Genomic DNA, 115343 nt, shown 5'->3' with positions numbered 1-115343 from the left:
TTCACCCATAAATAGTGCAAGCGCAACGGCTAGGGCGGATGTTAAACCGAAATAACCTAGAGTGACGATGCCAACTTTGCCTGCTGACTGGCTGTTCCCAAGACCAGCTGCGCCAGAAATCAAGGCTACAGCGACCAAAGGAATAACCAACATTTTGATTAAGTTGATAAAGATAGCACCTAAAGGAGCGAACACTGTCGCATCATGACCCATCATGGCACCAACGGCTGTGCCCACGATCATGGCGATTACGACTTGTACGCCAATGTTGTTTAGCAAACTCTTTTCTTTTAACACTTCCATAACCTCTGTGCTAATAAAATGTAAAATCCTAAAATTACCCACTAACCATAAATGGTTTTATGGATAATTATCTCGCCTTGCTTTTTACACTTATCGTTTACAATTGGCAATATGCAGCAAGGTATTATTGATGGATTAATCGATATTTTATTGACGAACGATAAAGTTTTGTTCAATAGCAAACGTTTGCTATTGATTTTTGTTATGCATATTAGCCGTGTAATTGTTTTTGTTTATTTCTTTTTCTTGTTTATTTTTTGTTAACTGAGATGAGTTTTGTGTTTGCGAGCGTAGTCTGCGTCTTGCGTGACTTGGATTGATATTTATAACAATTAAGTTCTTTCAAGCTCACACTTTTACCAATTAGCTTTGTGAAATGTTAATTGTTTTACATTCTTAGTTTTGATTGCATTGTAAACATAATGTTAATCAGAAATGGGCGAGACAAATATTAAGTGCCAACATTTTAGTGTAGGGGAGTGCTCTCTCTGCTAATGCTCCCGAGCCGATAAAACGAAAATCAACAAGTAAGAGGTGAAGCGATTATGATGAATCTTGCTGCTGCATTACAAAGAAATGCTGCGAGTAAACCAGATAAGACAGCGTTGATATGTGGTGATGTCGAGATAACTTATGCGCAGTTTGATGCGATTACCGGAAAGATCGCGGCATCTTTAATCAACAAAGGGGTCGTTCCGGGCGATCGTATTGCGCTCTCATGCCCAAACATTCCTTTTTTCGCGTTTGTTTATTATGCGATACAAAAAGCTGGCGCGGTTGCTGTCCCATTAAATGTGCTTTTGAAAGCGCGAGAAATTAAGTATCACTTAGAAGATTCAAAAGCGAAGTTTTACTTCTGTTTTGAAGGGACAGCAGAACTGCCAATGGCAAAAGAGGGGGTTAAAGCGTTTGAGCAGGCTGATATATGTGAAAATATGGTCGTGATGACTCAATCTCAAAGTGAAAACGAATGGAATGGTGTGCCAACTCTCAATGCGTTTATAGCGGATGCAGAACCATTGTCAGATTATGTACCGCGTAATGCGGATGATACTTGTGTTATTTTGTATACATCAGGGACGACAGGCTTACCAAAAGGAGCTGAACTGACGCAGCAGAACATCATAATGAATGCTCTGGTGGCACAAAACATTATGGGCAGCCAGGCCGATGATATTCACTTAGTAACTTTGCCTTTATTTCATACCTTTGGTCAAACCGTCCACTTAAATGCCAGTGTTTTGGGCGGGGCAACCTTGGTGTTAGTGCCTAGGTTTGAGCCTAAACATGTTCTTGAGCTGATGGAAAAACACAAAGTGACGTTGTTTGCTGGAGTGCCAACGATGTATATCGGCTTGCTTCATGTCCAGCACCAATTTGATACATCCTCACTACGTGTTGCTATCAGCGGTGGAGCCCCGTTGCCAACCGAAATCTTTAGATCCTTTGAGGAACAATTTAATGTCCCAATTCTTGAAGGATACGGGTTATCAGAAACAAGTCCTATTGCATGTTTTAATCATTTAGATCAGGAACGTATACCAGGATCGGTAGGTCAAGCGATTCAAGGCGTTGAAGTAAAAGTTGTCGACATTGAAGGCAATGCGCTACCGATCGGTGAAGAAGGTGAGATTGTTGTGCGTGGGCATAATGTTATGAAGGGATACCTTGACCGCCCGGAAGTCACTGAATCCGCGCTACAAAATGGCTGGTTCCATACTGGTGATGTTGGCCGTTTTGACAGTTCAGGTAATCTATTTATCGTCGATAGAATGAAAGATCTGATCATTCGAGGTGGATTTAACGTTTACCCTAGAGAAATTGAAGAAGTGTTTATGACTCATCCTGCAATCTCAATGGTAGCGGTGATAGGGATTCCAAATGAAGAGTATGGCGAAGAGATAAAGGCTTACGTTGTGCTTAAACCGGGAGAGTACATTGACGCGGAAACATTACAAAAGTGGGGCAAAGAGCAGTTAGCCTCTTTTAAATATCCTCGTTATGTTGAAATTCGTGAGCATCTCCCGATGAGTGCAACAGGAAAGATTTTAAAGCGTGAATTGAAATCTGAATTGAATGTGGCTTAGTCAATTCAATGAACTTCGGGTCACAGCGCCACTTGTCTGGAGCGAGTGGTGTTGTGCACGTTACTCAAGAATAGAAGATGGCAATCTCTCGCTAGCGTGTACACATGAACTATCTGTTTACTCTATTGTTCGAGTTGTTTTATGTGCGCTTCTAAGCGTTTTGGATTAGTAATGGTCACTGAACCATATTTCAGTTCTAGCATCCCAATACTCTCTAAGTTTTTTAGTACTTTATGAACACTTTGACGAGTTAGCCCCATCATGTTGGCGATATGTTCTCTAGTCACTCTCACGACACACGGCTGAGTATTGATAGCTTGGTTGTGTTGGTATTCAGCAAGCAACAGCAACCTTCTTGCAATCCGCTCTTCGATTCCTCTAATCGCATCATCTTCGATAACAGAAATGGCAGACCATAAGCGGCGGCTAAGTAAGTCGAGAATCGTAGGATAACTTTGAGGATATTTGGCGAGTAATTGGCGAAACTTATCACCAGGTAGTTCCAGTAAGGTCACGCCCGAATGCGCGGTTGCGCCAAAAATACGGGGCATGCCGGGAGAAAAAACATTGTCTCCAAACCAGCCTCCTGCCTCGAAAATCATTAATGTGACTTCTTTGCCTTTTGAACTCATCGAATTAATTCGTACGGCACCCTGTGCAATGACAATAAGAGAAGATTGAGGTTCCCCTTTATTGCAAATCAGTGCTTTTTCGTCGAAACAGCGAACTTTAGCTATTTGTGCTGCTTCACTAAGTCCTTTCTCGGGCAGCCCTGATAATACAGGACATTTGGCTAATAATGCTTTGACTTCTTCCATGTGCAACCTTACTGCATCCTGCTCTAGTTATTATTTGTGCTGGTTAAGTGGCAAAGTTTATCACTCTTTGATTGCTCTGCTTTAGATTGGTTTGGAAAATGCGGGCGTTGAATAAAAAATGATATGGTATAAACGCCATACAAGAAAATGCCCGCTAAACAGAATGTTAAGCGGGCGCTATAGCGTTACATCAAATGGAAATTATTTCTGAGTGGCAGCTTTCATCGCTGACACAAAATCACCAAGTTTATCGAGCATAATTTGTGGCTGCTCGACATTCGCTTCAATGATTTTCACCACAGCTGAGCCGGAGATGGCCCCTGCTGCGCCAGACTCTATTGCTTGTTTCACCTGTGCTGGTTCAGAAATACCGAAGCCAAGCAGCGCTGGTGGTGCATCGAACTGGTTTAATCTATCTAACATGTGACCAACTGGCATATTTGCTTTGGTTTCTGCACCAGTGACGCCAGCACGAGAGAGTAGATAAGTATATCCACCGCCAAGCTCTGATACTTGTTTAAGCGTTTCATCACTGGCTGTAGGTGGCGCGATAAAGATTGGGTGAATACCAAACTTCTCTGCTGCTGCAACAAACTCTGCACTTTCATTGGTTGGTACGTCTGCAATCAAAACAGAATCGATGCCTGCTTTTGCACAGCGCTCGTAGAAGTTTTCGACACCGCGTGAGTAAACTAGGTTCGCGTACATCAGAAGGCCAATAGGCAGATCTGGGTATTTAGCACGAATCTTACCAATTTGTTCAAAGCAGATATCTGGTGTAGCGCCTGAATCTAGCGCACGAATGTTAGCGCCTTGGATGGTTGGGCCATCTGCAAGCGGATCTGAAAATGGAATACCAAGTTCAAGGGCGTCTGCGCCAGACTCAACGAGGGTTTCCATGATCTTGTAAGATTGTTCTGCGTCTGGATCGCAAACCGTTACGAACGGTACAAATGCGCCTTGGTTTTTTTCGTTTAGACGCGCAAACATCTTCTCATAACGGCTCATTAAATCACTCCTTTTTCTTCTAGGATGGCGTGTACGGTGAAGATGTCTTTGTCACCACGACCAGATAGGTTTACGACCAATAGTTGTTCTTTCTCAGGATTCTCACGAGCCATGCGCAATGCATGAGCTAGAGCGTGAGAAGACTCTAGAGCTGGGATGATCCCTTCGCTGCGAGCCAGTTCTTGGAATGCCTCGAGCGCTTCGTCGTCAGTTACGTTGTCGTATTCTGCACGGCCAATTGCGTTTAGGTGTGCGTGCTGTGGACCTACTGAAGGGAAATCAAGGCCAGCGGATACCGAGTAAGACTCTTCTACTTGGCCGTTTGGATCTTGCATCAATGGCGCTTTCATACCAAAGAAGATACCCGTTTTACCATGTTTAAGCGGTGCGCCGTGTTGGTCGGTATCGATACCTTTACCTGCTGGCTCAACACCAATTAGGCGAACGCTTTCTTCTTCGATGAAGTCAGCAAACATACCAATCGCGTTTGAACCACCGCCCACACACGCGATAACGGCGTCAGGAAGACGACCTTCACGTGCCAAAATCTGATTCTTCGTTTCTTCACCAATCATGCGTTGGAAGTCACGCACGATGGTTGGGAATGGGTGAGGGCCTGCCGCTGTACCTAGTAGGTAGTGCGCATCTTCATAAGTTGCAGACCAGTCGCGCAGCGCTTCGTTACATGCGTCTTTAAGCGTTGCTGAACCCGAGTGGACAGGAATGACTTCTGCACCCATTAGTTTCATACGGAATACGTTCGGGCTTTGACGTTCAACGTCTTTTGCACCCATGTAAACGCGACACTTAAGACCAAGCAGTGCACACGCTAGTGCGGTTGCAACACCGTGTTGACCTGCGCCAGTTTCAGCGATGATTTCGTTTTTGCCCATGCGTTTTGCAAGTAGCGCTTGACCCAACACTTGGTTAGTCTTGTGGGCACCACCGTGAAGCAGGTCTTCACGTTTTAGGTACAGTTTGGTTTTCGTACCTTTAGTTAGGTTACGAGTTAGAGTCAAAGCCGTTGGACGGCCCGCATACTCTTGAAGAAGTGTCATGAATTCGCTGCGGAATTCTGGATCTTCTTGCGCGTCGATAAACGCTTGCTCTAGTTGCTCCAGTGCTGGAACTAGAATTTGCGGAACGTACTGACCGCCGTATTCGCCAAAGTAGGCATTCAGTTTTGCCATCGTTATATTCCTTCTCGTATTTTTCGCTACGAATAGCTTTAAATTTTTTAGCTGATATCCAGCTTTAGTAGTTGCGAATGGCGGTGAATGCCGCGTGCAACTTCTGTGAATCTTTTTTGCCTGGCGCACTTTCTACACCAGAGTTTAAATCTAATCCCAAGCAACCTAGTGTCGCTGCTTGTTGAGCATTTTCTGGCGACAGTCCGCCCGCTAGCATAATTTGACTTGGGTCGCCGATCAGTGACCAGTCGAACACTTGACCGGTTCCGCCTGTTTGAGTGCCAACTTGCGCATCTAATAGATGGCGGTCGATGTGGTCTGCAAGTAGTTCTGGCTTCGCATCAGTCACGCCATAAGCTTTCCAAATTTCTACCGCTGCTGGCAGTTCGGCTTTGAGTTGGTTTACGTAAGCTTGGTCTTCTTGACCGTGCAGTTGCACCGCTTTTAAACCCAAAGAGGTCACGACAGAAGCAACAAAATCGATATCGTGATTTTGGAAAACGCCTACGTAGTTAAGTGGAGCACCGCTCATGGTTAAGCGAGCACTTTCAAGGTCAACTGCACGCTTCGACTTCTCGACAAAAATCAGGCCACCAAATACCGCACCAGCTTGATATGCTTTTGCTGCGTCATCTGGATGCGTTAAGCCACAGACTTTGTTTTCACCCAACGTGACTTTGCGTACTGCAAGCTCTAGGTTGTCTTCCGCCATCAGCGAACTACCTATCAAGAAGCCGTCTGCGTATTCCGCTAAATCACGAACTTGTTGATGCGTATAAATGCCAGACTCTGAAATCACGGTCGCGTTTGGTGCTAATTCGCGAATTGTCGGTGCCAGTTCTTTAGTACGATTCAAATCGGTACTTAGGTCGCGCAAGTTACGGTTATTGATGCCGATAACGCGTGCTCCTAGATTAACGGCACGATGAAGCTCGTCTTCGTTGCTGACTTCGGTCAGGATACCCATGTTCAGGCTGTGTGCTGCTTCCTCTAGCGCTTTGTACTCTTCGTCATTTAAGACAGAAAGCATCAGAAGTACGGCATCAGCACTGTAATGACGTGCTAGGTAAACTTGATAGGTATCTACCATGAAGTCTTTGCACAGAACTGGTTGTTTGACTTGACCACGCACTTGAGGAAGAAAGTCAAAGTTACCTTGGAAGTACTTCTCGTCTGTTAGGACTGAAATTGCATCAGCATGGTTGTTGTAAACCGATGCAATGTAATCCAAGTTAAAGTGATCACGAATCAAACCTTTAGAAGGAGATGCCTTCTTACATTCGGTGATGAATGCCGTCTTTTCGCCACTCAGTGCATCGTAGAAGCTGCGGTCCGATGGCAGCAAATCAGACTGAAATGTGCTTAGCGGTTGAGACACCTTACGGTCTGCTACCCACTGATATTTGTCGCGGACAATTTTTGCCAGTACTTCTGCCATTTCTGCTTCTTTCTTAGAAACGTGTTCAGACAGGTTGTCAGCTTGCTGAGTGTTGAAGTCAGTCATCTTCTTCAATTCCTTAAGCGTGTGCGGCAAGTTGTTGTACCAATTGGTACGCCTTGCCTGAATTCATTGCCTCAATCGCTTGTTGCGTGTTGGCTTTTAAATCTTCGTGACCGAATAGACGCATTAGCAGCGCAACGTTCACTGCCACTGCACCCAATTGTGCGTCTGTACCTTTACCCGTCAGGATATTGGTAATGATCGCCTTGTTTTCTTCAGGATCGCCACCTTTGATTGCTTCTAACGGGTGCGCTTCTAGACCGAAGTCTGCTGGTGTTAGCGTGTACTCAGTGATCTTGCCGTCTTTGATTTCTGCAACCGTTGTTTCGCCATGAATCGCGACTTCGTCCAAACCACTTCCGTGTACCACTGCGGCGCGCTTCATACCCATTTGTAGCATGGTTTCCGCGATAGGACGAACCAGTTCTTCACTGTAAACACCCATCAATTCGATGTTTGGACGAGCTGGGTTAATCAGCGGACCAAGAATGTTAAAGATTGTGCGTGTTTTCATAGTTTGACGCACAGGCATCGCATGGCGCACACCACCGTGGTATTGAGGTGCAAATAGGAAAGCAACACCGATATCGTCGACCGCTTTGCGCGTATCTTCTGCGCTCATGGCTAGGTTGATACCAAATGAATCAAGAAGGTCAGAAGAACCCGATTTGCTTGAAACGCTGCGGTTGCCGTGCTTTGCCACTTTTAGACCGCATGCTGCAGCAACAAATGCCGCGGTGGTTGAAATATTGATGGTGTTGTGACCGTCTCCACCAGTACCTACGATATCTGCGAAATCGTAATCTGGGCGAGGAAATGGGTTTGCGTTTGCCAGCAGTGCTTTTGCCGCACCCGCAATTTCATCCGGTGTTTCGCCTTTGATTTTTAGTGCAGTCAGTGCTGATGCCATCAAAATCGGATCGAGTTCACCACGGATGATGATGTCGAACAGTTGTTGGCTCTCTTCCTGAGTCAGTGACTCTTGCTCGTACAACTTGGTAATAATAGGGTTGATGATTGCTTCCATATTTCCTCTCCTAAATTTCTTATGTGCCAAGCGCTTTTTTAAGCAGTGAGGGGATTCACTGAAGTTTGTGCTTCGAGTGCCCATTCAATGGCATTGGCCAACAGTGTCGCTCCGTAGGTCGTCATAATAGATTCCGGGTGGAACTGGAACCCGCAAACTTTATCTTCTTCATGTACAACAGACATCACCAAGTCATCCACTTCTGCCGTGATGGTTAGACTCTCAGGAACCTTGGTCGCAACCAGCGAGTGGTAACGTGCAATCGCAAGTGGTGATGGTAGGTTTTGGTAAATCGCATGGTTTTGGTGCTCCATCATAGACACCTTACCGTGAATGATTTCACCCGCGCCAGCAACGGTGCCGCCGTATGCTTCAACAATCGCTTGGTGACCAAGACAAATTCCGATCATCGGCACTTTGCCTTTCATGCGTTGGATAAGCTCTGGCATTGAGCCTGCTTCTGATGGTGCACCAGGACCTGGTGATAGCAGAACCACTGGGTTTTCAAGCTCGTTTACCGCTTGTTCGATGGTTTCTGCTGGGATGTTGTTTCGGTAAATCTTGACTGAGTGACCTAGCGAGCGGAACTGATCCACAAGGTTGTAGGTGAACGAGTCAAAGTTATCGATAAAAATGATATTAGCCATCTCTGAACCCTATTCCTTATTGTGACTTATGCGCTGCTTGGATAGCAGAGATTACCGCTTGCGCTTTACCGCGCGTTTCGTCTGCTTCCGCTTGCGGATCAGAGTCGAACACCACGCCAGCACCGGCTTGAACTTGAGCAATGCCGTTCTCAACGTAAGCTGAGCGAATTACGATACATGTGTCGAGGGTGCCTTCACCAGTTAGGTAACCCACAGCACCGCCGTAACTACCGCGTCGTGCGCCTTCTACGTCGCGAATCAACTGCATTGCACGAATCTTTGGTGCGCCAGTGAGCGTTCCCATGTTCATACATGCTTGGTATGCGTGCAACGCGTCTAGGTCTTCACGCAGTTGACCAACCACACGAGATACCAAGTGCATTACGTGGCTGTAGCGGTCGACTTTTAGTAGGTCTGCGACGTGGCGAGTGCCAGCTTGAGCAATACGAGCGACGTCGTTACGTGCCAAGTCAACCAACATCATGTGTTCTGCGTTTTCTTTCATGTCGGTGCGCAGTTCAAGTTCGATGCGGCTATCTAGGTCGAAATCAATCTCGCCGTTAGGGTGCTTGCCACGGCGACGAGTGCCTGCGATTGGGTAGATTTCAATTTGGTTAGTGTCGGTTTCGTACTTAAGCGCACTTTCTGGTGATGCGCCAAACAGAGTGAACAGCTCATCTTGCATGTAGAACATGTAAGGGCTTGGATTACTTTGTTTCAGTTCTTTGTAAGCCGCGAGTGGAGCAGGGCAAGGTAGAGTGAATCGGCGAGATGGTACAACTTGGAATACATCGCCTTTCACTACGAACTCTTTTAAGTCGCGAACAGTTTGGCAGAAGTTTGCATCAGATACGCTAGGTTCTACCGTTACGTCAGCGATTTGTTTTGCGCTTGGCAGTAGTTTTGGCGCTGCACACTGAGCGCTAATTTCTGCAATACGAGTCTCTAACGCTGTTTTCTCTGAACCGTCAACAAACAACGTCGCTTGAAGCTGGCAAGATTCCGTTTGATGGTCGACAACAAGTAGTGTTTCCGCGACGTAGAAAACGTAATCTGGACACTGATTTGTTGCTTCTGTATTACCAAGCGGCTCGAAGTTTGCGACTAAGTCGTAGGCAAACAGACCACCAAGGAAAATAGCGTGTTTGTCTTGCTGTGAAATATTGAAGCTGTGTTGCACTAAACGTAGCGCGTCAAAAGAAGAAGCTTCACGTAGTCGAGAGTCTTCATCTAACGTGTCGCATGGCTGGCTAAACTCCAAAGTCAGCGTTTCGCCATCGAACTTACTTTCAACGTCACCACGGATGTTCTGGTTTAGGTGAGACAGTAGGTTTTTACCGTTGTTGGTTAACGCCTGCATGTTTACAGTGTGGCCGTAACAAACGATGCGCACCGCTGAATCGACGATTAAAAGTGATTTTAGATTCTGTTTCGAATCAATTTCAGCGGATTCGAGAAGCAAGCTATCTCTTTTGTTCTCACAAATGGTATGGAACAAACGTGTTGGGTCTTGAGTGTAAGGAACCGAAGTCTTTAATACTTCTAGGCATCCAAGTTTCTTGATTTCTATGGCCTTATTCACAAGACCTCCTTGTAGCTGTCTAAATCTTCCTGCCGTACATAGTCGCATAAAGCAAACGTTCTCCCAATCTAGAGTTAGCCATATTCGATTAATGTTTAGGCAGTTGAATGTGAAATGAGCAACAAAACAAAAAAGCCCGCTTAAGTAGCGGGCTTTACAACGTTTGGTTCTATAAACTAGAAGTATACGTTCGCCCACCAAGAACTAGTCCAAGTGCGCCACCAAGCAAGATCTGATGAGTTTGCCTTATTAAGACAAACCGCAACTTTCACTTTTTGGTTTTGGTTAAATTCTTGTAACATGGTGAACCTTAAATTACGTACTTTGTATTTGCGTACTAGTTAACTAGTGCGAGAGTAAAAAGTCAACCCCAAAACAGCATTAAAACGATAAAAATATGAGAATTGATTTACATAGTCACACCACTGCATCGGACGGTCGGTTAGAGCCTAAAGATCTAGTGGAAAGGGCGCTGAGTTTTGATATCGAGGTTTTGGCGATCACTGATCACGATACGGTTGACGGTTTGGCGTTAGCCAAGCAACACGTTCAAGACAATAATTTACCGATCAAAATCATCAACGGCATTGAGATATCGACTGTCTGGCAAAACAAAGACATTCATATTGTCGGCTTGAATATCGATCCGGAAAATGAACAATTATCCGCCCTCATCGAGCAGCAGAAGCAGCATCGCATAACAAGGTCAGAGTTGATTGCAGAGCGACTACAAAAAGCAACTCGGGAAGGCGTGCTCGAAGAGGTAAGGCAGATCGCCGGTGATGCGCCTGTTACGAGAGCGCACTTCGCGAAATGGCTGGTGGATAATGGTTACGCAAAAACCATGCAAATGGTGTTTAAAAAATACCTAACGCGTAATAACCCAGGTTATGTACCACCGAATTGGTGTTCGATGAAAGATGCGGTTGATGCTATCCATGCGGCTGGTGGGATGGCGGTATTGGCGCATCCTGGAAGATATAAGTTGACAGCGAAGTGGATTAAGCGTCTTCTAGCAGCGTTTGTAGAAGCAAACGGCGATGCGATGGAAGTTGCACAGCCGCAGCAAGCGCAACAAGAAAGGCGCAACTTGGCTGATTATGCTATACAATACAAACTATTAGCGTCTCAAGGCAGTGATTTTCACTACCCATCCCCTTGGATGGAGCTAGGAAGGAACCTTTGGTTGCCCGCAGGCGTCGAACCAGTTTGGAAAGATTGGGGTATTGATCCTTCGTTGGATATATCAAAGTAACCTCAAAGCGTGGGTTTCAGCATCAAATAACTGGAAAGTGTATATTGGGTATTAATGTGGCTTTCCTTGTCGTTGGAACTGAACAACACTTTGAATCTTGAAGTCACTTGATAAAACACAACAAGGCGGCATTCAAGCTCCACATAAGAATATAGAGCCGAGAGGCTCGATAATGAGGAATTACAATGAGCCAGTTTTTTTACGTTCACCCAGAAAACCCACAGGCTCGCTTGATTAATCAAGCAGTAGCAATCATTCGTAACGGCGGCGTTGTGGTGTACCCTACCGATTCAGGGTACGCACTTGGCTGTCAGTTGGAGAACAAACAGGCACTGGAACGAATCTGTCAGATCCGTCGTCTGGATGATAAGCATAACTTTACATTACTGTGTCGTGATTTGTCGGAACTTTCTCTATATGCGCGAGTGGATAACTCTGCATTCCGACTACTGAAAAACAACACACCAGGTCCTTACACCTTCATCTTCAAAGGCACGAAAGAAGTGCCGCGTCGTTTGATGAACGCGAAACGTAAGACCATCGGTATCCGTGTTCCAGACAATCAAATTGCCTTGGACTTGTTGGAAGCATTAGGTGAACCGATGATGTCTACGTCGTTGATTCTACCTGGCAGTGACGTAACAGAGTCTGATCCGGAAGATATTCGCGATAAATTAGAACATGCGGTTGATGTGATTCTTAATGGCGGTTACTTAGGTGAACAGCCTACGACCGTCATTGATTTTAGCGAAGGTGAACCTGTTGTGGTGCGTTTGGGATCCGGTGACCCGGCACCATTCGAATAATTCGACTAATAGACGTACACCACCGTCAAACAAAATAGGAGGCATCGCGCCTCCTATTTTAGTTGTCATATCGAATATCTCATTGAACTTAACTGTTTGAGATTAAGCGAAATCGAAAATGTCGATACCATTTTGTTCAGCATAGTTGATGTATGCAGAGCTCACACCGTTTAATGTTACTTCGACATTGTATTCATCACTAGAGAATACTGCCCAGCCACACTCATTATAAGATAAAGTCAGATCATCCGCTGAATCCAAGAACGTATCGCGAATGCCATCATTGTCGGTGTCTCTGCCCATATCGAAGACAAGTTTGTCATGAAAAATATTAAAATCGACAATATCGGCTTTAATATCAATATCGTTGGAAGATACAGGTTGATCGGGTACGCCAATAGCCAGGCGGTTTGTAAGCACAAAAGTGTCGTCTCCACAGCCGCCGCTCAGTACTGATTCACCATCGCCAACGACGAGCGTGTCGTTACCCCAACCCCCACTCAAGTAGTTGTTGCCTGAGTAATCAAAAATTGTATCATCGCCACAACCACCAAAGAGCTTGTCATTTCCTAATCCGCCCGATAGGAAGTCGTTGCCAAAGCCGCCAGAAACAAAGTCGTTCCCTCGGCCACCGAGCAAGGTATCGTCTCCCCAGCCCCCGAAGACAACATCATTTCCTCCGTATCCTACGAACTTATCATCACCACAGAAGCCGAAGAAAATATCGGTTGTTTCAGACCCTTTTGTACCGGTCATATTGTCATCTTGAGATGTCCCAAAAATCCAATTTAGGTCTAGATTTAGCATAGACATTGTTCTATTCCTTTTTGTCTGATTTATGCCAATCGCCGAAAATGCAGAGCCAATCTAGCTAGTTAAAATACACGATAACGTTAGTGTCATTTTTAATAGTAAATAGTGACTTACCGATGCTTCTTTCTTGCTATGAGTGCTCATTTATCCACGATGATTGGTATTACTTAGCAGCAAACTGGGACTGTTTATTCTTCGTTGCCTTTAAAGCAACACGAACAGTAAACACACCCCAAGTGGTTATCGTTGTAACCCTGACAATTTTATCAGGTACTGCACGGTTAAAGTGGCTCGGGAAGACCGATATTAGTGGGATTCTCGCTGGGCAATATTAGTATTAAGTAGGAAAAAAGTTGCAGAATAGAGTAAATATTTTCGACGTTCTAAAGTGAATTTTGGGTGTGGAGAATGGCGCCGATTTAGCTTACATTAACTGAGAAAGTTACGTATAATGTCGGACCGAAAAATCCCACTGAAATGGGTAATTAGCAAAATACAGACCAATCCTGGTCTAGACGTCTGTGAAGACGACACATAGGTAGATAAATGAGCGAAAAGTTACAAAAAGTATTAGCACGTGCTGGTCACGGTTCTCGTCGTGAGATTGAATCGTTAATTAAATCTGGTCGCGTTAGCGTGAACGGTGTAGTCGCTAAGCTTGGTGAAAGACTTGAAGACGAGAGCAGCGTAGTTCGTATCGATGGTCACATTGTCTCTGCAAAGATTCAAGAAGAAGTGATTTGTCGTGTACTTGCGTACTACAAACCTGAAGGTGAACTGTGTACTCGTCACGATCCAGAAGGTCGTCGTACTGTTTTTGATCGTCTGCCAAAAATTCGTGGCTCTCGTTGGATTTCAGTTGGTCGTCTGGATGCGAACACTTCTGGTCTTCTGCTTTTCACAACGGATGGTGAACTGGCGAACCGCTTAATGCACCCAAGCCGCCAAGTTGAACGTGAATACCTAGTACGTGTGTTCGGTGAAGTAACTGAACAGAAAGTTCGTAATCTAGTAAAAGGTGTTGAACTGGAAGACGGTTTAGCTCGCTTTGAAGATGTTGTTTACGCGGGTGGTGAAGGCATGAACCACACGTTTTACGTTGTTATCAACGAAGGTCGTAACCGCGAAGTTCGTCGACTATGGGAATCGCAAGAGTGTACCGTTAGCCGTCTGAAACGTGTTCGTTACGGCGACATCTTCTTAGACAAGAAACTGCCTCGTGGCGGTTGGATGGAGCTTGACCTGAAAGAAGTCAACTACTTGCGTGAGCTTGTAGAGCTTCGCCCAGAGAAAGAAACCATGCTTGATCTGAACAAAGACAACACGTCACGCAAACGTGAGCGTGCACGCAGCCAAAAAATTCGTCGCGCAGTTAAGCGCCATGAAGAGCGTGTTAACACGCCAAAAGGTCGCAGCAACAACCCTTCTCGTCGTAAGCCGAAGAAGACTGCTGGTGACCAAGGCGCACGCAACAAGCATCGTTAATCGATAGCAAAACATCAGAAAGGCTTGCCAATTCGGCAAGCCTTTTTCTTATCTGTTACATAACAAAAGGATCTAAAGCCGATATAGAGCAGGGTGCTTTGGATAAACAAAAATCTCAGCTAAACAAAAACAGCAGATAAAAAAAATACCAGCACTAGGCTGGTATTTTTGTTCATGATGAAGAAACGTTAATCGCGTTTCCAAAGCATATGGCAGAACTTATGTTCAGGGTCTCGGCTGATTAGCATACGAGCAAATACGTCATCAAGAACGTCATTTTCCTCATTTACTAGGCCGATACGAACCTCTGCATATACTTCTTTGTCGATCTCGAAGCCAACATGTTCAACCCAGTCATCACCAGTTTCAACAAGTTCTGCGGCACCACGATCTTCAAATTGCGCAGTAAACAGAATCACGTCAGCAGGCTCTAGATTATCTGGAGCCATCTCAAGGAAAATGTCGTACGCTGCGTCGATGACGTCGTCGTAAGAAATCAAATCAGACATGCTTATGCTCGGCTCATGTATTTACGTTCAGCTGTGTTAATGATAACACGGTCACCAGTTGCAATGTACTCAGGAACCTGGATGACAAGACCTGAAGCGAAGCGTGCTGGTTTAGTACGAGCAGATGCAGAAGCACCTTTGATTGAAGGGTCAGTTTCTTCAATCACTAGCTCAACAGAAGATGGTAGTTCAATACCCACAGCAGCACCGTTAACAAGGATAATGTGGATACCTTGTGTATCTTCGTTGATGAACAGCATGTCGTCTTCAACTTCATTGTGCTTGAATGTGTATTGTGAGTAGTCTTCGTTATCCATGAAGATGTGCTCATCGCCGTCAGCGTATGAGTACACAACTGCACGTTTGTTCATTTCTACCGTTTCAACAACGTCATCAGACTTGTAACGCTCATCTACACGTGCGCCCGTGTTTAGATCTGTACAACGCATTTTGTAGATTTTAGCGCCGCCACGACCGCCAGGAGTCGTTACTTCGATGTCTTTAACTAGAAGAGTTTTACCATTAGACTCGATTGCGAAGCCTTTTTTGATTTCACTTGCCTTTGGCATTGTATATTCCTATTCATACTTATTAAGCAAAACTCGGTGATTATAGCGCTAAGTTAACCGCCTAGCATTAAAATTCATTGCAGAAATTTGTTGTTACTCCCATGACTAAACACCTGAATGGACTTGATTCAGTGAGTCGGCTAAGAGAACATATAGTCCAACTTCTTGAACCATCTGAGAACACGTTTTAAGTCATGTCTCTGCCTGTTATCGATCCTAAACAACCATTTCAACCAGAGTTTGCGCCTTTAATTAGGGAAGTCACCGCTTGTCTCAAAGGTGGATTGGGGCAAAACTTACACAGCGTTTATGTATACGGTAGTGTTGCTCGTAAAACAGCGATCGCAGGAAGGTCGAACTTAGACCTGGTTGTCGTTACTCAATCATCCTTTGAGCACAATCGCGCGACTTTGCTCAACACAATTAAGTGGCGTACGCAGCAGAGTTACCCTCAAGTTAATGGTGTATCGGTCCGTACAGCCTTAGTGAGCGAAGTAGCTAATTTAGACAGTATTTTCACTTGGGGCTTTATGCTTAAGCATTGCTGTGTCTGTGTTTATGGTGATGATCTAGCAGACTGTTTTGGTGATTACGTCCCAAGTTGGGAAATTGCTAAGCACTGGAATATGGATGTGGAAGATTGGATTACGGTGTATCGCAAAAAAATCGTACAAGCGAAGACGATAGAAGAGCAGGTGGCCGCCCAGCGAGTGATTGCTAAAAAGTTACTAAGAGCGTCATACTCTTTGGTGATGTATCGAGATAAACGTTGGTTTGATGACCCTATACAATGTGGCAAGGTATTCTTAACTTATCATCCTGAAAAGCAGCTTGAGATCGAGCGGCTAGAAATTTTACTTTCTGGCCGGGGTATTCCCAAGCGTTCTGTTATCGGGCTAATTGATGCGTTTGGTGATTGGTTAGTCAAACAGTACCAGAAAACAGAGTTTCGTATCGGCTAAAACAACCCCATTTGCGGTGCTGAAAGCCTGTCAAAATCCGTCCCAATGAAAGGGAGAATCGCATCTGCAACGGGTTTGAGTTGTTTATCAATGTAATGTTGATAATCAATCGGGCTATTGAGGTACTCATAAGGTTCAGGACCGTTCACGGTTATAATGTATTCAATTCGTCCTTTGTTTTGATACTGTAATGGGCGTCCAAGCTTGGCATTTATCTCATCCGCTAAACGAGCTGCACGCACTTGTGGCGGGACGTTCTTCTGATACTCATGCAGCTTTCTGCGTAGTCGCTTTTGATACACTAACTGTTCATCAAATTCACCGTTGTTGGTTTTCTCAACCATCTCTCGGACATAGTCGCTTGGGTCTTCACCATGGAAAATCATGCTATAGAGCGTATTTTGAAATTTCTGTGCTAACGAGGTCCAGTCAGTACGGGCACTTTCTAACCCTTTAAATACAATCCGCTCTTGCTCTCCTTCACCGATTAAACCCGCATAGCGCTTTTTCGAGCCAGTTTCTGCGCCACGAATCGTTGGCATAAGGAATCTGCGATAGTGGGTTTCATATTCAATTTCCAACATAGATGTTAGGTTGTACTCAGAGCGTAGATGTTCTTGCCACCAAGAGTTGATGTAATCAACTAATTGATTTCCAACAGCGTCGGCTTCTACTTGACTGTATGGTCGATTCAACGACACAAATGTGGAATCCGTATCGCCGTAAATCACTTGATAGCCTTGTTCCTCAATCAGCACTTTAGTTTGCTTCATGATCTCATGTCCGCGCATGGTAATACTAGAAGCTAATCGAGTATCAAAGAAACGACATCCCGATGAGCCCAGTACGCCATAAAAGGAGTTCATGATGATTTTGATTGCCTGAGAAAAAGCTTTTTCATTGTTCTTTTTCGCGACATCACGTGCCGCCCAAAGCTTTTCAATCATTTCTGGCAAAAAGTGTTTCGTACGATGGAACTGACCACCGCGAAAGCCAGGTACTGCCTGATCATCTTCTTTACCAATATCGAGTAATAACCCCTCAACCAAACCCATAGGATCAATCAAGAAAGAGCGAATAATCGATGGGTATAGACTCTTAAAGTCCAACACTAAAACGGAATCATATAGGTTAGGGATGGAGTCCATCACGTAACCGCCGGGGCTCGCAATCCAATTTTCTGGGTGTAGATTCGGGGCAACATAGCCTGCGCGGTGTATTTGCGGCATGTATAAGTTAGTGAATGCCGCTACCGAGCCACCGACACGATCCAGTTCTACACCAGTGAGGCGAGAGCGTTCAATTGCAAAGTCGAGCAGGTGAGTGTGATTGAAAATCTTGTTCACCAACACGCAGTCTTGTAAGTTATATTTAGCCAGCGATGGTTTGTCGGAGCGGTACATACGATTGATCTCATCCATACGGTCATGAACGTTGTGGATTTCTTTACCTTCCCCCAAGAGTTCTTGAGATACAGACTCTAATGACCAAGATCGAAAGTGGTAAGTAGCCGTTTTTAGCGTATCGATACCATCCATCACAACTCGCCCGGGAATGGAGATAAACCCTTGTTGGCTTTGAGATGAACTTCTAAAAAAGCTGGCTTGGTCTGCTCTGCCAAGCATTAGCTTCATGTTGTGCCATTCTGCTCGTTTGTGTAACAGACGAAAGTCAAAATCAATGACATTCCAACCGACAATGACATCGGGGTCGAATTTTTTAAACCAATCGATGAGTGCTTCTAGAAGCGCCTTTTCATCCTGGACCCATTGTATCGGTGTATCCGAAGGTTCTGGTTCTCCGATCATGATAACGCGGGAATCCATGACGCTGTCTAACCCGATGGAGTAAAGAATGCCTTTCTCAGAGCATTCTAGATCTAACGAGACAACGTTTAACTTCGGCTCATATTGCCCCGCACGGCATTTTGCGTTCTGGACGCGTTGGTAGCCATTGGTACGAGTCACATTGCCTGTAAACTCAATACTGCCTTTAATAAAACGCTCCATGAGGTAGCGATCGGCGAGGCGAATATCACTTTCGTAAGTGGTGATATCATTTTGAGCGAACGTGTCTTTAAGTGTGAGAGCGTCTCTGGTTACGTTGGTATAGCATGCAGAAAGAGGCTTATGTTCAAACGTTTTGAGATCCAAAAGGCGGATGTCGACGGGTATGTTTTTTTCTCGCGCGAGTGTTTTTGCTTGCTCTGAGTGTTTCTGAGCGATGAAAAATACTGGCTTCTCACCATTAATAAGTAACTGAGTAGGACCTGCTTCTGTCGAAAGCCACAGCTCGATTTGAGTTTGACCTTTGATGTCTCGTGCCTGTCGAGTAAGCAGAAAGCCTTGTTGGATATTCAAATGTGAGAAACCTTAGAAAACTTGAAGAACGCTAGTTTAACATTAAGAACTGTAAAAATAACCAGTAAAGAAAACGGTTCAAATTTTTGCTGGAATTAGTGATTACAAGTTAGCCTTTGGTGCAAGAGGGGCAGTGTCATTTTAAGTTATAGCGTGTTTCTCTGGGCAATATGAAACCTAGTTACTTGATTTATTGTACTTAATGTTGTTAATTGTCTTTTCTTAGATTTCGGTTCTGCTCATCACGCTCTAAAATAATAGAGTGGTTTATGAATAAGTTCTTGCTAAAGTTTGCGTTTCAGCACATATTCATAGAAAGCAATTTTTTGTCGATTACGTTAGTATATAGGCAGTCATACTGATATCCACATTTAACAAATAATGGTTATGTGGGTGCAGAACCAATACAAAGTGTGGAGATACAAGTTTGATAAATGTTTTCCTTGTAGATGATCACGAGCTGGTTCGCACAGGGATACGACGTATTATTGAAGACGTCCGTGGAATGAACGTAGCAGGAGAAGCTGACAGCGGTGAAGATGCAGTAAAATGGTGTCGCAGTAATCATGCTGACGTCGTTTTAATGGACATGAACATGCCAGGAATTGGTGGCTTGGAAGCCACTAAAAAAATTCTTCGCGTGAATCCTGATGTGAAAATCATCGTACTTACCGTTCATACAGAAAACCCGTTTCCAACCAAGGTGATGCAGGCAGGTGCGTCTGGTTATTTAACTAAAGGTGCTGGCCCTGATGAAATGGTGAATGCGATTCGTTTAGTTAATAGTGGGCAGCGTTACATCTCACCAGAGATTGCGCAGCAGATGGCATTGAGTCAATTTTCTCCAGCCTCTGAGAACCCTTTTAAAGACTTATCCGAACGTGAATTGCAGATCATGCTTATGATCACCAAAGGCCAAAAGGTAACGGATATTTCTGAGCAACTTAATTTAAGTCCAAAGACAGTCAACAGCTATCGCTACCGACTCTTTAGTAAATTGGACATTAATGGTGACGTTGAGTTAACTCACTTAGCGATTCGCCACGGAATGCTGGACACCGAGACCCTTTAGCGTGAATCCTCCCTTCGATTCGGCTTCCTTTCTCAAGACAGTAACTCATCAGCCCGGCGTTTACAGAATGTACAACGCCGAAGCTGTTGTCATCTATGTAGGTAAAGCCAAAGACCTAAGAAAGCGCCTTTCAAGCTACTTTCGAAAAAAAGTAGACAGTGAGAAAACTCGCGCGCTTGTCAGTAATATCGCCAAAATTGACGTCACAGTGACTCACACTGAGACAGAAGCGCTCATCTTAGAGCATAACTACATCAAGCAGTATTTACCGAAATACAATGTTTTGCTGCGAGATGATAAGTCTTACCCTTATATCTTTATTAGCGGTCATAAGCACCCACGGCTTTCTATCCACCGTGGCGCCAAGAAGCGCAAAGGTGAATATTTTGGCCCCTACCCAGATTCTGGTGCAGTAAGAGAAACATTGCATTTGCTGCAAAAGATATTTCCTGTGCGCCAGTGTGAAGACACTGTCTATTCCAACCGAACGCGCCCATGTTTGATGTACCAAATTGGCCGTTGTGCAGGGCCATGCGTTGATACCATCATTTCTGATGAAGAATACGCAGAGTTGGTTGGCTTTGTGCGCATGTTTTTGCAAGGCAAAGACCAGCAAGTACTCAAACAACTGATCGAGAAAATGGAAGTTGCCAGTCAGCAATTGCGCTTTGAAGATGCCGCTAAATTTCGCGATCAAATCCAAGCGATTAGACGTGTTCAAGAGCAGCAGTACGTCTCAGAAGACAGCATGGATGATATGGATGTACTAGGGTTTGCTCAGGAGAATGGTATTGCGTGTATTCATATCCTGATGATACGCCAAGGTAAAGTGCTTGGTAGCCGTAGCCATTTTCCGAAAATCCCACAAAATACAAGCCAGCAGGAAGTGTTCGATAGTTTTCTGACTCAATACTATTTGAGCCATAACGAAGCACGCACGATTCCTTCTCGTATTATTTTGAATCAAGAGTTGGCAGAAGATATCGCGCCAATACAGAAAGCGTTAAGTGAAGTTGCTGGTCGTAAGGTTCATTTCCATACCTCGCCAACTGGCTCTAGAGCAAGGTATCTCAAGCTTTCGAACACGAATGCACTAACGGCGATTACCACCAAAATCAATCACAAGATGACGATTAATCAGCGTTTTCATGCGCTTCGCGAAACATTGAAGTTGGAGTCTATTGCTCGAATGGAGTGTTTTGATATCTCCCATACCATGGGGGAAAGTACGATTGCATCGTGTGTGGTGTTCAACAATGAAGGCCCCGTTAAGCAGGAGTATCGTCGCTATAACATCACTGGGATTACCGGTGGTGACGATTACGCTGCAATGGGACAAGCGTTGGAGCGCCGTTATTCGAAGCAATTGGACGTAGAGAAAATTCCCGACATCATCTTTATCGATGGTGGTAAAGGTCAGTTAAATCGTGCGCATGATATTATTTCGCAATATTGGGGTGATTGGCCAAAGCGTCCCATCATGATTGGTATTGCGAAAGGGGTCACTCGCAAACCAGGCTTAGAAACGCTGATTACAGTCGATGGGGACGAGTTTCATTTACCAAGCGATGCTCCAGCGCTGCACCTTATTCAACATATTCGTGATGAAAGCCATAACCATGCTATAGCGGGGCATCGTGCTAAGCGAGGTAAAACCAGACGTACGAGTGCACTTGAAGGGATTGAGGGAATTGGCCCTAAACGACGTCAGGCGTTACTCAAGTACATGGGTGGGTTACAAGAACTTAAACGTGCAAGTGTCGAAGAAATCGCCAAAGTACCGGGAATAAGTCACTCTTTAGCAGAAATTATTTTCCAAGCATTGAAACAATAAGGAAAATCGCGCAACATTAAGCCGCAATGTGTAAGAGAATAATAAAATGCGTTTGAATATCCCGAACATTCTGTCTCTTCTTAGACTGTTCCTAATCCCTGTTTTTGTGGTTGTCTTTTATCTACCTTATTCATGGGCACCGTTTGCAGCAGCAATGGTGTTTTGGGTAGCGGGTTTTACTGACTGGCTTGACGGCATGTTGGCCCGTAAACTTGGCCAAACTTCTCGTTTTGGCGCGTTTATTGATCCTGTCGCTGATAAAGTGCTAGTGGCAACGGCATTGATTCTAATCACGGAACATTATCATTCAATTTGGGTGACCATTCCTGCGGTAACGATGATTGCGCGAGAAATCATTATCTCAGCATTGCGAGAATGGATGGCTGAAATCGGTAAGCGAGCGAGTGTTGCGGTATCTTGGGTTGGCAAAGTAAAAACTGTTTCGCAAATGTTCGCCTTATGGGTGTTGATATGGCGTTACGATGAATGGATGGTTTGGCTAGGCTTTGCGGCCTTGTATGTGGCAACTTTCTTGACGTACTGGTCAATGATTCAATATTTAGCTGCTGCGAAAGATGATCTGTTGAATGAAGAGCATCATTAAATTCTGATATTAGAAAGCAGGCTTAATAGCCTGCTTTTTTGTATCTAAGATAATCTACAGCATTTCTTTGCTTCTCACGTTTTTTAATGCTTGCTAACGGCCATACTTGAAGTTTCTATCTGATAGTTTCTGTTTCGATAGAATTCCATATGTGATCTAAGTCTTGTTTTTGCCCTTGGAGAGTCTCAGAGAAGCGAGTCTCCTGATTGTTAACGCTTCAATACACGTAACGCACGGCCAGCAGTGTAAGGCGTAGCCAAAGTTTTATGATAAACAAGTGTATTTAAGCGATTTTTAGTATTAAAACTAAGCAATCTACCGTCTTTCGCACAAATTCTAGTCAAACGATTTAAAAAAATAAAAATAGTATTGACTCGATCGCTCGAATCCGTAGAATGCATCCCGTACCCAAGAGAGCACAGCTCAAAAGGGTGGTGAAAAAGCTTAGCTTTATTCACAAATGAGGCGCCTTGGCAGAGTGGCTATGCAGCGGATTGCAAATCCGTGGACCTCGGTTCGACTCCGGGAGGCGCCTCCATTATTCTTTTGAGAGTGAATGGCTTTCGAGAATAAATGCGACACTAGCTCAGTTGGTAGAGCGCAACCTTGCCAAGGTTGAGGTCACGAGTTCGAACCTCGTGTGTCGCTCCAAATTTTATTGATATGGCGTTAGCGGTATCAGATGGTGTTTTACTTTTCTGTAAAGGCATCACAAAGAATATTTGTGTGCCCTGGTGGTGGAATTGGTAGACACAAGGGATTTAAAATCCCTCGACGTTCGCGTTGTGCCGGTTCAAGTCCGGCCCGGGGCACCATCTCATATTAAATGCGACACTAGCTCAGTTGGTAGAGCGCAACCTTGCCAAGGTTGAGGTCACGAGTTCGAACCTCGTGTGTCGCTCCAGATTTAAGGCCCAGCATGAAAATGTTGGGCCTTTTTTGTATTTCTTCAAATCTTAAATTTCTTCTCTGTGATGGATTTCGTTAAGCACTGAGCTCCTTCAGCTTACTAACTTAACTTCTTGTTAATTTTAGCCATAGCAACGTCACTTCATGGCCATACCCATCCGGCTAGTTTAAGTTTAGTCAATCAAAGTTCTGTGAATAAAGACTCATTGATTTAGGCTGAGCAGTAACGTAAATACTAGCTCTGTTAAATACCTTGGATACTGAAAATAATGTTCTACGATTAAAGAGTGGTATGTTCATAAACCGTTTTGGTTCATGGCGCTGATATTGTAAGGATATTTGTTTAAATAACAGGTATTTGAGAAAAGAAGAAAAGCGTTGTAGATGAGTATGAATGTATAAATATCACTAGGGGGAACTTTGTTGTGATTTGCGTCACTGTTACTAATATGAAAAATCGTTGCCAGAAGATTTTATTTTGTGATAAATTCGCGCGCAATCTCGGAGCGTAATTAACAACGTTTGATCTCTGGGGGATACGCGTAGTGACCATTCAAGCTGATTGTGACACTGCGTAGGGTAGGTATCGGCAAAGCCTTTTGTCGATAGACGGGATACTAATGCTGTAAAAGCGGCATATTAATGGGAAACCCAACATTGAAACCTTTGAATAAACACACACTAATCAGCTTCATACTGCCGAAATGTCCTGTTTTACAAAACGGGTGCATTACGGAACCTTGATTAATCCCTTTTACATATAAAGTCACGAATATCGTGGCAGATGATCTGTATTTGTCATTTTGCACTGACAAATGCGGAGGGGTATACACACCTCCTGTAACTTCATTCCAATGATTATTAATACAGGATATAGAATTATTATAATTCAAGGGATTATGTAGTATGAGCACTGCCTTTGAAGTCGATAGCAATATCGCAAACATTTTTTCGTCTCAGGTTCCTATCGTTGAGGGAACGTATGACTTAACGCCAGATCAAGTATTGATTGATCAGGCTGAGCATGAATCTGAAGTACGTTCTTATCCACGTCGCTTGCCAATCGCAATCAAACAAGCTTTTGGTTGCTTGGTTGAAGATACACGTGGACAGCTCTTTTTAGACTGCCTTGCGGGGGCGGGCACTCTAGCTTTGGGGTATAACCATCCTGAAATCAACCAAGCTCTGAAAGAGCAATTAGATTCGGGTCTGCCATATCAGACGCTAGATATTGCAACATCAGCAAAAACGACGTTTATTCAATCTGTTAAATCTTTTCTTCCTCAAGAGTTAAGTGAGAACAGCGTTATCCAATTTTGTGGTCCGTCTGGAGCCGATGCAGTTGAAGCCGCGATCAAACTCGCGAAGCAGACTACTGGTCGCAACACCATGTTTGCTTTTCGTGGCGCATATCATGGTATGACTAACGGCACAATGGGCATGATGGGCAACCTAGGTACGAAAGCGCGTCGAACTGGTTTAATGTCAGATGTGCACTTTATGCCTTTCCCATACAATCTGCGTTGTCCATTTGGGCTTGGCGGTGATGAAGGTGCGAAAGCAAGCATTCGTTATATCGTTCGTCTTTTAAACGATGATGAATCGGGCATTATGAAGCCTGCTGCGATCATCGTTGAGCCAGTGCAAGGTGAGGGTGGTGTTGTTCCTGCGCCAGCATTCTGGCTGCGAGAGTTACGTCGTATTTGTGATGAACACGGTATCTTACTGATCTTCGATGAGATCCAGTGTGGTGTTGGTAAAACTGGCTACAATTTCGCATTTGAAGAGTCGGGAATTGTTCCAGATATCCTGTGTTTATCAAAAGCTATTGGCGGTGGCTTACCAATGTCGCTATTGGTTATCAACAAGCAGCATGATACTTGGAAGCCGGGCGAACACACAGGTACGTTTCGTGGCAATCAGTTAGCCATGGTCTCTGGTGCGAAAGCATTAGAAATCATCCAGCGTGACAATCTGGTTGAGCATGCCAATATTGCGGGCCAGTATTTGCGCTATGGTCTTGAAAGCATTCAAAAGCGCGTGAACTGTATAGCAGAAGTACGTGGCAAAGGCTTGATGCTTGGTGTGGAGATTAAAAATCCAAACGGTGAGCTCAATAAATTTGGTGAACCTCAAGCGGATAGTGAACTCACTCTTTCCATTCAACGCGCAGCACTTGAGCGTGGCTTGATCGTTGAGAAAGGCGGACGTGAAGGTGCAGTAATTCGCTTCCTTCCTCCTCTTATCATCTCGTTTGAGCAAATCGACTTTGCTTTACGTGTATTTGAAGACGCGATTTTAGCAGCAGGCGGTAGTCACATCGAAACTCAGCCACAAGATGAATGGAAGAAGCATTTCATCCACACTGGAGAGTTGGGCAGCAATGAGTTTGCTTCGGTGATGAATCACACTACGACAGCAATGAAATCAGTGTTTGAACAGGTTGCTGCACCATACTCAGGTATGGATCCAAAAGCATTGGAAGCAGCGATCCATGCTGTTGATCTTGACAATAAAAATGCGCCTCTCAAAACGGTTATTGATGATGCAGCCGAGTTGGTCGCGAAAAACGCGATTTTTACTCAACATCCAGATTGTATCGCTCACCTTCATACTCCACCGTTGATGCCTGCTATTGCCGCAGAGGCAATGATTGCGGCTTTGAACCAATCAATGGACTCATGGGATCAAGCTTCATCAGCGACTTATGTTGAACAGAAAGTTGTGAACTGGCTATGCGATAAATACGAGTTAGGTGAAAAAGCGGACGGTATCTTCACGAGCGGCGGCACGCAAAGTAATCAAATGGGTTTGATGCTTGCGCGTGATTGGATTGCTGACAAACTCAGTGCGCACTCAATTCAAAAGCTTGGCCTTCCTGAATACGCAGACAAGCTGCGTATTGTATGTTCGAAAAAATCCCACTTCACGGTTCAAAAATCAGCGTCTTGGATGGGATTGGGTGAAAAAGCGGTCATGGCCGTCGATGCGAATGCCGATGGAACGATGGATGTCACTAAGTTAGACGAAGTTCTAAATCAGGCAAAAGCAGAAGGTTTGATCCCATTTGCAATTGTCGGCACAGCGGGCACAACGGATCACGGTGCTATTGATGACCTAGACTTTATCGCCGATATGGCAGCGAAACATGACATGTGGATGCACGTCGACGGTGCATACGGTGGAGCTCTGATTCTAAGTAGCCAAAAAGCCCGTCTGAAAGGTTGTGAGCGTGCACACTCCATCAGCGTAGACTTCCACAAGTTGTTTTACCAAACCATCAGTTGTGGCGCGCTGTTGGTGAATGACAAGTCTAACTTTAAATTCCTGCTTCATCACGCAGACTATTTGAACCGCGAACACGACGAACTGCCGAACTTAGTGGATAAGTCTATTGCTACAACTAAGCGTTTTGATGCGCTAAAAGTGTTTATGACGATGCAAAGCGTGGGGCCAAAAGCCCTAGGCGATATGTACGATCATTTGCTTGATCAGACGCTTGAAGTTGCGGACATGATTCGAGATAACAAACACTTTGAGTTGTTGGCTGAACCATCACTATCTACGGTTCTGTTCCGCGCGACACATGAATCAGCGGATCTTGACGAACTGAACAAAACGTTGCGCTTAGAAGCGTTAACACGCGGTATCGCGGTATTGGGTGAAACCATTGTTGACGATAAAACTGCATTGAAATTTACGATTTTGAACCCGTGTCTGACGACGGCGGACTTTGAATCTTTGCTCTCAAAAATCAATACGCTAGCGGCAGAGCTAGTTTAACAAAGGTAACGGAAAACTATGGCAATTCTACAGATTGGTGCAGGCGGCGTTGGCTGGGTAGTTGCACATAAAGCGGCACAAAACAACGACGTTCTGGGTGATATCACAATCGCATCACGTACCGTAGGTAAGTGTGAGAAAATCATCGAATCGATTCAGAAGAAAAACAATCTGAAAGATTCAACTAAGAAACTAGAAGCTCGTGCGGTAAACGCGGACGACGTAGATTCTTTAGTTGCTTTAATTAAAGAAGTGCAGCCTGACTTAGTGATCAACGCGGGTCCTCCTTGGGTGAACATGTCTATTATGGAAGCATGTTACCAAGCTAAAGTGTCATACCTTGATACATCTGTTGCGGTTGATTTGTGCTCTGAAGGCCAACAAGTACCTCAAGCTTACGATTGGCAGTGGGGCTACCGTGAGAAGTTTGAAGAGGCGGGTATCACAGGTATTCTTGGTGCCGGTTTCGATCCGGGCGTAGTATCGGTGTTTGCTGCATACGCGGTGAAACATCTGTTCGATGAAATCGATACTATCGACGTAATGGATGTAAACGCAGGTGACCACGGTAAGAAGTTCGCAACTAACTTTGACCCAGAAACGAACATGCTTGAGATTCAAGGTGATTCCTTCTACTGGGAAAACGGCGAGTGGAAACAAGTACCTTGTCACTCACGTATGCTTGAGTTTGAATTCCCGAACTGTGGTTCACATAAAGTGTACTCAATGGCGCACGACGAAGTTCGATCTATGCAAGAGTTCATCCCGGCGAAACGTATCGAATTCTGGATGGGCTTTGGTGATCGTTACCTAAATTACTTCAATGTAATGCGTGACATCGGTCTACTCAGCCCAGATCCACTAACACTGCACGACGGTACGGTTGTTCAACCTTTGCACGTGCTAAAAGCACTACTACCAGATCCAACATCTCTCGCGCCAGGCTACACTGGCCTAACGTGTATCGGTACTTGGGTTCAAGGTAAGAAAGACGGTAAAGAGCGCAGTGTGTTCATCTACAACAACGCAGATCACGAAGTCGCATACGAAGATGTTGAACACCAAGCTATCTCATACACCACTGGCGTACCTGCGATCACTGCGGCTTTGCAGTTCTTCCGTGGCAAGTGGGCAGACAAAGGCGTGTTCAACATGGAGCAGCTAGATCCTGACCCATTCCTAGAAACCATGCCATCTATTGGTCTAGATTGGCATGTTCAAGAACTGGAGCCAGGACAACCTGTTATCCATAAATTGAAGTAAGAATTTAGCGACTCTTATTTGTACGTTTGAGCCGATGCACTTGCGTCGGCTTTGTTCGATTTTATAGTGCCTTTGCTAAGGCGAAGGGACGTAAGGTATCAAAATGCAACAAAACGAACTAAAAACGCCATACTTCATGATTAATGAAGACAAGCTGATTGAGAACCTAGAGAAAGCAAAACAGCTAAAAGACATCTCTGGTGTGAAGCTTGTATTAGCACTGAAGTGCTTCTCAACATGGGGTGTATTCGACATCATCAAGCCTTACCTAGACGGAACAACCAGCTCTGGCCCGTTTGAAGTGAAGCTTGGCTACGAAACGTTCGGTGGTGAGACACACGCATACAGTGTGGGTTACAGCGAAGATGACGTTCGCGATGTGGCGAACATCTGTGACAAGATGATCTTTAACTCTCAGTCACAGTTAGCGGCTTATCGTCATATTGTCGAAGGTAAAGCATCGATTGGCTTGCGCCTAAACCCTGGTGTGAGCTACGCAGGGCAAGACTTAGCAAACCCAGCTCGTCAATTCTCTCGTCTTGGTGTTCAGGCTGATCACATCAAACCGGAAATTTTTGATGGTATTGATGGCGTAATGTTCCACATGAACTGTGAGAACAAAGACGTGGATGCGTTTATCGGCTTACTCGATGCTATTTCAGAGCAGTTTGGCGAGTACCTAGATAAGCTGGACTGGGTAAGCATGGGTGGCGGCGTGTTCTTCACATGGCCGGGATACGACATCGAGAAGTTGGGTTTAGCGCTTAAAGCATTCTCAGAGAAACACGGCGTACAAATGTATCTAGAGCCGGGTGAAGCGATCATCACTAAGACAACCGATCTTGTTGTAACAGTGGTTGATATCGTGGAGAACGTGAAGAAGACGGCGATTGTCGATTCAGCAACAGAAGCCCACCGTTTGGATACACTTATCTACAACGAGCCAGCGTCCATTCTTGAAGCATCTGAAAACGGTGAACATGAATACGTGATTGGGTCGTGCTCTTGTTTAGCTGGTGACCAGTTTTGCGTGGCGAACTTCGAACAGCCTCTCGAGATCGGACAGCGTCTGCATATTCTAGATAGTGCAGGTTACACCATGGTGAAACTGAACTGGTTTAACGGTCTACGTATGCCTTCGGTTTACTGTGAACGCTCGAATGGTGACATTCAAAAACTGAATGAATTTGACTACTCTGATTTCAAACGTTCACTATCTCAGTGGTCGGTGAAATAAAACGTATTGAGTATTAGAACGACAAAGAGCAGCTGAATTGCTGCTCTTTTTTATTGGGGAAGCGTTAAAGGTATGCAGTTAGCTTTCTACAATTACACGAGTGTCTTCACTCAGAGATTCTAACTCATTAGCCACGTCCTCAATCTCTAGCTCGCTAGGCAGTTTAATCGCCATTTTTGCGCTGAATAAGCTGGAGCTTACCCCACCGCCGCCTGCAATGAATACGCGTTGGCAATCCATATCTAGAATTGAAATGCCTTGATTATCGAGAACGTGAGTAATTTCATTCACAATACCTGCTCTATCGTTGGCATCTAAGCGAAGCTGAAAGATGGTGTCTTCACGATGCGAGTGAGGATCTGAGTCAACGAACCTAACCACAAGAGTTTGACATGAAGAGAACGCCTCTTTAACGATGTCGGCATTTTCTCTTGGAAGCTCTACTTTGATGACACCAGCAACTTGATCTTCGATAAAGTTTACTTTGCTTATCAGCCATTTACCGCCATTTTCATGAGTAATTGCTGCAAGCTCTTTGATAGTTGCGGGTGACGCTTGTCCGACAAAATTAACAATAAATACGGTGTTCATAATGTCCCCTCCTGGAATAAGGTTTGGACGCAGTACGAATAAACGTGCTACTTAAGTTATTGGAATAAATCCTTTTATTTAGTGTAGGTGCTAGGAGAGGGTTATGTTTGATGAAAGTCAATTTTTGACACTAATTCGTGAAGCAAATAATTAAAACGATGTTTAGGGCACAAAAAAGCAGCCATCATAAGGCTGCTTTTCTACTGAGTATCAACTCAAGTCAAGGCTAAAATGTTACTTTTAGTTCGACACCGTAAAATTGGCTGTCGTAGTTGGCGCCTGCGTCCATTGCGAATTTTGCGACGTCTTGATTACCAAACCAAGGTGATGAATTAAATTGTAGCTCTGCACTACCGCCCCATGCATCGGTTACCCAATAATGGATATGCCCAACAGGGTTTAGGAAGAAGAGTGATACATCACCGACGGTTTCAGAGCCCATGACTTCGCCGCCGTTTGCTACAATATCTTGCTCAGCAGTGAGCATCATTTCGCCAACCACAGCACCAAAGAATGGTGTGATAAAAATATCCTGCCAAGATGGCACTTCTGCAAATGCTTCTACTCCGTACTCCCAAAAGAACGTTGACATGGTTGCGGAGTACAAGAATGACTGAAACTCGTTATAGCCAGCGTGGCGTGCGGCTGTGTAGTAAACGCCGCCAAAATAAGGATGCATGATGTAGTTGAGGACATGTTCATCACGATCCCAAACAGGCCCGTCAGAGACATTATCTTTCCATTTTTGACCCAGCTTACTCATGTCTCGGTCCTCTTCGTCCCACTTAGTGATGCTTTCTGGAAGGAAAGTCATCATACCAACGGTTGCGATACTCAGGCCAAGAATGGTGTAGGTTTGACCCATGAGGTAATCCCAGTCTTTATCTTGAGGGATAATGAGATGTTTAGGCTGAAGCCCTGCATCAAGATTTAATGAATCATCATTATTCTGTTCAAACATAAGACCGCGATTTTGAGACTCGAAGGTGTACAGAGTCGTCGTTTCGCAGTAACCTGACAAGCAATCAGGTGTGTAAGAAAACTCCGTATGACTGGTCATATCGTACTGACTTGCGTGCGCAAGCGCTGACGAAGTCAAGCAAAGGCCAGTTAGAGTTTTCTTGAACATGGATGATTTTGACACAAAGGTCTCCGAGTTGATGGTGTGATGATCGGGCTCGCAATTATCCCTCAAAACATCAACCATTTAAATACTTGATCCTTATTTAGTCCCAATATATCTCGTCGAGATTCGTCCAAATAAAAAGAAAAATAAGCACTATAACGAATAATAGGATTGTGCTTATGTTCAGGAGTCAGTTGTGAAAATAGCAATGCTTAGTACCGGTGAGGAAGTGCTCCACGGTGATATTGTTGATACTAATGCGGCATGGTTATCTAGCCTGTTTTATCAACATGGATTTGGCTTAACAAAGCGTTCAACGGTTGGTGATAGCCTGTCGAGCTTGGTTGAAGAGTTTTTAATGTTGAGCTTCAACAATGACGTGGTGATCGTGAATGGTGGTTTAGGGCCAACGACCGATGATATGAGTGCCGCCGCCGCCGCGAGAGCTGCTGAGTGTAAACTCGTGCTTTTCAAAGAGTGGTTGCAGCATCTAGAAAGTTTGTATGCTCGACGTGGCATCCCAATGCCAGGCAGTAATTTAAAACAAGCCATGCTACCAGAAACGGCTGAGATTCTGGATAACCCGATAGGCACAGCCTGTGGTTTCAAGATGCTGATTAACGATGCCATTTTTTATTTTACGCCGGGTGTGCCAAGTGAATTTAAGCTTATGGCAGAGACGCAAATTTTGCCTGATCTGAGAAGAGCTTTTCCAGAGGTGCAAGGTTCATGTTGTAGTCGAATCTATACGTTTGGCCTTTCCGAATCCGGCATCTCGGACAAGCTTGATCAGCTAAAACTTCCTCAAGGGTATGAGCTTGGTTATCGCTCTTACTTACCTTTTATTGAAGTGAAACTCTTTGGCCCTTCTGACCAGTTTGAACAGCGTTTGAAGTTGGTACAGATGATCAATAAGCATCTTGAAAGCAATACCGTTAGTATTGATTTACCTATGGTTGAAAATGTCGGCCAGCTGTTGGTGGATAAAGAGTTAACCGTGTCGGTTTCCGAAAAAAGCAGTGGTGGATACTTAACTTATTGGTTAAATAGTGATGAAAACGCTGAAAGGCAACTTGGACATGGTTGGGTACTACCAAGCCAGACTCAAGCGATGAGCAACAGCGGAGACCCATTAGCAGAAACGTTTGCTCTGGCAGGAGCGACGCGAGAGAAGTGTGGGACGGATTTATCACTCGTCACTGGCGATATTGAAGAGGGTGTTTTTTCCGTCGCTTTATCGACACCGTCAGGCGAGTGGGGAGCGTTATATAAACTCTCGAAAAAGTATCAGCGCAATGATCAAGTTAAAGTGATCAGCACGGCAGCACTAGACTTGTTGCGTCGCTACCTAGAACGTAAACCGATGTTTGCACATTATGCATTTTTAGAGAAAGTTAAAGAGATGCATCTCCCAGGTAGTGCTTTATAACCAGAGACCTATGACAGCCTGAGAGATAAAACACGTAGATACAAAAAAGCCAAGGTAATCGCCTTGGCTTTTGCGTTTTATACCGTCGAGTCACGTTATGCGCGCTGCTTTTCTTTCATCGCGTAGTTAACGCCACTGAGTGACAAATCCGATTTTGCTTTACAGATACAAGGTAATATCTCATCACTTTGCGTGTAAGCCATGGCAAAACCAACATACTCCACTTCACCAGATTCCAACTTGCAGCGACAAGCGCCACAGTGCCCATCACGACAGTTGTATTCTGGTAATAAGCCAGCTTGCTCCATTGTTTCCAAAATTGTATTGGAAGGGTTGGATTCAATACTGATGAGTTTGTTGATTTTGAGTGTTGCCATTACAGCTCGAATCCTTCGAAGTCGTCTGCGCGAACTTCATTGTCAATTTGACCCACAAGGTAAGAAGAAATTTCCGCTTCTTGAGGCGCAACTTGAACGTTATCTGAAGACAACCAAGCGTTAATCCATGGGATTGGGTTGGTTGTTGCTTCTGGATAAGCTGCAGGTAGACCTACTGCTTGCATACGGATGTTGGTGATGTATTCAACATATTGGCTTAGGATGTCTTTGTTTAGACCGATCATCGAGCCATCTTTGAATAGATACTCTGCCCACTCTTTTTCTTGCTCAGCCGCTTCTTTGAATAGGTCAAAACAGTCTTGTTTTGCTTCTTCTGCGATTTGCATGAAAGTGAAATCATCCTGACCGTTACGTAGCAAGTTGATCATGTGTTGCGTACCGTTCAGGTGAAGCGCTTCATCACGTGCAATCAGCTTAATGATTTTCGCGTTACCTTCCATTAGCTCACGCTCAGCGAAAGCGAAAGAACATGCGAAACTTACGTAAAAACGAATCGCTTCTAGAGCGTTCACAGACATCAGACAGATGTACAGTTTCTTCTTAAGGTCGTACAGACTAACCTTAACCGTTTCACCGTTAAGGACATGCTCACCTTCACCGTAGCGATGGTAATCATTCGTCGCTTGAATCAAATCGTCGTAGTAGTGCGCGATGTCTTTTGCACGCTTCAGGATGTGCTCGTTCTCAACGATATCATCAAATACCACAGCAGGGTCGTTCACGATGTTACGAATAATGTGCGTGTAAGAACGAGAGTGAATCGTTTCAGAGAAAGACCAAGTCTCAATCCAAGTCTCTAGTTCCGGCAGAGATACAAGCGGCAGCAGTGCCACGTTAGGGCTACGACCTTGGATAGAGTCTAGAAGCGTTTGGTACTTCAAGTTAGAGATGAAGATGTGCTTCTCGTGATCTGGCAGTTTGTTGTAATCGATACGGTCGCTAGATACGTCTACTTCTTCTGGACGCCAGAAGAAAGAAAGTTGTTTCTCGATAAGCTTTTCGAAAATCTCAAACTTTTGTTGGTCGTAGCGTGCAACGTTTACTGATTGACCTAGGAACATTGGTTCCTTCAACTGGTCATTCTTTTTTTGGTTAAAAGTACTGTAAGCCATAATGCCTCAATTCCTTTTAAACCTCCCCATAAGGGGAGGTTATCGATAGTCTGTCTTTACGGAGTGTTGGGTGCGGGTAGATTAAATCTTACAACCGCCGCCAGCACAATCGTCATCTTGTGGTTGAACAGCGTCTTTCTGTTCATCTTTTGCGCCATCACGAGTGTTATGGTAGTAAAGCGTTTTCACACCAAACTTGTACGCTGTTAGCAGGTCTTGAAGTAGTTTCTTCATTGGTACCTTGCCAGTCTCGTAGCGTGACGGATCGTAGTTAGTATTAGCAGAGATAGCTTGGTCAACAAACTTCTGCATAATACCCACAAGATGTAGGTAACCGTCGTTCGAACCGATGTTCCAAAGCAGTTCATAGTTGTCTTTAAGTTCAGTGAACTCAGGTACAACTTGCTTCAGAATACCGTCTTTCGAAGCTTTTACTGAAACATAACCACGTGGTGGCTCAATACCGTTGGTTGCGTTTGAAATCTGAGAAGAGGTCTCAGAAGGCATTAGCGCAGTCAGTGTTGAGTTACGTAGGCCGTGCTCCATAATTTCTTTACGTAGGCTGTCCCAGTCGTAGTGCAGCGCTTCGTCACAAATTAGGTCGATATCTTTCTTGTACGTATCAATCGGCAGTAAGCCTTTCGCGTAGTTCGTTTCGTCGAATGAAGGGCACTTGCCTTGCTCTTTCGCCAGTTCTACCGATGCTTTTAGTAGGTAGTACTGCATTGCTTCGAACGTACGGTGAGTCAGGCCATTTGCGCTACCGTCAGAGTATTTCATGCCATGTTTCGCTAAGTAATAAGCGAAGTTGATCACACCAACACCTAGCGTACGACGGTTCATCGTCGATTTGTATGCCGCTGGTAGAGGGTAATCTTGATAATCAAGCAGTGCATCTAGCGCACGAACAACAAGATCAGATAGCTCTTCGAAATCATCTAGAGACTTGATAGCACCAAGGTTGAAGGCAGAAAGCGTACATAGTGCGATCTCGCCCGAGTCATCTTCAACGTTAGTTAATGGCTTCGTTGGCAGTGCGATTTCTAGACATAGGTTCGATTGACGAACTGGCGCTACTTCAGAATCGAATGGGCTGTGAGTATTACAGTGGTCCACGTTCTGAATGTAGATACGACCTGTTGATGCACGCTCTTGCATCAGCAGAGTGAACATTTCAATCGCTTTAACCGTTTCTTTCTTGATTGAAGGATCGTTCTCGTACTTCACGTATAGACGCTCAAACTCTTCTTGGTTTTCGAAGAATGCGTCGTATAGACCTGGTACGTCTGAAGGTGAGAATAGTGTGATGTTGCCACCCTCAACCAAACGTTGGTACATCAGTTTGTTCAGCTGTACACCGTAGTCCATGTGACGAACGCGGTTCTCTTCAACACCACGGTTGTTTTTAAGCACCATTAGAGAGCGAGCTTCGCCGTGCCACATTGGGTAGAATACAGTCGCTGCGCCACCACGAACACCACCTTGCGAACAACATTTTACTGCGGTTTGGAAGTATTTGTAGAACGGGATACAGCCAGTGTGGAACGCTTCACCACCGCGAATCTCTGAGCCTAATGCACGGATACGACCAGCGTTGATACCAATACCAGCGCGCTGAGATACGTAACGAACAATCGAGCTTGCTGTTGCGTTGATAGAATCAAGACTGTCGCCACACTCGATCAGAACACACGAGCTGAACTGGCGAGTAGGGGTACGCACGCCAGACATAATTGGCGTAGGTAGAGAAATCTTAAATGTCGATGTCGCATCGTAGAAACGCTTGATGTAATCAAGACGCGTTGCTTTTGGATATTTCGCAAATAGGCACGCTGCTACAAGAATGTATAAGAACTGAGCACTTTCGTAAATTTGGCCCGTTACACGGTTTTGTACGAAGTACTTGCCCTCTAGCTGCTTAACTGCCGCGTATGAGAAGTTTAGGTCGCGTTTATGGTCGATGTACGCATCAAGTTCGTCGAGTTCTGCTTTTGTGTAGTCTTCTAGAATATGTTGATCGTACTTACCCATATCGACGAGGCGAGACACGTGATCATAAAGCGTTGGTGGCTCGTATTGGCCATACGCTTTTTTACGCAGATGGAATACCGCTAGGCGAGCAGCTAGGTATTGGTAATCCGGAGTCTCTTCAGAGATCAGGTCTGCCGCAGACTTGATGATTGTCTCGTGAATATCTGTCGTTGTGATGCCGTCGTAAAACTGGATGTGAGCGCGAAGTTCTACTTGAGAAACCGAAACATTATCTAGACCTTCTGCAGCCCAAGTGATAACGCGGTGGATTTTATCCAGATCGATACTTTCTTTACGGCCATCACGCTTGGTGACGGTAAGTTGTTGGTTCATTCTGCTTTATTTCCCTAAGAAAACTGATAAAAGCCGTATTTTTGTTTGTTTATGTGCAATATGAGTAAAGCTTGCGGCGGCTTTGTGATCAAAGTCTATCTATATATTGTCGCTTAAACACAACATATAGGGGTTCATTTGTTTGCGGGTTACAAGATAGTGCTATTACACTGATTTATCAAGGTACAGATCGGGGATGACTTGTGGATAACTGACAAAATGAAAAAAATCAGTAAGTGAACACTAACCGATGAGAAAAGGGCAGACTTGAATGGTTAAAAGCACGGTTTTGAGATCGGTTTAGAAATAACCGCATGCAAAAATATTTTCCTTGATCTTTGGCCGTTTTTATCTACGAAAAATAGGTTGGTTAAAATGGAATCTAGAGCACGAATTTTAGACATAAAAAGACAAAAAAGCGGCAACTTTGTGCTACCGCTTTCGATTCATTTTCTACAAAAAATGTCAATCACAAAACGCATTTTTTAACATAACGGCGTTCAGTATTTTTTCGTATGAACGATGTAGTTTACATCTACATTACGGCCGAGTTTGTAACCGTCATTAAGAGGGTTGTAATGCAGGCCCGTAATGCCCATTTCCGTCAGGTCTGTTTGGTCTATCATCTTCATCATTTCGGCAGGCTTGATAAACTTCTCGTGCTCGTGAGTCCCCTCAGGAACAATCTTAAGAAGCTTCTCTGCACCGACAATAGCAAACAAGTATGACTTGATGTTTCTGTTCAAGGTTGAGAAAAACACGTGACCACCAGGTTTTACTAGCGCAGCACAAGAGCGGATAACGGAGAGAGGATCTGGAACGTGTTCAAGCATCTCCATACAAGTCACGACATCGTAAGTCCCTGCGTTTTCTATAGCGTGGTCTTCTATTGTGCTCTGAATGTAGGTCAGTTGAGTGCCGGTTTCTAATGCATGTAGTCGCGCGACTTCTAAAGGTTCTTTGCCCATATCAAGTCCAGTCACAATAGCGCCTTCTTTCGCCATGCTTTCAGCAAGAATGCCACCACCACAGCCGACATCAAGTGCTCGCTTGCCAAACAAGCCATTTGCTTTTTCAAGTACATAGTTCAAACGAAGTGGGTTAATTTGATGAAGTGGCTTAAACTCGCCTTCTAAATCCCACCATCGAGAAGCCATGTCCTCGAATTTCTTAATTTCACTTGGGTCGACGTTTTGTGCTTTAGTCATAATTGGTTTTATTGCATTCAATCTGAGTCCTTTAGAGGGCGTCAGTATACTCCAACGTTTTATAACCAAACAACCTCGACGTGCTTAGTGAAGGGACAATGACAGAGTTCACTGGTGCGGCAACAACAGGCTCCTGTAACTTTGAAAGGGCTTGCATGTTTTTGGTTCATCCTTGAACTAGTGCCAGTGACAATACTCTAAAACCGGCATTTTTGACGTTGTGTGGATATATTGGGATTAACGATTTCACCTAAGTTACATACGTACAGAGTCCGATTTTGCTCAATATTGACCGAAATATAACCACTAATCAGAAAGATATGGGATGAGTGTGCAAATTCTCGACATTTGATTCATAACCAAGCTCACAACCTGATAAAAGGAGAGGGAAAGTGATGCCGAAGTGATGAATTGTGTGTTATATTTTTGCACCTTACACGTATCGTAATTACGATCAGATAATAGAGGGATAATGGCTCTATGAGCGATTTAGCTAAAGAGATCACGCCCGTAAACATTGAAGATGAGCTTAGAGGTTCATATCTAGACTATGCGATGTCAGTCATCGTGGGTCGTGCTCTTCCAGATGTGCGTGATGGCCTAAAACCAGTACACCGCCGCGTTTTATTCGCGATGAACGTACTAGGCAACGATTGGAACAAACCATATAAAAAATCAGCCCGTGTTGTCGGCGACGTAATCGGTAAATATCACCCACACGGTGATAGTGCTGTGTACGACACAATCGTACGTATGGCTCAACCGTTCTCGCTTCGTTACATGCTGGTCGATGGTCAAGGTAACTTTGGCTCTATCGATGGCGACTCTGCTGCGGCAATGCGTTACACCGAAGTTCGAATGGCAAAAATTGCCCACGAACTATTGGCTGACCTAGACAAAGAGACCGTAGACTACGTACCAAACTACGACGGTACTGAGCAGATCCCAGCGGTTCTTCCAACTAAAATTCCAAACCTATTGGTTAACGGTGCTTCTGGTATCGCAGTAGGTATGGCAACCAACATCCCGCCTCATAACCTTGGCGAAGTGATCGATGGCTGTCTTGCATACATCAATAATGAAGAAATCACTATTGATGAACTAATGGATTACATTCCTGGTCCTGATTTCCCAACGGCGGCGCTGATCAGCGGTCGTAAAGGCATTGTAGACGCGTACAAAACAGGTCGCGGCAAAATCTACATGCGTTCGAAAGCGGACATCGAAGTGGAGAAGAATGGTAAAGAAACCATCATCGTCACTGAGATCCCATACCAGGTAAACAAAGCTCGCTTGATCGAAAAGATCGCTGAGCTAGTTAAAGATAAGAAAGTTGAAGGCATCAGTGCACTGCGCGACGAGTCAGATAAAGACGGTATGCGTATTGTTATTGAATGTAAGCGCGACGCTGTGGGCGAAGTGGTTCTAAACAACCTATACGCTCAGACTCAGTTGCAAACCACTTTCGGTATCAACATGGTGGCCCTAAACAATGGCCAACCACAGCTATTCAACCTGAAAGATATGTTGAAGTGCTTCGTTGATCACCGTCGTGAAGTTGTGACTCGTCGTACTATTTTCGAACTACGTAAAGCGCGTGAACGTGCCCACATCCTTGAAGGTTTAGCGCTAGCGCTTGCCAACATTGATGAAATCATTGAGCTTATCCGTAAGGCGCCAACACCGGCTGAAGCAAAAGCGGGTCTTATCGCTCGTGGTTGGGATTTAGGCAACGTTTCAGCAATGCTAGAGCGTGCTGGTACTGATGCAGCACGCCCTGAGTGGCTAGAGCCTGAATACGGCATCCGCGATGGTCAGTACTTCCTGACTGAGCAACAAGCACAAGCAATTCTAGATCTACGTTTACATAAACTAACAGGTCTAGAACACGAGAAGATTCTTGGCGAATACAAAACACTTCTAGAAGAAATCGCTGAACTCATGCATATCCTTGCGAGCACTGAGCGTTTGATGGAAGTGATCCGCGAAGAACTTGAAGCGGTTCGTGACGGCTTTGGTGATGCTCGTCGTACAGAAATCACAGCTGCGAGCCATGATATCGACATGGAAGAGCTGATCGCACGTGAAGACGTTGTGGTTACTCTATCGCACGGTGGTTACGTTAAGTACCAAGTACTGAGCGACTACGAGTCACAGCGCCGTGGTGGTAAAGGTAAGAGTGCGACCAAGATGAAAGATGAAGACCACATTGAGCGTCTTCTAGTGGCGAATACCCACGATAACATCTTGTGTTTCTCTACTCGTGGTAAAACATACCGCCTGAAAGTTTACCAATTGCCTCTAGCGAGCCGTACTGCGCGTGGTAAGCCAATTGTGAACATCCTTCCACTAGAAGAAGGTGAGCGCATTACCGCGATTCTGCGTGTTGATGAATTCTCTGAAGACAAATTCATCTTCATGGCAACAGGTGACGGTACGGTTAAGAAAACGCCGTTGAACCAATTTGCAAATGTTCGTTCAAATGGTCTGATTGCGGTAAACCTACGTGAAGACGATTCGTTAATCGGTGTGGATATCACTAACGGCGAAAACGAAATCATGCTGTTCTCTAAAGCGGGTAAAGTGGTTCGCTTTAAAGAAGCAGAAGAAATTCCAGTACTTGACGAAAATGGTAAGCCAGTTCTTGATGAGAATGGTCAGCCAGAGATCAAGTTTAAAGGTGTTCGTCCTATGGGTCGTACCGCCTCTGGTGTGCGTGGTATGAAACTGGCTGAAAATGACCAAGTTGTATCACTTATCGTTCCTTCGCACGAAGGCGACATCCTAACGGTTACAGAAAACGGTTACGGTAAACGTACAGCGCTGAGCGAGTACCCGACAAAAGGTCGTGGCACTCAAGGTGTCGTTTCTATCAAAGTTTCTGAGCGAAACGGCCCGGTAGTTGGTGCTATCCAGGTTGTCGAAGGTGATGAAATGATGATGATCACCGACGCTGGTACACTAGTACGTACTCGTGTGGGTGAAGTTAGCCAGGTTGGTCGTAACACGCAAGGTGTAACGCTTATCCGTACTGCGGAAGACGAATCTGTTGTTGGTTTGCAACGTATTGAAGAAGTTGATGAAGAAGAGCTGCCTGCTGGTGAAGAAGCAGAAGTGTTAGAGTCAACAGACGAAAATACGCAGCAAGATACTCCAGAAGCGCCAGCCGCTGATGATGCAGAGGAAGGTAACGAAGAGTAATCTTTCGTCACTATTCTAATGTGAAAAGCCGAGCCTCAGTTGCTCGGCTTTTTTGTACCTCTATCAACGCAATACAAGCATTAAACCAGTACACTAGTACTCAGTTTGTCTAGGGAGCGCGTTATGTCTGTTTGGTTTTTCATTGCCATCACTTTAATGGGATTATTCGTCGTCGTATTATCGCTCAGCGCTTCAAGAGTAAGAGCGGCACAATGGTTCGGTTTTTGTACTTTGGTACTAGTGTTAACCAGCGCTAGCTTCTTATTGTTGCGTCAATCTCCTCCACAACCTATTCAAGCTGAAGTCTCTCGAATGATGACTGCTCGCGATATCATGCAGGAAATTCAAGACCAATTGCGTGAAGACCCAAACAATGCCGAATTGTGGTTTCAGCTAGGGCAGGGCTACCTGCTAGAGGGAGAACTGGATGGTGCGCTGATTTGTTTTGATTACGCCATCCAACTGACTGAGCCAGTCGGTGCCACGCAACTTGCTGCGAAAGCGACGACCTTATACTACATTCACCAGCAATCAATGACGCAAGAAGTCAGTTTGCTTTTGGAGCAAGCTTTGCAGATAGAACCGCACAATGAAGCGGCTTTGTCTTTGATCGCCAACGACCACTTTGTTTCATTCCGCTTTCAGGAAGCCATTGATACTTGGGTGCTATTACTCGACTCTAACGATCCAAGCTTGGATAGAGTACAAATTATTAACTCGATCAATAAAGCTAAAGAGCTGTTGTAGGCGTAGACTCTAATTAGTAGTAGAAGAAAGGTGGGGGGATGAATGAAGAATAAAGCGTTCGGAATATTGGTGGTGCTGTACGGCTCCGTGTTAGTGGGTTGTAGCTCTTCCAATCATTCTGGCTCTTCCTCTACGGTTTATTATTCTTCAGGTTACTACGAACCGTGGTGGTACGATCATGACGATTACTGGATTTATTACTATCCGGGTTGTTGCGACAACGGAGATGAATATAAAGAGAGACTGGAAGAGTGGTGGAATGGCTTGGATGAAGAGCAACAGCAATCCATCAAAGACAAAGTCGAAGATTGGAAAGACGACGATATGTCCGCCAATATCGATAACATGAAGCGACAGCTTGACGATCATTGGCAATCACTGCCCGACGATCAAAAGCAGGAGATTCAAACCAAGTGGGAGAACCGCCCCGAGCGCATCGAGCCTACGGCTTTACAAGATAAAGCGGTGAAAGAAAAGGTTCAACAAAGAAAAGCATTGCCGGAAACGAAGATCCAGCGCCCAGTTACACGCCCAAATGTGCAGATGCCTAAAACCCGTCCACATATTCAGCCTAGGCCGAGACTTCCTCGTCGCTAATCTGTTTTCCTCTGCCTTCTATCAAACAAAAAGGGCGCAACGTGCGCCCTTCGTTTTATCCATTTAAGCTAGTGTAATCGATACTGATCAGTACGTTGCTTCGCGCTCAGCAGCTGCTTTATCCCATTCTGGTGTCACCGTTTCTAAGAAGTGCTTCTTATCTGCGTTCATCTTTTCCATATCCATACCTAGTGCTTGTTGCGCTTTTGCTTTGGTCGAGATATCTGGAATTTGAACAGGGTCAGTAATGCCTTTTGTTGCTAATAAACGAACCAACTTAGTACGAGCGTCAGCAGCGCGGTCAACTGCAGTGCCTAGTACCTCAAGTGCTACCTCAGGTGCATGCATGTGAACACCATGGGACGCAATTGCGTAGTCCCAGCGCCATTGGGCATGGCGAATATCTTGTAGGATAGGTTGCATCTCTTCTTCTGTTGCCCCTGCTTCCCATGCTGCACCAGCTTCAAAGTGCGCTGCCACAATTTGTTTCTCGGCGGTTAGCTTCATGTTCAGTACTTGCGCTTTGCGAGTCGAAACGATGCCCTGTAGTTGCTCTTTGGTTTGAGTATGGCATTGCGCACAGGTGTCTTCAAAACGATCAAACGGGTTACCCACTTTGTGGTCGGTGTATACCGTACCGTCTTCTTTGGTTATTTTAGGCATGTGACAGTCCACACACACCACTTTGTTTTTGCCATGAATACCCGCTCTCCAAGTTTCGAAACCTGGGTGTTGCGCCTTAAGCATTGGTGCTTTAGAAACGGCGTGCGTCCAATCTTTAAAGTTCAACGCGTCGTAGTATTTCTCCATATCAGCGACGTTGGTCCCCATGTCCCATGGGAATTTGACTGCTTTAGTCGGACCTGTGAAGTAGTACTCGACATGACATTGAGCGCAGACTGACGCTTGTTTATCTAAGCGAGATTGTTGGTCAAAATTTTTGCCGATGGTGTCAAAAGCACGCTCGACGTATGGGCGAGTCAGTGCCAGTGCGGGTTCGCCTTTCTTGAAGGCTTCAGAACCCGTATTGTGACAGTCGGAACAACCGATAGGGTTGACGATTTCTGAGCCCAAGCGCGCCCATTTACCTTCGAAATAACCGTCTTCACCGCGCTCTTCAATTACGCGGGCGACATCTGGGCTTTTACAACTCCAACAAGCCATCGGCATTGGCCCGGAGTTTTCGTCTGCTGGTGCGCCAGTTCTGAGGGTTTGCCTCACATCATCAAGCGCGTAAAAGTGACCGCGCGCTTTGTTGTAGTCTTTAGCAAAACCATAACCGGCCCACAAGATCACCATGTTTGGGTCTTCACTTAAGGCATCTTCAATATGCTCGCTTTCCGATGTGGCTTTCCAAGAGTGATATTGGTCAGGATGGTTTTGTTCAAAGGTATCATTGCGAGGCTCTATGAGACCAGTATCCTCTGCCGCCAAAGGAGCACCAACCAAAAATAATTGGCTGGCGAATAAGGTCGCAACCGCGATAGGTGCGCTCATCCAGTGTTTTATGCTCACGGTGTTATCTCCATATTCGTTTTTATTAGCAGCGTTGTGAGGAGCTATTCCAAATAAGAATCGGAGATCTATCGTTAATATTAATAGTGAATTGAATAGATGAAATAGTGACCGAAATTGGCCTTGTTTTAGATCAATTTATGCTAGTGATCTTAATCATGTTTAAGTTCATACACCCCTAAAGTGGTATGTTGTAATCCCCTTTAATCACAGCGTGTTATGGGTATAACCACTCTAGAAATAAGGTGATTAAGGTCGCTTTTTGAACATGTGATTCTACCTCTTAGGAATTATAGAGGTATTATAAATACAGGTTTAGCGTTGTGGCTTTCCAAAATAAGAATTGATGTCATTTGAAGGTGTAAAAATATCTTCAGAGGAAATTAATTGTTGCTCAAATAATAGTTGATAAGAGTTATCAATTATTATCGAGCTAAGGAAAGAAAAATATGGGCAATATAAAATTGACCATAGAGACAATGCTGAAATTTCTCTTCATCTTTGCCATCTATGGTTTTTTCACCGCCGCCCATGCGACTTCTTCAGAGCCAGTTGAAGGTGCTCAAGCTGAGCGTCATCAAGTCGAGTTGATCCGTGACCGAGACTATAAATGTCTTCAATGTCATAAGGATGCTAAAGATACTCTGAATCTATCGCATGATTCGCAAGCGTTATTGAGTCAAGGTAAGCAGCTCAATTGCACTAACTGTCACAGCAACATCGGCCCTGATCACCGTGAAGGTGCACCCGATGTGATTAAGTTTTCTGCTGCGCAATCGAAAGCGGTGCACGACAAAGTGTCCCTTGACCCAAGCTTGATTCTCAAAGCTAATAGCCAGTGTGTGGATTGTCACGCGCCACTTAAGTTAAGAGAAAAGCATTGGACGCACGATGTGCACGCCAAAAACCTCACTTGTTCAAATTGCCACGATGTACACGCAGCGAAAACCAAAGCGTTGTCTTACGACAGAAAACAACTGATCAAGCAGTGTGTGGATTGTCACTCTGAATTTGCCGTCGAACCTAAACTTGCCAAAGAAGAGGAGAGATAGCATGAAATGTTCGAGAAGAAACTTTTTAGCCGGCAGCGGCGCGTTGATTTTAACTACAGGCGTTGCAGGCACTTCCGTTATTAGCTCCTCTCTTTATGCCAGCAACAGTGAACAAGCGAAACGCATGGGTATGGTTCATGACGAAAATGCCTGTATTGGCTGTACCGCCTGTACTGATGCTTGTCGCGAAGTAAATAAAGTCCCCGAAGGCGTGACCCGACTTAAAATTCATCGCAGTGAACCGATTGGCGAATTTCCAGATGTGGAATACCAGTTTACTCGCGAATCCTGTCAGCACTGTGATAACCCACCATGTGTGTACGTTTGTCCAACAGGCGCTGCATACAAAGATGAAGCGACCGGCATCGTGGATGTGCACAAAGAGAAATGTGTCGGATGTGGTTATTGCCTTGCCGCTTGCCCTTACCAAGTGCGCTTCTTTAATCCAGTCGATCACTCTGCGGATAAATGTAACTTCTGCCGTGATACCAACCTAGCGCAAGGTAAGCAGCCAGCTTGCGTGGAATCTTGCCCAACAAAAGCACTCATCTTTGGTGATTTGAATGACCCAACTAGCGAGGTGAGCAAAGCTATCGAAAGCCATGTTGTCTATCGCGATAAATCGCATTTAGGTACGCAACCTAAACTGTACAAAATTCCGCATAGCAAAGGGGAGGTGTCATCATGAACGGCTTCGAAAGTGCATTCCACTTTGACTCGTTAGTCTGGGATTGGATCATCGCGATTTACTTATTCCTTGCTGGGATGTCAGCGGGTGCGGTGATGATTTCAATCTATTTAAAACGCAAAGTGATTGAAGGTGATCCCGCAAACAACGGCATCATGAAAGCGATGGCTTGGCTCGCACCATTTGGCATCATTGCTGGGTTGGTAATTTTGATTTTCCATTTAACCAAGCCTTTAGAGTTTTGGAAGATCATGATCTACTACAACCCAACGTCTGTGATGTCGATGGGCGTGATCTTGTTCCAAGTGTACATGCTAGTGCTGTTTGTTTGGATCGGCGTTATCTTCCGCCATCAAATCATCAGCTTCTGTGAAGGGAAGTTACCAAGCAAACTGTTGGACTTTGCTGACGGCATTTTAATTAAGGCGGGGAAAGCCAACAACGCAATTGAATTGTTTTTGGGATTCTTAGCCATCGTGCTTGCGGCATACACGGGGTTCTTATTGTCTGCGCTGAAGACTTACCCAATGCTAAACAATCCGGTGCTGCCAATTTTGTTCTTGTTCTCAAGCTTGTCTTCGGGAGCTGCAGCCTGCTTGATGTTTGGCATCTTGGTGTTTAAAGAGTCGACCAGCAGCCCTAGTGTATCGTGGGTGCACGGGTTTGAGCGTCCGGTGGTGCTGTTTGAGTTGTTCGTCTTAGTGACATTCTTTACTGGGCTTATCTTTAGTGGCGGGCAAAATGAAGCCGCGGCTTGGAATGCCATTTCGAGTGGGTTCTGGGCTCAGTGGTTCTGGGTTGGGGTGGTGCTCATCGGAATGATCACACCGTTGACATTAAACTGGCTAACGCCTTCAGAAGTTAGTCATAGGGGAAGCTACGTTTTTGCGGTCACAACGTTGAGCTTGGTTGGCGTACTCATGCTGCGTACTTTCATTCTCTATGCTGGTCAAATGACCATCGTGTAAGGAGGCAAAATGGAGGCTGAGCTCGGTTTCTTTTTGTTGATATTGGTGGCTGTCGCATCGACATGTGCGACGCTGCTGCATTGGGTTTGCTTTACGCTGAGGAAGAAGGGAGTGTTGCCACACCAAACCGCAACGTCTCATATTATCAGCTTAGCCTCCTTAGTTTGTTTGGCGCTTTTGATAGTCTGTTTTATTCAGGATAATTTTGCGCTTGAGTATGTGGTTACACACTCGAACAGCCAGTTACCTATCGCGTTTAAGATTGCAGCTGCTTGGGGCGGCCATCAAGGGTCTATGTTGTTTTGGGTGGTTACGTTGAGCTTATGGGCCTCTTTTATTGCTATCAAGTCGCCAGTTTACACTCAATATACAGGCGATTGCTTGGGTATCATGAACTTACTTATTGCTATTTTCGCTTGGTTTACCCTCACCACGTCCAATCCTTTTGAGTATGCTCAGACGCTAGCGTTGGAGGGACGAGATCTCAATCCGATGTTGCAAGATATCGGGCTTATTATTCATCCACCGCTGTTGTATTTGGGTTACGTTGGTTATGCCGCGATACTGGCGTTCGCCTTAGCTGCGTTATTAGCGAAGCGACCTATAAATGAATGGTATGGTGTTGCCCGTAGTGCCGCTTTCTTTGCTTGGGGTACGCTAACAATTGGAATTTTGATTGGTTCTTGGTGGGCATACAATGAATTAGGTTGGGGCGGGTGGTGGTTTTGGGACCCGGTAGAAAACGCGTCTTTGCTGCCTTGGTTAATGGGTACCGCACTACTGCATAGCGGTGTGTTGTCGAAGCGTAATAAAGGAGCAATTTGGAGCACCTACGCATTGGCTTTTGCGACGTTCAGTTTGAGTATTCTCGGCACATTTGTGGTGAGATCAGGTGTATTAACCTCAGTACACGCGTTTGCGGTTGATCCAACCAAAGGTGTAGTACTTCTTGCTGTTCTCAGCGTTTTGGTGGTTGTCACTTTTGGTGTGCTCATTGTGCGAGGGCTACATATTCCTCGTTTTACGCTCGATTCGTTAATAAGTCGTGCCTACATGGTATACATCGCTATTGGACTTCTCGTTGTTTGTATGGCGATTGTTTTCCTCGGTACCTTTTACCCAATGCTTTATCAACTGCTTGGCCTGGGTAATATATCCGTTGGGGCACCTTACTTTAACAGCCTCGTTTTCCCCCTTACATTACTTGCTATGACCTTTCTCGCCTTTATGCCCGTGTTGAAGTGGACGAAAGGAGCCAGTCCTCATGCCGTTAAAACCATTGGGTTTGTCGGTATTCATGTTGTTGCGGTTAGCGCTATTTTCGTTGTTGCTACTAAAGAGCTTCATATAACGACTTTGATTATTCTGGTATTAGCGACGTGGGTAGTGGTTTCTCATGTGCTATTGCTGTTTTGTGCAGAAAACAAGAGCAAATTAATGCCTATGTTTCTTGCTCATGTTGGCTTTGCGTTGGCTGCAAGCGGGGCAGTATTTAATAGTGACTATTCGTATGAATACAACTTACGGGTAGAGCCAGGTAGCTCGTATCAAAAAGCGGGTATCACCGTTGATTATCATGGAATTGAATGGTTAGTTGGGCCGAACTACACCGCAGAACAGGGAAGTATTGATCTTTATTTGGAGAGAGGTAAGGCGCTGAACTTTCAACCCGAGAAACGGCATTACCCTGTACGCGTGATGAATATGACCGAGCCCGCTATTCGATCACTATGGCATGGAGACTACTACATCACTTTGGGTGACAAGCTCGACAACAGCGCCTACGCAATTAAAGTGCAATATCGGGCGGGTATCTGGTGGATATGGTTTGGTGGCGCTTTAATCGTAATAAGTGCTTTGGGGAGTATGACGAATCGAAGGGGAAAAGGTAATGAGATCGAAAAATACGCTTAAACTGATCGTTCTCATATTGCTAGTTGCGATTTTTGTTGTCACCGCGACATTGGCATTATCCGATAGACCAAACGTAGAAATACAACAAAATCGTGTGTTATCTATCCCAGATTTTACCGCTTACTCACTCATTTCAGGCAATCGAATCACCGATGCAGTACTAGAAAATCAAGGTTATGTGCTATTGAATGTTTGGGCGTCTTGGTGCGGGGTTTGTAAACAAGAACATGATGATTTGCTCAACTTAGCTCGACAAGGTGTGCCCATTGTTGGTCTTAACTATCGAGATAAAGAGAGCGCGGCTAAACGCTATTTGAGCTCTTCACATAATCCATATACCGAAGTTATATCCGATCCTAATGGGCAACTGGCGGTTGAACTTGGTGTAATAGGAACACCTGAAACTTACTTAATTGATCAAAATGGCAATGTTTTGATCAAATATAGAGGTAAGTTAACAATAGACAAATGGAACTCGTTATTTTCGGGGTATTTTAATGTCTCACTTTAAATATGCTTACTTCATTATTGTTTTGTTTTGTTTGTGTTCTTCTTGGGTCAAAGCAGAGCAAATTACGCAGCATGTTGATCTGTTTGAATTTCATTCCGTTGAACTGCAACAAAGAGCAAATGCATTAGCCAAGGCTTTGCGATGCCCGCAATGTCAAAACCAAAACCTTGTTGAATCTAATGCACAAGCCGCTAAAGATTTAAGACTGAAAGTGTACTCGATGGTAAACGAAGGAAGCACGGATCAAGAGGTAAAAGATTATTTGGTTCAGAGATATGGGATTATCGTTTTGTATCAGCCACCATTTAATTATTCGACAGCGGCGTTGTGGATCTTTCCTCTATTACTTTTGATCTTTTTTATCCTATTTTCGATCAAAATGATAAAGCGTCAATAATGTGACCACTATTCCACTATGGGAAATAAATCGTGCAGATAACAAACAGAATGTTATCATTTTTCCGAATTTATGAAGATTCCAGTATAAAGAAAATCAACGATTTGAGCTGGAGAAGTAATAAAAGAACTAAGTAGGTGCACGCAGTGGATTCAGTTATATTACAGTTAAAAAAAGACTTTTATTCGCAGATTCGTGCATTGCAAACCTCGAAACTGCCTCAAGTTACATCGTCTCTTGCCGTATTAACCGAAGAAGAAATTCAAGAACTCGAAGCGGTATGGATAGAGCTTACGGTTTGGAAACGTAGCCAAACACATTAAATCATCACCCCTACATGCAACTCATTATCAACCCCAGACAAAATTTGTCTGGGGTTTTTTATTGTAGTTTTTCAAAATTGTTATACTATAACAATTCGTCAGCGCGGGGAGTTGTTCTCTTTGGCTGTCTTTAGGGGATAACTGCTCTCAATTGTGATCTCTATATTGAAAAATGCGGTATCAATCCCCATAGTTGAAGAGCAATGAGTGAATCCCATGAATGCAATAACGAAAACGCATCAAGCGCATCAAGCAATAAATCGAGTGAGTATAGATATGGCGGAAGTACGTGCCAGAGTAGATTTTAAAGTCGGGGCTAAAAGTAATATCGATGCTGAAATCCTGTCTTTTCGTGGCCTGAAGACAGATAAAGAGCATGTGGCAGTTATCTTTAGGCAAGCGGATCAAACGCAAGAAACGCCTTTGGTGCGTATGCATTCAGAATGTCTTACTGGTGATGTTTTTCACTCATCCCGTTGTGATTGCGGCGAGCAATTAGAAGAAACCATTCAACGCATGGGCGAATCTGGCGGTATTATTTTATACCTACGTCAGGAAGGTCGTGGTATTGGTCTATACAATAAGATTGATGCGTACCGTTTGCAAAGCCAAGGTATGAACACCTATGAAGCAAATAACCATTTGGGTTTTGACGATGACCTTCGTGATTTCACTGAAGCAGCGCAAATGCTCGAAGCATTAGGTGTGAGTAAAATTCGCCTTGTGACCAACAACCCTAAGAAAATCCGTGAATTAGCAGAATACGGCATCGAGATTGTTGAGGTTGTCAATACCTCTGCACATATTAAAGATGGTAATGAAAGCTACCTAAAAGCAAAAGTTTCTCATGGTAAGCACAATCTAAAATTCTGATTTTATTTATTAAATCATCAGTTTTGCATGTTAAAAGCCTCACAATGATGAGGCTTTTTTTGTATCTAGAGTTGAAAATAAATTGTAAATTTGTATTATCTCGTGACTAATAGTGCAAATAAGAATAATTAGCACTACGAATAAAACAAATAAATTGCTCAACAAGGATGCTTCAGATGAATGCAAAAACAGTTTTAGTCCAATCTATTGCTGCATCACTCCTCATTGCCAGTGGTTCTACCGTTGCTGCCCAAGTAACGAAACAACAAGTCGTTGAACATTATGCAGACGTTGCACATGCAGTCTTTGCTGACTCAGTGACAACGGCGAAAACGCTCGACGTAAAAATCGACGAATTCCTAAAATCGCCATCAGCGGATAAGCTTGAAGAAGTAAAACAAGCGTGGCTAGACTCTCGCGTTCCGTACCAACAATCTGAAGTATTCCGTTTTGGTAACGCGATTGTTGATGACTGGGAAGGGCAGTTAAATGCATGGCCACTTGATGAAGGCCTAATTGACTACGTAGCGACAGATTACCAATATGAACTCGGTAACGAAGGCGCTGCTGCAAACATCATCGCAAACACCAGTTTACAGATTGGTGCTTCTAAACTAGACGTTTCAAATATCACTCCAGAATTGCTAGCGGATCTCAACGAAGTAGGTGGTTCTGAGGCAAACGTTGCGTCAGGTTACCACGCGATTGAATTCTTACTTTGGGGTCAAGACCTAAACGGCACAAACGCAGGCGCAGGTCAGCGCGCTTACACAGACTTCGTTGTCGGTTCTGAGTGTACGAATGGTCACTGTGACCGTCGTGGTGAGTACCTAAAAGTGGCAGCCGATCTACTAGTTCAAGACCTTGAATGGATGGAAAAACAGTGGTCTGCGGAAGTGAAAGGCAACTACCGTGAAACGCTTCTTAATGATTCTGCGGATAATGGTCTACGTAAAATGTTGTTCGGTATGGGTTCATTGTCTTTGGGTGAGCTTGCTGGTGAGCGCATGAAGGTGGCGTTGGAAGCAAACTCGACAGAAGATGAGCACGATTGTTTCTCAGACAATACGCACAACTCTCATTACTACAACGAGCAGGGCATCTATAACGTTTACACAGGTCTTTACAAGCGTGAAGACGGCACATTGCTTTCTGGTCCGAGTATTGCTGACCTAGTGGCTCAAAAAGACAAACAAGCAGCTAAAGAGATCCAGAAGCAGTTTGATGTTACGCGTAACCAAGTTGGTAAATTGGTTACGTCTGCGGAGAAGAACAACCAACACTTCGACCAGTTAATTGCAGCGGGTAATGCACAAGGCAACACGTTAGTGAATGACACCATCATGTCATTGGTTGCTCAAACCGGTTCAATTGAGCGTGCTGCGGGTATCATTGGCATTGATAGCCTAAGCCCTGATACTGCTGACCACGAGTTTTAATCAAAGTACAAAAAATAATTGAAAGGGCTCGTTTGAGCCCTTTACCGTTTTAACTCGCTGTTATCCCACTCCTCTTGTTGTGTTTTAGAGCAATGATATGAAGCCTTACTTAATTTCGGCCTTGGCCGTGATCTTTTCTTCTACTGCTATCGCGTATGATGTGAAATCTGGTGGACAAACGAGCGTGAAAAAAGAAGGCGCCAACGCGTATTCTCTTCCTGCCGCGAACCTTCCTATGAGTAAACGTCTTGATTTTAGCGTGGGCAATAGTTTTTTCCGCAACCCTTGGGTACAAGCGCCAGCGTCTACCGATGCCAGAGATGGTTTGGGACCTCTTTTCAATACAAATGGTTGTCAAAACTGCCACATCAAAGATGGTCGTGGTCACCCTCCAGAGCAAAATGATTTGCATGCGGTGTCCATGTTAGTGCGTTTGAGCATCCCTGCGATGACGTCAGAACAAAAAACAGCGTACATCAGAGACGGCGTTATACCTGAGCCGACTTATGGCGGCCAGCTCCAAGACTTTGCCCTGCAAGATCAAACGCCAGAAGGAACAATCGAAATCACGTACACCGATGTGCCAGTGAAGTTTAAAGACGGCACGACGGTGACACTAAGAAAACCTCATTTGAATATTACCGATCTAGGTTACGGCGATATGCACCCTGATACGGAATTTTCAGCGCGTGTTGCACCGCCAATGATCGGCCTTGGTTTGTTAGAGAGTATTCCTGACGAAACGCTACTGGCATGGGCTGATGCACAAGATGCAAATAAAGACGGTATCTCAGGTAAAGTAAACAAGGTTTGGGAGATTGAGAAGGGCGACTTCTCAATTGGTCGTTTTGGCTGGAAAGCCGGACAACCGACGTTAATGCAGCAAAATGCAGCAGCATTCAATGGTGATGTGGGTCTGACGAGCCATTTATTCCCCAATGAAAACTGTACCTCGAAACAAAGTATTTGTGACGACATGCCAAATGGCGGCAAACCCGAAGTGAGTGAAAATATTCTCGACTTCGTTGAGTTTTACAGCCAGCACTTAGCCGTACCTATTCGCCGAAATATGGACGATCCTAGCGTGAAACTCGGTCAGAAAATCTTTGCGGCTTCTGGCTGTGAAAGCTGCCATAAGACCAGTGTCAAAACGGCGAAGCGACCAGAGTTACCAGCGCTTTCTGAGCAGCTTATCCATCCATATACAGACATGCTTCTGCATGACATGGGTGAAGGTTTAGCCGATAACCGTCCTGAGTACTTAGCAAACGGCCGTGAATGGCGAACGGCACCCCTATGGGGCATTGGTTATACCGAAGAAGTAAACGGGCATAGTTACTTCTTACATGATGGCCGCGCCCGTAATCTGATGGAAGCGGTATTGTGGCACGGCGGTGAAGCGGAAACGGCCAAACAAAACGTGCTAGCACTGAACAAAAAAGAACGTGATGCATTGATTGCGTTTCTGAATTCTCTATAAGGAAGCAACCATGAAAAAAACACTGTTAGTGAGTGCGATTGCCGCAACGTTAAGTTTGGTTGGTTGCCAATCGACAGTCGGTTCAAGCTCTGCCAAGCCTGAGAGTACAAGTCATATTTCTCAAGCGGTCTACGAAGTTGAGTTTCAATCAGCGCAGACATTTTTAGGGCAAACCACAGAACTAGAACAAAGCTTCGCGGATTACTGCACATCAGAGACGAAAGATGATGCGCAAGTAAAACAGCAATGGCACCAAACTATGCTGACGTGGATGGCATTACAAGGTCAAGAGCGTGGCCCTGCTACGGCGTTGGAGCAAAGTTGGAATGTCCAGTTTTGGCCAGATAAAAAGAACACCACCGGCCGAAAAATGTCTGTGCTGACGAAATCTGACCAAGTTTGGAGTGCGGAAAAGATCTCCACGCAAAGTGTTACTGTGCAAGGCCTAGGTGCACTAGAATGGCTGCTTTACGATAAAGCTTCGACCTTATCTAGCAACAGCAATACCTGTGCGACAGGTGTTGCAATTGCTGAAAACCTAGAGAACAAAGCGCAGATCATCGCAGATTCTTGGGCACAAAATCCTTGGAAGTCGTTAGAGATGACGGAATGGAAATCCGAGTACATTTCGCTGCTCTCTAATCAGCTTGACTACAGCATGAAAAAGCTGAGCAGACCGTTAGCTAAAATTGGTCAGCCTCGTCCTTACTTTTCTGAATCTTGGCGTTCAGAGACGTCGCTTTCAAACTTAAAAGCAAACCTAGAAGGAATGGAAGCACTGTATCTTGCCAACGGTAATGGTCTAGATACTTTACTAAGAGAGCAAGGCCATGTAGATCTCGCAGACCGTGTTGTTCATCAGTTTGAAATGGCGTTAGAAACTTGGCCAGAAGATAAGAGCTTGTTTGCTGCACTACAAACAAAAGAAGGCTATCGCATGGTGCTTGCTCAATACAATAAGCTAGAGCAATTGAAGTACCTGATTCACGAAGAAGTGGCGATCGAGCTTGGCGTAGTTATAGGATTTAATGCAACCGATGGTGACTGATCAAACCCGCCGAACCTTACTGAAAGCCGCACTCTTTGGTGCGGCCGCACCTATGATGCCATTTGGTTGTGCTTCAACACGTTCACGTCAACCAGCGTTGATTGGCTGCTCAATCATCGGCCGAGATAAATACGCAGCGGTAGTGGCCGATGAGCATGGTATGCCGCTATTTTCGTTGCCGATTCCTGAGCGTGGTCATGGTGTGGCGACCAACCCGCAAGGTCACGCTGTGGTCTTTGGGCGTCGACCAGGAACTTTCTTCATGGTGTTTGATTATCACTCTGAGCAGATGATCAAGCTGCAGCTAGCAAAACCGGATCGCCATTTCTATGGTCATGGTGTTTACTCCCGTGACGGCACGTTGCTATTTGCTACAGAAGGGGAAAGGGGCACAAGCCGTGGGATCATCGGTGTTTATGATGTGCAGAAGAAATATCAAAAAATCGATGAGTTAACGGGTTTTGGCCTTGGCCCTCATGAAGTGATCATGATGCCTGATGGCGCATTAGCGATTGGTGTCGGTGGCGTACACACCAACGGCCGTGAACCGCTCAATCTTGATAGCATGAGACCAAGCCTGAGTTACCTTTCACAAGAAGGTGAGCTGTTGGATCAAGTCTCTTTACCAGATTATAAGTTGAGCATCCGTCATTTAGCGCATGATGGTGCAGAGACGGTACTGTGTGGTCAGCAATATCGTGGAGAGCCGGATGAATACCCAGCTTTACTTGCGATGCACACTCGTGGTGGTGAGATGCAATCTTTGCATGCGGAACCCGAAGAGTGGGCGAGATTTAATCACTATGTCGCGAGTATCGCGGCGACGGATGAATGGATCCTTGCGACTTCTCCTCCGGGCAGTTGTTATGGGATATGGTCCAAAGCTACAGGTAAGTTGGTTGAGTTAAGTGCTTTGCCAGATGCATCGGGAGTAGTGACGTATGGAAAGGAATTCAGGGTCAGCTCTGGTGCTGGCAAAGTGGTTGAGCAAAGGCCAACGACACATAAAAGCGCTTCTTTTAGTGGTGTTCAATGGGATAACCATTGGTCGAAGATTGTTTGAACCCAAATAGATAAAGAAACTTGATGTTAATTTCAACATCAGATTCTTAATTTTAAACCTGCAAGCTGTGAGATATTTGCCATACTTTTCATTATGGCAAGTAGCGCAAGGATCGTTTCAGTGTTTGCTAGGGTTTTAATCATGACGGCACTTATGGTGCCGTTTTTCAGCCTTTCTACCGTCGTTTCTCTCGAAGCTTCTGCACAAACAGAGCAAGATGGAGCGATACAAAAGCTGTCTGTCGAAAAAATGATCCATTATCCAGAGGTGATTGACCAGCTTTATCAAAGTACTAATTACCGTTTGAACTGGGAAAATGAAAGCGATATTGAGCAGTTTCTTTTTCAAGTAAACCTGGTTGCTCTTGCTGGCGTCACGGACGAATTCGAGAATCAACTCCATCGTATAAACCAAGTTCGATGGCAGGGAGATAACCTCGACTTTGATTTGGTGATGACAGATTCACTCTTGATGTATCTCAGCTATCTCGAGCAGCTCCCTGAAGAAGGTATCAATTGGTTATTTGCTAACAAAGCCCACGTGATTTTACCTGCTCCTAGCATCGATACTTTGTCCGTACTGAGTAACGAAATTACGGTAGGCAAACTTAGTCAATTCTTAGCAAGCCTTCGCTCTCCTTTACAAACGGACGAAGCTTTTTATTCCGCTTACTCCTCTTTATCCGAGCACGCTCAGTATCAATATCCAATCTATGAACAAACGGGCCTTGCCCGTGTCGGTGACCAATTAGAAAATAAACCGCTTCTGATTGAGCGTATGGAAGTGGTTGGTGTGGATGTATCGTATTTAGATATCACGACCCAACAGTATGATGAAGAATTAGAGTTAGCTGTGAAAGAGTTTCAGCGTATTCATGGCTTGAAAGAAGATGGGGTGATTGGCCCGAATACCATTCGATGGATCAACTTTTCTCCTCAAGAACGATTGCATCTATTGGCGCTGAACTCAGAACGTTCAAGGATTTGGTCTAAAGACAGAGATAATGTTGTCTTTGTAAATGTACCTGGATACGAAGTAACGTATTGGCACGATGGTCAACCGTTGTTTGAGTCTAAAGTTGTGGTTGGCAGAGCCTCAAGAAAAACACCAATCATGTCGGGGACTCTTGACTCCGTCATTCTCAACCCCACATGGAATGTGCCATGGACCATAATGGTGAAAGACATCATTCCTAAAGTGAAACGTAATCCGATGTATTTGATTAACCACAACATTCAAATCATCCGGTCTTGGACTTCAAACGAAATTATTGACCCTACAACCATCAATTGGGCGACGGTGAATCCGAGAACATTTCCTTATCGTATGCGACAGGCATCGGGCTTACACAATGCATTGGGATTGTATAAGTTTAATATGCCAAACCCCCAAGCTATCTATTTGCATGATACGCCAAGTAAAAACTTGTTCGAACGAGATAGACGCGCATTCAGCTCCGGGTGTGTCCGCGTTGAACATGCCGACCAACTGGCGGAGCTCTTATTCAAAACTCAGGGATTAGAAGAGCGCTTAGCGAAAAAACGGGAAAGTACGCGTCGCTCTAACACGTCGGTTCCTTTAGGAGAACGCATCCAAGTGCACATTATTTATCAAACCGCATGGCTAGAAGAGGGAACACTTTACTACCGAGATGATATCTATAAATACGATCACCGTAGTTGAAATCTTTAAATAAAATTTACAAAACTAAGAATCTTCTGTTTGTTCAATAATTAAGCGTTAATCGCCACATCTTAAAATTAGAGTGGAGCGATTTATGCATTTGACGTGACAAATGTGTTTGGGTAATGTCCGCGACTTGTTTAGTTGTTGAGCATTGTTTTTTGAAATGGTAAGTCGTAATTTTTCCCGCCGAGATTTCCTTAAAATGACCGCTGGTGGCGTAGTATTGGCATCTGCCTTGCCATCGATTTCATGGGCTTCATTCCCTGACGAGCCACGTGAGTTGGCGATGAACAACCTTAATACTGGAGAGCTCCTCGAAACATGCTATTTCGATGGTAGACGCTATCTTGATGATGAACTAAAAAAGCTGAATGAGTTTTGTCGTGATCACCGTCGAAACGAAGTTCACCCGATGGATCGACGCTTGTTCGATCAAATCAGCCAGATTCAAAAGCTGATCGGTACAGATGCAGAAGTCATTGTAATTTCTGGTTACCGTTCGCCTTTGACCAATGCGTCCCTGCGCAAAGGGGCTAGTGGAGTGGCAAAGAAAAGTCTTCATATGGAAGGTAAGGCCATAGACTTCCGTCTTGATGGAGTGAAATTGTCTACTGTACGCGATGCAGCAATTAGCTTGAAAGCTGGTGGTGTTGGGTATTATCCAAGTAGTAACTTTGTCCATATCGACACAGGTGCTGTGCGTTCTTGGTAAGTCAATAGCAAGCCTCAGCAGGTCTTGAAGTCGCATGGGGTTAGTGTCATAGTTGCGCCAGTTTTAACGCAAATTTGTTTGGTAATAGGTTTTCTATGGCTCTGAAATACCAAGTTGTCCCAGTGACATCTTTTTCTCAAAACTGTTCTATCGTGTGGTGTGATGAAACGATGAAAGGCATCGTTATTGACCCAGGCGGTGACGAAAAGCAACTTGCTATGCTCATTAAAGAGCTTGGCATCGAGATCGTCAACTTGGTGCTGACCCATGGTCACCTAGATCATGTTGGCGGAACAGAGCCGCTGGCTGCAATGCTTGGTGGTATTGAGATCATTGGTCCTCATAAAGCGGATAATTTTTGGCTACAAGGTCTAGAAGGGCAAAGCCAAATGTTTGGTTTCCCATTGACTGAAGCCTTTGAACCGCATCATTGGTTAAATGAGGGTGACACTGTCACGTTTGGTAATCAAGTATTAAAGGTATTCCACACACCAGGTCATACTCCTGGCCACGTTGTTCTTTACAGTGAAGAAGCGCGCTTGGCGTTTGTGGGTGACGTATTGTTTAACGGTAGCATTGGCCGAACTGACTTCCCACAAGGTGATTTCAATACCTTGATTAGCTCTATCAAAGAGAAATTGTGGCCTTTAGGCAATGATGTCACGTTTGTCCCTGGTCACGGCCCTCAATCGACTTTCGGTCACGAGCGTAAAACTAACCCGTTCGTTGCTGACGAGATGCCGCTTTACTAAAAGCGCGTGTACTAAGCATTATTCTGGCTCGGCGGCAGCTAAGTATCGCCGAGTCAGTCCCACAAAATCCTCTGCTTCACGATCTAGGTCACTGGCTGATATAAACAGATCGTAGCCGTAAAATCCTCTTTGATATTTCATACGGTTGGCGAGCATCGCCAGCAAGCCTTTATACTCAACCCCGTTGCTGTTTATGTATGGCTTAGGATCAAGCACCATATCTTCAAACTTTTCTTCACACTGATTCTGCTTCGCACCTAAATAAAGTAGTGCGCGTTGGCTAAGGAGAATTTCTGTCGCTATACGAGGGCAGATCGAATCCAAATAAGGTGAGTAGTGTTTTAGACGAATACCAATCCAAGGTAGCGGCTGATGCCACCCTTCCTGCTGGTAGCTACAAATCCCTATTGACTCAATATTTCGCCATCGGACGACCCATCCGCCTTTAAAAAGATGTTGTTGGAAGTGAGAAGCTGTCAGCGTAAAAGTGACTTGGCTTTTTTTGATCATCAAGATGGCGAAACCAACAATTGCAGACATCAAAATGACCGACAACATGGCTTGCTTCCATCCCGGAGAAATGACAACCAAAAACAGGGTTATCAGTGCAACGAGCAACAAAAGTATTCTGTTGATAGGGGAGTCGGGTTTGAAATGTGAATTTGTTAGGTGCAGCGTTTCCATGCTTATAACCTCATCGAATACTTGATCAAAAATGCGTGGATGACTAAATATGCATTGACTTGCATTTGAAATAAAAGAAACCTCTGTTTTTATACCCAGTATTCAATAAATCCGTTCATAAAATATCTGATTAAATAGTAGACGTTCTATGCTTTGAGCGCATTTTTCATCGCGTTTCGCCGCTAAAACCTACAAATTGCTTGTGAATTTTGGTATAAAACGCGCTTCAAATTTTCATCCCTGCTGAGATGCAGTGAACTGGAGAAATATTCAATGAGACTTGCTCATAAGCGTAAAGTGCAGATGAAACTGCAAAAACGCATTAAAGCGACAGTAGCAAACTTAGCTGCAGCACCTAAAGCAGTGAAGCCTGTTGCCGAAAAAGCAGTAGCACCTTCTGTTGCTGAAAAAGCTGTTGCGGAGAAAGTAGTAGCTGAGAAAAAAGTAGCTGCAGTGAAAACAGTTGATGTTGCCCTTACTCCTAAGCAACAACAAGTATTAGACATCGTTGTAGCAAATGCTGAAGGTATTAACCCTAAAGGCATTGGTCTAGCTGCAGGTCAAGAAGATACTAAAGCGGCATCATGGGCTACTGGCGCACTGAAGAAGCTTCTTGAAGAAAACCTAGTTCAAAAAGAGCAGTTAGCAGGTAACAAAGTTATCTACAAAGCAGTTTAATTACCGCTACCGTTCTAGATTGAATACCTCGGCCAATGCCGGGGTATTTTTTTATCTTCGTATTGAAAGTAATCCATTAGGTATTGATTTTAACGCTGCCAATAAGTGCTTTGTCACATTTTCTTAAATACTATGTAAATTTTTTGGCAGAGAAGTACGTACGTATCATTTTTCTTTTTACATCGTTAAGGGAAAAGTAACTCATTAATTTTATGATGGTTAAACTTGTTGTATAACAGCTGTCCTACGTAGTTATACGTAATACCTAAGGCTAATGTCTTATTGATGAATTACTCGCTTCCGTGTTCATGCCCATTTCGCATTCGACAACATTGTTACATCTTTTATACCGAATACAGCCAATCCTAATGAAATGGATGACAACAATAACCTTGGTGATAAAGGACGTGAACGATGAGTCTAATCCAAAAATCTTTAAAACGAGTGCTCAAAACAACCGCTGTCGTTGCCGCGATGACATTCGTTGTGACTTCTGCAAATGCTGCTGAAAAAGTCTATCGTTTAAAGCTTGCTGAAACTTGGGGACCTAACTTCCCGATTTTTGGTGATGCGACAAAAAACATGGCAAAAATGGCAGAGGAGATGTCCAACGGGCGTCTGCAAATCCGTATTGATTCCGCAAACAAGCACAAAGCGCCTTTTGGGGTGTTTGATATGGTTAAGTCTGGCCAATACGACATGGGCCACTCGGCGTCTTACTACTGGAAGGGCAAGGTTCCAAACACACTTTACTTCACTTCTATGCCTTTCGGTATGTTACCAACTGAGCAGTATGCGTGGTTTTACTACGGCGGTGGTATGGAGCTGATGGAGAAGGTGTACTCTCCACATAATTTGATGTCTTTCCCTGGCGGTAATACCGATACTCAGATGGGCGGGTGGTTCCAGAAAGAGATCAAGTCCGTCGAGGATTTGCAGGGTTTGAAAATGCGTATCCCAGGTTTTGCTGGTGAGATCTTGGCAGAGCTAGGTGCAAAACCAACGAATATCGCCCCTGGTGAACTATATACCTCTCTAGAGCGTCGCACAATTGATGCCTTGGAGTGGGTTGGTCCATCATTGGACTTGCGCATGGGCTTCCACAAAATCGCGCCATACTACTACACAGGTTGGCATGAGCCAGCAACTGAGCTTCAGTTCCTTGTTAATAAGCGTACTTGGAACCGTCTACCTGATGATCTAAAAGCGATTTTACAAGTAGCAATGAAAACCGCCGCTTACGATATGTACACGCAATCGAAACACGAAAGTGGCAAAAACTGGGCATCTATCAAATCTGAATACCCAAATGTTGAAGTCAAAGACTTCCCGCCTGAAGTAGTGGCTGCGTTGCGAGAAGCAAACGATCGTTTGTTGAAAGAGCACGCAGAAAAAGATGCTTTGGCGAAAGAGATTCAAGAGTCGCAAGCGAACTACATGAATCAAGTTCGACCTTGGTCAGACATTTCACACCGAGCTTACTTAAACAGTCAAGCTCAACAATAACGTTATGACGCAGGCGACGCCGAGAGGTTTAGCCTGCGAACGAAGCCCAAGAAAACTTCATAATGAATGCTCCGCACCATAGCGGAGCGTATCCAAACGTTCCACGGAGTTCGGAATGAGAAGTCTTATTTATATTGAGCGATTATTTAACCGCTTTAGCGATTTTCTCGGATGGTTGTCCAGCATCCTGTTTATTTTATTGTTGGTGAATGTGGTTTACGACGTTGTGATGCGATATGTATTCAACGATGTATCCATTGCATTCCAAGAAATGGAATGGCATCTATTCTCCGCCGTATTTCTGCTTGGTGTGCCTTACGCGATTAAGTCTGGTGGCCATGTTCGCGTCGACATTTTTTATGAACGCTTATCTTACAAAGCACAATCCATCATCGACATCATAGGCACGCTATTTTTCTTATTCCCTTTTTGCCTACTGGTGGCTTGGTTTGGTATCGATTTCGCCAAAGAAAGTTACGCGCTAGGCGAGACGTCTGGTGATCCAGGCGGATTGCCATATCGTTGGATCATCAAAGCGATGATTCCGCTGTCATTTTTCTTTATGGCAGTTAGTGGCATTGGACTGCTGCTGCATTCGATCAACAAGATTGTTAACCCTCATCTTATCTATGCCGGTAATAACGGTAAGTCGTAAAAGGAAGTCATTATGATCGGTATAGTGATGTTTTTTGTCGCGCTCTTTGCGCTTTTATTGGGATTCCCCGTTGCCTTTACTTTTGGCGGTATTGCACTGATTTTTGGTGTTTGGGCTGAAGGCATCGAGATGTTTGCTTTCATGCCATATCGTATTCAATCCATTATGGAAAATACGGTGCTAATGGCCGTACCATTGTTTGTCTTCATGGGACTAGTACTTCAGAAGACGAAGCTTGCAGAGCAACTGCTTGAGTCAATGGGACGTCTGTTCGGCGGTGTCCGTGGTGGTATTGCTATTTCGACAGTATTAGTTGGTGCATTACTTGCCGCGTCAACGGGCGTAGTCGGCGCATCGGTTGTTGCGATGGGGTTGATCTCATTGCCTGTGATGCTTAAATACAATTACGACAAAGGCTTGGCGTGCGGGACTATTTGTGCGTCTGGTACCTTGGGACAAATTATCCCGCCTTCTATCGTGTTGATCTTGTTAGGGGATGTACTCGGCGTTCCGGTCGGGGACTTATTCCAAGCTGCAATCTGGCCCGGTATCACGCTCGTCGGCGCCTATGTTATCTACATTCTTATTTACGCGAAGTTGAACCCTCAAGCCGCACAGGCGATAGAGCGCGATGAGTCGATCAGTCGAAAGCAAGAAGTGTTCACTGCGCTGAAAGCCGTTTTACCGCCACTAGCACTGATAATTGTGGTATTGGGCTCAATCTTTGCTGGGATTGCAACGCCAACAGAGTCAGCGGCTCTGGGCGGCGCTGGTGCGATAGTTCTGTCGTTACTGTATAAGCAGTTTAGTTGGTCGATGATTTATGATGCATCGAAAGAAACCGTTAAAGTAACCGCAATGGTCTTTGCTATTTTGCTAGGGGCAACCGCCTTCTCAATGGCATTTACCTACACTGGCGGTGATTATCTAGTCGAAGAGTGGATGCTAGAACTGCCTGGAGAAAAGTGGGGCTTCCTCATCATTACCATGGTGGTGATTCTGATTTTAGGCTTCTTTATCGACTTCGTTGAAATCTGCTTTATCATCGTTCCAATTATTGCGCCGGTCGCTGAGTTGATGGGTATCAACATGACGTGGTTTGCGATTCTTATCGCAATGAACTTACAGACATCATTCCTAACACCGCCATTTGGTTTTAGTTTGTTCTATCTAAAAGGCGTCGCACCAGCAGGTGTCACTACGCGAGATATTTACAAAGGTGTGATGCCGTTTATCGCGATTCAAATTGTCGTGTTGGCTTCTTTGCTGTTTTTCCCAGGCTTTTATGGCATGAGTTGATCACTCGATAATAAAAGAGATTTTGTGAACTGAGAGTTTTTACCTTTTGAGACAAGTTGTTAAGCTGCTATTTATGTCTAGGCGGACGAAGTCGAGTTATTTGTGCTGCTAAGATAGTGAGCTGTAAAGCAGCGTTTCATGGAGGAAAGGGATGCCTCTCAAAGCAAAGTTAATTCTGCTGACATTGATACCCGTGGTATTGGTGTCAGCGAGTATCAGTTGGATTTCTATCTATCAAACCAAGACTCTTGGCAAAAGGGAGGTAGAGATCTTTCATCAAAACCTGATCCAATCAAAAGAGGCGGCGCTCAAAGACACGGTCGACGTCGCCTTTGACTCCATTTCTTATATTTACAACGATCCAACCTTAGAAGAGGGCGTTGCTAAAACACGCGTGAAAGCGATTTTAAACCGTTTAAGCTACGGAGCAGACGGTTACTTTTTTGCTTACGATAAATACGGCACCAACCTTGTACATCCTGTTCTTCCAGAGCTAGTCGGGGAGAACTTACTCTATCTTGAAGACGAGAATGGCGATCGTCTAATCGAAGCTTTGTTGTATCAAGCTCAATCAGGTGGTGGATTTCATCAGTACCTGTGGCAAAAGCCATCTACGGGTGAGGTCGTCCCAAAGCTTAGCTACGCCGCATGGCTCGATAAGTGGGAATGGATGATAGGGACAGGGCTCTATATTGAGGACGTCAGTCAAGAAGTCGCCAATATGCGTGCTGCGGTGAACAAAAATATCGAAACGACTTTTTTCTCGGTCGTCGTGATCTTAGCGGTGACCGTTGCTGTAATTATCGTTCTCACTTTAGCGATCAATCTGCATGAACACCGTCTTGCCGATAAAAACCTTAAAGAGTTGGCACATAAAACCGTCATGTTTCAAGAGGATGAGAAAAAGCATCTAGCGAGAGAGTTGCATGATGGAATCAACCAGTTGTTAGTTTCTAGTAAATGTCATTTGGATTTAATGAGTCATAGACTGGAAGACGAAAAACTCAAATCCCACTTAGATAAATCGCAACGCTCATTGGTCACCGCGATAAATGAAGTAAGGCATATTTCTCATCAACTTCGCCCTAGCGCCCTTGATGATATCGGCTTAGAGGCGGCACTGACCACTTTACTGCAAGACTTTCACTCTCACTCTGGGATTGATATCGAGAGTAATTTTGATACTCAGCAGTACAAACTGACGTCGGAAGTCGCGACGACCTTGTATCGTGTTGCTCAAGAGTCTTTGAACAATATCGAAAAACACGCAAGAGCGAAAAAAGTGACGGTTACTTTGCAAAAAATGGGCAATATGCTGCAATTACTCATACGTGACGACGGTGTTGGCTTTGTGGTTAACCAAGCAGTGCACCAACAAGGGATTGGGTTAAGGAACATGCAAGAGCGTGTAGAGTTCATTGGTGGTGAGTTTGAACTGATGAGTGAGCTTGGTTTAGGAACAGAGATTACCGTGCTGCTTAATTTGGATGAATTAGTTTATGGATAAACCGATTAGTGTGGTGATTGTGGATGATCATCAAGTGGTCTTAGATGGCTTCATGGCTCGCTTGGAGTTAGAGCCTGACATTGAAGTGGTCGGTACGGCAAGCAATGGGTTGGAAGCGATTGAAGTCGCAAAGCACCTTCAGCCTGATGTCATCTTGATGGACATTAGCATGCCGATAATGAACGGTATTGAAGCGACTGGGGTAATTAAAGAAGAGCGACCGGAGAGCAAAATACTTATGCTGACCATGCACGATAACCGTGAATACATCATGAAGGTCATGCAAGCTGGCGCGGTAGGGTACATGCTCAAGGAAATCTCGGCCGAGAAAATGGTGCAAGCAATAAAAACGGTGAATCAAGGTTCAACGTATTTCTGTGAGTCTGTCACACAAACGCTTTTTACCCAAGAGGTGGTGCCAGCCACTCAAAAAACGAATCCACTCAGCCGAAGGGAAGAGGCGGTGCTTAAATTAGTCGCTCAAGGAAACAGCAGTAAGAAAATCGCCACACTACTTAACATTAGCTACCGAACGGTAGAAACGCATCGCCATAACATTAAGCACAAGTTGGATTTACATTCGACGGCAGAGCTAGCGAAATATGCGTTTGAAACAGGGTTAACTGAGTAGGAGAGTAGTGCCCGCAAAAAGCGAGCACGTGAGAGCGAAATTAATCGACTTTTGTAATGCTGCCAAGCTCTAGCATTGGAGCGACATCGATATCCTCTGCATTCATCATTGTTGAGATGCGTTGAACGGAAGATAGCAGCAGAGACTGCTCCCATTCTTCCAATTTTTGGAATCGATTAATGAAGTGTTCCTGCAATGGCGTTGGTGCTTGCTTTAGGGCTTCTTGGCCTTTGCTCGTAAGTACAGCATGCACTTTACGCTTGTCTTGAACACTGCGTTGACGCTCAACAAACTGGCCTCGTTCTAGTCTATCTAGAATGGTCGTTGCGGTCGCTTGGCTCATGTTAGTGTGGCTAGACAACTGTTTAATCGTTACATTATCTAACTCATTGATAGCACGCATCAAAATCAACTGTGGAGCGGTCAATCCAGACTCTTTGCTCAGCTTTTTAGAATGTAAATCAATAGCGCGGATGATCTGACGAATCGAGACCAATACTTCTTCGTACTTTTCCAATTTATTCATCCAGTCTGTAGGGAACATTTATCGAGGCGACACTAACTTAAATGCGCCCTTATTTAAAGGGGTGGAATCAAAAATTACCACTACAATTTTAAGTAGTGTCTCCAATTTCATTTTGTCGCGTCGTGTAGACAAAATAAGAAGACCTAAAATTATTATAGCAATAAATGTTTGTGGTCTAACTATTGCGGTAGTGGTTTATCCTTTTAAAGGCGGAAATTGCTGAGTGAAAAGTAAGTTATTGGATTTTTTCATAGCAAAAAGATAGACAAAAACGTGTCAAATGATAGGATCTTGCGCCTTCACGGAATGTAAAACGTATCGTGTTCGAAAGATTTTTTTGTTTGGTACGTAAAAACAGTACAAAAATAGAGAGGAACGATGACAAAGGGTATAGATAAGTACAGTATCGATAGTACCGACTATACGGTAGGTCAAGACAACGTTCAAAAATGGGGTTTTGATGTTCATAACCCAGTTTTTGGTATTAGTGCAGGTTTAATTGCGCTGTTTCTTGTCGCTGCATTAGTTCTAGATGCACATACCGCAAAGACGGCACTTGATGGGCTGAAATGGAAGATCATTGGTTCATTCGATTGGTTGTTCATTATTGCAGGTAATATTTTCGTTATTTTCTGTTTGGCACTTATCGTTTCGCCAATGGGTAAAATCCGCTTAGGTGGTAAAGACGCTGTTGCCGATTACTCGTTCATGTCATGGCTTGCAATGCTATTTGCGGCTGGTATGGGTATCGGTTTAATGTTCTGGAGTGTCGCAGAGCCTGTCGCTTACTTCACTGGTTGGTATGAGACGCCACTCGGTGTTGAAGCAAATACACCAGAAGCAGCGAGATTGGCACTGGGTGCGACGATGTTCCATTGGGGTCTTCACCCATGGGCAATTTACGGTGTTGTAGCACTTTCTTTAGCATTCTTTGCCTACAACAAAGGTTTACCGCTGTCTATGCGCTCGATCTTCTACCCACTTCTGGGTGATCGCGCGTGGGGCTGGGCTGGTCATATCGTGGATATCTTGGCCGTTCTTGCGACCTTGTTTGGTCTTGCAACGTCACTGGGCTTAGGTGCACAACAAGCGGCAAGTGGTATTCATCACGTATTTGGTGTTGAGCCAGGCCTTGGCCTACAAATCGTCGTCATTACCGTTGTAACTTTGCTTGCTGTTGTTTCAGTGGTACGTGGTATTGATGGTGGCGTTAAGGTCATTAGTAACATCAACATGGTTGTGGCGTTCTTGCTACTGATTCTTGTTGGTCTTATCGGTTGGGCGGCGAGTTTAGGCTCGATTCCAACCACACTTATGGCATACGTAGAGAATATTATTCCGCTAAGTAACCCGTTTGGTCGTACAGATGAGGCATGGTTCCAAGGCTGGACAGTATTCTACTGGGCTTGGTGGATTTCATGGTCACCATTCGTAGGTATGTTCATTGCGCGTGTTTCTCGCGGTCGTACCGTTCGCGAATTCATTACAGCCGTTCTATTGGTTCCAACCGCTGTTACTGTTGTTTGGATGTCAGTATTTGGTGGTCTAGCGATCGAGCAAGTTGTTGATAAAGTAGGTGAGTTGGGCACGAATGGTTTGACTGACGTTTCACTTGCTATGTTCCAAATGTTCGATGTTCTTCCATTTGGTAGCATGCTTTCAATCATTGCTGTTGTGTTGGTACTTGTGTTCTTCATCACGTCTTCTGACTCTGGTTCACTTGTTATCGACAGCATCACAGCGGGCGGTAAAGTCGACGCTCCTGTACTTCAACGTGTTTTCTGGGCATTTATGGAAGGTGCAATTGCGGTTGCTCTACTGTGGATTGGTGGCTCAGAAGCGGTTCAAGCGCTTCAGGCAGGTGCAATTTCTACAGCACTACCGTTTACCTTCATTCTGCTTGCAATGTGTGTGAGCTTATTGATGGGTATGAGAACAGAACGTCAATAACTCAGGCATTTTATAAATCTGTCTGAGTAACAAGTAATCAAAAGGCCAGCATTTTGCTGGCTTTTTTTGTGCGGTTTTTATGACGGTGAGACAAAAAAATGACACATGAAAGTTCATATTTTACAAAGAGTTAATGTGCTATTTTGTTTTTTAAAAATTAGTGAATAGTCGTGAAAAAGTGTGTAATATTCACACACCTTAACTGTTCTCCCAACTCAAAAACTATAAATATGAAATTATCATTAAAACAAAAGCTTATTGGCGCAAGCCTCTCTGCTGTTGTTGTGATGGCAACAGCACTTACTTGGTTGTCGGCTGGTCAATTATTTGATCAGACTCGTTCAGGTGTCTATTCACGTGCGCAAAGTCTAAGTACTACTGCGTCAGAAGGAATTTCTGATTGGGTCAATATCCGTAAAGATATTGCTACCGCATTCAACGACTACTCGACAGAGCAAGACGTTGTCCCTTTCCTACAACAAGCTCGCAAGGCTGGTGGCTTTGATGACATCTTCCTTGGTACACCAAACGGTGATATGTATCGCTCTCACCCTGAGCGTAACCGTGCTGATTACGACCCTCGTACTCGCCCTTGGTACAAAGATGCTAACGCCGCAGGTAAGCAAATCATCACAGCTGCATATCAAGATGCAATCACTAACGCGCTGCTTGTAACCATTGCTGAGCCAGTAATGAAAAATGGTCAGTTTGTTGGTGTTGTTGGTGCAGATGTACTGATCGATCAGCTTATCAGCGACGTGATTAACCTAGATGCAGGTGAAAATGCGCATGCGATGTTAATCGATATGAACGAAGGTACGTTTCTAGCGCATCCTGATAAAAGCTTAACGCTTAAGCCTATCACCAGTGTTCTAAAAGACTTTTCAGAAGAGGCAATCGAGCGCGCTGCAGATGAAGGTCGTATCGAAGATACGGTAATCAAAGGCAAAGAGAAGCTTTACTACTTTAATAAAGTACCTGGCACGCATTGGATGTTCGCGATTGAAATGGATCGCGCAACGGAAGAAGCAGGGCATGCGGTATTGCTACGTGACCTATTGATCACTGCAGTGATGATCACCATTGTGGTTATTCTTGCGGTATCTTGGTTAGTTGGTTTCTTGTTCCGTGACTTGAGCCGCGTATCAAATGCACTTGAGGAAATTGCATCTGGTGAAGGTGACTTAACGCAACGACTAGAACCACGCAGTGATGATGAAGTCGGTAAATTGGCTGAAAACTTCAACCGCTTTGTTGGCAACATGCACACGATGGTGACCAAGCTTAGCCACGTATCATCTGCGCTTTCAGAGCAAGCACGCACGACGGCACAGCAAGCTGAAGAGCGTAGTCAGCGTATCTCTTACCAGCAAGATGAGATCAACATGGTGGCGACGGCTGTGAACGAAATGGCTGCAGCGACACAAGAAATTGCAGGTAATGCAGATAGCACGGCAAGTAACTCAGAGGAAGCGGTTCAAGCTTGTTCACACGGTTCTAGCCAAGTGACTCAGACGCAAGGTTCTATCCAGAACTTGGCGCAAGAAGTTCAAGTCGCCACTGATGTGATTCAAGAGCTAGAAGCACACGGAAATAGCATCAATACGATTCTATCAACGATTCAAGGTATTGCTGAGCAAACAAACCTACTTGCACTTAACGCGGCAATTGAAGCAGCACGTGCAGGTGAACAAGGCCGTGGCTTTGCTGTGGTTGCGGATGAAGTTCGCGTATTGAGCCAACGCACTCATGCTTCAACGCAAGAGATTCAAGAAACTATCGAGATGCTACAGGGCACAACAGCGAAAGCGGTTGGCATCATGGGTGATAGCCGTCGTCTGGCTGACACCAGTGTTGATGATGCAAACGCGGCTGCAGCGAGCTTGACGCAAATCCATACTGCTGTTGAGCGCATCAGTGACATGGCAACGCAGATTGCATCAGCGGCAGAAGAGCAAGCATCGGTAACAACCGAGATCACGCGTAATACTGAAGGCATTCGTGACGTTTCTAACGAGCTGTCGGTAGAAGCTCATCAAGCAGCAGAACAAGCTGCCCACCTATCTGAGCTTTCACACGAATTAGAGCAAGAGATTCAACGCTTTAAGCTGTAATCGGATACCGACCTAAATAAAAAGGAGCCATTTGGCTCCTTTTTTGATCGCTTATTAAGCTAGAAAGACGTTATAGCCAGAACTCACTGACCGGTTGGTCTTCGCTATAATGATGGGCGATTTGCGCTTGTAGCAGTTCTGCCGTAGCAATTGCATCGGTTAATGCATGGTGAGGGGTATAGTCTGGCAGACCATAACGGCGTCGAGATTGCGCTAGCCGAACCGATTCTGGCTTTTTCCCTTTTAAACGCTCCCAGAGTGAGCCAGAGCGTTTCTGTTGAATGGTTTCTTCAAGATGCAGCGTATCTATCACTGGAAACTCAATTCCTTCCCCTAAACGGCTTTTGAGTGCTTTATCCAGAAATTCTCTCTCGATACGACGATAATGCACAACAATGATTTTTCCGCTTAAGCATGGTAGTAGCTCGCTTAAGATGTCGCCCAAGTCAGGTGCATCGATCAATTCACTGTGAGTAATACCATGTATGATTACCGAGTCTTCATCGAGTGCTCGCTGCGGGCGAACTTTCCAATGACGTGAATTGCGCAAAAAAATCCGCTTCAAGTTAAACGGCACTAAACCAATGGTAATGATGTCATGTTTCTCGGGATTCAACCCCGTCGTTTCGAAATCTAGCGCGACGAACTCCACCTCAGACAGCGGGGTCTCTGGTGCAGGTGGTTTATTGCTATAAAACGCAATTAAATTCTCATCTTTAGCCACCTCCAACTTTTGTTCAAATTTCGTTGGCCACTGAATGGTTGGCTTCTGAAAGAGCTTTTTGATCATGTTCAACCTCACTTAAAGCTCTTATTCGCTTGGTAGCGGAACTTAAGGAAGTTCTGACCATTGCTTAGGATTTGGAAAGCATCTTTTAGGTTGCGACGTTCAAATTCAGAGAGATTTTCTGGTTCGATATTGTTATCTGGGTCAATGCCTAATTCCACGTCCGTCGCTTGGTGACGAATACGCACCATGGAAATAAACTCTAGTGCGTCTTTTAAGTCTTGTGCACGACCTTTTGGCAAAATGCCAGCATCAATGATGTCGTCGAGACGCTCAAACGAGTTCTGTGCACGTGAGCCAACCGCCAGAGAGTGAACGCGAATTAAGTCGACCAGAGGAGCCGTACCGCGACGTTTGAGGTTGATGGAGTTGTTGTGTCTGCCATCTTTCTCCATCACAAAGTCTTTAAAGAAGCCAAGTGGCGGGGTTCGGTTAAGTGCGTTGCGAGCCAGGCAGGCTAAGAAGCGATTGTTTTTACGCGCACGACGAACAATAAAGCTGGTTAATTGTTCTGCCCATTTTAAGCGACCGTAAACGCCATCCAAATCAAAAAAGATGGACGCGTTGAGTAGCGCTTTCGGGTTCGGGTTATCAATCCAGTCAGCGAAGCACTCTTCCCACTCTGAACGAGTCATACGCCATAATGGGTTGGTTGCCATAATATCGCCCGTACAATACTTGTAGCCACAGGCATCTAATCCATCACTGACGTATTTCGCTAAAGCTTCGAAGTATTTACCATGTTTCTCTTCTTGGTAGGTCTCATCTAGAATGATGGCGTTATCTTGGTCAGTCACCAACAGTTGCTCATCACGTCCCATTGAGCCAAGTGCAAGGAAACAATAAGGAATTGGTGGTGGGCCAAGCTCTTCTTCAGCCATTTCTAACAGACGCTGTTTGAAGCTTCGACCAATCACGGACATCGCACTGCCCACCATGTGTGAGTTGGCATCTTCGTTGACTAGGCGTACAAAGCTGCTTTTTACTTCTTCAGCAACAACTGCCAAATCTTCGATGGTCTGTTGTTGGAAAATGCTGCTCACCAATAAGAGCGAGTTTTGTGATTCATAACGAACAATGTCGGTTGTTTCGATAATACCAATAGGCAATTGGTTTTTAACCACAGGCAGGTGGTGCACGTTGTAACGCAGCATGGTTAACATTGCTTCATAGATGTAGGCATTGTGATCAAGAGACATGACTTCAGTGGTCATCACACTTGATACATCGTCCTGTGGAGACAAGCCTTCGGCTAACACACGGGTACACAAGTCACGGTCAGTAATAATACCAAGTACCGGAGACTGTGGGTCATCTTCGTCGCGAACGAAATCTGGATCGACGATAAGTAGAGCAGATACGTTGTCATTCGCCATCTGCTGCGCGGCTTGCTGGATTGTCTGTCCACGATCAATTGTATGAGCATCGCCAGTCAGCAAGGTTTTCACTTTCGATGTCGTCAGGTCATTGGCATCTTTGTTTTCTGAAATGGCTTGGCGTAAACGAGCACTATTTTCCACTTCGACAAAGTCTGCAAAGGAATCAAAGTTGTCGTATATTTCTTGGAAAACGTCACCAGGAATACAGTAGAGCAGAGTATCTTCAATGGCTTTTACCGGAAAGCGTACTTTGTTGTTGGTTAGCATTCCCATCTGGCCAAATAGGTCACCTTCATCAAGACGGTTATAAAGCTCTCCTTTGCGTCGATAAACTTCTACGACCCCGCTTCGCACCACGTAGAGATCTTGGATATAGTCTCCAAAATGGATGATTGGGGTATCTTCTCGGTAGTACGAGATCTCGACACTCTCTGTCACCTTGTTTAGTGTTTCTTCAGGGAGTTCATTGAACGGGGGGTACTTGGCGAGAAAGTTATAAATCTCGAGAAGTTCTGCATCCATCGAAGGTGCCTTTTAGTTCGCAAATAATAAAGTAATCTTAACTTAGTTTTAAAACAGAGTCTTATCTGAACCGTGATTTTCGTACTCAGTCATAAGATTCTGACATATCGCACGATAAGGAATCGGCATTTCTACTACTATATAGTCACTTAAAAGGTGAGCGGACGTGGTCAACATATTTTGGGCCAATGCTTGATTTAGAGGCATAGCAGATTTCAAATCGTTACCGCGTCTGTAAACTAAGTTATTCTTGTTGAACTAAGCCACTCAAGGTGATTTGGGGGCAGTGTTTAAATAATTCTCATGAAAGGAAGTCGAATGGTGAGAAGTTTATTGCTTGCGTCTTTAGCTGCTTTGCCAGCAGCAACTAGCGCGGCGGTCATGGACCAAGCAGAAAAATTTGGGTATGAACACATTCACCTGGATGTGGGTGCCGGAACCACAAATGAAGAGTGGTTAGATAATTCGAACGCGACCACAATTGGGCTCGGTGGTAATTACTTATTTACTGAGAACTGGTTGTTTAATGTCGATTACTCGGCGCAGTTTTTCCATCCGGACGACTTTACTCTTCGCATTGACCGTTTGTTGTTTGGTGGTGGTTATCGTTATGGGATTACGGATCAATTCGATATCTATGGTAAATATGGAATAGGTGCAATCAAAGCGAAAGCGACGGACGACAAAACGGATAATACGTTGTCTTCAGATAGCGAATTGCTTCAAGCCGTCACCGTTGGGGTGAATTACTTATTCAGTGAAAAACTTATTGCGACGGCCGAGGTGGAAGTTAACCGCAGTGATATCGTCGATGAGAACAATTTTAAGATAGGTTTTAACTACCAATGGCATGATGTTATTGGTACTGGTCTTTTTTATCAGTTTAGAGATACCGATTACAGCGGTGAGAGCTCTGATTATGTCAATGAAGTGGGACTGAGTTTGAAGTTTGTCTACTAGCGGACTGGTTCATTTATTGGCAATAAATAAAAACAAAAAGGTCAGCTTATGCTGACCTTTCCTTTTAATAAAGTATGCGACTATCGATTATAAAACCGCTGCCATGCCTTTACATAGAGGACCCATATTTGACTTCGTCATACCAGCAACACTGATTCGGCCTGAACCGACGATGTAAATACCGAACTCTTCTTTCAGACGGTTTACTTGCTCTTTAGATAGGCCAGAGAAAGAGAACATACCATTTTGACGTTCGATGAAGCTAAAGTCTGCGTCCACACCTTCTGATTTTAGTGTCGCTACAAATAGTTCACGCATCTCTTGGATACGGTCACGCATTTCTGCTACTTCAGCTTCCCATTCCGCACGCATTTCGGCATTGCCAAGAATGTGAGTCACGACAGCGCTGCCGTGCGCAGGTGGGTTAGAGTAGATAGAGCGAATAATGGCTTTAACTTGCGAAAATGCGGTTGTTGCGACTTCTTCTGATTCCGCTACTAACGTGAAGGCACCAACGCGTTCGTTGTAAAGGCCAAAGTTTTTCGAGAACGAGCTCGCGACTAGGATTTCTTTGTTGTACTTAGCAAAAGTACGAAGACCCGCCGCATCCTCTTCCACGCCTTTAGCAAAGCCTTGGTATGCGAAGTCAAATAGAGGAAGCAATTTCTTCTCTGCGACTAGTTTCGCCAATGTTTCCCATTCTTCAGCAGTTGGGTCGATACCTGTAGGGTTGTGGCAGCAGCCGTGTAGAAGCACGATGTCACCTTCAGACGCAGATTGCAGATCGTTTAGCATTGCATCGAAGTCTTTGTCTTTTGTTTCTGCGTTGTAGTAGCTGTATTGTGCCGTTTCGATACCAGCGGCAGTAAATACGCCGTTGTGGTTTGCCCAAGTAGGATTGCTGATCCAGATTTTTACATCGCCAAGTTGGCGTTTAATGAACTCACCAGCAACACGTAATGCGCCAGTACCACCTGGAGCTTGAGCTGTTTTAGCGCGTTTTTCGTTTACAATTTCTGCATCAGAGCCGAAAAGCAGTTTTTGTACTGCAATGCCATACTCTGCTGTGCCTTCGATAGTTAGGTAAGATTTGGTTTTTTCAGTTTCAACAAGTGCTGCTTCAGCTTTCTTTACTGTTGCAAGAACGGGGGTTTCGCCTTGCTCGTTTTTGTAAATACCTACGCCAAGGTTAATTTTGTCTGCGCGAGTATCTTTTTTAAACTCTTCAGTAAGGCCAAGAATAGGGTCAGCCGGAGCGGCAACTACTTTTTCAAACATAATCTTCATCCATGTTAATCGAAGGGGTGTGCTAACATTTATACCTTTCAGCAATATTGGTTACAACCGTTACTGAAAAGAAAACCTAAAAAAGTTGCGATTTGAAACAGAATTCTAACATAACTAAAGTTTTTGCCATGAAAACGTTTGGTAGGCACAGAGTTTGAAGGGGATTTATACCATGATTGATGAAGTTTTGTTCACGTGCCAATCGTTTGACTTCAGTGCTTTGCATTAGTGATTTACGTGGAGTGGCGGTTACTAGTTGAGACAAAAACGCCCCACTAAAGGTGGAGCGTTTGCTTGTAAGAAGTATAGATGTCGGCTGATGTTATTTCTTCAGATCGATTTCAGACTCAACCGCATTGGTTTCGATGTCTGGGTTAGAAGAAAGCTTCTCAGTCGCCCAGTCGTTCATATGCTTTAAGATTGCTTTTAACGCGTGCTTCTCTGTTGGGACTTCCGCTTTTTCGACTTCAAGCTTTTGTTTCGGGTGTGTGCCCGTCGCATCTTCCGCTACGTGTAGCCAATCTGGGTGCCAATAATAAGGTTGGCCGGAAGGTGAACTCCAAGAATGTACGCCGTTGGATTCACCTTTGTATTTAATGTCTTCTTCGTTGTATTTCGCCATTATTGTTTTCTCTCATAATCCATGAGTTGAGGTGTGCATCACCATTACTATCTAAATGTAACAGATGTAATGAAAATTAATGTGATAACTATCGACTTATTTTGTCATTCGATAGCTACAGACGATGCGTACTTCTCATTCAGAAGAATTTATTATTTGGCAGGTTTTGGCTTTATATGCGTTTAAAGCATACGACGATGGATTCGCCTGCCTAACGCTATTCTTGAACGGTGATAGAGCCTAAACTACTCGTCATTCAAGTGTTTGAGAATCGCCGCTTTTGCATGTTCTTCTGTCGCTGCTTCTCCGTCAGGGACTTCAAGGTCAGCCTTTTTGTGTTCACCCAAAGCATCTTCAGCGATATGCAACCAATCAGGATGCCAGTAATAAGGGGTTGTGCCGCCAGGATGGTCCCAGCTATGTACACCTTTATGTTTCCCGCGATAAGAGAGATCGTCCATTGTAAATACTTTCATCGCTTCCTCCCGACTTAAAAGATAGATGTCTAAGTGGACTTTACACTCTCAGCTCTGTGGAATGCCTTGCTTTTCGGACAAGGCAAAGATTTAAGACCACTCGGACGTATCAGTAAAAGTATGGAACATAAATTCTCACTTCGTCGTCGAAATTGCTATTAACAAGCTTGATAAATTACGTTGCTAAATTGACTACTGCCATATCAGAATGCTGGCGTGAAGTATGCTATGGTGCGGCTGCAAGTGAAATGAGGGATACATGAATCGATACCGTCAATTGGCCGAATTGTTTAAGGCACAAATTCAGCAAGATACTTGGAGAGCAGGGGAGAAGCTGCCTTCAATACGCGTCACCAGCCGCAATCATTCCGTAAGTGCAGGTACGGTATTACAAGCCTATCAATTGCTAGAGGCGCAAGGCTGGGTGATAGCAAAGCCTCAATCTGGTTACTATGTGACTGCCGATCTTGAACGTCTCACCAATACGAATGGAATTAAAAGCAACAATACTCCATGCACTAAGTTGAATGATGAGTTGTATTCGTTTTTGAAGCACCAAGCGACATCGGATGTTGTTCATTTAGGCTCGGCGTTTCCGGACCCGTGTTTGTTTCCTTTAGAGTCGCTTAACCGTAATTTGGCCAGCTCGGGACGAAAAATGGGGCCGGATAAGTTGTTAGACAACCTACCTCCTGGTGCTGAGTCGTTAAGGCGACTCGTCGCTCAGAGGTATATTCATCATGGGATATCACTAACCCATGATGATGTGGTTATTACTTCCGGTGCGCTAGAAGCATTGAACTTGAGTTTGCAAGCGGTCACCCGACCAGGTGATACCGTCGTTGTCGAAGCCCCAACGTTTTATGGCGCACTTCAAGCGGTAGAACGGTTAGGTCTCAAGGCTATTGAAATCAGTGTCGATGATGAGAGTGGGCATTCGCTTGAACAAATCGAAGCAGCCTTTGCCAATGAAGACGTTCGGGCTTGTTGGTTAATGACGAACTTTCATAATCCAACCGGGGCTTCTTTGTCTGATGAACACAAACGATACATTGTTGAGTTAGCCAATCGATATGATGTGTATCTCATCGAAGACGATGTGTACTCTGAGCTGTATTTTTCTGACAAAAGGCCGAACTCATTAAAGACCTTTGATGAGCAAGAGCGTGTCCTTCATTGTGGTTCTTTTTCTAAGAGTTTATGCCCTGGATATCGCTTGGGTTGGGTGGTGAATAAGCGTTTTAACGAGACTATTCAAAAGCTCCAGTTAATATCGACATTGTCTGGGAGTGCTCCTATTCAGCAGGGGGTTGCACATTACTTACAAAACGACAGTTACGACAACCACCTGAGAAAGCTTCGTAAGGCACTGCAACAACGTCAAGCTGACTTCGTGGATTTACTTGCAAAGCACCTACCTAAAGAGGTTACCTATCTACGTCCTGATGGTGGTTACTTTCTTTGGCTGAAATTGCCAGATGGAATATCAAGTAAAGCGGTATATCAGGCACTATTGTCTGAGCAGGTTACCGTCGCTTATGGCAAACTCTTTTCGATAAGTGATCAATACGAAAACTATTTAAGACTGAATACATCGCTTCCTTTAGAAACGAGTTTGGAACGTGCTATCAAAAGATTAGGTGATTTGCTTCGCGAATTACTCTGAATTGATAATCATTAAACTGCTTAGTGTTTTTTTGCTCCAACTGTATCAGCGCCATTTTTGCAAATTGTGCTTCAATCATTATTCAGGTCGAAAGACCTTGGATGATTAAGCAGGATTTAAGATGAAAAAGCAGTTGGTTAAGCATGAGTTAAGGTTAATCGCCGTTGCTATTTTTAGTGCGTTTTTACTGGTATTTGCGCATCTCATTTTGGCGAAATCTTTCTCTCATATGGCATGGACAGAGTACACCGCGGCCGTGATCCCTTTCGTAATGTTTGGCTTATGTATTGTGGGCGTAAAGTATGCTGAAAAAGCGGACAGAGACAAGGAAGAAGACTAACTCAAGCTTGAGTTACTTAGCAGATGGTATTGACGGTTGAGCACAAAATAAAAGACCTCCACTAGGGAGGTCTTTTCTAATTCTGTCTCACTAAAAAGTGATTAGAAGTTCGCAGAGCGAGGCGTACGTGGGAATGGGATCACGTCACGAACGTTGCCCATGCCTGTTACGTAAGATACTAGACGCTCAAAGCCTAGACCAAAGCCTGCGTGTGGCACTGTGCCGTAACGACGCAAGTCGCGATACCAGCTCATGTGCTCAGGGTCGATACCCATTTCGCGCATACGTGCATCCAGTACGTCTAGACGCTCTTCACGCTGAGAACCACCGATGATTTCACCGATGCCAGGTGCTAGAACGTCCATTGCCGCTACCGTCTTACCATCATCGTTCATACGCATGTAGAATGCTTTGATGTCTTTCGGGTAGTTCTTAACGATTACCGGCGCTTTGAAGTGCTCTTCCGCTAGGAAACGCTCGTGCTCAGATGACATATCGATACCCCACTCAACTGGGAATTCGAACTCACGGCCAGAATCTAGCAGGATTTGGATCGCGTCAGTGTAGTCAACTTGTGCGAAGTCAGAAGAAACAAAGTTCTCTAGACGGCTAACGGCTTCTTTGTCGATGCGCTGAGCAAAGAACTCAAGGTCATCGCGACGCTCTTCAAGTACTGCTTTGAATACGTACTTAAGCATGTCTTCAGCCAGTTTCGCAACGTCGTCCAGTTCTGCAAACGCAACTTCAGGCTCAACCATCCAGAACTCTGCTAGGTGGCGGCTTGTGTTTGAGTTTTCAGCACGGAAAGTAGGGCCGAAAGTGTAAACCTTGCTTAGTGCACAAGCGTAAGCTTCCGCGTTTAGCTGACCAGATACCGTAAGAAAAGTTTCTTTACCGAAGAAGTCTTCGTTGTAGTCTACTTTGCCAGCGTCTGTACGAGGCAGGTTTTCCATGTCTAACGTAGAAACGCGGAACATTTCACCTGCACCTTCAGCATCTGAAGCTGTAATTAGTGGTGCAGATACCCAGAAGTAACCTTGCTCGTGGTAGAAGCGGTGGATCGCTTGAGATAGGCAGTTACGTACACGTGCTACCGCACCGATTACGTTTGTGCGCGGACGTAGGTGCGCTACTTCACGTAGATATTCGATAGAGTGACGAGTTTTTGCCATCGGGTAAGTTTCAGCGTCTTCAACCCAGCCAACCACTTTAACGCCAGTGGCAGCAAGTTCGAAGTCTTGGCCCTTTGCAGGAGATTCAACAATCTTACCAGTTACTTCAACAGAGCAGCCAGTCGTTAGCTTTAGTACTTCGTCTTCGTAATTATTAAGATTATTTGGGACCACGGCCTGAATCGGGTCGAAACAAGAGCCGTCATATATGGCAAGGAAAGAGATTCCAGCTTTGGAATCACGACGTGAACGGATCCAGCCACGAACAGTCACTTCGCTGTCTACTGCTAGCTGACCTTTCAATACGTCTGATACAGGCGCGTAAGTCATGTTTTCAATATTCTCCATTGAGGTAAAAATTCAACCCAACACTTATTAAAGTACTTGTCTAATAACATTTTTGTTCAAAAAACAAGCTAAGTGCTGAGTTGGGTAGCATTTTACAGATTCAACGAGACATATTACCTGTCAATTCGCTCGCATCAACCTTTATATTCATTTTGATGGGGAGAATCTCTCTATTTATTCACTCTTTGATGCTCTGAAAGTGTGAATTGGTTAAGTAATTGCTCTAAACGTTCGGATAGATGCTCTAAATCAACACTAATATCACGCGTGTGCGATGCTGATTGCGATGTGTCGTTAGCATGCAGTGTGATCACATCAATTTTGGATTGAATACGCTGACTGACGTCGGATGTGGTTTGCGTCTGGCTTTGAATGTTTTCTGCATGTTTCAGAACTTGATGCATTTCATCGACAACGTTATGCATCGTGACTGAAAGTGTCTCGACATCGACTGAACGTTGGTGAGCAAACTGGCAGACAGTATCCACAGAGGCTAAGGACTCTTCACTCCCTTGCTGGAATTGAGAAATGATATGCTCAATGTTGCCTGTGGCTTCGGCGGTCCGAGAAGCTAGGTTACGCACTTCCTCCGCGACGACGGCAAAACCGCGTCCTTGCTCTCCGGCTCGGGCGGCTTCAATTGCAGCATTCAACGCGAGTAGGTTGGTTTGTTCTGCAATGCCTTTAATGACCCCAAGAATGGACGACACTTCTTCGGTTCTTTGGTTTAACGAACTGATTTTTTCCCGTACGCCGTCAATATTGCTCACCAAGTGTTTGATGTCTTCGCTCACGCTGTGTGCTTGGCTTGCGCTGTGAGTAGCAACATCAACGGTGTGGTTGACTAGAGCTGTAGCGTTATTGGTCGAGTCTTCAACGGCGGTTTGTTGTTGCAGCATGTCGGTGATGTTGCTTTGTACGTCACTGGTTTCCAATTGTTGATTATTGGCCGCTTTGTCTGTTGATTGTGCAACATCCGTTAACTGACTGGCTGAATTGGCAAGAGAGTGGGAGGTGTCTTGTACACGCTCTAAACTCTCGGATACCGTATCCATAAACGAATTAATCGCGGTAGAAAGTTGGCCTACCTCATCTTTTTGGTGATGAACAAGTCGTTGAGATAGATCTTTACTATGGCTCACATTCGCCATGAATTGCGACGTTTTTTGTATTGGGCGAACAATGATCTTACGAATCAAACTCATCGTTATAATAAAACCAACAAACGCGATAACGGCCATTATTCCCATCGCAAACATTGCCTGTTTATTGATCATTGAATTGACGTGGTTCATGTTGTATTCCAAACGAATCGCGCCCAATACTTCGCCTTCTGGTGCTACATGGCAAGAAACGCAGTTGGTGCCACGATAATTTTCGCTTGATTTCATTGGTAGCGCGACAACCAGTCCGTTCCCCCAATTGGCTGAAATTGGCTCAATGACCAGTTCGCCATTTAAAGCTCGTTGGTCAATATCATCGACCGGTTGTTGGTTTGCTTGTCCTGGTCCGTAAAGCTTGGTGACGGTATCAGCTCGCAACACGCGAACTTCTTCAATCCCTTCTTGTGCAAGTGCTTTTTTTCGCAAAGTTTCTTTTTGCGACATGGTGCCTGTTAGCATCATCATGTTTAGGCTATCGAAGTAATTACTAGCCTTATCATGAAGCTGTTCAGTGAGAACATCATTGATTAAGGTTTTTTGTTGATGGTATTGATAAGCCGTAGAGGCAGCCAGAACACAGCTGAAGACGGCAATTAACGCGAGCAAGAGCTTAAAAGTGATAGTTGAGCGCATAAATTTATAAGTGTAATTGGAACGAACTGCACAATCTTAATGTGCACAAATGCACACTGCGATCAACGAAATGAATGATTGTGACCCCACTCATGTTGGGGATATGTAATTGTGATGTGAGTGCTGTGTAATCAAATGTTTGGCGCATGACAGAAATACGACGATCAGGACAAAGGTTTAATTATTTTCGCTGAGAACAAACGGCGTTTTGCTACGCTTGTATTGAGTAGCGTTATCAAGGTTGGTGCGATTAACGTTACTCAGGTGGCTGAGTTAACAGATATGGCAGAGCAAGAATCTTCAGACTACGCAGTCAGGTCCAGAATCTTTGATGAATCAGGAAATGGGGCTTATGACATACAAGTTATTAAGCGGTTATCTACACGAATACTGCCGATTCTACTATCTAAAGTAATACCAGTATGAGTTAAATTGAAATAGTAACGTTGAACCGTAACATTCGTCACCTTTTCGCTAAGAGAGTATGTAATAACGCGAATTTTTGGCATAAACCTTTTCTCACACCTACACTGAAAACTGAGAAAAGTGAGGTACTTGCCGTAGTGGCTTGCAACTTTCAGTAGGGGGGGGAGTGTGAATACTTCAGATTATAAGATACTTGTAATTGACGATCAGCCAGTGGTTAGGAAAACATTAACGATCTGTTTGAATAACATAGGTATCAAGACAGTTTTCGAAGCTGAAAATGGTAAGCAAGCGAAGGAGCTTTTGGCGTTTAACGAATTTAATGTAATTTTCTGTGATTTGAATATGCCAGTAGAAGATGGTTTTGAAGTTCTAAGAGCTTTAGGAGTCATGAAGTTTTCTGGCGCCGTAATAATCATTAGTAGTGAAGAACAAGAAATCCTAGCGTCTACATCTAACTTAGCGCGGTTTTATGACTTGAACATTATGGGTTGTGTAGAAAAACCTATAACGTTCAAAGTGGTTCAAAATATCATCGAAGCAATACAAGCTTTACCTACTGTTAAACGGGCAACAACACAACTTTCCGAGCTACCTGAAGAGGAACTTATTAGGTACCTAGAGGCACAGAAAATAGAAGCTTACTTTCAACCTCAAGTAGATCTGATATCAAAAAAGATGAAAGGTGTAGAAGTTTTAGCTCGAATTCACGATGACCAAGGTTCTTTGATCCCACCAGATAGTTTTATTCCGGTAGCAGAAAGGTCTCCGTCCATCATACTTGAGCTTACTCAGAAGGTTATTGATAAAGCCTTGAAAGAAGTATCAAGAAACTATAAATCACTTTGCAATCTAACATATGCATTTAATATATCGGGAAAAGTTTTAGAAAATGAGGACTTTCCAAAGTGGTTATGTAGAACAGTTGATAAATATGGTATCCCTCATGAAAAGATTATTTGTGAGTTAACTGAAACAGCAATAAGTTCAAGTCCAACTATTATCGACACTCAGATGCTTAGGTTAAGAATTATGAAGTTTAAGCTATCTATAGATGATTTTGGAACGGGATACTCCTCAATAGCTAAGTTACACACAATCCCATTTAATGAACTAAAAATTGATAAAGAGTTTGTTTTTAATTGTCTAACCAATATTAAGTCGGCTGCGATTGTTGAGCAAAGTATAGAAATGGGAAAAGCACTAGGAATGTCAGTTGTAGCAGAAGGTATTGAAAGTGTTGAAGTAGAAAATTTTCTATTAAATAAGGGGTGTGAAATAGGACAGGGTTATCTTTATTATAAGCCTGTGAAGATTAGTGAAATACTAATTGGGATTGATGATTTTAATTTTAATAGTGAGAGTCGTTAATGAAGTTTTCTATTAAACTACCTTTACTATTTTTTGTTTTAAGTTTAGTTATGTTAAGTGCTGTTACATTTGTGTCCTGGAAAGGGAAAGATATTCTTCAGGATACAACTTTAACAAATATTGAGAGAGAAGCTACATTATTAATTAGACTAATAGAAAGAAACTTATTTGAACGATATCATGATGTACAAGCTTTTAAACTATCCTTAGGACAACTTGAAGGGAGTCATTTATATAAACGTTCATTCAATTCAGAAGTTGTTGATAATTTAAATCATTTCGTGAGAAATTATAAAGTATATAGACGGATAATAATATTAGATACGAACGGAAATATCTTAGCTTATAATTCTGAAAATCCTTTCGGAAAGAAACTAAAAGATCTTAATATTACTCCCAATGAAATACGTGACAGCATCTGGTTTCAAGAAGCCATGAGTGGTATTACGCTTGAACCAAAGCAGCCTGAAAGCAGTTATGTAACAGGTCCAAATCGATATTTAATTGATAATGACTCTAATTCTTTCGATATGATTTTTGCTTCGGTTATTCGCAACACTAATGGTCAAAAGATCGGACTTTGGGTTAATGTCGTTGATTTTAGCGCTGTTGAAAAAATAGTTGAGGAAACTTATGAGCTACTTTCGAGTAGGGGGTTGCAAAGTGCAGAGTTGACCATCCTTGATGATCAAGGAAGAATTATCGTGGACTATGACCCTGTGGGACAGAGCAAGCCTAGGTATGCTCGAGATTTTGGTGTCTTAAGTAATTTAAATTTAGCAAGTAATGGTGTCGAGGGAGCAAGATTGGCAGTCGCAGGACTTAGCGGATCAAATATTTCAAGACATTTTCGAAAGCAAGTACAACAAGTCACAGGTTACGCACATACTAGTGGAGCATATGATTATCCTGGTCTTGGTTGGTCCGCGATGATTCGTGTTGGTGTTGATGAAGCGTTTTACGAGTCAGACTCCCTTTTTAAAAATACGTTGCTGCTCTCAATACTAATTTTGGGATTAATTTTACTAATATCATTTTATTTAGGTAAGCAGATTGCTCGTCCGCTAAGTGAGTTGGCGCTGAGTGTTAAGCGACTAGCAAGTGGTGAAAAGAATATAAAACTTCCTGCTATCTATGGCAAAAATGAACTAGCGATTATGGTTTCAGAGTTAGATAATTTAAAAGAAATTGTTATTGAAAGGGAGAGGCTTAGCAAGGAAACGGATGAACAAAGATTTTTGTTGGATATTCAAAGTAAGGCGATAGACTCAACTGCATCGGGAATAATAGTTACAGATATTAATCAGAAAGATTATCCAATTATCTTTGCGAATAGAGCGTTTGAAGTTCTTACTGGTTACTCTAAAGAGGAAGTTATTGGTAGAAACTGTCGATTCTTACAAGGTAACGATAGAGAACAAGAAGGTTTAGACAGAATACGTGAAGCTCTGGAAAATCAGTCATCTATATCCGTTATTTTGCGGAATTACCGTAAGGATGGAACATTATTCTACAATAACTTAAGAATTGACCCTGTTTTTGATGATGAAAAAAAATCACACACTTCATTGGTATTATTACTGATATTACAGAGATAAAAAGGCGTGAAGAAGAAACAAAGATTAAACTAGAGAGCGAAATACAAATAAGAACAAAAGAAGCTAGAGAGTCTGAAACCCGCTTAAGAACAGTATTTGATACAGCTTTAGATGGTACTGTTGTTATTGACATAAATGGGATTATCTTAGATCTAAATCGATCAACAGAACTTATATTTGGTCGTGTTAGAGAGGAGCTAATTGGCGAAAACGTTTCTATACTTATGCCCCCCCAATATGCTCATGAACATGATGATTATATTCGTAAGTTTTTATTTACTGGCGATAAAAAGTTAATCGGGACTCCAAGAAAGGTTGAAGGCTTACATAAATCAGGGCGTGTTTTCCCAATAGAGATATCTGTAGGAGAAACCAAGGTTGATGATTCTCAAGTATTTGTTGGAATTATAAAGGATATAACCAACCAAGAGGAAACAAAGAAACGAGAACTAATACTTCAAAACGAGCTTCGTGAGCGAGAAATAATTTATAGAGCTGCGTTTAGCCAAGCTGCTGTAGGCATATGTCGTGTTAGTTTAGAAGGAAAGTTCATCGAAGTTAACGATAAAATGTGCGACATATTTGGCTACAGTGAAGAGCAATTACTTTGTATGTCAATTGAAGAGGTTACTCATCCCGATGACCTCTATAAAAGCCGTATAATGATAACGTCATTAATTGAAGGCAAAAAGCGTAGCTTTGCAATAGACAAGCGATATATTAGTAAAACAAAAGAAATGTTTTGGGCGACAGTCTCTGTGTCTGTTGTTCTGGGTGAGGACGAGCAGCCTAAATATTTTATATCAGTTATAGAAGATATTTCTAATAGAAAGAAAATTGAGAAGGAGCTTCGCTCGGCGAAAAGATCTAGAGATGAGCTGTTAAGAGGTATGCGCTTAGCTTCCGATGCTGGCGGGATTAGTAACTGGGTGTTGAACGTCAAATCAGGGGTTCTAAAGTGGGACGATAAGATGTATGAGCTATATGGCGTACAAAAAGGTTCCAAGCTTACAGTAAAAGATTGGGAAAAAGCATTACATCCAGATGATTACGAACAAGCAACAAAAGCTTTTAATGAGTCTCTGAAAACTAAGGATGTATTTAACGCCGAATTTAGAATTATCAATCAAAGTACAAATCAAATTCGTTGGATAAAAGCGGCAGGAGATGTTGTCTTTGACAAAGAGTCTGGTGACGAGATGGTCTTTGGAATCAACGTGGATATCACTGACGAGAGGAATGCACAAGCTGCTTTAGAGCGTGAAACGTTGTCAGCAAAGCAAGCTAATGAGGCGAAGTCTCGTTTTCTTGCCACTATGAGTCATGAAATACGCACGCCCATGAACGGTGTTATCGGCATGGTTGATTTACTTAAAGAAACAAATCTAAGCAAAGATCAGCATAACATGGTTCGCACTATACGTGATTCATCATTTTCTTTGCTGGAGATAATAAACGATATATTAGACTTTTCAAAAATAGAGTCAGGGAAAATGGAACTTGACTTTACCAACGTAAATATTATCAATCTAATTGAAAAAACTCTTGATGCATTGTGGGTGAATGCTCATCAGAAAGGTATTGGTTTATATCTTTATTTTGAAAATAATATTCCTAAAGAGCTATTGCTAGACACGGTTAGAGTACGGCAAATCCTTCTAAATTTGTTGGGTAATGCAATCAAGTTTACAAGTAGTGAAGAGCAAAAGGGAGTTATTAAATTATGCGTTGGTTATCAAAACAACCGGTTAATAGTATCCGTTGAAGATAACGGAGTAGGAATGAGTTCAGAACAAGTGTCTCGACTCTTTACTCCTTTCGCTCAAGCAGACGGTTCTACTACACGAAAATTTGGAGGAACAGGTTTAGGGCTTAGTATTAGCAAGTCTTTTGTCGAGCTCATGGGAGGAGAGATAGAAGTTTCAAGCAAGCTTGGTCACGGAAGCTGTTTTTCATTCACCATTCCTGCAGAGTCTAATGACTCTTCATCACTACTCAACAGTTATGAGCTATCGAATTTTAAAGTCGTACTAAAAATCGATGATGAAAATTTATCTGATATTGTCAGAAAAATGCTCTCTAATCTCAAAGTGGCCGATGTTTTGAGTGAGATTGAAAAACTAACGGATCAGCATGAGCTGAGTATTTATATTGGTGATCAAGCAAACCAGCTCGATGAACATAGTAAGTATCGTGTTTTAGAAGTCGTAGATAACCCGACAGCAACCAAAGGATATATTAAACCTAACAAATACGTCATTGGTACACATCCTTTCAAACCTAGCGATTTTATTACAGCTTTAGCAGTGTTATCTGGACACGAAAGTCCTGATTTCGACTGGTCAGAGTGCCTTTACGACGAAGATAATAGCCAGTTTGATACAAATGATGAGGATAAAAATGGTATCACTATACTTTGCGCTGAAGACCAACCAACCAATCAGTTAGTTTTATCTCAGCAGCTTGATCGCCTTGGCTTTAGCTATGAGATGGCTTCTGATGGGAAAGAAGCGCTCGAACGATGGCTAGAAGGAGATTACGACTTAGTATTAACAGATTGCCATATGCCACAGATGGACGGTTTCGAGCTGACATCAGAAATAAGGCGAATAGAGGAAGAGAGAGGAGAAGAGAGAACACTTATCATTGCTCTAACGGCAAACGCGATGTTGGGTGAGGCAGAGCATTGTTTAGAAGCAGGTATGGACGACTATATAACTAAACCTGTTGAGTTAAGAACGTTGAAAAAAGTATTGTGGTTACGTTTAAGGGGAAAAGATCTAAGACAAAAGGTTGATAGAAAGCCTATTGACATATCACATATGAATGTATCTGAGGATACTGATTCTCGCGGATTGATAGATTATCATCATTTATCTGCCGTTATTGGATCGGACAATGAGGAGGTGCAGAGAGCAGTACTATCAATGTTTTGGGCTAATATTGTGACGGATATAGAGAAATTAGAAGCCGCTATTCAAGAAGCCAATTTTGAACAAGTTAGAAGCCTAGCCCACGGAGCTAAGGGGGCTGCCACATCGAGTGGTGTATTAGCCCTAGGGGATTTATTCAAAAGTTTAGAAGAAAACTACATAGATGTAAGTAAAACTAGCTCTTTAGTTCGGGATATAAAACAGCTTATTAAACAAGTCGAGATCCAATTGATGCAAGAAAATATAATTTAACGTTCCTTTAGGAGATATGGATGTTTAACTTAAATACGATAGATCAAGCTCCTTTCGATTCCTTTGAAGAGGCTAGTCGCTTTACTCTGAAGTATCTCCACAAAAAGTATGGTTTTGGTGCTTGGATGTTAACGAGAAAAAATGAAGAAGATTGGGTCATTTTGCAGGTCGAAAGTGATAAATATCAAATTAAAGAACTATCGACCCTAGTTTGGAGTGATTCTATTTGCAGCCGAATGGTGCAAGGCAAAGGACCTCGATGGACTCCTTCTGTACAAGCTGTTGAAGATTATAAGTTGGCACCTATAAACGAGCAGCTAAGTATTTGCTCTTATGTTGGTATACCTATCTGCTATCCTGATGGAAGGTTGTTTGGGACACTGTGTGCAATAGATACTGAAGTACATAAATCCATTCCATCTGATGGCCAACTAACGGTAGAGCTTATTTCAAAGCTTCTCTCTAGCTTGTTGTGCATGGAGATAGAGCGAAATGCCGCTGCGAGCAGACAAATGTACCAACTCCCCCGTCAGTTTAAAGACGCAGAAACTGGTTTTTTTAATAGGCTAGGTTGGTCTATATTTTTAGATAAAGAGCAGAGCGATGTTAGAACCGTTGGTGTACCAATATATATAATTGCAATTGATGCTTTGTGTATATTGGACGGCTACGATAGTGCTCACAAAAATAACTTACACAACTTATGTGAAATATTACAAACCCACCAAAAAGGTGATAATTATGTAGCCAGGCTAAGTGATAGTGTATTTGCTATGCTAGTACATAATATCGATTCCATAGAGTTTAACTCACTCTACAGTGAGTTATGCAAAAAACTATCAGAAGCAGAACTTCAAGTTAAAATTGGACATAAGAAGCATGTATATAATCAAAACTTAGACGATACTGTTGTTGAGGCGATAAAATTATCTCAATCAGAATAATGATAGACTCAGTATGTTATAAAAGTGATAAACGGCATAAGCACATACTATAATAACATCTAATGTCGTATAGCTATTCTTCGATCGTGTCTAAGGGTTCAATATTAATAATAAATAAGCTAAAAACAATACTAAATGCACTGCTCCTTGCATGATATTAGTTCGTGCGCTGTTAAAAGTCATAATACACACTACTAGTGTTAAAAGTAATAGTACCATTGGTGCCATATCGAGCCCTAATATTAAGCTCTGCTCTGTAACGAGACTAACTGCTAGGACTGCTGGGAGAGTCAAACCGATAGTAGATAACGCAGAACCAAGCAAAAGATTTATTGAACGTTGGAGTTGGTTAGCTCGTGCAGATGACAATGCAGCCATGCTTTCTGGAATTAAGACAATAAAGGCAATGATTATACCTCCAAGCGCAACTGGTGCACCGACTTCAACTATCCCAAAATCAATGATTTTTGCTATTCGCTTGGAAAGTAAAACTATAGGCACTAAGGTAAGGATAAGGAATGCAATATGATAGTAAGTTGAATGTAACTTACCATGATAGTGTGCACGCTCATTTGCGGCTTCATGATCAGCTGTTCTTTCTTTTTTAGGTTGTTCAAAGTACGATTTATGACGATTAGTCTGTATTCTCAAAAATATTACATAAAGAGCAAAAGTTGTGAAGGCAAAAAAAGCGGCTTGATAAGAACTAAAAGTTGCAAACTCAGTAGAGAGCGTAAATTTTGGAAGTATTAGAGCAAATACGGCTAGTGGTAACAAAACACCAAGAAAAGTTCGCGCACCAGGTAAACTGTACTCTTGTTCTCCATGTATATAGCCTCCGATAAGTATAGAAGCACCTGTCAAACCACCAAGTACTATCATTAATATGGCCATCATGGTATCTCGAGCCATGGTCGGAGCAGCTTCACCAGTAAGCATTACTGCTGAAATTAAGGCAACTTCAATACCTACTACAGATAATGTCAAAATTATCGTACCTAGAGGTTCTCCTAATTTTAGTGCTAATGCTTCTGCATGGCGTACCACATTGAACGCGGCCCAGAGTATCGTGCCCAATAGCCATATGCCCAAAATAGAACATATGAATAAGTTTATTGTACCTGGAGTTATAGCCACACTTAATAACTCATCTGCTCCATAGGAGAACAATAAAATAGTCAATGAAATTATAAAAAATGACGCTTCTTCTCTTATTAATAATATTGATGGTTTCTTTGTTTTATATGTCATTTTATTTGTCATGGTATAACCCTTGTGAATTTTTTCTTAAAAATATTTCTTCTTATTATTGGTTTTTACGTGGTTATATAGGTTTAGGTTTGGCTTTAAATTCTGATTATCTTATTTATTCTCTTAATCTAATAGGGCCATCAAGTTAGCACACTATAGTATACCATAGGTCAATTACAGGAGAGATTGCTAATACTCCTTATCTAACCTAACACCATACTTGCTGCTCAAAATCATAAGCACTTAAAGTTGAAATGACATTTAAGGAGGTACAATTTTTATAAATAATTTTTAGCCATAAGTACATTAAAACGTTAACCTAGTGACCATACTGAGCTATACCTACCATCATTGAAGCTGCTTGATTCACAATAAAAGCAGGCACATGCCACACACCATGAACGTAATACTATCCCTGAAAAAAGAACTCGAGCAGATACACCATATGACTCGTGACAATCGAGTACGTAACTGTATTAAAGCGGCCTTACTGGTATCTGAAGATTAGAGTAACAGCGTGATTTCTCAAGCGGTTGTATCGACAAATTACGGTGGCTAGCCATATCGCTGACTAGCTTCAATCAGAGCGCTAAATCCAGAGTCGACTTTCTACGACTCAGTTAATACAACTCATCGAGAGTTTGGCTGAGAAAACTTATTTACCTACACTTCAAATTGTTGCTTACAAAGATGGGACACGCACAAGAACAGTATTGTGCCTTGTGTAACTGATTACAGAAGAGTATCAATGTTAATGCGATACTTATAAGATAAGAAAACATTATATTCTTCGAATTGTGAGTTACCAGTGTAATTGATGGGACTAAAGTTATAAATTGAGATAATATGATTTCTTTTATTTACTTCTAAGTAAACACCGACTGCTAGTCCTATCTCATCCATGCTTGCTTGTTTTTTCTTACCGTACTCGGAATGCGTGACATCTGTAACCTGGTAGTCCCCATTGAGCTTTAGGTACCCAACCCCCACGCCTGTCCCTAATTTTATATTCCACTCATTTGGGTTGTGTCGGTTAAAGTGGTAAAAGACGACCGGAACACCGGATAGAGCGTAGCCTGATATGGATGTTCCCAAATCTATGCCAGCGTTATTCTCACCGAGCTCTTGTTTATCGGCTTTGAATATACTCCAGTCAAATTGTAAGTAAACACCAAAGTTTGATTCCTTGCTAAAGTAGTATTCGTCTGACAGGAGCGATATTGTCGGAAAATACTTTACGTCGCTGGTCATGTGAGCAATTGTTCGTTCGCTATCTGCTAGGTCTTGAATATCAATACTATTTATTGTCGCTTGCATGCCGATAGCAACTTCAGCGGCCAAGAGCTCGGATGAAAATAAGTATATGGAAAGTAGAGTAACGAGCAGAACTGATTTCATAAGGAAAACCACAACAACAACCAAAAATAGAAGAAAGAATATAACAAAGATAACGGCTAGAGCATATCGATTGCTCTTGATGCTCGTTAGGTTCATCATAGTTGGATAAGCTGCTGTTGGAAGAGTTGTAGTTATTGTGGTTTCGTTTTTTTGAGAGCTACACTCTGTCTTATAAACAGAAAAGGATGACCTTATGTTGCGTTTTTTTAATATTCAGAATGGTATTATCACTACTATTGATGAAAATACTGACCAAGACCTAAGCGAACTAGTGTCGCAGGCGGACTGGATCGATGCCCATGAGCCTAGCGATGAAGAGAGAGAACTCATTGCCTCATTACTACGCATTGAGCTACCTGACTCTGAAGAAGTAGAAGAAATTGAAACTTCCGCAAGGTGTTTTATTGATTCCGTTGGTCTACATGTTCATTCCTTATTTTTATCTCCCGCTGAAGGTCGACATAGTACGGTTACGGTTGCTTGTATATTGCAGAACCAGAGATTAATAACAATCCGAGAAGAGGATGTTGCAGACTTTCGATTGCTTCGCTTACGAGCTAGGAAAGGCCAGATCAGATGCAGTAGCGTTGATAGCCTATTAGTCACTCTGTTCGAACAAAAAGTCGAAAATCATGCTGATACGTTAGAAGATATTCATCGTCAGCTAGAGAAAGTGAGTCATGACGTACTAGAGACTAATGATGCTGATTTAGAAGACTGCATCAGCCGACTGGCGCGTTTAGAAGACAGTAATGGAAAAATTAGACTATGCCTGATGGATTCTCAGAGGGATATTTCATTTCTTTTACGTCATTTGAAATCGCGAAATGACCATAGAGAAACGTTAAGCGAAATTACTAGAGATATTGATGCTCTGATGTCTCACACGACGTTTTTATTCGATAAGATCAACTTTTTAATGGATTCGACGCAAGGGTTTATCAATATAAAGCAAAACCAAATTATCAAAATATTCTCTATAGCAGCTGTTGTATTTCTGCCACCAACAGTGATAGCTAGTATATATGGGATGAACTTTGAGTTTATGCCTGAGCTAGCGTGGAAAGGGGGGTATCCGGGAGCTTTAGGGCTAATGCTTGCGTCGGGTTTTGCACCATACGTGTATTTTAAACGCAAAGGATGGTTATAGTGAGTGATTCTCAACGCTCGGCATGTTTAATTTAGACTGGATTCTGCTTTTTATTGAGGAAAAGAGAGAATGTTGCGTTGAACATAGGGTTTAAATGAGAGAAAAGGCTTCTATATCCAATCAGCGCTTCACATAATGTAACCAACAGCCGAACGCTAATTCATGACCATTTATTCGTTTTTGTTGTATACTTCACTTTATGCCACTTGTTGCAATTGGGTGAGGAAGGTGTGATGGACGAAAAGGTTAAAGTTCTACTTATCGAAGAGACTGTCGAGATTAATGGTATTTACTATCCGGAAGATAGCTTGAGAAGCCGGCGTCTGGATAATCTAGATCTCCATGAAAGCGCTCAAATGCAGGCTTACAGACAAGATTTTTTTGAGCTTAAACTTAATATAATTGATAAGAGTGTTTAAATGGACGAAGAACGCTTCTATGAACTTATAAGTTCAATCAATACACTTTCAAGGAATCAGCTTGTAAGGTTAAAGAACGAGGTGTTGACGGACAAAAATACAACACCAGAGAAAACTCTTTCTGATGAAGAGTTATCAATGTTTAGCAAGGTGTTTCAGGAAAATTGAATCAAATATAGTCTTGGTACATTGTCTGGTAAATAATCTTCAATTTCTAAATGAAGCGATACGAAAAGTGGGTAACTGTCAGAACAGGTCTGAATTAGCACCATTAAGTCAAGTAGCTTTAGTCTAGGCTTTCTTTTATCGCACTTTTCTCGTCATACATATTTTCGTCAGCTTTAATTATCGCTGACTCTAGAGAAAAGTTTTGCCCTTCAATGATATACTTTCCTATTGACGTGCTTATCTGAATCTTTTCACATCCGACCTTCACCGGGCTGGCTAAGGTACTTTCAATTCTAGAAATTACATTGGCAGTATAGTGCTCAGCATCTATGCTGTTGTTTCCAATGCTCCCTAAGAATACGACAAACTCGTCGCCGCCATATCTTGAGACTAGGTCCGAATGCCTTACACTGCTCTTCATGCGATTGCCTACTTCACGTAAGATATTATCGCCAGCTGCGTGACCATGAGCGTCATTAATTTTCTTAAAGTCGTTTAAGTCTATGAAGAGTAAAGAAGAGAAAGAATTCTCATTTACTTTCCTCTTTAGCTCTTGCTGTACACTTTCAATTAGTCCACGTCTGTTTAATAGGTTAGTTAACTCATCCATGCGAGCTTGTTGGTACGCTTTCTTTTCTAGTTCTTTTTGTTTGGTAATGTCCGTTGAAATGCCTAAGATAGCAACTACCTTATCTGGAACGTCAGAGCTATAAATAGGAGACTTCATTTCTAGATAGATCCGCTGTTTACTGTCCTTATCTTTGATGAGAACTTCTTCTCTCGTTGTTTCACCTTTGATGACCTTTGCATCTATACCTTGTATAAAATCAGCGGTATCGTCTGGTAAAAAGTCAGAGTCTCTTATATTGCTCAACCCTTTCTTGTCGGTACCCATCAACTGTAGGCTTAGATTATTAGCGTAAACATATCGAGAGTCTGTATCTTTAATGAACACATATGTCTCGAGGTGATCAAGAGACTTAACCAGCTCATGAAGATTTACTCCCAATCCTCCTAGTTTAAGATGCATTCTGGCCTCCAGCACAATATAAAAAAAGTTACGTGTGTAATAATTATCAGTTATATTTATTGTGTTACTGTATCACATTTGAGAATGCATGGCCCTGTCGAGTTAACTCTTGTAGTCCTAAAGAGGTATTAATGCCTCGTAGATTGAATAGTAGTTGCTTAAAACTAGAAATATCGGACGTAGGTTTTTGAAATATTTGAGAGATTTAGCAATTTACGCTTTGATTGAGGCTGAGTACTACGTACGTAAAGTTAGGAGGGATGGGGTAGGACAATGAGGTGCTAGCTTACTTTTAGAAAGCTTGCACGTTCGTCCTGTGCCAAGGATAATGACCCTATCATTTTTTATTACTCTCAGCCCTACCATACTGATTTATGTATATCGGAGAGTATGAGAAAATACAGTGTGTATATGAGTGTATATATGGAGACGTATGAACACTCTTTTCATGGTATATAAAGTTATTTAAAACAGAGGTTTACTAAGTTGTCATCCCATACGTCTGAAATATACAAAGAGTTTATGTTCGAAGCGGCACATCACTTGCCACATGTACCTGAAGGCCATAAGTGTGGTCGTTTGCATGGACACTCTTTCTTAGTTCGTCTTTATGTAGAAGGTGAGGTAGACCCGCATACTGGTTGGGTAGTGGATTTCGCTGAAATCAAAGCGGCATTCAAACCAATTTACAATCGTTTAGACCATTATTACCTGAACGACATTGAAGGTTTGGAGAATCCGACGAGCGAAGTGCTAGCAAAATGGATTTGGCAACAGCTTAAGCCAAGTTTACCGTTGCTAAGCAAAGTAGAAATCAAAGAAACGTGCACAGCCGGTTGTATTTACAAAGGTGAATAAGTCACTTTTTATTGAGCATTGAAGACAAAGGCAAGCCATGAGCTTGCCTTTGTTGTATCTGGATATTCCCTATTTTTTATACTTTTCTTGCTAGCTCAGTGGATGACGTAAAATCCACTCTTTTTCGTTCTCACCAAACGTTGTTTTCTCTGTATTGATGAATCCACACGCATCAAGAAAACTGATAGCGTATTGCTGACTCTGTGGCACCGTGACGCAAAGAGAGGTGCTTTCAGGGTCAATGGTATACGCATAAACGAACAGTTTGCGTAACGCTTCACTCCCAACCCCTTGGCGTTGGAAACGTTGATCAACCATCAAGTACTTGAGCCCCAGTTCGTGCCTTTTGGCAAAGGGCGCATGTTGGGAGAAGCCTTTATCGATAACAAGATAGCCAACTAATAGATCGTCAGAATAAATCGTAAAGAACGCTTCAGACTTATTGCGTTTTTGATAAGCCACTTCAAACGGCGTAGAAAATCCTTTCTGCTCTTCCTGCACATCCAATTGCATCAAACTCGAAAAATCTTTCAGTTTGGTGGGTTTAATAGCAATCATGGTTCAACCACAAATTGGCGGCATATCCTCATGCCGCCACGAACTTTAATAGAGTATTCCCTCTAGTTTAAGTAACTCACGAGGTTAAGAAAAGCTAGAAATGCAGAGGATAATAATAACCTTGGTGAATATAGGCGCCTAATGTTGTGAGTAAGTGAGCGCTATCGGCGGTTTCTACGCCTTCAACAATGACGGTACACCGATACGTATTTCCCATGGCGATTAACTGACGCAACGTTTCCACTTTCTTATCGTCCGACTTTAAACCAATCACAAATTCCCGATCTATTTTCAAATAATCTGGATTGATTTTACTGATGAGCGACACGTTGTTGTTGCCAGTGCCAAAATCATCGATACTGATTTTACAATCCAGTGCTTTTAGTTTCGCGACATTGCCATAAATCTCGGAGGTATAGTACATCGATGCATTTTCCGTGATTTCAATCGTCAGCAAACGACAATCTCGGTTAGATAGTTCTCTGTGTAGGATTGAAAAGTTGCGTCCTCGCAGCAAAGAAGGACAAACATTAATGCTGATAGGAATAGGCAAGGCTTTGTGCTTAGTATAGATGGACTCTATCACCAGTAAGGTATGAGTTAGGAGCAGCCCATTGCGGATCAGTGTCTCAATAAACCGTTGCGTATTTTTTACCTTAAACCGCGAGAGCGCTTCGTAATGCACAATCTTTTGCGTTGAAGTGTCATAAATCGGCTCCAGTTTGATTTTAAATTGTCGAATTGCACACAAATAAGCCATAAAGGCTTGTAGAGAGCGATGACGCAGTATTATGAGAAACAGCAAGCTTAATAAAATGATGCTTTGAAACGGTCCAGAGATGTAATACACCTCTTTATAGCCGCTGTTCTTAACGTGATAGTTGAAAAAGCGTTCATTGGTGTTACCAATTTCTAAAGAGGTCCCTGTATTGGTTGATAGCTTCATACCGGAAAGAAAAAAACGCGAAATATGATTTTCAACGTTGTCGGATAAGTTAATGTTTTTGACACGAACCAAAACGGTCGCGTTATTCAGGTCAAATGATTGGGTCGTATAATTGCTATTATTACTCCACTCTTCAAATGCTTTTTTGCTGACAGGGACAACGGTTTCGGGGGTGACTAAACACCGGATATTGAAACGGTCCAGCATCATGCTCGATTCGACCAGCCTTACATTATCAAAGAGCGACTTCAATTCTCTTTCATCAGCAAAGCAGCTCTTTTGGGAAAGGTTCTCTGCAATTTCGAAGGCGTTATCCAGATAATTATGTTTCACAATGCTGTTTATCGCGTAGTAACAGATGGCAAAGAAAATGATCGCTGTGATCAACACGACCCACAGCGTATCTGAATAGATCTTTTTATTACGCAGACAAATACGAAGGGCTTTGCCAAGGCTGTTTGTTGTGTATTGATTGATCTTGTGTTGATGGTCGATGCCATTCTGATGGTTGTTTTGCATAGTAAAAGGGATGAAGTATCCGGTCCGGTGAATATTTTCGATAATATTTTTTTTTGTGGTTACGTGTTCTTCCGTGAGCTTGCGAAATTTCTTTCTTAGAGCGGCCACCGCGTTTTTAAAGCCATTTTCAGGCAGTGTCATTTTGTATTGTTGAGTGATTTTGCTTTCTATCAATCGCTGGCTAATTGGCGTATTTAAGCTGCCGTATTTGGCGATGGTTGACAGAATGGCGTACTCATTTGGGTTGACAGGAATGGAGTGGTGGAGTGATTGATTGAGCTCTAAAGATATTTCGTTTTCGGACAAGCAAACGCAGATTTGGTTTCCAATTTCAAACCTAATCATGTGTTGGTGTGCTCCAAGTTTAATTTTTGGCTACGTTATCAATAAAGCTAGGAGAGGGATGTGATTTTTTACGGGGATATCCATAATAATTGGATATATTCAAGGTTTTAGGTTTTTTTATGCTGGGTGTAGCAACCCATTATTCATGGTTAATGAAGTATAAAAAACCCGAGCAGAGGCTCGGGTTTCGTCGATATTCAGTAAGGCTTATTAACAGATAACTTTTACTGCTAGGCCGCCTTGAGAAGTCTCACGGTATTTCGCGTTCATGTCTTTACCTGTCTCTAGCATGGTTTCGATAACTTTATCTAGAGAAACAGTAGGAGCAGAAGAACGACGCAGTGCCATACGAGTTGAGTTGATTGCTTTTACAGCTGCAATACCATTACGCTCGATACATGGAACCTGAACCTGACCTGCAACCGGGTCACAAGTTAGACCTAGGTTGTGCTCCATCGCGATTTCTGCCGCCATACATACTTGCTCTGGGCTACCACCCATAAGCTCAGCAAGGCCAGCTGCCGCCATAGAACATGCCACGCCAACTTCGCCCTGACAGCCAACTTCTGCACCAGAGATAGACGCGTTGCGCTTGTAAAGGCCGCCAATTGCACCAGAAGCTGCGAAGTAACGGATGTAGTCTTTCTCAGTTACGGTTTGAATAAACTTGTCATAGTAAGCCAATACCGCAGGGATGATGCCACATGCACCGTTAGTCGGCGCAGTTACAACACGACCACCTGCTGCGTTCTCTTCGTTTACTGCAAAAGCAAACATGTTTACCCAGTCAACAACAGACATTGGATCGTTCGTTGTTTTTTCAGAAGTAAGCAGTTGCTGACGAAGTGCTGCCGCACGACGAGGTACGCGTAGTGGACCAGGCAGAATGCCTTCTTCGTTCATACCGCGATCCATACATTCGCGCATTGTGCGCCAGATGTTTGCGAAGTAAGTACGAGTTTCTTCGTCAGAATGAAGCGCATGTTCATTTTTCATGGTTAGCGCACTGATAGACAGGCCGCTTTCATGACATTGCTTTACAAGTTCTTCTGCCGTTGTAAACGGGTAAGGAACTTTTACTGGGTTCTCAACTTCTTTACCGAAGTTTTCTTCATCAACGATGAAGCCACCGCCGATGGAGTAGTAAGTTTTTGAGTACGCTTTTTCGTCATCAATCCAAGCGTGGATTTGCATGCCGTTTTCGTGTAACTCAAGGTTTGTTTTGTGGAAGTTCATTCCACCTTCACGTGGGAACGATACTGTGTGACAGTGCATGCCAACAGGAAGGCGTTCAGTTTCTTCTACTCGAGCGATAAAGCCCGGGATAGAATCGATATCAACTTTCTCAGGAGTGTTGCCTGCAAGACCCATGATGATAGCAATATCTGTGTGGTGACCTTTCCCTGTCAGTGATAGTGATCCATAAACGTCAACGGTGATTTTAGTGATGTCGCGCAGTTTTCCCATTGCACGAAGGTCATCAATAAACTCTTTACCCGCTTTCATTGGGCCTACAGTGTGTGAGCTTGAAGGTCCAACACCGATTTTATAGATATCAAAAACACTAATCATATCGATTACCTCAGAAGAAAGCCTCCCAAGGGGAGTTGGGAGGCTTAATTTTATCGTTATATTTTTGGATTAATCATACCGTGCTAGGGCAGGGATGATTAAAGAGCGCCGTAGATTACAGAACTAATGGCAGCAAGACCACAGATTGCTGTGAAAATTTGCACAGGTGCTGAAGTTTTGTACTTAGCCATCGCTGGAACTTTTTGCATTGCGAAGATAGGCATCAAGAATAGGATTGCCGCAATCATCGGTGCGCCCATTGTTTCAATCATACCTAGGATGCTTGGGTTAACGATAGCAACGATCCAAGTTGTGATTACGATGAAGATAAGAGACATCTTCTCGATCTTGCTTACTGGCGATTTTGAACGAGATTTCACTAGACCAACTAGACCTTCATGCGCACCTAGGAAGTGGCCGAAGTAGCTAGAAGTGATAGCCGCGAAAGCAACCAGTGGACCTAAGTAAGAGATCAGTGGAGACTCATGAACGTTTGCTAGGTAAGAAAGAACAGAGATGTTTTGCTCTTGTGCTGTTGCTAGTTGCTCTGGAGACAGAGAAAGTACAACAGAGAAAACGAAGAACATTACAAAGCCCATTAGCATCATCGCTGCGCCACCAGTGATAGCGTCAGTTTTCTTAACTGCGTCATCACCGTATACACGACGTTGTTCTTTAGAGAACTGAGAAATGATTGGGCTGTGGTTGAAAGAGAACACGATAACAGGGATTGCTAGCCATACGATAGCTGGCATTGCACCCCAGTCAGGTGATACTTCCATCATTGAAGTGTTCCAACCAGGAATTAGGTACACAGACAGCGCTAGTAGGATGAACACTAGAGGGTAAACCATCGCTGAAGTTGCTTTCAGCATAAGCTCTTTACCGAACACTACGCCCGCTGTCATTGCAGCGATAAGTGCACCGGAAAGTAGCCAGCGAGGAATAGATTCCATACCCATTTGGTTAACTAGGAAAGAGTCAACCGTGTTTGTGATACCAACACCGTAGATAAGTACGATTGGGTAGATAGCGAAGAAGTAAGCGAACGTAATAAGGTTTGCGCCAGTCTTACCAAAGTGCTCTTCTACTGTGTCAGTGATGTCCGCTTCTGGGTTTTTCGCAGAAAGAACGAAGCGAGCTAAAGATTTGTGTGCGAACCAAGTCATTGGTGCTGCGATTAGGGATAGGATTACTAATGGCCAAAAGCCACCTGCACCTGCTTTAATAGGAAGGAATAGTACACCGGCACCTACTGCCGTACCAAAAAGGGACAGACACCAGGTAAAGTCTTTGTAAGAAAACTTACTAGACGATTGTGCGGTAGAAACCGCAGAAGTAGTTGTATTCATTTTTTAGTTACTCATTTTGGGAACAGGAAATAAGTCGGGAGTAATTTTGCAAGATTTTACACTAGGAAAATTAGATCTAAATCATTTATTGCTTACGCTTATTGAATGATATGTCAAAAACCTGCTTTTTATCACGAAAATGATGTGCTACTCGTGATTTCTGCTAATGAGTAAAATTAGAAAAACTTATCGATAGGGCTGTTTGTATAAATTTATTTCACCGCAAGCGTTTGCGGTGAAAACGGCAAATTAATCTAATGTGAATGAATGTTTATGAAGCAACGTTTTATTAATATTGATGCGCATGATGATCGCATCCATAAAAATACCGATATCAGAAGTTTTTAATGTGAAATGATATGTTTTTGCATTGATTCGATGATTTGTGCGGTCATGCCCCAGATGAAATGCTGTCTATATGGGATAGCAAATACACGATGACTGCTGTTTTTTAGGTCAAACTTGGTGCTGTACAACTTTTTCGGATTCAGAATGTGGTTGGCAGGAACTTCAAAAACGGACTCCACCTCATTTGGGTCAATATGCGTTTTATACTCAGGAGAAATAAAGGCCAAAAACGGTGTCACATTAAACTGACTAATCGTTGGCAATGTTGGAAGCTGGCCAAATACATGAATATGTTCATCTTCTATACCGATCTCTTCTTTGGTTTCTCTTAATGCCGTATTGATTAGATGATGATCTTCCTGCTCAAACTTACCGCCGGGGAAACTGATTTGTCCCGGATGATGACGCAAGTGCGCTGCTCGCTTTGTCAAAATGACCTGTAGCCCCTCCGGGCGTTCTACAAAACCAATTAAGACCGCTGCGTCTCGCAGTGATTTTCCTTTCATCCATTTCAGTCGCGCGAGGGACTCTTTGTGGTAACCCGTTGGAAGCCGAAATTGAAAGTTTTGCAGTAATTGAGTTTTGTCGATAACCAAACCAAATCCTTATTTATTGTGCCTAACCACTATTTATTATACTCAATGGCCGCAAGAGGCGTGGTGCTATCGCCGTTGGTACGGCAATACCAAAGCATGTCCATTGGTTCTTTCCCTGCTTTGTGTCGTGTGTCTCACTCTGCTTGGGTATAATAATTTGAAACTTATAAGGTTATAAACCATTCTTTATTTTAAGACGTCACTATGGGGCAAGTATTGACTAATGAAAGGGATTATTTTCACCGAGTTCATGGAGTTAGTGGAAGAGAAGTTTGGTCTCGATGTGTTAGACCAAGTGCTCGACCTTTCTAATGACGAAGGGATTTATACGGCGGTTGGTAGTTACGATCATAAAGACTTGGTTAAATTGATTGTGAATCTCAGTAAAGTATCTGGCATTCCACCTGAACAACTGCAAGAAGTATTTGGAGAGTGCGTTTTTTTGAATTTACTTCGCTCGATTCCTAGTCACGCGAGTTTGCAGCAGTGTGAAACGACATTTCAATTTGTTCGCCATGTTGAAGATTTTATTCATGTCGAGGTCAAAAAGCTCTACCCAGATGCTAATCCTCCTCAGTTTGATTTTATCAGCGAGACTCAATCAAACATGGTGTTTGATTATCGAAGTGCGCGGTGCATGTCTCACGTATGTTTAGGTCTAATAAAAGGCTGCGCGGCGCACTTTGGTGAAGTTATTCATATCAAACACCAAAACCAGTCAGAAGATGGTAGCCAGGTTCGCTTTTGGTTAGAGGCACAATAAGAACGATATGACAGGAAGTTCCTCGCTAGAAAGGAAACTCAAACGAGAAATCGAATCAAGAAAAGCAGCTGAGCGGTTATTGGAGCAGAAGAGCTTCGAACTTTATGAATCTACTCAACAGCTAAGTGTTGCTTTGAAAAAGCTTGAGTTGAAATCAAAAAAGGATTTACGCAAGTTTGAGTTCGAAGAGAAAGTTGACGCGACGCTGATTAAGTTTGGTCGAACTTTTTTGTCGAGCACGTTTGATGAAGCCATGATTGCCAGTTTTATTGAACAGCTCACTTCGAACTCAATCATTTCTGCGGCTTACTTACATCTTGATTCCACAAAACTCTCTTCTTTGCGCCGACATCATTTTGGTCATTTACAGCTTCGCCATGAGAATACGATTAAGACTGTCCCCAATTGGCAGGGGGAGAACTTGCATTTGCCTATCATCATTGACAAGCAAACAGTAGGGGAGTTGATCTTCTCTGTTCAGTTGGATCAAATCGATCAATCGTTTATTTCCAAACAGATGGAGCTGGTATCGGATTTGGTTCATGGGGTCATTGGGCGGCATTTGAGTTTAGAGCGAGAAGTGGAGCTGCGAAAGCGAGCAGAGGAATCGGAAAAAGCGACGAAAGAGTTTGTCGCAATGATTAACCACGAGTTGCGTACACCTCTTAATGGCGTATTAGGTAGTGCTGAACTACTAAGTCGAACACAGTTAGGTGAAGAGCAACGCCATTACCTAAACAATTTGACTCAATCGGGAGACTTGTTGAGGGTTATCATTAACGATCTTCTCGACTTCAGCAAGATGAATGCCGGTATGATGGAAATCATCGATAAGGTCTTTGCTTGGGAAGAGCTTGAAAAAGCCATCATGGGGGTATTTTCAGCTAAAGCAGCAGAAAAGCGAATTCATTTCTCCATCGATAAAAAGCTCGGTATTCCCGAGTTTTTAGTTGGTGACTTAGAGCGAATTACACAGATCTTGGTCAACTTGGTGGGAAATGCTATTAAGTTTACTCATTTGGGTGGGGTGGTGCTGCGAGTGGAGTGGATAAACGGTATTGCGCATTTTGAGGTTGAAGACACGGGGATTGGCATCCCGATAGAAGCACAGCCCTCACTATTTGACCCATTTGTGCAAGTAGATCGCTCGGCGAAGCGCAGTTTTGAAGGCTCAGGTTTGGGCCTTGCGATTTGTAAAAATCTAGTGGATTTGATGCAGGGCGAGATTAGCTTTGAAAGTGAAGAACGCAAAGGTACCACCTTCAAAGTCTCTATTCCTCTAAAGGAGGGGCAAGCCCCAGGCGCAGCAGAGGGGGAATTAGCTACCATAGAGCGAAGTGATTTGGCAGGACGCTCAATATTGGTGGTTGATGACATCAGAATGAACCAAGTGATAGTTACTCAAATGCTGAAAAAACTCGACATTACACCTGATTTAAAAGCCAATGGGAAAGAAGCTTTAGAAGCGGTGAAAAACAAAGATTACGAACTGATATTTATGGACTGCCGAATGCCAGAAATGGATGGTTATGAGGCGACGATGTATCTGAGAGAGCGTGGCTTTACTCATCCTATTATCGCATTAACCGCTGGCACTACCATCGAAGAGCGTCAAAAGTGCATTGATTCAGGCATGGACGACATCCTCACTAAGCCGTACACCGCAACCGATATTGAACAGATCATGTGTAAGTGGCTTGAGCAGTAGACGCTGCCTCTTAAAAAACGGATTCTTGTTAGCCAACGGCTAAAAGCCAAAGTACCTGTAAATAAAACACACAAAAAACGCTCCACACTGGATAATGCCGATCGCTTAACGATGTTTCTTGTGTCATTCCAGCGAGCCTTGGCGAGACTAGGAATCTAATAGCGCATGCTGAGCGGCTAATGAAACAAATTTGACCATAAAGTGCTCGGATAGAAAAGCCTACATCACGCTCCTTCATCGCTGTACAGGATGACGAGATACAGAAATATGCCCACTCGCTGTTAAACGAGCGGCATTATCCGTACTGGAGGCGTTTTTGCTTGTTTTCGTTAGCAGGATTCATAGACCGTTGCCATTTGACGAAACCTACGATTGCAGCGCTGGCAAAATCTTTGAGAGCTTATCCAACGTTTCTTGATATTCAGAAGCGCAATCGCTATCTGCAACGACGCCGCCGCCAGCCCAAGCGTACAGTTTGTGATTCTCCGCTACGAGAGTGCGGATGGTGATGCTGGTATCCATACGACCATGGCGAGAAATGTAGCCAATACTGCCGCAATACGCGCTACGTCGATGTGGCTCTAATTCTTCAATGATCTGCATTGCGCGAACTTTAGGTGCACCCGTAATTGAACCGCCTGGAAAACACGCTCTCAGCAAATCTGCAGGAGAGTATTGCTCATCCAAATTCGCACGAATGGTGCTCACCAAATGATGCACTGCGGGGAAGCTTTCAATCTCAAACAGCTTTGGCACGTGAACGCTACCCGGTGACGCAACTCGACCAATGTCATTACGCAGCAAATCGACAATCATTAGGTTTTCTGCCTGATCTTTTTCCGCTGTCTGCAAGTCATGGGCATTAGCGTTATCTTGCCTTGGATCTTCGCTGCGTGGTCGAGTACCTTTGATTGGTTTCGTTTCAATGACGCGATCTTTGAGTTCTAAAAAGCGCTCTGGAGAGATACTCAAAATCGAAGACTCTGGCATACGGATAAAAGCGGAAAATGGCGCTTGGTTGGCGGACTCCAATTTCAGATACGCTTGCCACTCACTGCCTTGATACGGTGCGTTAAAGCGTTGCGCCAAATTGATCTGATAGCAGTCACCGCTCAACAAGTATTCTTGCACCTTGTCAAAGCGAGTAGCGTAGCTCTCTTTCGTCATGTTTGACTGCCAATCACCAGACAGAGCGAAGTCTACGCTTTGCTCTGCTTCTTGCTCGTCTAACCATTGCCAAGCTTGCTCGATATTCTGACCGACTAGGCAGGCTTTTTTAAGCTTGTGGTCAACAACGACGGCCCATTCATACAGACCTACCGCCATATCGGGCGTGTTGAGATCCTTTTCGGCCAGTTCTGGCATCGTTTCTACGCGGCGACCTAAATCGTAACTGAAGTAACCGAGCGCACCGCCGACAAAAGGCAAATCCAATTCTTTATTTAACTCAACGTGAGGAAGCCACTGTTCTTGCAACTGATGAAGCAGCGCGAATGGGTCATCTTGAGTTGAATAGGCATTCGATGGCGTTTCAACTTGTGTGCTTTCGGCAGTGGTTTCTAACGTTGCAATTGGGTTGGCAACCAACACATCGAAGCGACTATCGATATGCGTTTCTGATGCAGAACGCAGCAACATCGCCCAAGGCTGGTGTTGAATGCGAGAAAAGAGGTGAAGAGCAAACTCTGGTGCGTATTCCAGCGTTTTAAAATCAATGAATTGATTGTCCATGTTGTTCATTTGTGTAATTTGTGACAAAGAGATCGTTCACTGCATGGCATGTCATGGGCAGCAAGAGTATCATATTCCTCTGTATAGCCAAACTCCCTCTATTCATAGGGTTTTGAGATGGTTTACAAGTAGGCGACTTCAGCGTTTCGTGTGTCGATATCAGCCGTTCGACAATTGTTTATAAAAAAACGAAGCTCAAAAGAGCAATAAGCTCAACAAACACGATTGAAGCCAAGCCAATAATGGAAGCATAACTATAACGAGGCATGTAATGACGGTAATACGCAAGCAGGATGTAATCAGCAGTGTCGCTGATGCGCTACAGTATATTTCTTACTACCACCCGCTAGACTTTGTTCAAGCTCTTGAAAAAGCCTATCACCGCGAAGAGAACCAAGCCGCTAAAGACGCGATTGCTCAGATCCTAATTAACTCCCGAATGTCCGCAGAAGGTCACCGACCAATTTGTCAGGATACTGGTATCGTGACGTGTTTCGTCAACATCGGTATGGGCGTGCAATGGGACTCAACCGACATGACGGTTCAGCAGATGGTAGATGAAGGTGTTCGACAAGCGTATACGAACCCAGACAACCCGTTGCGTGCGTCAGTACTTATGGATCCTGCCGGTAAACGTATTAATACCAAAGACAACACGCCTGCCGTCGTACATATCAACATGGTTCCGGGCGATAAAGTTGAAATTCAGATCGCTGCGAAGGGCGGCGGTAGCGAAAACAAAACTAAGATGGTGATGCTAAACCCATCTGACGATATTGCTGAGTGGGTAGAAAAAACGCTACCAACAATGGGGGCGGGCTGGTGTCCTCCTGGCATGCTTGGCATTGGTATCGGCGGTACGGCTGAAAAAGCAGCGGTATTGGCAAAAGAATCTCTAATGGAACACATCGATATTCAAGAGCTTATTGACCGTGGCCCGCAAAACGCAGAAGAAGAGCTTCGTCTTGATATCTTCAATCGCGTGAACAAACTTGGTATCGGCGCGCAAGGCCTTGGTGGTTTGACAACTGTTGTCGACGTTAAGATCAAAACGGCGCCAACGCACGCGGCTTCTAAGCCTGTTTGTTTGATCCCGAACTGTGCGGCGACTCGTCACGTACACTTCACGCTTGATGGCAGCGGCCCAGCAGAGCTCACGCCACCTAAACTAGAAGATTGGCCAGACATTACTTGGGAAGCGGGAGAAAACACGCGTCGCGTAAACTTAGACACGATTACTAAAGAAGAAGTACAAGAGTGGAAGACAGGCGAAACCGTTCTTCTATCAGGTAAAATTCTGACTGGCCGTGATGCAGCGCATAAACGTATTCAAGGCATGCTAGATAATGGTGAAGGTCTACCAGAAGGTGTAGATCTAAACGGTAAGTTCATTTACTACGTAGGTCCTGTCGATGCAGTTGGTGATGAAGTCGTTGGTCCTGCTGGTCCAACAACATCAACGCGTATGGATAAATTCACCGATATGATGCTAGAAAAAACAGGCATCATGGGCATGATCGGTAAAGCTGAGCGTGGTCCTGCAACGGTTGAATCTATCAAGAATCACAAAGCGGTTTACCTAATGGCTGTTGGTGGCGCGGCGTACCTTGTAGCGAAAGCGATCAAGAAAGCTCGCGTTGTCGCATTTGAAGATTTAGGTATGGAAGCGATTTACGAGTTTGAAGTTGAAGATATGCCAGTAACAGTGGCTGTAGACTCAAATGGCGTTAACGCGCACCAAATCGGTCCTGACACTTGGAAAGTGAAAATCCAAGAGATGGAAGCGTAAGGCAAACGGTAATCTTACATTGTCTCAGGAGAGAGAATGTGACAAGGTGCTGATTTACCTAGCAAACATTTGACAAAAGTGCAGCGAAAACTGCACTTTTTGTCTATATAATGTAGATATAAACCTCAGGGCATAGCAATCAAACGTTATGCGAACAATAATTAGGAGACGGCATGCCTCGTTTTATTCAGATTCTACAAATTATTCTTGCTGTAGTGGTAGGTGGCTTTGTTGGCTACGACTTGATCCTTCACGGCATCAGCATCTTTGATGAGAAGTACGTGACCATCACGTGTGTATTGTGGCTGATTTTAGAAATCGCTCTATTTGTTATCTATAAATTAATCGAAGACGACTAGACTCAAAGAAAGCAGGTTTCTGTTCAACACAGTAATCAGCATAAATAGGGTCACTAATGCTTTAGTGTTGATTAAGTAAGCCTCTGAACCACTCAGGGGCTTTTCTTTTTTCATCCTGCTTTAAGCGAATGTTTTGTTCATCTTTTATTAAGGTATATAAAGTTAGACTCATAGAGTTCAGTATTAAAAGGTAAGTATTCATAGATTAATACCCGAAGTTGCTGATAACGTTGTTTTAGAGCGGAGCAAGATAAAGAAGCGCAATGAAGAGAATAAAGAAAGAAGTTAATGACTTTATCAACAGAGGTATGGACTCTAATGTTCGAATTGCTGTCACCGGACTTTCTCGTGCCGGTAAGACGGCATTCATCACGTCATTAGTGAATCAGCTTCTTCATACTGCAACCCATGACAATTTGCCTCTTTTGACTGCGGCTAGAGATAAGCGCCTTATTGGGGCGAAGCGTGAGCCTCAATCGAATATGATGGTGCCACGCTTTGCTTACGATGAGGCGATGAGCCAAATTCATGCCACTCCACCTCAGTGGCCAGTACCGACACGTGATGTGAGTGAGATTCGCTTAGCGCTCAAGTACAAACCAAATAAAACTACGAAAAAGCTGTTGAGTAAAACCGCAATTTTAAATGTTGATATTATCGACTATCCAGGAGAGTGGTTGCTCGACCTGCCTTTATTGGACATGGACTTTGCAACGTGGTCGCAAACTCAGTTTGATGCACTTAAAGGCCAGCGTTGCGATTTAGCCAAAGCTTGGCTTTCTGAACTGGAGAAAGTGGATCTCTTTGCAGAAGTGAATGAGAAACTACTTGAGAAAGTTGCACACACATACACAGAGTACCTTCATTCTTGTAAAGACTCTGGCCTTCATTGGGTTCAGCCTGGCCGCTTTGTATTACCTGGTGAGCTAGCAGGCGCGCCGGTGCTACAGTTTTTTCCGTGTCGTGCTGATTCGGAAAGCAAAGCGCCCAAGGGCAGTAACTTAGCGATGCTAGAAGCCCGTTTTCAGGAATACCAACAGAAAGTAGTGAAAGCATTTTATAAGCATCATTTTGCGACCTTCGATCGACAGATTGTGCTGGTGGATTGCTTGCAGCCTCTCAATGCCGGCGATGAAGCGTTTTACGACATGCGCCAAGCGCTAGAGCAGATCATGCATAGCTTCCGTTATGGTCGTAGTAGCTTTTTGCGCCGTTTATTCTCACCAAAAATCGACAAAGTGCTGTTTGCTGCCACAAAAGCGGATCACATAACGCCCGATCAGCATCCCAATTTAGTGTCTTTGCTACAACAAATGGTGCATCCAGCGTGGCAAACCGCAGCCTACGAGAATATCGAGATGAGTTGCATGAGTATCGCTTCTATCCAATCAACCACGACGGGATTTATTTCTTCTGGAGATAAGACGATTCCGGCGTTACAGGGTACGACGTTGGATGGTGAGCCGATGACGATGTTCCCGGGAGAAGTGCCGAAAAAACTACCAAATGCGGCTTATTGGCAAAACAACGGGTTTGATTTTACGTCATTCCGTCCAATGCCCTCACCGAATGATGAGCCAGTGAAGCACATACGCTTAGACAAAGCACTGGATTACCTGATTGGAGATAAATTGAAATGAGTGAGTTGAAGCAAAAACAAGTTTTCTCTGAAAAGGCGATGGAAAAAGAGCAGCAATCGAATCAACCGGAGTTGACGGCGCAGCAAACATTCGGCGAAAAAGAAACATTCGTACCTGTTGAACTTAAAGAAGAGCGCCAGGAGACCGAACAGGAATTGCAACTCGAGCATGTCATTCGTCCAAAACCGGGCAGAAAATGGCTTGCGACTGGCGCATTTGTCACCTTTGCTGGTTTGGTTGGCTGGCAAGCGGTGGACTCGGTTATAACCGCAATTCAAACTTCTGATTGGCTGGCTTTAAGCTGGACGGGGTTTATTGCTGCGATCGCTTTGCTTGGTTTAGGGGCGATGGGTAAAGAGCTTTGGAAACTGCGCAAACTACGAAATCATTTTAGTGTTCAAGAAGAAGCCGAAGCACTTGTTAATAGTGAGAGTGTGGGGAAAGGGAAAGCCTTTTGCGAAACAGTGGCAGAACAAAGTGGTGTGATGGCAGAGAACCCGGGCTTTGATCGTTGGCAGAACAGCATTAACCCTGCTCATAGTGATGCTGAAATCCTTGATATGTATGACTCGATGGTGGTGAGCCAACAAGACAAATTGGCAACGAAAATCGTATCGCAGCACGCAACCGAGTGTGCGGCCCTAGTCGCGGTGAGCCCTCTGGCTGCCGCTGATATGTTGCTGGTGGCGTGGCGAAATTTCAAAATGATCGACAACCTCTCCAAGGTATATGGGGTAGAGCTAGGTTACGCCTCTCGCATCAAGCTACTAAAAGCGGTATTTGTCAATATGGCGGCGGCTGGTGCCAGTGAGCTAGCTATTGATGCCAGTATGGACTTGATGTCGATGGACCTTGCGGGCAAAGTCTCCGCTCGTGCGGGGCAGGGGCTAGGTGTTGGTATTCTAACGGCACGTTTGGGCTTGAAAGCGATGACCTTATTGCGTCCACTACCATGGTATCCTGACCGTCAGGTTAAATTGGGCACCATACGCAAGGCTGTGGCGGCGAAAGTTGCATCAATTACGATGAAACCGTAACGAATATCAACTTTGATGGATAGGATTGCTTGACGCCATTCCAAGCATGATAGAAACTACTGTCAACTTTTCCTGACAGTCGTGAATTGGGATATTTTCAGTGCGTCTTGAAGTCTTATGTGAAGATCGACTCGGCTTGACCCGAGAACTGCTCGATATTTTAGCGTCTAAAAGCATCGACTTGCGTGGTATCGAAATCGATATTAGCGGTATTATCTATTTGAATTGCCCGGATATTGATTTTGATACGTTTAGTGAGCTGATGGCTGAAATCCGCCGTATTCCGGGGGTGAAAGACGTACGTAAAATCCAGTTTATGCCGATGGAGCGCCACAATACGGAGTTGCTCTCGCTAGTTGATAACTTGCCCGATCCGGTTTTTGCCATCGACCTTAAAGGTGCCGTAGACATGGCAAACATGTCTGCACTTTCACTGCTTGGTCTTCACAAGCAAGAAGTAATTGGCACGCAGATCGGAGCTTTGCTGCCAAGTGTTCGTTTTTCTCGCTGGTCTGAAGGTGTGAATGGCAGAACGCGGGAAAACCTTGTGATTGATGGCTTGGACTATGTTCTTGAGTTGATGCCAGTTTATATCCGAGACGAAGCGCAAAACTCGACCTTAGCTAGTACACTGATGACGATTCGCTCTAGTCAGCAAGTCGCAAGAATTGAAGAAGCGCTACCGCTACATAATCCTCTGGGTTTTGAGCACTTTGTTGGTATATCGAACCGTCATAAAGCGCTAATGAACCAAGCTAAGAAGCTGTCTGTGCTTGACCAGCCACTGTTAATTGAGGGCGAAACAGGGACCGGTAAAGAAATGCTTGCTAAAGCTTGCCACAGCCGTTCTAGCCGTGCGAGCAAGCCATTCTTAGTTTTGAGTTGTGCTTCGATGCCTGACGATGTAGCAGAAACCGAACTTTTTGGTCATGCGCCGGGTTCATTTAATCATGAACAAGGTCACAAAGGCATCTTTGAGCAAGCAAATGGCGGGACAGTATTTCTTGATGAAATCGGTGAAATGAGTTCGCATCTTCAAATCAAGCTGTTACGTTTTCTACAAGATGGTAATTTCCGTCGTGTCGGTGCAGAAGATGAGATGCATGTCGATGTTCGTATCATCGCTTCAACAAAACATAACCTCGCTGAGCTTTCTGAAGCAGGAATGTTCCGTGAAGATTTGTATTATCGTCTCAACGTACTTACGCTCAGCATTCCTCCGTTACGTAAGCGCTCAAACGACGTTGCACCATTGCTTGAGTTGTTTGTGGCGAAACATGCTCAACAGCTTGGGATTGATAAGCCAGAGTTTGATGATGGCCTAGTTGATGCCCTTGCAAATTATCAGTGGCCAGGAAACATGCGCCAGCTGGATAACATGGTTCTTCGAGCGCTCACTGAAATGGATGGTGGTATACTAAACGCGGAGCACTTCAATTTACCTCAGCCTCAATCAGTCGGCGCTGGTAGTGCAACGCTTAACATCGACGGTTCATTGGATGAGATCATGCGTGACTATGAATCTCAGGTTCTGGAGCGTTTGTATCAGTCATTCCCATCAAGCCGCAAACTTGCTAAGCGCTTAAATGTATCGCATACCTCAATCGCTAATAAACTGCGTGATTACGGTATCCGCAAGAATTAATCGAATTGAACGAAAGACGGAATTAATCATTTGTAATGGAAGATAACAGCTCATCTATCGCCGTTCATAAGTTGGACGGTGACTTGCTTCTGCGTACCGCTGAAATCGGTGACGCAGATATGATTGCCGAGTATTTTCAAGCGAACCGAGAATACCTGAAACCGTTTGAACCGAAACGTGAAGAGGCTTTTTTCTCAGTGAACGGTTGGTTGCAAAAGCTCATCAAGCTCAATGAGCTGCATCGAATGGGATTGGGGTATTATTGCCTTTTAGTCAGAGCCTCTTCGGGTGAAATGCTAGGTACGATATCCTTTAGTAGTTTGAGTCGTTTCCCTTTTTATTCTTGTAACGTCGGATATTCTCTCGCTGAAAAAGCGCAAGGGCATGGTTATATGCGTCGTGGATTAACCATGGCTTGCGACTACATGTTTAATGTTCAGAAACTGCATCGTATTCAAGCTGGCTACATGCCTCACAATAAACGCAGTGAATCTGTGCTAGAGCATGTAGGGTTCAACCGAGAAGGGTATGCAAAAGATTACCTTTTGATTAATGGTGAGTGGCAAGACCACGTTCTAACGTCGCTTATTAATCCGAATTGGCAGCCAGAAGGGCGATAGTATGGAACGATTGGAAAAGCAGTTAGCACTTGTAATCGAGCTCGATAAACTCAAAAGCATTTTGCGCCGAACTCGAGTTAAAAGTGCTGAAGGGCGCCTCGAAAATAGTGGTGAGCATAGTTGGCATGTCGCACTGATGGCAATATTGATGGAAGAGCATGCGAATGCACCTGTTGATATTTGCCGAGTGATGAAAATGTTATTGATACATGATGTAGTAGAGATCGACGCGGGCGATACCTTTGTTTATGATACTGCTGCGTCTCAAGAGCAAGCAGAAAAAGAAATTAGAGCCGCAGAGCGCTTGTTTGGTATTTTACCCAGCGATCAGGAGCAAGAGCTATTGGCGCTTTGGCATGAATTTGAAGCCGCGCAGACCGATGATGCTAAGTATGCAAAAGCACTCGATCGGTTAATTCCAATGCTCTTGAACTACCATAATAATGGTCAGAGTTGGAAGGAACATGGTGTTTCACGCGAACAAGCACTTACCATTAATAAACGAATTGAATTTGGCTCTGTTACCTTATGGGACAAAGCGAAAGAGTTGATTGAAGAAGCCACAGAGAAAGGTTGGCTGAAATCGTAATAAAGGAGACTGAATGTCTTATTTGCCTTTGGATGAATACCAAAGAAAATGGATTTTTACGCATCAGTCGATGCCTGTGCCAAAAGAAGATTTGGCTTTTATTAAGCCGATGAGCCAAGCTCGTTCTGCACAATTTTGGAAAGAAAATATTAGTGCTCAAAGCCCTGATATGGATCGACTTAGCTCCCAAGATTGGCCAATGAATGAGGCGAACTGGTCTGAAGTCGTTGATTGGATGGCTGCGTGGGAGTTGGATGATCCGGATATGCCAGCGGAAGTAGAAGCACATATCGATTGGCAAGACGATGTGACCGTTTACTTTTGCTACGAGAAGTACAATGTCATCGAAACTAAGTGGTCGATTTTTAAAAAGCATTGGAAGAACTTTCTCTTTTATGATGATGGTCCAATATTGATTGGACGTCGTCGTTCACAAGCGCTTTGGTTTGACTCAAAGGGCAATGTAAAACTCGGTGTTCGTCAATAACGAGTTATACTGCAAAGCCACCTTTTCGAGGTGGCTTTGTTTTTCTAAAGGCTGGATAATGGACTCAACACGCCGCCAGCCCCGCGCTCGATAACGTGAGTATAAATCTGGGTGGTTTTTACATCGGTGTGACCAAGCTGCTCTTGTACTGTTCTAATATCAGCACCAGACTCCAATAAATGTGTGGCAAAGCTGTGCCTGAGTGTATGGCATGTTACTGTTTTCTCGATACACGCATCCGTTGCAGCGCGCTTTACCGCTCTTTGTATTGCACTTTCATTGATATGATGCCTTCTGAGCTCTCCGGTGTCCCGATCTGAACTTAACTTTGTTGATGGGAATAAAAAGTGCCAGTTGAAATCTAGCTCCGCTTTTGGGTATTTACGTCGTAAACCTTCAGAGATGTATACGCCCGCATAACCAGGCATGTGTCTATCTTTAAAATAGTAATCTCTTGTTAAATTAACCTGAGCTTTAAGCGGCTCATGTAACTCTTTTGCTAACGTTACGGTACGATTTTTACCTCCTTTTCCTTGCCAAACACGAATTGCACCATAATCATAATCGATGTCCTGAACTCTTAAGCGCAAACACTCCATGACTCGAAGCCCTGAGCCATAAAGCAGCTGAATATGGAGTTTATACTTCGGGTCGATATGTTGAACGAATCGTCGGATCTCCTCCCTAGTTAACACAACGGGAAGTTTCTTTTCGGTCAGAGATTTCTGAAATCTCATATCAAGTGATAGTGGAGTTTTGAAATAATCACGATATAAAAATGATATTGAGTTTAGTGCCAAAGCTTGCGTTTTTACCGCAACTTTTTCTTTTACCGCTAAGTAACTCAGGAACTGAACGACATCATCTTCTGCTAGTGTCGAAGGGTGGGCAAGCTGGTGGAAAGTGATAAAGCGTTTTATCCAAAATAGATAACTTTCGATGGTTTTATTCGCATAATGACGAGTAAGCATGTGCTCTTTTACACTAAGTAAAAACTGGCTTTTCATGATAAAGTTGACCTGTTTATTTATACAGTCTCTTTAATCTATCACCTCTTTTGCAATTAGCGTCCATTGCGCCGTCTAATTGCGCGCGCGACCACACATATTCATACTGTTTTTCTATTTGTTTCATGCATATAGGTGCTACGATTCATAGCGCTTTTGATCAGAAAGAAGGCGGTAGCCTGCCAGAAAGGAGGCAAAATGCCGTATAGAA

Annotated in this window: 98 protein-coding genes, 4 tRNA genes and 1 other annotated feature (1 of these 103 running past the window's edge); of the genes, 63 read left to right on the top strand and 39 right to left on the bottom strand. The window is 43.7% G+C overall.

The annotated features are described in order from the left end of the window. Nucleotides 1-303 carry the start of a dicarboxylate/amino acid:cation symporter gene (locus NB463_RS22590; protein WP_012841620.1) on the bottom strand. The gene continues 957 nt to the left of window position 1, outside the view, so the window shows 303 of its 1260 coding nt (coding positions 1-303); the start codon lies at nucleotides 301-303; its stop codon lies beyond the left edge, outside the window. Between the two features lie 545 nt (nucleotides 304-848). On the opposite strand from NB463_RS22590, the gene NB463_RS22585 reads away from it, so the two are divergent. Continuing rightward, on the top strand, nucleotides 849-2390 hold the full coding sequence (locus tag NB463_RS22585) for a long-chain-fatty-acid--CoA ligase (protein WP_124008306.1): 1542 nt from the start codon (nucleotides 849-851) through the stop codon (nucleotides 2388-2390). A 122-nt stretch (nucleotides 2391-2512) separates the two neighbouring features. On the opposite strand, the gene NB463_RS22580 is transcribed toward NB463_RS22585, so the two are convergent. The 8 genes from NB463_RS22580 to NB463_RS22545 all read right to left on the bottom strand — a co-directional run bounded on the left by NB463_RS22580 (nucleotide 2513) and on the right by NB463_RS22545 (nucleotide 10465). Beyond that, entirely contained in the window at nucleotides 2513-3208 is a 696-nt protein-coding gene (locus NB463_RS22580) for a Crp/Fnr family transcriptional regulator (protein WP_176319997.1), read from the bottom strand. Nucleotides 3209-3409: 201 nt separating this feature from the next. Continuing rightward, nucleotides 3410-4216, bottom strand: a complete 807-nt coding sequence (gene trpA, locus NB463_RS22575; RefSeq protein ID WP_109169705.1) for a tryptophan synthase subunit alpha — start codon at nucleotides 4214-4216, stop codon at nucleotides 3410-3412. Beyond that, complete coding sequence (gene trpB, locus NB463_RS22570) at nucleotides 4216-5406, bottom strand: tryptophan synthase subunit beta (RefSeq protein ID WP_005394827.1); 1191 nt, start codon at nucleotides 5404-5406, stop codon at nucleotides 4216-4218. The genes trpA and trpB overlap by 1 nt, the downstream gene beginning before the upstream one ends. Nucleotides 5407-5470: 64 nt before the next feature. Further along, nucleotides 5471-6910 (bottom strand): bifunctional indole-3-glycerol-phosphate synthase TrpC/phosphoribosylanthranilate isomerase TrpF, encoded by a 1440-nt coding sequence (gene trpCF, locus NB463_RS22565; protein WP_258430991.1) that lies wholly within the window; start codon nucleotides 6908-6910, stop codon nucleotides 5471-5473. A 13-nt stretch (nucleotides 6911-6923) separates the two neighbouring features. Then, on the bottom strand, nucleotides 6924-7934 hold the full coding sequence (gene trpD, locus NB463_RS22560; RefSeq protein ID WP_009700797.1) for an anthranilate phosphoribosyltransferase: 1011 nt from the start codon (nucleotides 7932-7934) through the stop codon (nucleotides 6924-6926). Between the two features lie 38 nt (nucleotides 7935-7972). After that, nucleotides 7973-8581: an aminodeoxychorismate/anthranilate synthase component II gene (locus NB463_RS22555; protein ID WP_258430992.1), complete on the bottom strand. Its 609-nt coding sequence runs from the start codon at nucleotides 8579-8581 to the stop codon at nucleotides 7973-7975. 16 nt (nucleotides 8582-8597) lie between these two features. Beyond that, nucleotides 8598-10163, bottom strand: a complete 1566-nt coding sequence (locus NB463_RS22550; RefSeq protein WP_258430993.1) for an anthranilate synthase component 1 — start codon at nucleotides 10161-10163, stop codon at nucleotides 8598-8600. 126 nt (nucleotides 10164-10289) lie between these two features. Continuing rightward, nucleotides 10290-10393 (bottom strand) — a sequence feature (Trp leader region). Beyond that, nucleotides 10340-10465 (bottom strand): Trp operon leader peptide, encoded by a 126-nt coding sequence (locus NB463_RS22545; protein ID WP_258430994.1) that lies wholly within the window; start codon nucleotides 10463-10465, stop codon nucleotides 10340-10342. Its footprint overlaps the feature before it by 54 nt. Nucleotides 10466-10560: 95 nt before the next feature. Here NB463_RS22545 and rnm point away from each other — a divergent pair, with 95 nt between their 5' ends. Together rnm and NB463_RS22535 are read left to right on the top strand one after the other, a co-directional pair. Then, a complete protein-coding gene (gene rnm / locus NB463_RS22540; protein ID WP_150919071.1) occupies nucleotides 10561-11418 on the top strand; it encodes an RNase RNM in 858 nt (285 codons plus the stop codon). 185 nt (nucleotides 11419-11603) lie between these two features. Further along, a complete protein-coding gene (locus NB463_RS22535) occupies nucleotides 11604-12224 on the top strand; it encodes an L-threonylcarbamoyladenylate synthase (RefSeq protein ID WP_005376791.1) in 621 nt (206 codons plus the stop codon). Between the two features lie 102 nt (nucleotides 12225-12326). Here NB463_RS22535 and NB463_RS22530 read toward each other — a convergent pair whose 3' ends face one another. Beyond that, complete coding sequence (locus NB463_RS22530) at nucleotides 12327-13037, bottom strand: calcium-binding protein (RefSeq protein ID WP_047009985.1); 711 nt, start codon at nucleotides 13035-13037, stop codon at nucleotides 12327-12329. A 546-nt stretch (nucleotides 13038-13583) separates the two neighbouring features. On the opposite strand from NB463_RS22530, the gene rluB reads away from it, so the two are divergent. After that, a complete protein-coding gene (rluB, locus tag NB463_RS22525; RefSeq protein ID WP_005376798.1) occupies nucleotides 13584-14522 on the top strand; it encodes a 23S rRNA pseudouridine(2605) synthase RluB in 939 nt (312 codons plus the stop codon). Nucleotides 14523-14710: 188 nt separating this feature from the next. Here rluB and NB463_RS22520 read toward each other — a convergent pair whose 3' ends face one another. Continuing rightward, the gene (locus tag NB463_RS22520) at nucleotides 14711-15031 is read right to left on the bottom strand and encodes an HI1450 family dsDNA-mimic protein (RefSeq protein WP_005376800.1); all 321 of its coding nucleotides are present in this window, start codon (nucleotides 15029-15031) and stop codon (nucleotides 14711-14713) included. Nucleotides 15032-15033: 2 nt separating this feature from the next. Then, a complete protein-coding gene (gene efpL, locus NB463_RS22515) occupies nucleotides 15034-15600 on the bottom strand; it encodes an elongation factor P-like protein EfpL (protein ID WP_005376801.1) in 567 nt (188 codons plus the stop codon). A gap of 194 nt (nucleotides 15601-15794) precedes the next feature. Between efpL and NB463_RS22510 the strand changes: the two genes are divergently transcribed. Beyond that, the gene (locus tag NB463_RS22510; protein ID WP_258430995.1) at nucleotides 15795-16562 is read left to right on the top strand and encodes a nucleotidyltransferase domain-containing protein; all 768 of its coding nucleotides are present in this window, start codon (nucleotides 15795-15797) and stop codon (nucleotides 16560-16562) included. On the opposite strand, the gene NB463_RS22505 is transcribed toward NB463_RS22510, so the two are convergent. Beyond that, a complete protein-coding gene (locus NB463_RS22505) occupies nucleotides 16559-18922 on the bottom strand; it encodes a DNA polymerase II (RefSeq protein WP_253651855.1) in 2364 nt (787 codons plus the stop codon). The genes NB463_RS22510 and NB463_RS22505 overlap by 4 nt on opposite strands. Nucleotides 18923-19349: 427 nt before the next feature. On the opposite strand from NB463_RS22505, the gene uvrY reads away from it, so the two are divergent. From uvrY to nspC, 10 genes are all read left to right on the top strand, one after another. Then, nucleotides 19350-19994 carry a UvrY/SirA/GacA family response regulator transcription factor gene (gene uvrY / locus NB463_RS22500; RefSeq protein WP_258430996.1) on the top strand — a complete coding sequence of 215 codons (645 nt, stop codon included), beginning with the start codon at nucleotides 19350-19352 and terminating at the stop codon, nucleotides 19992-19994. 1 nt (nucleotide 19995) lies between these two features. Then, nucleotides 19996-21828 carry an excinuclease ABC subunit UvrC gene (gene uvrC, locus NB463_RS22495; protein WP_258430997.1) on the top strand — a complete coding sequence of 611 codons (1833 nt, stop codon included), beginning with the start codon at nucleotides 19996-19998 and terminating at the stop codon, nucleotides 21826-21828. A 46-nt stretch (nucleotides 21829-21874) separates the two neighbouring features. After that, a complete protein-coding gene (gene pgsA, locus NB463_RS22490; RefSeq protein ID WP_005394805.1) occupies nucleotides 21875-22432 on the top strand; it encodes a CDP-diacylglycerol--glycerol-3-phosphate 3-phosphatidyltransferase in 558 nt (185 codons plus the stop codon). A gap of 464 nt (nucleotides 22433-22896) precedes the next feature. After that, nucleotides 22897-22970 (top strand) — tRNA-Cys (locus NB463_RS22485). Nucleotides 22971-23007: 37 nt separating this feature from the next. Further along, nucleotides 23008-23083: transfer RNA gene (locus tag NB463_RS22480), tRNA-Gly, on the top strand. Nucleotides 23084-23160: 77 nt separating this feature from the next. Then, nucleotides 23161-23247 (top strand) — tRNA-Leu (locus NB463_RS22475). Between the two features lie 13 nt (nucleotides 23248-23260). After that, nucleotides 23261-23336 (top strand) — tRNA-Gly (locus NB463_RS22470). Between the two features lie 911 nt (nucleotides 23337-24247). After that, complete coding sequence (locus NB463_RS22465) at nucleotides 24248-27124, top strand: pyridoxal phosphate-dependent class III aminotransferase (protein WP_258430998.1); 2877 nt, start codon at nucleotides 24248-24250, stop codon at nucleotides 27122-27124. Between the two features lie 18 nt (nucleotides 27125-27142). After that, the gene (locus NB463_RS22460; RefSeq protein ID WP_012841628.1) at nucleotides 27143-28387 is read left to right on the top strand and encodes a carboxynorspermidine synthase; all 1245 of its coding nucleotides are present in this window, start codon (nucleotides 27143-27145) and stop codon (nucleotides 28385-28387) included. 103 nt (nucleotides 28388-28490) lie between these two features. Beyond that, nucleotides 28491-29624 carry a carboxynorspermidine decarboxylase gene (gene nspC / locus NB463_RS22455; protein WP_048625711.1) on the top strand — a complete coding sequence of 378 codons (1134 nt, stop codon included), beginning with the start codon at nucleotides 28491-28493 and terminating at the stop codon, nucleotides 29622-29624. Nucleotides 29625-29702: 78 nt separating this feature from the next. Here nspC and NB463_RS22450 read toward each other — a convergent pair whose 3' ends face one another. Both NB463_RS22450 and NB463_RS22445 read right to left on the bottom strand, forming a co-directional pair. Further along, nucleotides 29703-30215 carry a glycine cleavage system protein R gene (locus NB463_RS22450; RefSeq protein WP_005394795.1) on the bottom strand — a complete coding sequence of 171 codons (513 nt, stop codon included), beginning with the start codon at nucleotides 30213-30215 and terminating at the stop codon, nucleotides 29703-29705. A 226-nt stretch (nucleotides 30216-30441) separates the two neighbouring features. Continuing rightward, nucleotides 30442-31344 (bottom strand): DUF3943 domain-containing protein, encoded by a 903-nt coding sequence (locus tag NB463_RS22445; protein WP_031780425.1) that lies wholly within the window; start codon nucleotides 31342-31344, stop codon nucleotides 30442-30444. A gap of 193 nt (nucleotides 31345-31537) precedes the next feature. Here NB463_RS22445 and NB463_RS22440 point away from each other — a divergent pair, with 193 nt between their 5' ends. Continuing rightward, nucleotides 31538-32770, top strand: coding sequence for a CinA family nicotinamide mononucleotide deamidase-related protein (locus NB463_RS22440; protein WP_258430999.1), 1233 nt, complete (start codon nucleotides 31538-31540; stop codon nucleotides 32768-32770). Between the two features lie 95 nt (nucleotides 32771-32865). Here the strand turns inward: NB463_RS22440 and yfaE are convergent, their stop codons facing one another. From yfaE to ubiG, 4 genes are all read right to left on the bottom strand, one after another. Further along, on the bottom strand, nucleotides 32866-33147 hold the full coding sequence (yfaE, locus tag NB463_RS22435) for a class I ribonucleotide reductase maintenance protein YfaE (protein ID WP_005376817.1): 282 nt from the start codon (nucleotides 33145-33147) through the stop codon (nucleotides 32866-32868). Next, on the bottom strand, nucleotides 33147-34280 hold the full coding sequence (nrdB, locus tag NB463_RS22430; RefSeq protein WP_005376818.1) for a class Ia ribonucleoside-diphosphate reductase subunit beta: 1134 nt from the start codon (nucleotides 34278-34280) through the stop codon (nucleotides 33147-33149). The genes yfaE and nrdB overlap by 1 nt, the downstream gene beginning before the upstream one ends. A gap of 81 nt (nucleotides 34281-34361) precedes the next feature. Then, nucleotides 34362-36644, bottom strand: a complete 2283-nt coding sequence (gene nrdA, locus NB463_RS22425; RefSeq protein ID WP_258431000.1) for a class 1a ribonucleoside-diphosphate reductase subunit alpha — start codon at nucleotides 36642-36644, stop codon at nucleotides 34362-34364. A 500-nt stretch (nucleotides 36645-37144) separates the two neighbouring features. Then, a complete protein-coding gene (gene ubiG, locus NB463_RS22420; protein WP_258431001.1) occupies nucleotides 37145-37852 on the bottom strand; it encodes a bifunctional 2-polyprenyl-6-hydroxyphenol methylase/3-demethylubiquinol 3-O-methyltransferase UbiG in 708 nt (235 codons plus the stop codon). 480 nt (nucleotides 37853-38332) lie between these two features. Here ubiG and gyrA point away from each other — a divergent pair, with 480 nt between their 5' ends. The 3 genes from gyrA (at nucleotide 38333) to NB463_RS22405 (ending at nucleotide 42397) form a co-directional block, all read left to right on the top strand. Continuing rightward, nucleotides 38333-41053 carry a DNA topoisomerase (ATP-hydrolyzing) subunit A gene (gene gyrA / locus NB463_RS22415; RefSeq protein ID WP_258431002.1) on the top strand — a complete coding sequence of 907 codons (2721 nt, stop codon included), beginning with the start codon at nucleotides 38333-38335 and terminating at the stop codon, nucleotides 41051-41053. Nucleotides 41054-41176: 123 nt separating this feature from the next. After that, a complete protein-coding gene (locus tag NB463_RS22410; protein WP_258431003.1) occupies nucleotides 41177-41800 on the top strand; it encodes a TPR domain-containing protein in 624 nt (207 codons plus the stop codon). A gap of 42 nt (nucleotides 41801-41842) precedes the next feature. Further along, nucleotides 41843-42397, top strand: coding sequence for a hypothetical protein (locus NB463_RS22405; RefSeq protein WP_258431004.1), 555 nt, complete (start codon nucleotides 41843-41845; stop codon nucleotides 42395-42397). An 87-nt stretch (nucleotides 42398-42484) separates the two neighbouring features. Here NB463_RS22405 and nrfA read toward each other — a convergent pair whose 3' ends face one another. Further along, a complete protein-coding gene (gene nrfA, locus NB463_RS22400) occupies nucleotides 42485-43894 on the bottom strand; it encodes an ammonia-forming nitrite reductase cytochrome c552 subunit (RefSeq protein ID WP_405054826.1) in 1410 nt (469 codons plus the stop codon). A gap of 467 nt (nucleotides 43895-44361) precedes the next feature. Here nrfA and nrfB point away from each other — a divergent pair, with 467 nt between their 5' ends. From nrfB to NB463_RS22325, 15 genes are all read left to right on the top strand, one after another. Beyond that, nucleotides 44362-44964 (top strand): cytochrome c nitrite reductase pentaheme subunit, encoded by a 603-nt coding sequence (nrfB, locus tag NB463_RS22395; RefSeq protein ID WP_258431006.1) that lies wholly within the window; start codon nucleotides 44362-44364, stop codon nucleotides 44962-44964. Nucleotide 44965: 1 nt separating this feature from the next. Then, on the top strand, nucleotides 44966-45652 hold the full coding sequence (gene nrfC / locus NB463_RS22390; protein WP_258431007.1) for a cytochrome c nitrite reductase Fe-S protein: 687 nt from the start codon (nucleotides 44966-44968) through the stop codon (nucleotides 45650-45652). Continuing rightward, nucleotides 45649-46620 (top strand): cytochrome c nitrite reductase subunit NrfD, encoded by a 972-nt coding sequence (gene nrfD, locus NB463_RS22385; RefSeq protein ID WP_258431008.1) that lies wholly within the window; start codon nucleotides 45649-45651, stop codon nucleotides 46618-46620. The genes nrfC and nrfD overlap by 4 nt, the downstream gene beginning before the upstream one ends. A 9-nt stretch (nucleotides 46621-46629) precedes the next feature. Beyond that, a complete protein-coding gene (locus NB463_RS22380) occupies nucleotides 46630-48534 on the top strand; it encodes a heme lyase CcmF/NrfE family subunit (RefSeq protein ID WP_258431009.1) in 1905 nt (634 codons plus the stop codon). After that, complete coding sequence (locus tag NB463_RS22375) at nucleotides 48512-49045, top strand: DsbE family thiol:disulfide interchange protein (protein ID WP_164666484.1); 534 nt, start codon at nucleotides 48512-48514, stop codon at nucleotides 49043-49045. The genes NB463_RS22380 and NB463_RS22375 overlap by 23 nt, the downstream gene beginning before the upstream one ends. Next, the gene (locus tag NB463_RS22370) at nucleotides 49032-49442 is read left to right on the top strand and encodes a cytochrome c-type biogenesis protein CcmH (RefSeq protein ID WP_258431010.1); all 411 of its coding nucleotides are present in this window, start codon (nucleotides 49032-49034) and stop codon (nucleotides 49440-49442) included. Before NB463_RS22375 ends, NB463_RS22370 begins: the two co-directional genes overlap by 14 nt. A gap of 146 nt (nucleotides 49443-49588) precedes the next feature. Beyond that, nucleotides 49589-49765: a hypothetical protein gene (locus tag NB463_RS22365; RefSeq protein ID WP_005394761.1), complete on the top strand. Its 177-nt coding sequence runs from the start codon at nucleotides 49589-49591 to the stop codon at nucleotides 49763-49765. Nucleotides 49766-49981: 216 nt separating this feature from the next. Further along, a complete protein-coding gene (locus NB463_RS22360; RefSeq protein ID WP_005394759.1) occupies nucleotides 49982-50638 on the top strand; it encodes a GTP cyclohydrolase II in 657 nt (218 codons plus the stop codon). A 176-nt stretch (nucleotides 50639-50814) separates the two neighbouring features. Further along, entirely contained in the window at nucleotides 50815-52077 is a 1263-nt protein-coding gene (locus NB463_RS22355; RefSeq protein WP_258431011.1) for an imelysin family protein, read from the top strand. A gap of 97 nt (nucleotides 52078-52174) precedes the next feature. Beyond that, nucleotides 52175-53557 (top strand): di-heme oxidoreductase family protein, encoded by a 1383-nt coding sequence (locus NB463_RS22350; RefSeq protein ID WP_258431012.1) that lies wholly within the window; start codon nucleotides 52175-52177, stop codon nucleotides 53555-53557. Nucleotides 53558-53567: 10 nt separating this feature from the next. Further along, nucleotides 53568-54605 (top strand): imelysin family protein, encoded by a 1038-nt coding sequence (locus NB463_RS22345; RefSeq protein ID WP_258431013.1) that lies wholly within the window; start codon nucleotides 53568-53570, stop codon nucleotides 54603-54605. Further along, the gene (locus tag NB463_RS22340) at nucleotides 54586-55668 is read left to right on the top strand and encodes a DUF1513 domain-containing protein (RefSeq protein WP_258431014.1); all 1083 of its coding nucleotides are present in this window, start codon (nucleotides 54586-54588) and stop codon (nucleotides 55666-55668) included. The genes NB463_RS22345 and NB463_RS22340 overlap by 20 nt, the downstream gene beginning before the upstream one ends. A 141-nt stretch (nucleotides 55669-55809) precedes the next feature. Beyond that, nucleotides 55810-57351, top strand: a complete 1542-nt coding sequence (locus NB463_RS22335; protein ID WP_258431015.1) for a L,D-transpeptidase family protein — start codon at nucleotides 55810-55812, stop codon at nucleotides 57349-57351. A gap of 166 nt (nucleotides 57352-57517) precedes the next feature. Then, nucleotides 57518-58066, top strand: a complete 549-nt coding sequence (locus NB463_RS22330) for a DUF882 domain-containing protein (RefSeq protein WP_048625700.1) — start codon at nucleotides 57518-57520, stop codon at nucleotides 58064-58066. Nucleotides 58067-58161: 95 nt separating this feature from the next. Beyond that, nucleotides 58162-58818, top strand: a complete 657-nt coding sequence (locus NB463_RS22325) for an MBL fold metallo-hydrolase (protein ID WP_258431016.1) — start codon at nucleotides 58162-58164, stop codon at nucleotides 58816-58818. 18 nt (nucleotides 58819-58836) lie between these two features. Here the strand turns inward: NB463_RS22325 and NB463_RS22320 are convergent, their stop codons facing one another. Beyond that, complete coding sequence (locus NB463_RS22320; protein ID WP_048625698.1) at nucleotides 58837-59502, bottom strand: DUF2982 domain-containing protein; 666 nt, start codon at nucleotides 59500-59502, stop codon at nucleotides 58837-58839. A 273-nt stretch (nucleotides 59503-59775) separates the two neighbouring features. Here NB463_RS22320 and NB463_RS22315 point away from each other — a divergent pair, with 273 nt between their 5' ends. From NB463_RS22315 to NB463_RS22290, 6 genes are all read left to right on the top strand, one after another. Next, nucleotides 59776-60180 (top strand): hypothetical protein, encoded by a 405-nt coding sequence (locus NB463_RS22315; RefSeq protein ID WP_005394736.1) that lies wholly within the window; start codon nucleotides 59776-59778, stop codon nucleotides 60178-60180. A 414-nt stretch (nucleotides 60181-60594) separates the two neighbouring features. Continuing rightward, the gene (locus NB463_RS22310) at nucleotides 60595-61686 is read left to right on the top strand and encodes a TRAP transporter substrate-binding protein (protein WP_005394734.1); all 1092 of its coding nucleotides are present in this window, start codon (nucleotides 60595-60597) and stop codon (nucleotides 61684-61686) included. Between the two features lie 115 nt (nucleotides 61687-61801). After that, nucleotides 61802-62341, top strand: coding sequence for a TRAP transporter small permease subunit (locus NB463_RS22305; RefSeq protein ID WP_012841642.1), 540 nt, complete (start codon nucleotides 61802-61804; stop codon nucleotides 62339-62341). A gap of 12 nt (nucleotides 62342-62353) precedes the next feature. Beyond that, a complete protein-coding gene (locus NB463_RS22300) occupies nucleotides 62354-63640 on the top strand; it encodes a TRAP transporter large permease (RefSeq protein ID WP_005394731.1) in 1287 nt (428 codons plus the stop codon). A 151-nt stretch (nucleotides 63641-63791) separates the two neighbouring features. Beyond that, a complete protein-coding gene (locus NB463_RS22295; protein ID WP_012841643.1) occupies nucleotides 63792-65147 on the top strand; it encodes a cache domain-containing protein in 1356 nt (451 codons plus the stop codon). Then, nucleotides 65140-65778: a response regulator gene (locus NB463_RS22290; RefSeq protein ID WP_005394727.1), complete on the top strand. Its 639-nt coding sequence runs from the start codon at nucleotides 65140-65142 to the stop codon at nucleotides 65776-65778. The genes NB463_RS22295 and NB463_RS22290 overlap by 8 nt, the downstream gene beginning before the upstream one ends. A gap of 40 nt (nucleotides 65779-65818) precedes the next feature. Here the strand turns inward: NB463_RS22290 and NB463_RS22285 are convergent, their stop codons facing one another. Then, nucleotides 65819-66295 (bottom strand): MarR family winged helix-turn-helix transcriptional regulator, encoded by a 477-nt coding sequence (locus NB463_RS22285; RefSeq protein ID WP_031780419.1) that lies wholly within the window; start codon nucleotides 66293-66295, stop codon nucleotides 65819-65821. A 387-nt stretch (nucleotides 66296-66682) separates the two neighbouring features. On the opposite strand from NB463_RS22285, the gene NB463_RS22280 reads away from it, so the two are divergent. Further along, the gene (locus NB463_RS22280) at nucleotides 66683-68254 is read left to right on the top strand and encodes a BCCT family transporter (protein ID WP_005394723.1); all 1572 of its coding nucleotides are present in this window, start codon (nucleotides 66683-66685) and stop codon (nucleotides 68252-68254) included. 230 nt (nucleotides 68255-68484) lie between these two features. Beyond that, nucleotides 68485-70368 (top strand): methyl-accepting chemotaxis protein, encoded by a 1884-nt coding sequence (locus NB463_RS22275; RefSeq protein ID WP_012841645.1) that lies wholly within the window; start codon nucleotides 68485-68487, stop codon nucleotides 70366-70368. Nucleotides 70369-70438: 70 nt separating this feature from the next. Here NB463_RS22275 and NB463_RS22270 read toward each other — a convergent pair whose 3' ends face one another. Together NB463_RS22270 and NB463_RS22265 are read right to left on the bottom strand one after the other, a co-directional pair. Further along, nucleotides 70439-71158 (bottom strand): 3'-5' exonuclease, encoded by a 720-nt coding sequence (locus NB463_RS22270; protein WP_258431017.1) that lies wholly within the window; start codon nucleotides 71156-71158, stop codon nucleotides 70439-70441. An 8-nt stretch (nucleotides 71159-71166) separates the two neighbouring features. Beyond that, nucleotides 71167-73056, bottom strand: a complete 1890-nt coding sequence (locus NB463_RS22265; RefSeq protein ID WP_005396868.1) for a DUF294 nucleotidyltransferase-like domain-containing protein — start codon at nucleotides 73054-73056, stop codon at nucleotides 71167-71169. 318 nt (nucleotides 73057-73374) lie between these two features. Here NB463_RS22265 and NB463_RS22260 point away from each other — a divergent pair, with 318 nt between their 5' ends. Beyond that, a complete protein-coding gene (locus NB463_RS22260) occupies nucleotides 73375-74016 on the top strand; it encodes an outer membrane beta-barrel protein (protein WP_012841646.1) in 642 nt (213 codons plus the stop codon). Nucleotides 74017-74103: 87 nt separating this feature from the next. On the opposite strand, the gene NB463_RS22255 is transcribed toward NB463_RS22260, so the two are convergent. The 3 genes from NB463_RS22255 to NB463_RS22245 all read right to left on the bottom strand — a co-directional run bounded on the left by NB463_RS22255 (nucleotide 74104) and on the right by NB463_RS22245 (nucleotide 76401). Next, entirely contained in the window at nucleotides 74104-75294 is a 1191-nt protein-coding gene (locus NB463_RS22255; RefSeq protein WP_258431018.1) for an amino acid aminotransferase, read from the bottom strand. Nucleotides 75295-75625: 331 nt separating this feature from the next. Beyond that, nucleotides 75626-75925 (bottom strand): hypothetical protein, encoded by a 300-nt coding sequence (locus NB463_RS22250; RefSeq protein WP_005396873.1) that lies wholly within the window; start codon nucleotides 75923-75925, stop codon nucleotides 75626-75628. A gap of 245 nt (nucleotides 75926-76170) precedes the next feature. Continuing rightward, nucleotides 76171-76401: a hypothetical protein gene (locus tag NB463_RS22245; RefSeq protein ID WP_005396877.1), complete on the bottom strand. Its 231-nt coding sequence runs from the start codon at nucleotides 76399-76401 to the stop codon at nucleotides 76171-76173. A 259-nt stretch (nucleotides 76402-76660) separates the two neighbouring features. Here NB463_RS22245 and NB463_RS22240 point away from each other — a divergent pair, with 259 nt between their 5' ends. Both NB463_RS22240 and NB463_RS22235 read left to right on the top strand, forming a co-directional pair. Next, nucleotides 76661-78067 carry an aminotransferase-like domain-containing protein gene (locus NB463_RS22240; RefSeq protein ID WP_258431019.1) on the top strand — a complete coding sequence of 469 codons (1407 nt, stop codon included), beginning with the start codon at nucleotides 76661-76663 and terminating at the stop codon, nucleotides 78065-78067. A gap of 121 nt (nucleotides 78068-78188) precedes the next feature. Continuing rightward, the gene (locus tag NB463_RS22235; RefSeq protein ID WP_012841649.1) at nucleotides 78189-78407 is read left to right on the top strand and encodes a hypothetical protein; all 219 of its coding nucleotides are present in this window, start codon (nucleotides 78189-78191) and stop codon (nucleotides 78405-78407) included. Between the two features lie 101 nt (nucleotides 78408-78508). Here the strand turns inward: NB463_RS22235 and asnS are convergent, their stop codons facing one another. Continuing rightward, the gene (gene asnS / locus NB463_RS22230) at nucleotides 78509-79909 is read right to left on the bottom strand and encodes an asparagine--tRNA ligase (RefSeq protein ID WP_046876186.1); all 1401 of its coding nucleotides are present in this window, start codon (nucleotides 79907-79909) and stop codon (nucleotides 78509-78511) included. 188 nt (nucleotides 79910-80097) lie between these two features. After that, nucleotides 80098-81723, bottom strand: a complete 1626-nt coding sequence (locus tag NB463_RS22225; RefSeq protein WP_258431020.1) for a methyl-accepting chemotaxis protein — start codon at nucleotides 81721-81723, stop codon at nucleotides 80098-80100. A gap of 594 nt (nucleotides 81724-82317) precedes the next feature. On the opposite strand from NB463_RS22225, the gene NB463_RS22220 reads away from it, so the two are divergent. Genes NB463_RS22220 through NB463_RS22205 form a run of 4 tightly spaced genes read left to right on the top strand, consistent with a single transcriptional unit; the run spans nucleotide 82318 to nucleotide 89247 of the window. Next, nucleotides 82318-83520, top strand: coding sequence for an EAL domain-containing response regulator (locus tag NB463_RS22220; RefSeq protein WP_258516035.1), 1203 nt, complete (start codon nucleotides 82318-82320; stop codon nucleotides 83518-83520). Beyond that, a complete protein-coding gene (locus tag NB463_RS22215; RefSeq protein ID WP_258516034.1) occupies nucleotides 83520-85118 on the top strand; it encodes a cache domain-containing protein in 1599 nt (532 codons plus the stop codon). The genes NB463_RS22220 and NB463_RS22215 overlap by 1 nt, the downstream gene beginning before the upstream one ends. Continuing rightward, nucleotides 85076-88303: a PAS domain S-box protein gene (locus NB463_RS22210; RefSeq protein ID WP_309303487.1), complete on the top strand. Its 3228-nt coding sequence runs from the start codon at nucleotides 85076-85078 to the stop codon at nucleotides 88301-88303. Before NB463_RS22215 ends, NB463_RS22210 begins: the two co-directional genes overlap by 43 nt. Before the next feature lie 20 nt (nucleotides 88304-88323). After that, nucleotides 88324-89247 carry a sensor domain-containing diguanylate cyclase gene (locus NB463_RS22205; protein WP_258431443.1) on the top strand — a complete coding sequence of 308 codons (924 nt, stop codon included), beginning with the start codon at nucleotides 88324-88326 and terminating at the stop codon, nucleotides 89245-89247. A gap of 90 nt (nucleotides 89248-89337) precedes the next feature. On the opposite strand, the gene NB463_RS22200 is transcribed toward NB463_RS22205, so the two are convergent. After that, entirely contained in the window at nucleotides 89338-90510 is a 1173-nt protein-coding gene (locus NB463_RS22200) for a calcium:proton antiporter (RefSeq protein WP_258431442.1), read from the bottom strand. A 720-nt stretch (nucleotides 90511-91230) separates the two neighbouring features. Further along, nucleotides 91231-91896 carry a hypothetical protein gene (locus NB463_RS22195; RefSeq protein WP_258431441.1) on the bottom strand — a complete coding sequence of 222 codons (666 nt, stop codon included), beginning with the start codon at nucleotides 91894-91896 and terminating at the stop codon, nucleotides 91231-91233. A 193-nt stretch (nucleotides 91897-92089) separates the two neighbouring features. Between NB463_RS22195 and corA the strand changes: the two genes are divergently transcribed. The 3 genes from corA (at nucleotide 92090) to NB463_RS22180 (ending at nucleotide 93633) form a co-directional block, all read left to right on the top strand. After that, nucleotides 92090-93046 (top strand): magnesium/cobalt transporter CorA, encoded by a 957-nt coding sequence (gene corA / locus NB463_RS22190; RefSeq protein WP_258431440.1) that lies wholly within the window; start codon nucleotides 92090-92092, stop codon nucleotides 93044-93046. A 233-nt stretch (nucleotides 93047-93279) separates the two neighbouring features. Then, nucleotides 93280-93465 carry a hypothetical protein gene (locus NB463_RS22185; protein WP_258431439.1) on the top strand — a complete coding sequence of 62 codons (186 nt, stop codon included), beginning with the start codon at nucleotides 93280-93282 and terminating at the stop codon, nucleotides 93463-93465. Next, nucleotides 93466-93633, top strand: coding sequence for a hypothetical protein (locus NB463_RS22180; RefSeq protein WP_258431438.1), 168 nt, complete (start codon nucleotides 93466-93468; stop codon nucleotides 93631-93633). It abuts the gene before it with no gap. Between the two features lie 118 nt (nucleotides 93634-93751). On the opposite strand, the gene NB463_RS22175 is transcribed toward NB463_RS22180, so the two are convergent. After that, entirely contained in the window at nucleotides 93752-94663 is a 912-nt protein-coding gene (locus NB463_RS22175; protein WP_258431437.1) for a sensor domain-containing diguanylate cyclase, read from the bottom strand. 486 nt (nucleotides 94664-95149) lie between these two features. Here NB463_RS22175 and queD point away from each other — a divergent pair, with 486 nt between their 5' ends. Next, complete coding sequence (gene queD / locus NB463_RS22170) at nucleotides 95150-95521, top strand: 6-carboxytetrahydropterin synthase QueD (RefSeq protein WP_170903008.1); 372 nt, start codon at nucleotides 95150-95152, stop codon at nucleotides 95519-95521. A gap of 90 nt (nucleotides 95522-95611) precedes the next feature. Here the strand turns inward: queD and NB463_RS22165 are convergent, their stop codons facing one another. From NB463_RS22165 to NB463_RS22145, 5 genes are all read right to left on the bottom strand, one after another. Continuing rightward, the gene (locus tag NB463_RS22165; RefSeq protein ID WP_005396898.1) at nucleotides 95612-96079 is read right to left on the bottom strand and encodes a GNAT family N-acetyltransferase; all 468 of its coding nucleotides are present in this window, start codon (nucleotides 96077-96079) and stop codon (nucleotides 95612-95614) included. A gap of 94 nt (nucleotides 96080-96173) precedes the next feature. Beyond that, nucleotides 96174-97889: a cyclic di-GMP phosphodiesterase TpdA gene (gene tpdA, locus NB463_RS22160; protein ID WP_258431436.1), complete on the bottom strand. Its 1716-nt coding sequence runs from the start codon at nucleotides 97887-97889 to the stop codon at nucleotides 96174-96176. Between the two features lie 210 nt (nucleotides 97890-98099). Further along, nucleotides 98100-99461, bottom strand: a complete 1362-nt coding sequence (locus NB463_RS22155; protein ID WP_005396900.1) for an L-serine ammonia-lyase — start codon at nucleotides 99459-99461, stop codon at nucleotides 98100-98102. A gap of 98 nt (nucleotides 99462-99559) precedes the next feature. Next, complete coding sequence (locus NB463_RS22150; RefSeq protein ID WP_047009959.1) at nucleotides 99560-100813, bottom strand: aromatic amino acid transport family protein; 1254 nt, start codon at nucleotides 100811-100813, stop codon at nucleotides 99560-99562. A gap of 344 nt (nucleotides 100814-101157) precedes the next feature. Continuing rightward, complete coding sequence (locus tag NB463_RS22145) at nucleotides 101158-101757, bottom strand: CoA pyrophosphatase (protein ID WP_005396902.1); 600 nt, start codon at nucleotides 101755-101757, stop codon at nucleotides 101158-101160. Nucleotides 101758-101980: 223 nt separating this feature from the next. On the opposite strand from NB463_RS22145, the gene NB463_RS22140 reads away from it, so the two are divergent. Together NB463_RS22140 and NB463_RS22135 are read left to right on the top strand one after the other, a co-directional pair. Next, nucleotides 101981-102520, top strand: coding sequence for a heme NO-binding domain-containing protein (locus NB463_RS22140; protein ID WP_012841652.1), 540 nt, complete (start codon nucleotides 101981-101983; stop codon nucleotides 102518-102520). Nucleotides 102521-102527: 7 nt separating this feature from the next. Continuing rightward, nucleotides 102528-104228 carry an ATP-binding protein gene (locus NB463_RS22135; protein ID WP_256951151.1) on the top strand — a complete coding sequence of 567 codons (1701 nt, stop codon included), beginning with the start codon at nucleotides 102528-102530 and terminating at the stop codon, nucleotides 104226-104228. Nucleotides 104229-104594: 366 nt separating this feature from the next. Here the strand turns inward: NB463_RS22135 and pabB are convergent, their stop codons facing one another. Beyond that, nucleotides 104595-105959 (bottom strand): aminodeoxychorismate synthase component I, encoded by a 1365-nt coding sequence (gene pabB, locus NB463_RS22130; protein WP_258431434.1) that lies wholly within the window; start codon nucleotides 105957-105959, stop codon nucleotides 104595-104597. Between the two features lie 271 nt (nucleotides 105960-106230). Here pabB and NB463_RS22125 point away from each other — a divergent pair, with 271 nt between their 5' ends. The 8 genes from NB463_RS22125 (at nucleotide 106231) to NB463_RS22090 (ending at nucleotide 114125) form a co-directional block, all read left to right on the top strand. Further along, a complete protein-coding gene (locus tag NB463_RS22125; protein WP_258431433.1) occupies nucleotides 106231-107748 on the top strand; it encodes a fumarate hydratase in 1518 nt (505 codons plus the stop codon). A 173-nt stretch (nucleotides 107749-107921) separates the two neighbouring features. Continuing rightward, the gene (locus NB463_RS22120) at nucleotides 107922-108107 is read left to right on the top strand and encodes a hypothetical protein (protein ID WP_012841654.1); all 186 of its coding nucleotides are present in this window, start codon (nucleotides 107922-107924) and stop codon (nucleotides 108105-108107) included. A 263-nt stretch (nucleotides 108108-108370) separates the two neighbouring features. After that, nucleotides 108371-109747, top strand: coding sequence for a YcjX family protein (locus tag NB463_RS22115; protein ID WP_258431432.1), 1377 nt, complete (start codon nucleotides 108371-108373; stop codon nucleotides 109745-109747). Further along, nucleotides 109744-110784, top strand: a complete 1041-nt coding sequence (locus tag NB463_RS22110) for a YcjF family protein (protein ID WP_053808932.1) — start codon at nucleotides 109744-109746, stop codon at nucleotides 110782-110784. The genes NB463_RS22115 and NB463_RS22110 overlap by 4 nt, the downstream gene beginning before the upstream one ends. A 100-nt stretch (nucleotides 110785-110884) precedes the next feature. After that, nucleotides 110885-112429 (top strand): transcriptional regulator TyrR, encoded by a 1545-nt coding sequence (gene tyrR / locus NB463_RS22105; protein ID WP_005396927.1) that lies wholly within the window; start codon nucleotides 110885-110887, stop codon nucleotides 112427-112429. A gap of 35 nt (nucleotides 112430-112464) precedes the next feature. Further along, complete coding sequence (gene rimJ / locus NB463_RS22100) at nucleotides 112465-113049, top strand: ribosomal protein S5-alanine N-acetyltransferase (protein WP_005388271.1); 585 nt, start codon at nucleotides 112465-112467, stop codon at nucleotides 113047-113049. 1 nt (nucleotide 113050) lies between these two features. After that, on the top strand, nucleotides 113051-113638 hold the full coding sequence (locus NB463_RS22095) for an HD domain-containing protein (protein WP_139059824.1): 588 nt from the start codon (nucleotides 113051-113053) through the stop codon (nucleotides 113636-113638). A 13-nt stretch (nucleotides 113639-113651) separates the two neighbouring features. Then, nucleotides 113652-114125, top strand: coding sequence for a DUF2947 domain-containing protein (locus NB463_RS22090; protein ID WP_046876177.1), 474 nt, complete (start codon nucleotides 113652-113654; stop codon nucleotides 114123-114125). Between the two features lie 44 nt (nucleotides 114126-114169). Here the strand turns inward: NB463_RS22090 and NB463_RS22085 are convergent, their stop codons facing one another. Continuing rightward, nucleotides 114170-115132 (bottom strand): integron integrase, encoded by a 963-nt coding sequence (locus tag NB463_RS22085; protein ID WP_258431428.1) that lies wholly within the window; start codon nucleotides 115130-115132, stop codon nucleotides 114170-114172. Nucleotides 115133-115343 lie beyond the last annotated feature (211 nt).

Origin of the sequence: Vibrio sp. RM-41-2B (genome assembly GCF_024744415.1) — a bacterium.
Classification (GTDB): Bacteria; Pseudomonadota; Gammaproteobacteria; order Enterobacterales; family Vibrionaceae; genus Vibrio; species Vibrio diabolicus.
This window is presented reverse-complemented; position numbering and strand designations above follow the sequence as displayed.

Bases quoted from the DNA above. Each gene is read 5' to 3' on its own strand.
- NB463_RS22585 (WP_124008306.1), top strand. From the start codon at position 849: ATGATGAATCTTGCTGCTGCATTACAAAGAAATGCTGCGAGTAAACCA.
- NB463_RS22580 (WP_176319997.1), bottom strand. From the start codon at position 3,208: ATGGAAGAAGTCAAAGCATTATTAGCCAAATGTCCTGTATTATCAGGG.
- trpA (WP_109169705.1), bottom strand. From the start codon at position 4,216: ATGAGCCGTTATGAGAAGATGTTTGCGCGTCTAAACGAAAAAAACCAA.
- trpB (WP_005394827.1), bottom strand. From the start codon at position 5,406: ATGGCAAAACTGAATGCCTACTTTGGCGAATACGGCGGTCAGTACGTT.
- trpCF (WP_258430991.1), bottom strand. From the start codon at position 6,910: ATGACTGACTTCAACACTCAGCAAGCTGACAACCTGTCTGAACACGTT.
- trpD (WP_009700797.1), bottom strand. From the start codon at position 7,934: ATGGAAGCAATCATCAACCCTATTATTACCAAGTTGTACGAGCAAGAG.
- NB463_RS22555 (WP_258430992.1), bottom strand. From the start codon at position 8,581: ATGGCTAATATCATTTTTATCGATAACTTTGACTCGTTCACCTACAAC.
- NB463_RS22545 (WP_258430994.1), bottom strand. From the start codon at position 10,465: ATGTTACAAGAATTTAACCAAAACCAAAAAGTGAAAGTTGCGGTTTGT.
- rnm (WP_150919071.1), top strand. From the start codon at position 10,561: ATGAGAATTGATTTACATAGTCACACCACTGCATCGGACGGTCGGTTA.
- NB463_RS22535 (WP_005376791.1), top strand. From the start codon at position 11,604: ATGAGCCAGTTTTTTTACGTTCACCCAGAAAACCCACAGGCTCGCTTG.
- NB463_RS22530 (WP_047009985.1), bottom strand. From the start codon at position 13,037: ATGTCTATGCTAAATCTAGACCTAAATTGGATTTTTGGGACATCTCAA.
- rluB (WP_005376798.1), top strand. From the start codon at position 13,584: ATGAGCGAAAAGTTACAAAAAGTATTAGCACGTGCTGGTCACGGTTCT.
- NB463_RS22520 (WP_005376800.1), bottom strand. From the start codon at position 15,031: ATGTCTGATTTGATTTCTTACGACGACGTCATCGACGCAGCGTACGAC.
- efpL (WP_005376801.1), bottom strand. From the start codon at position 15,600: ATGCCAAAGGCAAGTGAAATCAAAAAAGGCTTCGCAATCGAGTCTAAT.
- NB463_RS22510 (WP_258430995.1), top strand. From the start codon at position 15,795: ATGTCTCTGCCTGTTATCGATCCTAAACAACCATTTCAACCAGAGTTT.
- pgsA (WP_005394805.1), top strand. From the start codon at position 21,875: ATGCGTTTGAATATCCCGAACATTCTGTCTCTTCTTAGACTGTTCCTA.
- NB463_RS22465 (WP_258430998.1), top strand. From the start codon at position 24,248: ATGAGCACTGCCTTTGAAGTCGATAGCAATATCGCAAACATTTTTTCG.
- NB463_RS22460 (WP_012841628.1), top strand. From the start codon at position 27,143: ATGGCAATTCTACAGATTGGTGCAGGCGGCGTTGGCTGGGTAGTTGCA.
- nspC (WP_048625711.1), top strand. From the start codon at position 28,491: ATGCAACAAAACGAACTAAAAACGCCATACTTCATGATTAATGAAGAC.
- NB463_RS22450 (WP_005394795.1), bottom strand. From the start codon at position 30,215: ATGAACACCGTATTTATTGTTAATTTTGTCGGACAAGCGTCACCCGCA.
- NB463_RS22445 (WP_031780425.1), bottom strand. From the start codon at position 31,344: ATGTTCAAGAAAACTCTAACTGGCCTTTGCTTGACTTCGTCAGCGCTT.
- yfaE (WP_005376817.1), bottom strand. From the start codon at position 33,147: ATGGCAACACTCAAAATCAACAAACTCATCAGTATTGAATCCAACCCT.
- nrdB (WP_005376818.1), bottom strand. From the start codon at position 34,280: ATGGCTTACAGTACTTTTAACCAAAAAAAGAATGACCAGTTGAAGGAA.
- nrdA (WP_258431000.1), bottom strand. From the start codon at position 36,644: ATGAACCAACAACTTACCGTCACCAAGCGTGATGGCCGTAAAGAAAGT.
- ubiG (WP_258431001.1), bottom strand. From the start codon at position 37,852: ATGACTAAAGCACAAAACGTCGACCCAAGTGAAATTAAGAAATTCGAG.
- gyrA (WP_258431002.1), top strand. From the start codon at position 38,333: ATGAGCGATTTAGCTAAAGAGATCACGCCCGTAAACATTGAAGATGAG.
- NB463_RS22410 (WP_258431003.1), top strand. From the start codon at position 41,177: ATGTCTGTTTGGTTTTTCATTGCCATCACTTTAATGGGATTATTCGTC.
- NB463_RS22405 (WP_258431004.1), top strand. From the start codon at position 41,843: ATGAAGAATAAAGCGTTCGGAATATTGGTGGTGCTGTACGGCTCCGTG.
- nrfA (WP_405054826.1), bottom strand. From the start codon at position 43,894: ATGAGCGCACCTATCGCGGTTGCGACCTTATTCGCCAGCCAATTATTT.
- nrfB (WP_258431006.1), top strand. From the start codon at position 44,362: ATGGGCAATATAAAATTGACCATAGAGACAATGCTGAAATTTCTCTTC.
- nrfC (WP_258431007.1), top strand. From the start codon at position 44,966: ATGAAATGTTCGAGAAGAAACTTTTTAGCCGGCAGCGGCGCGTTGATT.
- nrfD (WP_258431008.1), top strand. From the start codon at position 45,649: ATGAACGGCTTCGAAAGTGCATTCCACTTTGACTCGTTAGTCTGGGAT.
- NB463_RS22380 (WP_258431009.1), top strand. From the start codon at position 46,630: ATGGAGGCTGAGCTCGGTTTCTTTTTGTTGATATTGGTGGCTGTCGCA.
- NB463_RS22375 (WP_164666484.1), top strand. From the start codon at position 48,512: ATGAGATCGAAAAATACGCTTAAACTGATCGTTCTCATATTGCTAGTT.
- NB463_RS22370 (WP_258431010.1), top strand. From the start codon at position 49,032: ATGTCTCACTTTAAATATGCTTACTTCATTATTGTTTTGTTTTGTTTG.
- NB463_RS22360 (WP_005394759.1), top strand. From the start codon at position 49,982: ATGAATGCAATAACGAAAACGCATCAAGCGCATCAAGCAATAAATCGA.
- NB463_RS22355 (WP_258431011.1), top strand. From the start codon at position 50,815: ATGAATGCAAAAACAGTTTTAGTCCAATCTATTGCTGCATCACTCCTC.
- NB463_RS22350 (WP_258431012.1), top strand. From the start codon at position 52,175: ATGAAGCCTTACTTAATTTCGGCCTTGGCCGTGATCTTTTCTTCTACT.
- NB463_RS22345 (WP_258431013.1), top strand. From the start codon at position 53,568: ATGAAAAAAACACTGTTAGTGAGTGCGATTGCCGCAACGTTAAGTTTG.
- NB463_RS22340 (WP_258431014.1), top strand. From the start codon at position 54,586: ATGCAACCGATGGTGACTGATCAAACCCGCCGAACCTTACTGAAAGCC.
- NB463_RS22335 (WP_258431015.1), top strand. From the start codon at position 55,810: ATGACGGCACTTATGGTGCCGTTTTTCAGCCTTTCTACCGTCGTTTCT.
- NB463_RS22330 (WP_048625700.1), top strand. From the start codon at position 57,518: ATGGTAAGTCGTAATTTTTCCCGCCGAGATTTCCTTAAAATGACCGCT.
- NB463_RS22325 (WP_258431016.1), top strand. From the start codon at position 58,162: ATGGCTCTGAAATACCAAGTTGTCCCAGTGACATCTTTTTCTCAAAAC.
- NB463_RS22320 (WP_048625698.1), bottom strand. From the start codon at position 59,502: ATGGAAACGCTGCACCTAACAAATTCACATTTCAAACCCGACTCCCCT.
- NB463_RS22315 (WP_005394736.1), top strand. From the start codon at position 59,776: ATGAGACTTGCTCATAAGCGTAAAGTGCAGATGAAACTGCAAAAACGC.
- NB463_RS22310 (WP_005394734.1), top strand. From the start codon at position 60,595: ATGAGTCTAATCCAAAAATCTTTAAAACGAGTGCTCAAAACAACCGCT.
- NB463_RS22305 (WP_012841642.1), top strand. From the start codon at position 61,802: ATGAGAAGTCTTATTTATATTGAGCGATTATTTAACCGCTTTAGCGAT.
- NB463_RS22300 (WP_005394731.1), top strand. From the start codon at position 62,354: ATGATCGGTATAGTGATGTTTTTTGTCGCGCTCTTTGCGCTTTTATTG.
- NB463_RS22295 (WP_012841643.1), top strand. From the start codon at position 63,792: ATGCCTCTCAAAGCAAAGTTAATTCTGCTGACATTGATACCCGTGGTA.
- NB463_RS22290 (WP_005394727.1), top strand. From the start codon at position 65,140: ATGGATAAACCGATTAGTGTGGTGATTGTGGATGATCATCAAGTGGTC.
- NB463_RS22280 (WP_005394723.1), top strand. From the start codon at position 66,683: ATGACAAAGGGTATAGATAAGTACAGTATCGATAGTACCGACTATACG.
- NB463_RS22275 (WP_012841645.1), top strand. From the start codon at position 68,485: ATGAAATTATCATTAAAACAAAAGCTTATTGGCGCAAGCCTCTCTGCT.
- NB463_RS22270 (WP_258431017.1), bottom strand. From the start codon at position 71,158: ATGATCAAAAAGCTCTTTCAGAAGCCAACCATTCAGTGGCCAACGAAA.
- NB463_RS22265 (WP_005396868.1), bottom strand. From the start codon at position 73,056: ATGGATGCAGAACTTCTCGAGATTTATAACTTTCTCGCCAAGTACCCC.
- NB463_RS22260 (WP_012841646.1), top strand. From the start codon at position 73,375: ATGGTGAGAAGTTTATTGCTTGCGTCTTTAGCTGCTTTGCCAGCAGCA.
- NB463_RS22255 (WP_258431018.1), bottom strand. From the start codon at position 75,294: ATGTTTGAAAAAGTAGTTGCCGCTCCGGCTGACCCTATTCTTGGCCTT.
- NB463_RS22250 (WP_005396873.1), bottom strand. From the start codon at position 75,925: ATGGCGAAATACAACGAAGAAGACATTAAATACAAAGGTGAATCCAAC.
- NB463_RS22245 (WP_005396877.1), bottom strand. From the start codon at position 76,401: ATGAAAGTATTTACAATGGACGATCTCTCTTATCGCGGGAAACATAAA.
- NB463_RS22240 (WP_258431019.1), top strand. From the start codon at position 76,661: ATGAATCGATACCGTCAATTGGCCGAATTGTTTAAGGCACAAATTCAG.
- NB463_RS22235 (WP_012841649.1), top strand. From the start codon at position 78,189: ATGAAAAAGCAGTTGGTTAAGCATGAGTTAAGGTTAATCGCCGTTGCT.
- asnS (WP_046876186.1), bottom strand. From the start codon at position 79,909: ATGACTTACGCGCCTGTATCAGACGTATTGAAAGGTCAGCTAGCAGTA.
- NB463_RS22225 (WP_258431020.1), bottom strand. From the start codon at position 81,723: ATGCGCTCAACTATCACTTTTAAGCTCTTGCTCGCGTTAATTGCCGTC.
- NB463_RS22215 (WP_258516034.1), top strand. From the start codon at position 83,520: ATGAAGTTTTCTATTAAACTACCTTTACTATTTTTTGTTTTAAGTTTA.
- NB463_RS22205 (WP_258431443.1), top strand. From the start codon at position 88,324: ATGTTTAACTTAAATACGATAGATCAAGCTCCTTTCGATTCCTTTGAA.
- NB463_RS22200 (WP_258431442.1), bottom strand. From the start codon at position 90,510: ATGACAAATAAAATGACATATAAAACAAAGAAACCATCAATATTATTA.
- NB463_RS22195 (WP_258431441.1), bottom strand. From the start codon at position 91,896: ATGAAATCAGTTCTGCTCGTTACTCTACTTTCCATATACTTATTTTCA.
- corA (WP_258431440.1), top strand. From the start codon at position 92,090: ATGTTGCGTTTTTTTAATATTCAGAATGGTATTATCACTACTATTGAT.
- NB463_RS22185 (WP_258431439.1), top strand. From the start codon at position 93,280: ATGGACGAAAAGGTTAAAGTTCTACTTATCGAAGAGACTGTCGAGATT.
- NB463_RS22180 (WP_258431438.1), top strand. From the start codon at position 93,466: ATGGACGAAGAACGCTTCTATGAACTTATAAGTTCAATCAATACACTT.
- NB463_RS22175 (WP_258431437.1), bottom strand. From the start codon at position 94,663: ATGCATCTTAAACTAGGAGGATTGGGAGTAAATCTTCATGAGCTGGTT.
- NB463_RS22165 (WP_005396898.1), bottom strand. From the start codon at position 96,079: ATGATTGCTATTAAACCCACCAAACTGAAAGATTTTTCGAGTTTGATG.
- tpdA (WP_258431436.1), bottom strand. From the start codon at position 97,889: ATGATTAGGTTTGAAATTGGAAACCAAATCTGCGTTTGCTTGTCCGAA.
- NB463_RS22155 (WP_005396900.1), bottom strand. From the start codon at position 99,461: ATGATTAGTGTTTTTGATATCTATAAAATCGGTGTTGGACCTTCAAGC.
- NB463_RS22150 (WP_047009959.1), bottom strand. From the start codon at position 100,813: ATGAATACAACTACTTCTGCGGTTTCTACCGCACAATCGTCTAGTAAG.
- NB463_RS22140 (WP_012841652.1), top strand. From the start codon at position 101,981: ATGAAAGGGATTATTTTCACCGAGTTCATGGAGTTAGTGGAAGAGAAG.
- NB463_RS22135 (WP_256951151.1), top strand. From the start codon at position 102,528: ATGACAGGAAGTTCCTCGCTAGAAAGGAAACTCAAACGAGAAATCGAA.
- pabB (WP_258431434.1), bottom strand. From the start codon at position 105,959: ATGGACAATCAATTCATTGATTTTAAAACGCTGGAATACGCACCAGAG.
- NB463_RS22125 (WP_258431433.1), top strand. From the start codon at position 106,231: ATGACGGTAATACGCAAGCAGGATGTAATCAGCAGTGTCGCTGATGCG.
- NB463_RS22120 (WP_012841654.1), top strand. From the start codon at position 107,922: ATGCCTCGTTTTATTCAGATTCTACAAATTATTCTTGCTGTAGTGGTA.
- NB463_RS22115 (WP_258431432.1), top strand. From the start codon at position 108,371: ATGAAGAGAATAAAGAAAGAAGTTAATGACTTTATCAACAGAGGTATG.
- NB463_RS22110 (WP_053808932.1), top strand. From the start codon at position 109,744: ATGAGTGAGTTGAAGCAAAAACAAGTTTTCTCTGAAAAGGCGATGGAA.
- rimJ (WP_005388271.1), top strand. From the start codon at position 112,465: ATGGAAGATAACAGCTCATCTATCGCCGTTCATAAGTTGGACGGTGAC.
- NB463_RS22095 (WP_139059824.1), top strand. From the start codon at position 113,051: ATGGAACGATTGGAAAAGCAGTTAGCACTTGTAATCGAGCTCGATAAA.
- NB463_RS22090 (WP_046876177.1), top strand. From the start codon at position 113,652: ATGTCTTATTTGCCTTTGGATGAATACCAAAGAAAATGGATTTTTACG.
- NB463_RS22085 (WP_258431428.1), bottom strand. From the start codon at position 115,132: ATGAAAAGCCAGTTTTTACTTAGTGTAAAAGAGCACATGCTTACTCGT.